At 40.1% G+C, this 115,343-nt stretch carries 88 protein-coding genes, 1 tRNA gene and 1 pseudogene (1 of these 90 running past the window's edge); 55 read left to right on the top strand and 35 right to left on the bottom strand.

The genetic code is table 11. From position 1 onward, the window contains the following. On the top strand, positions 1-339 hold the 3' portion of the coding sequence (locus BLS28_RS25460) for a hypothetical protein (RefSeq protein ID WP_091174382.1). It extends 33 nt beyond the left edge of the window; only the last 339 of its 372 coding nucleotides appear in the window; its start codon lies beyond the left edge, outside the window; the stop codon is at positions 337-339. Between the two features lie 79 nt (positions 340-418). Here the strand turns inward: BLS28_RS25460 and BLS28_RS25455 are convergent, their stop codons facing one another. Continuing rightward, positions 419-784, bottom strand: coding sequence for a response regulator (locus tag BLS28_RS25455; protein WP_091174378.1), 366 nt, complete (start codon positions 782-784; stop codon positions 419-421). Between the two features lie 1,064 nt (positions 785-1,848). Next, the gene (locus BLS28_RS25450; protein ID WP_091174373.1) at positions 1,849-2,205 is read right to left on the bottom strand and encodes a response regulator; all 357 of its coding nucleotides are present in this window, start codon (positions 2,203-2,205) and stop codon (positions 1,849-1,851) included. Between the two features lie 368 nt (positions 2,206-2,573). Here BLS28_RS25450 and BLS28_RS25445 point away from each other — a divergent pair, with 368 nt between their 5' ends. From BLS28_RS25445 to BLS28_RS25425, 5 genes are all read left to right on the top strand, one after another. Then, on the top strand, positions 2,574-3,890 hold the full coding sequence (locus tag BLS28_RS25445) for a gluconate:H+ symporter (protein WP_091174370.1): 1,317 nt from the start codon (positions 2,574-2,576) through the stop codon (positions 3,888-3,890). 4 nt (positions 3,891-3,894) lie between these two features. Then, the gene (locus tag BLS28_RS25440) at positions 3,895-4,716 is read left to right on the top strand and encodes an alpha/beta fold hydrolase (RefSeq protein WP_218134512.1); all 822 of its coding nucleotides are present in this window, start codon (positions 3,895-3,897) and stop codon (positions 4,714-4,716) included. Positions 4,717-4,822: 106 nt separating this feature from the next. Beyond that, on the top strand, positions 4,823-5,173 hold the full coding sequence (locus BLS28_RS25435) for a YMGG-like glycine zipper-containing protein (protein WP_090533047.1): 351 nt from the start codon (positions 4,823-4,825) through the stop codon (positions 5,171-5,173). A 200-nt stretch (positions 5,174-5,373) separates the two neighbouring features. After that, positions 5,374-6,543, top strand: coding sequence for a BamA/TamA family outer membrane protein (locus BLS28_RS25430; RefSeq protein ID WP_256337534.1), 1,170 nt, complete (start codon positions 5,374-5,376; stop codon positions 6,541-6,543). A 100-nt stretch (positions 6,544-6,643) separates the two neighbouring features. Beyond that, complete coding sequence (locus BLS28_RS25425) at positions 6,644-7,882, top strand: multidrug effflux MFS transporter (protein WP_256337533.1); 1,239 nt, start codon at positions 6,644-6,646, stop codon at positions 7,880-7,882. Positions 7,883-7,983: 101 nt separating this feature from the next. On the opposite strand, the gene BLS28_RS25420 is transcribed toward BLS28_RS25425, so the two are convergent. Continuing rightward, positions 7,984-8,391 (bottom strand): hypothetical protein, encoded by a 408-nt coding sequence (locus BLS28_RS25420; RefSeq protein WP_091174360.1) that lies wholly within the window; start codon positions 8,389-8,391, stop codon positions 7,984-7,986. A 144-nt stretch (positions 8,392-8,535) separates the two neighbouring features. Then, the gene (locus BLS28_RS31010; protein WP_176844569.1) at positions 8,536-8,697 is read right to left on the bottom strand and encodes a hypothetical protein; all 162 of its coding nucleotides are present in this window, start codon (positions 8,695-8,697) and stop codon (positions 8,536-8,538) included. Positions 8,698-8,983: 286 nt separating this feature from the next. Between BLS28_RS31010 and BLS28_RS25415 the strand changes: the two genes are divergently transcribed. Beyond that, a complete protein-coding gene (locus BLS28_RS25415; protein ID WP_091174356.1) occupies positions 8,984-10,873 on the top strand; it encodes an SPFH domain-containing protein in 1,890 nt (629 codons plus the stop codon). A gap of 402 nt (positions 10,874-11,275) precedes the next feature. On the opposite strand, the gene BLS28_RS25410 is transcribed toward BLS28_RS25415, so the two are convergent. Beyond that, a complete protein-coding gene (locus BLS28_RS25410; protein WP_091174354.1) occupies positions 11,276-12,115 on the bottom strand; it encodes an MBL fold metallo-hydrolase in 840 nt (279 codons plus the stop codon). A gap of 239 nt (positions 12,116-12,354) precedes the next feature. Next, positions 12,355-13,746, bottom strand: coding sequence for a dihydrolipoyl dehydrogenase (gene lpdA / locus BLS28_RS25405; RefSeq protein ID WP_091174351.1), 1,392 nt, complete (start codon positions 13,744-13,746; stop codon positions 12,355-12,357). Between the two features lie 398 nt (positions 13,747-14,144). Here lpdA and BLS28_RS25400 point away from each other — a divergent pair, with 398 nt between their 5' ends. Then, a complete protein-coding gene (locus BLS28_RS25400; RefSeq protein ID WP_091174347.1) occupies positions 14,145-17,447 on the top strand; it encodes a TonB-dependent receptor in 3,303 nt (1,100 codons plus the stop codon). Between the two features lie 700 nt (positions 17,448-18,147). Here BLS28_RS25400 and BLS28_RS25390 read toward each other — a convergent pair. Together BLS28_RS25390 and BLS28_RS25385 are read right to left on the bottom strand one after the other, a co-directional pair. Next, positions 18,148-18,837, bottom strand: a complete 690-nt coding sequence (locus BLS28_RS25390; RefSeq protein WP_091174340.1) for a sterol desaturase family protein — start codon at positions 18,835-18,837, stop codon at positions 18,148-18,150. Positions 18,838-18,856: 19 nt separating this feature from the next. After that, positions 18,857-20,038 carry an AIR synthase related protein gene (locus BLS28_RS25385; RefSeq protein WP_176844568.1) on the bottom strand — a complete coding sequence of 394 codons (1,182 nt, stop codon included), beginning with the start codon at positions 20,036-20,038 and terminating at the stop codon, positions 18,857-18,859. 553 nt (positions 20,039-20,591) lie between these two features. Between BLS28_RS25385 and BLS28_RS25380 the strand changes: the two genes are divergently transcribed. Beyond that, positions 20,592-22,367, top strand: a complete 1,776-nt coding sequence (locus BLS28_RS25380) for a chloride channel protein (protein ID WP_091174337.1) — start codon at positions 20,592-20,594, stop codon at positions 22,365-22,367. 205 nt (positions 22,368-22,572) lie between these two features. Here the strand turns inward: BLS28_RS25380 and BLS28_RS25375 are convergent, their stop codons facing one another. Further along, on the bottom strand, positions 22,573-24,747 hold the full coding sequence (locus BLS28_RS25375) for a glutamine synthetase III family protein (RefSeq protein ID WP_091174334.1): 2,175 nt from the start codon (positions 24,745-24,747) through the stop codon (positions 22,573-22,575). A 597-nt stretch (positions 24,748-25,344) separates the two neighbouring features. On the opposite strand from BLS28_RS25375, the gene BLS28_RS25370 reads away from it, so the two are divergent. The 3 genes from BLS28_RS25370 (at position 25,345) to BLS28_RS25360 (ending at position 28,997) form a co-directional block, all read left to right on the top strand. Further along, positions 25,345-26,952 carry an ammonium transporter gene (locus BLS28_RS25370; RefSeq protein ID WP_091174332.1) on the top strand — a complete coding sequence of 536 codons (1,608 nt, stop codon included), beginning with the start codon at positions 25,345-25,347 and terminating at the stop codon, positions 26,950-26,952. 332 nt (positions 26,953-27,284) lie between these two features. Continuing rightward, complete coding sequence (locus tag BLS28_RS25365; protein WP_090533026.1) at positions 27,285-28,325, top strand: porin; 1,041 nt, start codon at positions 27,285-27,287, stop codon at positions 28,323-28,325. A gap of 72 nt (positions 28,326-28,397) precedes the next feature. Beyond that, positions 28,398-28,997 (top strand): DUF4468 domain-containing protein, encoded by a 600-nt coding sequence (locus tag BLS28_RS25360; protein ID WP_091174329.1) that lies wholly within the window; start codon positions 28,398-28,400, stop codon positions 28,995-28,997. Between the two features lie 130 nt (positions 28,998-29,127). Here the strand turns inward: BLS28_RS25360 and BLS28_RS25355 are convergent, their stop codons facing one another. After that, complete coding sequence (locus BLS28_RS25355; protein WP_091174326.1) at positions 29,128-30,438, bottom strand: ammonium transporter; 1,311 nt, start codon at positions 30,436-30,438, stop codon at positions 29,128-29,130. A gap of 804 nt (positions 30,439-31,242) precedes the next feature. Between BLS28_RS25355 and BLS28_RS25345 the strand changes: the two genes are divergently transcribed. Then, positions 31,243-32,076, top strand: coding sequence for an energy transducer TonB (locus BLS28_RS25345; protein WP_091174320.1), 834 nt, complete (start codon positions 31,243-31,245; stop codon positions 32,074-32,076). Positions 32,077-32,599: 523 nt separating this feature from the next. Here the strand turns inward: BLS28_RS25345 and BLS28_RS25340 are convergent. After that, complete coding sequence (locus BLS28_RS25340; RefSeq protein ID WP_091174318.1) at positions 32,600-33,640, bottom strand: hypothetical protein; 1,041 nt, start codon at positions 33,638-33,640, stop codon at positions 32,600-32,602. A gap of 221 nt (positions 33,641-33,861) precedes the next feature. On the opposite strand from BLS28_RS25340, the gene BLS28_RS25335 reads away from it, so the two are divergent. Then, positions 33,862-34,239: a hypothetical protein gene (locus BLS28_RS25335; RefSeq protein WP_091174315.1), complete on the top strand. Its 378-nt coding sequence runs from the start codon at positions 33,862-33,864 to the stop codon at positions 34,237-34,239. Positions 34,240-34,248: 9 nt separating this feature from the next. On the opposite strand, the gene BLS28_RS25330 is transcribed toward BLS28_RS25335, so the two are convergent. Further along, on the bottom strand, positions 34,249-34,731 hold the full coding sequence (locus BLS28_RS25330) for a YybH family protein (RefSeq protein WP_091174313.1): 483 nt from the start codon (positions 34,729-34,731) through the stop codon (positions 34,249-34,251). Positions 34,732-34,948: 217 nt separating this feature from the next. Here BLS28_RS25330 and BLS28_RS25325 point away from each other — a divergent pair, with 217 nt between their 5' ends. Beyond that, positions 34,949-36,013, top strand: a complete 1,065-nt coding sequence (locus BLS28_RS25325) for a cobalamin-independent methionine synthase II family protein (RefSeq protein ID WP_091174310.1) — start codon at positions 34,949-34,951, stop codon at positions 36,011-36,013. Positions 36,014-36,203: 190 nt separating this feature from the next. On the opposite strand, the gene bla is transcribed toward BLS28_RS25325, so the two are convergent. Then, positions 36,204-37,070: a subclass B3 metallo-beta-lactamase gene (gene bla / locus BLS28_RS25320; RefSeq protein WP_091174308.1), complete on the bottom strand. Its 867-nt coding sequence runs from the start codon at positions 37,068-37,070 to the stop codon at positions 36,204-36,206. 194 nt (positions 37,071-37,264) lie between these two features. Between bla and BLS28_RS25310 the strand changes: the two genes are divergently transcribed. Then, positions 37,265-38,560 (top strand): serine hydrolase domain-containing protein, encoded by a 1,296-nt coding sequence (locus BLS28_RS25310; protein ID WP_143020870.1) that lies wholly within the window; start codon positions 37,265-37,267, stop codon positions 38,558-38,560. Positions 38,561-38,608: 48 nt separating this feature from the next. On the opposite strand, the gene BLS28_RS25305 is transcribed toward BLS28_RS25310, so the two are convergent. Beyond that, positions 38,609-39,109, bottom strand: a complete 501-nt coding sequence (locus BLS28_RS25305; RefSeq protein ID WP_091174298.1) for a hypothetical protein — start codon at positions 39,107-39,109, stop codon at positions 38,609-38,611. A gap of 208 nt (positions 39,110-39,317) precedes the next feature. Beyond that, entirely contained in the window at positions 39,318-39,755 is a 438-nt protein-coding gene (locus BLS28_RS25300; RefSeq protein ID WP_091174295.1) for a hypothetical protein, read from the bottom strand. A gap of 319 nt (positions 39,756-40,074) precedes the next feature. On the opposite strand from BLS28_RS25300, the gene BLS28_RS25295 reads away from it, so the two are divergent. From BLS28_RS25295 to BLS28_RS25260, 8 genes are all read left to right on the top strand, one after another. Further along, the gene (locus BLS28_RS25295; protein ID WP_091174292.1) at positions 40,075-40,506 is read left to right on the top strand and encodes a DUF6932 family protein; all 432 of its coding nucleotides are present in this window, start codon (positions 40,075-40,077) and stop codon (positions 40,504-40,506) included. Further along, positions 40,506-41,033 (top strand): helix-turn-helix domain-containing protein, encoded by a 528-nt coding sequence (locus tag BLS28_RS25290; RefSeq protein WP_091174290.1) that lies wholly within the window; start codon positions 40,506-40,508, stop codon positions 41,031-41,033. The genes BLS28_RS25295 and BLS28_RS25290 overlap by 1 nt, the downstream gene beginning before the upstream one ends. Beyond that, positions 41,030-42,652, top strand: a complete 1,623-nt coding sequence (locus BLS28_RS25285; protein WP_091174287.1) for a KGGVGR-motif variant AAA ATPase — start codon at positions 41,030-41,032, stop codon at positions 42,650-42,652. The genes BLS28_RS25290 and BLS28_RS25285 overlap by 4 nt, the downstream gene beginning before the upstream one ends. A 225-nt stretch (positions 42,653-42,877) precedes the next feature. Continuing rightward, positions 42,878-43,009, top strand: a complete 132-nt coding sequence (locus BLS28_RS31420) for a hypothetical protein (protein WP_256337532.1) — start codon at positions 42,878-42,880, stop codon at positions 43,007-43,009. A 365-nt stretch (positions 43,010-43,374) separates the two neighbouring features. Continuing rightward, positions 43,375-45,597, top strand: a complete 2,223-nt coding sequence (gene purL, locus BLS28_RS25280; RefSeq protein ID WP_091174284.1) for a phosphoribosylformylglycinamidine synthase subunit PurL — start codon at positions 43,375-43,377, stop codon at positions 45,595-45,597. Further along, positions 45,597-45,986, top strand: coding sequence for an SMU1112c/YaeR family gloxylase I-like metalloprotein (gene gloA2 / locus BLS28_RS25275; RefSeq protein WP_091174281.1), 390 nt, complete (start codon positions 45,597-45,599; stop codon positions 45,984-45,986). Before purL ends, gloA2 begins: the two co-directional genes overlap by 1 nt. A gap of 767 nt (positions 45,987-46,753) precedes the next feature. Continuing rightward, a complete protein-coding gene (locus BLS28_RS25265; protein WP_176844567.1) occupies positions 46,754-47,413 on the top strand; it encodes a tRNA1(Val) (adenine(37)-N6)-methyltransferase in 660 nt (219 codons plus the stop codon). 62 nt (positions 47,414-47,475) lie between these two features. Next, the gene (locus tag BLS28_RS25260) at positions 47,476-47,967 is read left to right on the top strand and encodes a metallophosphoesterase family protein (RefSeq protein ID WP_091174273.1); all 492 of its coding nucleotides are present in this window, start codon (positions 47,476-47,478) and stop codon (positions 47,965-47,967) included. Positions 47,968-48,008: 41 nt separating this feature from the next. On the opposite strand, the gene rnhA is transcribed toward BLS28_RS25260, so the two are convergent. Further along, positions 48,009-48,479, bottom strand: coding sequence for a ribonuclease HI (gene rnhA / locus BLS28_RS25255; RefSeq protein ID WP_090533387.1), 471 nt, complete (start codon positions 48,477-48,479; stop codon positions 48,009-48,011). Between the two features lie 103 nt (positions 48,480-48,582). Further along, positions 48,583-50,679, bottom strand: a complete 2,097-nt coding sequence (locus BLS28_RS25250) for a heavy metal translocating P-type ATPase (protein ID WP_176844566.1) — start codon at positions 50,677-50,679, stop codon at positions 48,583-48,585. A 124-nt stretch (positions 50,680-50,803) separates the two neighbouring features. Here BLS28_RS25250 and BLS28_RS25245 point away from each other — a divergent pair. Next, positions 50,804-50,877, top strand: a tRNA-His gene (locus BLS28_RS25245). A gap of 66 nt (positions 50,878-50,943) precedes the next feature. On the opposite strand, the gene BLS28_RS25240 is transcribed toward BLS28_RS25245, so the two are convergent. Both BLS28_RS25240 and BLS28_RS25230 read right to left on the bottom strand, forming a co-directional pair. Next, the gene (locus tag BLS28_RS25240) at positions 50,944-52,380 is read right to left on the bottom strand and encodes a sensor histidine kinase (protein ID WP_256337531.1); all 1,437 of its coding nucleotides are present in this window, start codon (positions 52,378-52,380) and stop codon (positions 50,944-50,946) included. A 692-nt stretch (positions 52,381-53,072) separates the two neighbouring features. Further along, positions 53,073-54,902 carry a PAS domain-containing protein gene (locus tag BLS28_RS25230; RefSeq protein ID WP_091174265.1) on the bottom strand — a complete coding sequence of 610 codons (1,830 nt, stop codon included), beginning with the start codon at positions 54,900-54,902 and terminating at the stop codon, positions 53,073-53,075. A 469-nt stretch (positions 54,903-55,371) separates the two neighbouring features. Between BLS28_RS25230 and BLS28_RS25225 the strand changes: the two genes are divergently transcribed. Then, the gene (locus BLS28_RS25225) at positions 55,372-55,575 is read left to right on the top strand and encodes a DUF5110 domain-containing protein (RefSeq protein ID WP_091174262.1); all 204 of its coding nucleotides are present in this window, start codon (positions 55,372-55,374) and stop codon (positions 55,573-55,575) included. Between the two features lie 133 nt (positions 55,576-55,708). Here the strand turns inward: BLS28_RS25225 and BLS28_RS25220 are convergent, their stop codons facing one another. Together BLS28_RS25220 and BLS28_RS25215 are read right to left on the bottom strand one after the other, a co-directional pair. Further along, positions 55,709-56,626, bottom strand: a complete 918-nt coding sequence (locus BLS28_RS25220; RefSeq protein WP_091174491.1) for a helix-turn-helix domain-containing protein — start codon at positions 56,624-56,626, stop codon at positions 55,709-55,711. Between the two features lie 62 nt (positions 56,627-56,688). Continuing rightward, the gene (locus BLS28_RS25215; protein ID WP_091174258.1) at positions 56,689-57,516 is read right to left on the bottom strand and encodes an SDR family NAD(P)-dependent oxidoreductase; all 828 of its coding nucleotides are present in this window, start codon (positions 57,514-57,516) and stop codon (positions 56,689-56,691) included. A 1,159-nt stretch (positions 57,517-58,675) separates the two neighbouring features. Here BLS28_RS25215 and BLS28_RS25210 point away from each other — a divergent pair. Together BLS28_RS25210 and BLS28_RS25205 are read left to right on the top strand one after the other, a co-directional pair. Next, the gene (locus tag BLS28_RS25210; RefSeq protein WP_218134511.1) at positions 58,676-58,867 is read left to right on the top strand and encodes a carboxymuconolactone decarboxylase family protein; all 192 of its coding nucleotides are present in this window, start codon (positions 58,676-58,678) and stop codon (positions 58,865-58,867) included. 129 nt (positions 58,868-58,996) lie between these two features. Next, positions 58,997-59,914: an NADP-dependent oxidoreductase gene (locus BLS28_RS25205; protein WP_091174255.1), complete on the top strand. Its 918-nt coding sequence runs from the start codon at positions 58,997-58,999 to the stop codon at positions 59,912-59,914. Between the two features lie 533 nt (positions 59,915-60,447). Here BLS28_RS25205 and BLS28_RS25200 read toward each other — a convergent pair. Then, a complete protein-coding gene (locus tag BLS28_RS25200; RefSeq protein WP_143020869.1) occupies positions 60,448-60,846 on the bottom strand; it encodes a helix-turn-helix domain-containing protein in 399 nt (132 codons plus the stop codon). A 521-nt stretch (positions 60,847-61,367) separates the two neighbouring features. Here BLS28_RS25200 and BLS28_RS25195 point away from each other — a divergent pair. Continuing rightward, on the top strand, positions 61,368-62,810 hold the full coding sequence (locus BLS28_RS25195) for a hypothetical protein (RefSeq protein ID WP_091174249.1): 1,443 nt from the start codon (positions 61,368-61,370) through the stop codon (positions 62,808-62,810). A 367-nt stretch (positions 62,811-63,177) separates the two neighbouring features. On the opposite strand, the gene BLS28_RS25185 is transcribed toward BLS28_RS25195, so the two are convergent. Further along, positions 63,178-63,537 carry a hypothetical protein gene (locus tag BLS28_RS25185; RefSeq protein WP_143020868.1) on the bottom strand — a complete coding sequence of 120 codons (360 nt, stop codon included), beginning with the start codon at positions 63,535-63,537 and terminating at the stop codon, positions 63,178-63,180. Positions 63,538-64,029: 492 nt separating this feature from the next. On the opposite strand from BLS28_RS25185, the gene BLS28_RS25180 reads away from it, so the two are divergent. Then, positions 64,030-64,485, top strand: a complete 456-nt coding sequence (locus BLS28_RS25180; protein WP_091174241.1) for a hypothetical protein — start codon at positions 64,030-64,032, stop codon at positions 64,483-64,485. 201 nt (positions 64,486-64,686) lie between these two features. On the opposite strand, the gene BLS28_RS25175 is transcribed toward BLS28_RS25180, so the two are convergent. Together BLS28_RS25175 and BLS28_RS25170 are read right to left on the bottom strand one after the other, a co-directional pair. Continuing rightward, complete coding sequence (locus BLS28_RS25175) at positions 64,687-65,040, bottom strand: helix-turn-helix domain-containing protein (RefSeq protein WP_091174239.1); 354 nt, start codon at positions 65,038-65,040, stop codon at positions 64,687-64,689. 66 nt (positions 65,041-65,106) lie between these two features. Further along, complete coding sequence (locus BLS28_RS25170) at positions 65,107-65,649, bottom strand: UpxY family transcription antiterminator (protein WP_143020867.1); 543 nt, start codon at positions 65,647-65,649, stop codon at positions 65,107-65,109. A gap of 433 nt (positions 65,650-66,082) precedes the next feature. Between BLS28_RS25170 and BLS28_RS25165 the strand changes: the two genes are divergently transcribed. From BLS28_RS25165 to BLS28_RS25085, 17 genes are all read left to right on the top strand, one after another. Further along, positions 66,083-70,549 (top strand): Ig-like domain-containing protein, encoded by a 4,467-nt coding sequence (locus BLS28_RS25165; protein WP_091174230.1) that lies wholly within the window; start codon positions 66,083-66,085, stop codon positions 70,547-70,549. Positions 70,550-70,597: 48 nt separating this feature from the next. Next, complete coding sequence (locus tag BLS28_RS25160) at positions 70,598-73,438, top strand: PQQ-dependent sugar dehydrogenase (RefSeq protein WP_091174228.1); 2,841 nt, start codon at positions 70,598-70,600, stop codon at positions 73,436-73,438. Positions 73,439-73,532: 94 nt separating this feature from the next. Then, positions 73,533-77,381 carry a malectin domain-containing carbohydrate-binding protein gene (locus BLS28_RS25155; RefSeq protein ID WP_091174226.1) on the top strand — a complete coding sequence of 1,283 codons (3,849 nt, stop codon included), beginning with the start codon at positions 73,533-73,535 and terminating at the stop codon, positions 77,379-77,381. Positions 77,382-77,776: 395 nt separating this feature from the next. Further along, positions 77,777-78,571 (top strand): polysaccharide biosynthesis/export family protein, encoded by a 795-nt coding sequence (locus tag BLS28_RS25150; RefSeq protein ID WP_176844564.1) that lies wholly within the window; start codon positions 77,777-77,779, stop codon positions 78,569-78,571. Positions 78,572-78,623: 52 nt separating this feature from the next. Beyond that, positions 78,624-80,918 carry a GumC family protein gene (locus tag BLS28_RS25145; protein WP_176844563.1) on the top strand — a complete coding sequence of 765 codons (2,295 nt, stop codon included), beginning with the start codon at positions 78,624-78,626 and terminating at the stop codon, positions 80,916-80,918. Between the two features lie 59 nt (positions 80,919-80,977). Further along, on the top strand, positions 80,978-81,964 hold the full coding sequence (locus tag BLS28_RS25140; protein WP_091174216.1) for a glycosyl hydrolase: 987 nt from the start codon (positions 80,978-80,980) through the stop codon (positions 81,962-81,964). A 104-nt stretch (positions 81,965-82,068) separates the two neighbouring features. Then, positions 82,069-83,238 (top strand): glycosyltransferase, encoded by a 1,170-nt coding sequence (locus BLS28_RS25135; RefSeq protein WP_218134510.1) that lies wholly within the window; start codon positions 82,069-82,071, stop codon positions 83,236-83,238. Continuing rightward, positions 83,235-84,440 carry a glycosyltransferase gene (locus BLS28_RS25130; protein ID WP_091174213.1) on the top strand — a complete coding sequence of 402 codons (1,206 nt, stop codon included), beginning with the start codon at positions 83,235-83,237 and terminating at the stop codon, positions 84,438-84,440. Before BLS28_RS25135 ends, BLS28_RS25130 begins: the two co-directional genes overlap by 4 nt. Before the next feature lie 43 nt (positions 84,441-84,483). Beyond that, complete coding sequence (locus BLS28_RS25125; RefSeq protein ID WP_091174209.1) at positions 84,484-85,986, top strand: lipopolysaccharide biosynthesis protein; 1,503 nt, start codon at positions 84,484-84,486, stop codon at positions 85,984-85,986. Positions 85,987-85,993: 7 nt separating this feature from the next. Then, entirely contained in the window at positions 85,994-86,911 is a 918-nt protein-coding gene (locus BLS28_RS25120; RefSeq protein WP_091174206.1) for a glycosyltransferase family 2 protein, read from the top strand. Between the two features lie 23 nt (positions 86,912-86,934). Then, positions 86,935-87,828, top strand: a complete 894-nt coding sequence (locus tag BLS28_RS25115; protein WP_091174202.1) for a glycosyltransferase family 2 protein — start codon at positions 86,935-86,937, stop codon at positions 87,826-87,828. Positions 87,829-87,871: 43 nt separating this feature from the next. Continuing rightward, complete coding sequence (locus BLS28_RS25110; protein ID WP_091174199.1) at positions 87,872-89,203, top strand: UDP-glucose dehydrogenase family protein; 1,332 nt, start codon at positions 87,872-87,874, stop codon at positions 89,201-89,203. Positions 89,204-89,462: 259 nt separating this feature from the next. Continuing rightward, positions 89,463-90,839 (top strand): undecaprenyl-phosphate glucose phosphotransferase, encoded by a 1,377-nt coding sequence (locus BLS28_RS25105; RefSeq protein WP_091174196.1) that lies wholly within the window; start codon positions 89,463-89,465, stop codon positions 90,837-90,839. Positions 90,840-90,868: 29 nt separating this feature from the next. Beyond that, positions 90,869-91,873 carry a D-glycero-beta-D-manno-heptose-7-phosphate kinase gene (gene rfaE1 / locus BLS28_RS25100; protein WP_091174193.1) on the top strand — a complete coding sequence of 335 codons (1,005 nt, stop codon included), beginning with the start codon at positions 90,869-90,871 and terminating at the stop codon, positions 91,871-91,873. A gap of 35 nt (positions 91,874-91,908) precedes the next feature. Then, a complete protein-coding gene (locus BLS28_RS25095; RefSeq protein ID WP_091174190.1) occupies positions 91,909-92,466 on the top strand; it encodes a D-sedoheptulose 7-phosphate isomerase in 558 nt (185 codons plus the stop codon). A gap of 13 nt (positions 92,467-92,479) precedes the next feature. Beyond that, positions 92,480-92,986: a D-glycero-beta-D-manno-heptose 1-phosphate adenylyltransferase gene (gene rfaE2 / locus BLS28_RS25090; RefSeq protein WP_091174186.1), complete on the top strand. Its 507-nt coding sequence runs from the start codon at positions 92,480-92,482 to the stop codon at positions 92,984-92,986. Between the two features lie 85 nt (positions 92,987-93,071). Next, positions 93,072-94,235, top strand: a complete 1,164-nt coding sequence (locus BLS28_RS25085; protein ID WP_091174183.1) for a glycosyltransferase family 9 protein — start codon at positions 93,072-93,074, stop codon at positions 94,233-94,235. Here BLS28_RS25085 and BLS28_RS25080 read toward each other — a convergent pair. Further along, positions 94,232-94,579, bottom strand: a complete 348-nt coding sequence (locus tag BLS28_RS25080; protein WP_091174180.1) for a hypothetical protein — start codon at positions 94,577-94,579, stop codon at positions 94,232-94,234. The genes BLS28_RS25085 and BLS28_RS25080 overlap by 4 nt on opposite strands. A 762-nt stretch (positions 94,580-95,341) precedes the next feature. On the opposite strand from BLS28_RS25080, the gene BLS28_RS25075 reads away from it, so the two are divergent. The 3 genes from BLS28_RS25075 to BLS28_RS25065 all read left to right on the top strand — a co-directional run bounded on the left by BLS28_RS25075 (position 95,342) and on the right by BLS28_RS25065 (position 98,446). Next, entirely contained in the window at positions 95,342-95,842 is a 501-nt protein-coding gene (locus tag BLS28_RS25075; protein WP_176844562.1) for a response regulator, read from the top strand. Between the two features lie 417 nt (positions 95,843-96,259). Continuing rightward, the gene (locus BLS28_RS25070; RefSeq protein WP_256337530.1) at positions 96,260-97,504 is read left to right on the top strand and encodes an MBOAT family O-acyltransferase; all 1,245 of its coding nucleotides are present in this window, start codon (positions 96,260-96,262) and stop codon (positions 97,502-97,504) included. Positions 97,505-97,507: 3 nt separating this feature from the next. Next, positions 97,508-98,446 carry a hypothetical protein gene (locus BLS28_RS25065; RefSeq protein WP_091174168.1) on the top strand — a complete coding sequence of 313 codons (939 nt, stop codon included), beginning with the start codon at positions 97,508-97,510 and terminating at the stop codon, positions 98,444-98,446. An 81-nt stretch (positions 98,447-98,527) separates the two neighbouring features. On the opposite strand, the gene BLS28_RS25060 is transcribed toward BLS28_RS25065, so the two are convergent. Both BLS28_RS25060 and BLS28_RS25050 read right to left on the bottom strand, forming a co-directional pair. Further along, positions 98,528-99,511, bottom strand: coding sequence for a UDP-glucuronic acid decarboxylase family protein (locus BLS28_RS25060; RefSeq protein WP_091174165.1), 984 nt, complete (start codon positions 99,509-99,511; stop codon positions 98,528-98,530). Between the two features lie 879 nt (positions 99,512-100,390). Beyond that, positions 100,391-100,759, bottom strand: a complete 369-nt coding sequence (locus BLS28_RS25050; protein ID WP_091174161.1) for a hypothetical protein — start codon at positions 100,757-100,759, stop codon at positions 100,391-100,393. 399 nt (positions 100,760-101,158) lie between these two features. Between BLS28_RS25050 and BLS28_RS25045 the strand changes: the two genes are divergently transcribed. From BLS28_RS25045 to BLS28_RS25030, 3 genes are all read left to right on the top strand, one after another. Then, positions 101,159-101,554: a response regulator gene (locus tag BLS28_RS25045; protein ID WP_091174159.1), complete on the top strand. Its 396-nt coding sequence runs from the start codon at positions 101,159-101,161 to the stop codon at positions 101,552-101,554. A gap of 167 nt (positions 101,555-101,721) precedes the next feature. Continuing rightward, a complete protein-coding gene (locus BLS28_RS25040; RefSeq protein ID WP_091174157.1) occupies positions 101,722-102,816 on the top strand; it encodes an acyltransferase family protein in 1,095 nt (364 codons plus the stop codon). 545 nt (positions 102,817-103,361) lie between these two features. Beyond that, positions 103,362-104,423 (top strand): hypothetical protein, encoded by a 1,062-nt coding sequence (locus BLS28_RS25030; RefSeq protein WP_143020866.1) that lies wholly within the window; start codon positions 103,362-103,364, stop codon positions 104,421-104,423. Between the two features lie 71 nt (positions 104,424-104,494). Here the strand turns inward: BLS28_RS25030 and BLS28_RS25025 are convergent, their stop codons facing one another. Together BLS28_RS25025 and BLS28_RS25020 are read right to left on the bottom strand one after the other, a co-directional pair. Then, complete coding sequence (locus BLS28_RS25025) at positions 104,495-105,580, bottom strand: glycosyl hydrolase (RefSeq protein ID WP_091174150.1); 1,086 nt, start codon at positions 105,578-105,580, stop codon at positions 104,495-104,497. Positions 105,581-106,697: 1,117 nt separating this feature from the next. Continuing rightward, positions 106,698-107,117, bottom strand: coding sequence for a helix-turn-helix domain-containing protein (locus BLS28_RS25020; RefSeq protein ID WP_091174148.1), 420 nt, complete (start codon positions 107,115-107,117; stop codon positions 106,698-106,700). Positions 107,118-107,530: 413 nt separating this feature from the next. Here BLS28_RS25020 and BLS28_RS25015 point away from each other — a divergent pair, with 413 nt between their 5' ends. Further along, positions 107,531-108,223, top strand: a complete 693-nt coding sequence (locus BLS28_RS25015; protein WP_091174143.1) for a hypothetical protein — start codon at positions 107,531-107,533, stop codon at positions 108,221-108,223. Between the two features lie 9 nt (positions 108,224-108,232). Here BLS28_RS25015 and BLS28_RS25010 read toward each other — a convergent pair whose 3' ends face one another. The 4 genes from BLS28_RS25010 to BLS28_RS24995 all read right to left on the bottom strand — a co-directional run bounded on the left by BLS28_RS25010 (position 108,233) and on the right by BLS28_RS24995 (position 113,913). Further along, positions 108,233-109,246, bottom strand: a complete 1,014-nt coding sequence (locus tag BLS28_RS25010; protein WP_091174486.1) for a virulence RhuM family protein — start codon at positions 109,244-109,246, stop codon at positions 108,233-108,235. 318 nt (positions 109,247-109,564) lie between these two features. After that, positions 109,565-110,044, bottom strand: coding sequence for a hypothetical protein (locus BLS28_RS25005; protein ID WP_143020865.1), 480 nt, complete (start codon positions 110,042-110,044; stop codon positions 109,565-109,567). 72 nt (positions 110,045-110,116) lie between these two features. Then, on the bottom strand, positions 110,117-112,072 hold the full coding sequence (locus BLS28_RS25000; protein ID WP_091174133.1) for an AAA family ATPase: 1,956 nt from the start codon (positions 112,070-112,072) through the stop codon (positions 110,117-110,119). Continuing rightward, complete coding sequence (locus tag BLS28_RS24995) at positions 112,072-113,913, bottom strand: Eco57I restriction-modification methylase domain-containing protein (protein WP_091174130.1); 1,842 nt, start codon at positions 113,911-113,913, stop codon at positions 112,072-112,074. The genes BLS28_RS25000 and BLS28_RS24995 overlap by 1 nt, the downstream gene beginning before the upstream one ends. Before the next feature lie 85 nt (positions 113,914-113,998). On the opposite strand from BLS28_RS24995, the gene BLS28_RS24990 reads away from it, so the two are divergent. Continuing rightward, complete coding sequence (locus BLS28_RS24990; protein WP_143020864.1) at positions 113,999-114,721, top strand: hypothetical protein; 723 nt, start codon at positions 113,999-114,001, stop codon at positions 114,719-114,721. Positions 114,722-115,016: 295 nt separating this feature from the next. Here the strand turns inward: BLS28_RS24990 and BLS28_RS31005 are convergent. Continuing rightward, a pseudogene (locus BLS28_RS31005) lies at positions 115,017-115,343 on the bottom strand (hypothetical protein); the annotation flags it as partial.

The raw sequence follows: 115,343 nt of genomic DNA, 5'->3' as shown, positions 1-115,343 counted from the left end.
CTGTTGGCAAGCATAGCATTAACAGTATGGGTTGCCAAAGTGCTGTTTAAAAACGGGCGTATATTTTTAGTGGATATTTTTCACGGCAATAGTGAACTTGCCGATTCTGTGAACAAGCTGCTTGTAGTAGGCTTTTACCTGGTAAATATAGGCTATATGAGCCTGGCCTTAAAGGAGTATGGCAGTATTGCAAATATGCAGGTAGTGGTTGAAGTACTGAGTTATAAAGTGGGCTGGATAATTTTAATATTGGGCGGTATGCATTTCCTAAACCTTGTCATTTTCTTTAAGCTGCGTAATCGTGCTAAACGGGAAAATGCATTTACTATAAATGCTTAGTTTTTAGTTTTGTTTTGATTTGACGGGGTAGGCCAATATTTGCCTGCTCCGTTTTTTTTGCGGGGACATGTCCAGTATATCAGGCAGCATTTCTTAATTGTCTGTTTATACTATTCAGCAAAACATCAATATCAAAGGGTTTGGCTATAAAATCATCAGGCGAACCGGCTTGGCTGAGCATACCCGGATTATGGCTTGCCGAAATTAATATAACAGGGATGTTTTTGGTTTCCTGTTGGTTTTTAAGGGTCTTGCAAAGTTCACGGCCATCTAAATTGCCGAGCATAATGTCAAGCAAAATCAAATCGGGTTCATGTTGCTTTATCCGGTCAAACAAATTTTTGCCTTCAGTTAAGGTATCAACCTCGTAGCCTGAATCTTCCAGTATATATTTTATGATTTCTAAAATATCTTTGTCGTCGTCCACCGCTAATATCCGTCGCATAGGTAATCTGTTAAAAAAATGTATCAGCAAAAAAGTCAATGGCGATATGGCTTTATACAATATCAGGAAAATTACAGCAATTTTTATACCAAGTATTATGCTTAACTATCTTAATCCAAATTTGTAGTTTATACGGCTTTATATGGGAATACTCTGTAATTCTGTATTTATAACATATACAACGATTATATTTTTGTATACAAATAAGGTCGGGGCTTTAAAATAACAGTATAAGAGGAGTGCAAACGCAGATTATCTGCATTTACTGGTAATAACAGGGTATCAATACACCGAAGAAATTGATTAATTGAAAATTATTTGATGAAAACGTGAGCCGATTTTTTGCACTTTGCGCAAAAATATTTCCTAACTGGTATAAAAAACAGGACGTTTTTCAAAAACCAACTCCTTCGCATCTGGAAGTGGTAAGGGGCTCCGCATTTTGAACAATAATATCTTTTCTTTGACTTGGCTTCGTTTTCTTCCACAAACTTAAAATAACAGGCAGCCAAAATACAATATCTATATTATGGTGAAGAAGAAAAGGAAGGAAAAGTACTTTTAAGTAAGTGTTGATTTCTTTTTATGAAATAAATTATCGTAATACGTATCTCTTGCGTTGGCATTTGAAGCACATGTACCTCTTTAAAGGGAGAAAAAACAAAACTTTTTTCACAAAAAAGCCTCTGGGCACACGGTTATCAAGCTCTGATTTACACCTTGGGCATACCGGTGCCTTTTTTACTTCTGTTTTCTCGTGTTGATTTATTGATAGTACCATAATACAATCAGGGGCTTATTGTATTTAATTAATTATTTTGCTTTAACCTATAAAACAAAGTTAAAATAATTACCAATATTTCAATCATGCTCTTTAAGTATTGATAATTAGTCAATTTATACCTTGAAAATATGCTGTATTTGTAATGTTGAATGCTTTAAAGCGCTTTCTTTGCTTTTTTTATAATTATTATCCCGGTTTAGCAGAAGAAAAAAATGAAATAAAGGTTAAATGGATAGTGCAAGAGGGAGGTAAATTGACCGCTGAGGTTGAGATTACGTTTTTAAAGCAGGTTATTAACCTTTTCAACAAGTTCGGTCAAATCAAATGGTTTGTTGATTATTGCGTCGCACCCGTAGCCGATGAGCTCATTTTCATTGTTCACATAGGCCGAGAATATAATAACAGGAGTATTGCCAAATTTAGGATGTACTTTTATGTTTCGGCAAATTTCGCCGCCATTGGTACCCGCTACCCGGTAATCAAGTATAACAAGGTCCGGTTCAAAACTCTCAATTAACGGAAGCACATCGGTGCTTATTGATGTACTTTTAACTTCAAATTGTTCATAAGTAAGGGTTTCATGCACAATATCAAGTATGTCTTGATTGTCGTCTAATACTAAAATACGCTTTACCATAATAAAAGTTAAAGAAATAAATGCCGAAAAGGTATTAAAGTATGTGTTAAAATTACAGTATCCTGTAAAATAGCGGTTTGGGTTAATCTTAATCGGATAAAACTTTAACGCAAAATTAAAACTATTTTTTATAAAATTAATAAAACAATGCTATAAATAGCAACATGTTGTATGTTAGTTACACAAACTGCTTGTTTTTCAAGTACAAATGACAAAATTAAAAGGCTTATTGATTATTGAGGCCGGGTTATCAAAGCTTTTACCATATAAAAACCCTAAACTCAAATTTTGTTATTACTTTAGTTGGCATCAGCAGGTGCCCTATACTGAGGTTGCACGCCCGCTGGCCACACATAACCTATAACTTAATGGTACTGTTAACTATCTTTTTTTGTATTGTTTTACTGGTTTTGCTGGTGAGCCTGGTAAAAATAAACCCTTTTATTGCCTTTCTCATTGTTTCGATAATTGCAGGTTTGTTATTAGGCATACCCATTAATAAGGTAACCGCTTCCGTTCAAAAAGGCATGGGTGATATTTTAGGTCAGCTGCTCATCATTATTTGCCTGGGCGCTATGCTTGGAAAGCTGGTTGCTGTGAGCGGGGCCGCGCAAAAAATAGCGAGTGTACTTGTTGCCGCCGTAGGCGAAAAATATATTCAATGGGCGCTGGTTGCAGCTGGGTTTATTATAGGCATTCCGCTGTTTTATGGTATTGGCTTCGTGCTGATGGTACCGCTTATATTCTCGGTGGTTTACAAGTATAAACTGCCGGCTGTGTATATAGGCTTACCCATGCTGGCTTCGCTGTCGGTAACGCATGGTTTTTTGCCCCCGCACCCGTCGCCATCGGCATTAGTGGCTTTATTTCACGCTAATATGGCAACTACCTTTATTTACGGACTTATGATAGCTATTCCGGCTATTATACTGGCGGGGCCGGTGTTTGCACAATTTCTTAAAAAAATCCCGTCGGAGCCGCTGGCTACTTTCAGGGCTGAAGAGTTACCTGCCGAAAAGCTGCCCGGCGCGTTCAATAGCTTTTTTACGGCTTTATTGCCGGTTTTGCTTTTAATGCTTACCGCATTTTTTCCATACCTTAACATACAGGATCCGGGTGTAGCAAAGTTTATCACATTTCTTGGCGATCCTTCAATTGTTATGCTGATAGCGCTTATGGTTGCCACTTATACTTTAGGTATAAAACAAGGTAAAAGCATGGGCCAGCTTGCGGGCAATTTTACCGATGCCGTGAAGGATGTGGCCTTGATATTATTGATCATAGCAGGATCGGGCGCCTTTAAAGAGGTTTTAACCGCCAGCGGTGTAAGCGGCCAGATAGCATCGCAACTGCAATCGTTCAATTTGCCGCCGTTGTTATTAGGCTGGGTGATAGCCGCTATTATCCGCGTTAGTTTGGGCTCGGCAACAGTTGCCGGACTAACAGCTGCAGGCATTGTTGCGCCGCTGGTTTTGCAAAATCATATTAATCCCAATTTAATGGTATTATCTATCGGGGCCGGGAGCCTGGCATTTTCGCACGTAAACGACTCGGGTTTTTGGTTGTATAAAGAGTATTTTAATTTAAGTATTAAGGATACTATAAAATCATGGTCATTAATGGAAACGCTTGTTTCTGTTATAGGGCTTGTGGGGGTAACCGTTATTAATCTGTTTATTAAATAAAAATATGCTTGTTATCAAAAAACTATCGGCAAGTTTAGCTCTGTTAATTTTTATGCTGATTACCGGCAATTGTGTATTAGCGCAGCCGGTTACTGCTCCGGGCAGCTATTATACCTCGTTTGATGGTGTTAAAATCCATTATGAAGCGAAAGGCGATGGCTTCCCGGTGATACTGGTACATGGTTTTTCGGGCACGGGCGAAGGCTGGAAAAAAGGAAAGCTTTATAATGATATGTTAACGGCTGGTTATAAGGTGATTATACTGGATCAGAGGGGCAACGGACGGTCGGACAAGCCCCACGATGATGCGGGTTATGCTAACGATGCCGAAGCTAAAGACATTATGGGCCTGGCTACAAGCCTGGGGCTGAAACGATATGATGTTGTTGGATACTCCCGCGGATCGATCATTACTTCGCGCGTGTTTGTGCTGGATAAACGGGTTCAAAAGGCGGTAATGGGTGGTATGGGCGATGCTTACACTAACCCCGAATGGCCGCGAAGGATTCATGCTTATAAGGCTTTAATGGGCGATACCAGCTTTCATGATGTTGATGGGATGATCAATTATATCCACAGTAACCCTTTTGATGAACTTGCTTTAGCCTATCAGCAAAAGTGGCAGCCATCAACCAGCAAACAGGAGTTAGCTAAGGTGAAAATCCCGGTACTGCTCATAGATGGGACCGAAGATCATGATAACGGCGACGAGGTTGCTCTTCATAAACTCATTCCCGGCTCAAAGCTGGTTCACGTTCCGGGCGATCATAACAGCGCCAGCCGCACTCCCGAATTTTCAAAAGCTGTAATAGCTTTCCTGAAATAAACATTGTCGGTTAACTTTTAATTGTTGAATTTTTGTGCCGCTATTTTCGATAATGGTCTATTATTTGCATGAGTGTTTATGTTAACACTTATAAATACATACCATTATGAAAAAGCTAATGATATATATGTGCTTTTTAATTGGCCTGATGCTATCCATCAGTATCACTGCCAATGCACAAACCACACAGAAAAAGGGAATAAGTAAACAAGGCAAAGGCGCAATCATAGGTGGAGCAGGCGGTGCAATTGCGGGTGGCCTTATTACGCATAGTGCGGGCGGCGCTTTAGTTGGCGGTGCGCTTGGTGCCGGTGGCGGTTATATTATCGGTAATGAAGCCCGCCGGCGCGAAGAGAAAAGGCAGCGTGCTGCCCGCATTGCCTGGCGCAGGGCACATCCCCATCACCATTATACCACAACCAAAACAACCGTAACAAAACAAACAACCTATCATTAATTTAAATGGTTGTTATAAAGGCCTGTAGGTTTCAATGCTTACAGGCCTTTTTTATTTCAATTAATTTAGCTAAATTGAAGCGATTGCCCTGTTTTCTCCGTTATTAAAATTATTAACAGCCAAACAGCAAGTCAATATTTTTCGTTTAAGGTACGATGGTAAAAGGGTTATGCGTAATAGTTTTATGTTTGATTCCGGCAATGTTGCTGGCACAGCAGCCGGTTGCAGATACCATCAGCATAAAAAAAGATTCAGTACCGCAACGGGATGTTATTGACATTGTACGTTCGCTTTTTAAAATACAACCCCGGCACCAGGCAACTCAACGGAAAAAGATCTACTTTTCTGTTTTTCCCACCTCAACAACCGATGGGCGGAGTGGCGGAAAAGCATTGTTTACTTCAACAACAGCTGGGTTTTATCTGGGGGATGAAGCTACTACTAATTTATCAAGCTTTACTTTTACCCCTTATTTTAATTTGAAAGGGAGGTACGGCTTGCCTATCCGGTCAAATATCTGGCTTAATAATAATGAGTGGAATATACAGGGTGATACCCGGCTGATGGTTTACCCTCAATATACCTGGGGCTTGGGTGGCAACCAGGGGCCAGCGGATAAGTTTTTGATAAATTATAATTATCTCCGCTTTTATCAAAGCGTGTTAAAGCAGATTAAGCCATACTTTTATGCCGGGTTAGGGTATAATTTGGATTACTATATGGATATTGAAAGCAACGGCGATCAAAACCTGCGTAAGTTTACCGGTTATAAATATGGTACTGCGGCCGATCAGGATGCGTTTTCATCGGGTGTAACGCTCAATTTATTATACGATTCGCGCAAAAACTCAATCAATCCACTACCCGGGGCTTATACCAACATAGTTTACCGGGTTAATGCCAAGGCCTTTGGAAGCCATACCGACTGGAGGTCACTGTATATCGATATGCGTAAATATGTGCAGTTAACCAACTCGGGGCCTAAAAACGTGCTGGCTTTCTGGGCCTATTACTGGACAACACTTACGCCCCGCACACCTTATCTTAACCTGCCAAGTCTTGGCTGGGAACCTTATCAGCGATCGGGCAGGGGATTTCCGCAAAGCCGTTACCGGGGCGACAGGCTGGTATATTTTGAAACTGAATACCGCCGCGATATCACCCGCAATGGTTTATTGGGCTTTGTAGTATTTGCTAACGTAAACTCCGTTACCGAGCCCGAGAACCATGCTTTTGTGTACTGGCACCCAGCAGCCGGCACAGGCCTGCGTTTTAAGTTCAATAAAAAAACAGGAACCAATATCAGCCTCGATTATGGCATGAGCAAAAACTTTTCATCAATAAGTCTTAATTTAGGCGAGGCGTTTTAGGGGAGTTCATAGTCGATGGTCCATAGACAATTGCCTGGACTTTGAAAAATCACTAAGATACAATAAATCCAATATCACCATCGACCATGGCCTATTGACCATGGACCAAATAAATATGACCAAACAAAAATATACAGTACTGATCCTCATATTGGGTTCGCTTACGGCACTTGGCCCTTTTTCTATCGATATGTACCTGCCGGGCTTTAAAGCCATAGCTAAGTACTTGCATACCAGTACCGATGAGGTAGCGCTGTCATTATCGAGCTATTTTATTGGCATCGCCGCCGGGCAATTACTTTATGGGCCTTTGCTCGACAGGTTTGGCCGTAAAAACCCATTATACTGGGGGCTTGGACTTTACATCGTGTCATCAATGGGATGTTTTTTCTCTTCATCGCTCGAAATGCTTATTGCACTGCGTTTTTTTCAGGCGGTGGGCAGCTGTGCGGCAAGTGTAGCCGCCATGGCCATGGTGCGTGATTTGTTCCCGATTGAGGATAATGCCAAAGTATTTTCGTTGCTGATCCTGGTACTCGGTGCTTCGCCTATGCTGGCCCCTACCGTAGGCAGTTATATTACCGCGGCTTTTGAATGGCAGGTCATTTTCCTGGTATTAACTATTATAGCGGTGCTCATATTGCTGTCCGTAATATTCTGGCTCCCCGAAAGCTATCAGCCCGATCCTGCTTATTCCTTAAAGCCAGGGCCGATTATAGGGCATTTTATAACAGTTTTAAAGGATGCGCAGTTTGTAACCTATGCCATAGGCGGCGCGTTCGCTTTCGCGGGTTTGTTTGCCTATGTTTCGTCATCGCCCATTGTGTTTATTGAGGGCTTTAAAGTAAGCGAAAAACAGTTCGGCTGGATCTTTGCAGGGCTTTCGGTAGGGTTTATTGGTTCAAGTCAGCTAAACAGTGTGCTGATAAAAAAATACAAAAGCGAACAAATGATAGGCGCATCACTTATTTTAATGGTGATTATCTCCACATTTTTTTTGGCGGGTTCATTAAATCATTGGTTCGGGATAGGTGGTACTATAGCGATGATATTTGGAGTGTTATGCTGCGTTGGCATTTGCGCGCCCAATACATCAGCATTATCCCTTGCTCCCTTCTCTAAAAATGCGGGCTCGGCTTCTGCAATATTGGGCGCATCGCAAATGGCGGTGGGGGCCTTGTCATCTATCGGTATCTCTATAATAAAACAACACAGCTCGCTGCCCATGGCGGCGGTTATGGCAGCCTCATCAATTTTGGCACTCCTGATTGTATTTATTGGCAAGCGGTTTATAAAAAACAAGGTTGAGGCAAGCACAGATGTTGTTGCGGCACATTGAACCTTGATTTTAGGATTACAGGATTAGCTTGATTTTAAATTACTTGTAAATTGCTGCCACAAGGCACAGCCTTGTGGCCTGCATGCAAAGAATTAACTGACTTAAAATTTGCTTGCCCGCAAAGCTGTAACCTTTGAGCCTTCGGGGCCGGTACTTTCAAAAACTATCTTAGTGTCGGTTAGTTCCGAAACGTAAAAAACGAAATTGCGGGTTTTGCCATCAGGGAGTTTCTCGGTTACATTCATGTTGCTGCCATTCAGCGTAAAAGAGCCGTGCGACAGGAACTTGCCGCCCCACACAATCAGGAATTTCATTTCGGGCGTAAACTGAATATAAGGTACGTTGGCATCCAGCTCGGCTTGTTTTACGGTATCGGGCGGGCTGGCATTTGGATGCTCGATTTTTATATATTTCCATTTGCCGGTAAGCGTCCTAACCGAAACTTCAGGTTTACATGATGCTATAAAAAGCACTACAACAGCAAACAATAAAAAGCCTTGTTTTATCATAACAGAAAAATGTTTGGATAAAACTATACAATTGCTTTTAAAATTGAAAGCGAAGGCTTAGTCTTTAGTCTAAAGTCATAAGTCTGAAATGCGGTGAGGAAAAAGAGATCTTTTGACTTCCGACTTAAGTCTATTGATTTTACACTATCTCTTCTTCAAACCTTTATTAGTGCGCTCTTCGGCTTGCTTCACTTCATCTTTTTCACTTAGTGGGCCTTCGGTTTTGATCTCTTTGGCTTTTTGTCCACCCGCTTTTGCCGGACTTATCCTGGTGCCTTCTTTTTTGATGTCTTTTGGGATACTCATAGCGGTAATGTTAAGTATGCATTAAACAATAGGATACTTATTTAACTATACCTGTTGTAAAATGTTTCCTGAAAAGCGTTATAAAATTTACTTTCTGTGTATCAATTAATTACATGTATCTGACGATGCCCTTAAAATATTTTTAAGATTTTTCGTAACAAAGCTTAATTGCAACTGTCTTAATGACACTATATAGCCAAGGTACTCTTCCAGGTAAGCTATAAGTGTTGTGAGGGCCCGCACCTTAAGGGTTCCGTTAAAAAAATCAAAAACAATCTTTAAAAAAATGGACAATCTAATTGTTAGTCTGTGGTGGGTTATACCCGTCATAGTGTTATTGCTGATGTACAAATTTGTTTTGCGCGTGTTTTGCGGCATGGTTATCGTTCCGGACGACCGTATTGGGTTGGTGATCAAAAAGTTTGCCCTTACAGGTAACAGCCGCCTGCCCGATGGTCGGATCATTGCCACCAAAGGCGAGGCTGGTATGCAGGGCCGTGGCCTTGCGCCGGGCTTATATTGGAAAATGTGGCCATGGCAGTATACTATTATCATGCAGCCCTTTACCATTATTGAGCAAAACAAGCTTGGCCTGGTAAAAGCAAAAGACGGTGCCTCGTTTGATACCGGCCGTGTGCTGGGTAAACCGGTTGATTGTGATAAGTTTCAGGATGCGGTAGCATTTTTGGATAATAATGGTCAAAAAGGCCCGCAGGCAGCTTTCCTTACACCGGGTAGTTATCGCATCAACACATTTTTGTTTGATATTGAGATGGTGCCTATCACCCAGATCCACGAAAACAAAGTAGGTATTATTACCACTTTGGATGGCGAGCCGCTGAACAAAGGCGAGATAGCCGGCGAATCGGTTGCAGGGCATAAAAACTACCAGGACCCAATCGCTTTTATCACCGCAGGCGGTCGCAAAGGTTTGCAGGAGGACGTGATCCTGGCGGGTACTTACTACCTTAACCCCTGGTTTGTGAGCGTTGAGCAGGTAGATATGATCTATATCCCTATCGGTTACGTAGGTGTTGTAAACTCCTTTGTGGGCCCGGAAGGCAAGGATACCAGTGGCGATAATTTCAAACATGGTAACATTGTTAAGCGTAACGAAAAAGGGGTTTGGGACGAACCGCTCGATCCCGGTAAGCACCCGGTAAACATCTATACCCATGCTGTTGAAATTGTACCCACAACCAACATCGTATTAAACTGGGCAGATAGCCGCACCGAGTCGCACGAACTGGATAAGAACCTGTGTACCATTACGGTAAGGTCAAGCGATGGTTTTACTTTTAACCTGGATGTGTCACAGATCATCCACGTGCCACGTAACGAAGCACCGAAAGTGATAGCAAGGTTTGGTAAAATGAAAAACCTGGTATCGCAGGTACTGGAGCCAACTATTGCCAACTACTTCCGTAACTCGGCCCAAAAAAGTGATGTGATCGGCTTCCTGGCCAACCGTATCCAAAGGCAAACTGATGCCCGTGAGCATATTGGTCGCGTACTGGAAACCTATAACGTAATTGGTGTGGATACCCTGATAGGTGACATAGTGCCTCCGGCAGCGCTGATGAAAACACTTACCGACCGTAAACTGGCCGAGGAGGAAAAGGTTACTTACGAGATACAGCGCCACGCGCAAATTGAACGTAAAGAATTTGAAAGCGCCCGTGCCGGTGCCGATATGCAGCCTGAGGTAGTAAAATCAACCCGCCAGGTTGAGATTAACACCCAGATGGCCGCTTCAAGGGTTGCCGCTTCAAAAGGTGAGGCAGAAGCTAAGACCATCAACGCCAAAGCCGATGCTGAGGTAAGGATCACGATAGCCAAAGCCGATGCCGAAGCAAAAACAGTGAACGCCAAAGCCGACGCTAACGCCACAGAGGTGAATGGTATGGCCGAAGGTGCCAAGATCAAAGCCATAGGTTTATCAGAAGCCGAGGTTACCAAACAAAAAACCGAAGCCATGGGTACCGAACAATACGCCATAGTGCGTGTGGCCGAAGCTTTGGCTGCTGCAGGTATTAGGTTGGTTCCTGAGATATTGGTAAGCGGCAAAGAGGGCGGTAGCGGCGGTATGATTGATGCCCTCATAGGTACCGAAATGCTCAAAAAACTGCAGATCGAAAACCAGGGCAAAGGCGGCAACACCACTAAAGGCGAATAATTGAATATCCCTTTGCATAAAAATTTGCGGGTTGGTTATGTAATCCCTTCAAATTATGCATCGTGGTTAAGGTTTGTGATGAGAGATTTTGAGGAAGAGTACAAAATAACTCAAAATCCTAAACCTTTTTATTGAAGAGATCAACGGTTGGAGGTTGGTAATTAAATGCCGCCTCCGGCCAAAGATAATACGTTCTTTATACCTAAACCTTTTTTATAGTGATCAGAGCTTGAAGATTAAAGATAGGTTGCTGTGATAGTATCCGGCTTTATGATTCAATCGCACTGATTTAATTGACGAGGCTTTTAACCTAAACCGATCAATGAACAAAGGCATCCCGCGAGGGGATGCCTTTGTGTTTTTACAAGTTAAAAAATCAACGAAATCAAAACCAATCAACGGTTAAAGGTCGCTTAGTTTAAACGTATCCTTAACCCGGATGCCTTTTTCTGTTTGCTGTAAAGTGCAGCATTCATTAACCGGGTCGTGCTCAAAGTATAGTATGTATTCTTTTTCAAGGGCCTCGTTTAAAAATAGTTTTTTTTCAGTAAGCGTTTGAAGCGGGAACATATCATAAGCCATTATATAGGGGATAGGCAGGTGCCCGATTGATGGCAGCAGATCGGCCATATAGAGTACCTTTTTCCCCTTATAATTAATAAGCGGCAGCATCATTGATTCTGTGTGCCCGGATACAAAGCGGACCTCAAAATTTTTCATAAAGTTAATGCCGTCTTCGGTATCAACAAATTTTAGCTGGCCGCTTTCCTGTATAGGGATGATGTTTTCTCTGAAAAAGGAAGCTTTTTCCCGTTCGTTAGGGTTAACTGCCCAATCCCAATGTTTGGGATTACTCCAGTAGGTGGCGTTTTTAAAGGCAGGGAGCAGGTTTTCGCCCTCGCGTACAACGGCACCGCCCACATGGTCAAAGTGCAGGTGGGTTAAAAACACGTCGGTAATATCATTCCTGTGGAAACCAAGAGAAGCCAGCGAACTATCTAAACTTGCGTTGCCGTGAAGATAATAGTGGCTGAAAAACTTTTCGCTTTGCTTGTTTCCTATGCCGGTATCAACTAATACTAACCTGTTTTCATGTTCAACCAGCAGGCAGCGCATGGCCCAGGTGCAAAGGTTGTTTTCATCGGCGGGATTGGTTTTGTTCCAGATGGTTTTAGGAACAACGCCAAACATAGCGCCGCCATCTAATTTAAAAAAGCCTGTATCAATGGTGTGTAGTTTCATTTTAGTTCATGGTTTATAGTCCATAGTCCATAGTCGATGGTCCATAGATAATGGGCGTGACTTATAATGTGCTGATAGGGCTAAATTAGAATAATATTTTAAAGATAAGTTGTGGTTATAAAGTATGAAACTAAAAAGCCTCAAACCAAATGCAATGCATTTAATTTGAGGCTTTAAATATTTATTGTAGCTATAACTATCAACCATGGTCTATGGTCTATCGACCATGGGCCAGAATACTACAAGTGGATACACTCGCCGTAAGCTTCGGCAGCGGCTTCCATTACAGCTTCACTCATGGTTGGGTGAGGGTGTACCGATTTGATGATCTCATGGCCGGTAGCTTCCAGTTTGCGGGCAGTAACTACTTCGGCAATCATTTCGGTAACGTTGTAGCCAAGCATGTGAGCGCCTAAGAACTCGCCGTATTTGGCATCAAATATCACTTTTACAAAGCCATCTTTAGCGCCGGCAGCACTTGCCTTACCCGATGCCGAGAATGGGAATTTACCAACTTTAACTTCATATCCAGCCTCTTTAGCTGCTTTTTCGGTATAACCAACAGAAGCAACTTCTGGTGAGCAATAGGTACAGCCCGGAATGTTGTTGTAATCAAGCGGGTGAGGGTTTTGACCGGCAATTTTTTCAACGCAGATAATACCTTCGGCAGATGCTACGTGAGCCAGGGCCTGGCCTTTAACAATATCGCCAATGGCATAAACGCCTTCAACATTGGTACGATAGAAATCATCAACCAATACTTTGCCGCGATCGGTTTTAACACCGTTTTCTTCAAGGCCGATGCCTTCAAGGTTGGTGGCGATACCTACCGCAGAAAGAACGATCTCGGCTTCAAGAATTTCGGTGCCGGTAGCTGTTTTTACAGTTACCTTGCACAAATCGCCGCTGGTATCAACCGATTCCACATTGGAGCTGGTCATGATGTTGATGCCCTGTTTTTTAAGAATGCGGTTTAATCCTTTTGATACATCCTCATCCTCTAACGGAACGATATTATCTAAAAACTCAACTACGGTAACTTTTGTACCTATTGAGTTGTAAAAATAAGCAAACTCAATACCGATAGCACCCGAACCAACTACAACCATTGATTTAGGTTGCTGCGGTAATACCATGGCCTGGCGGTAACCGATAACTTTTTTACCATCCTGTTTCAGGTTAGGTAACTCGCGCGAGCGCCCGCCTGTTGCTAATATAATGTGTTTTGCACTGTAGGTTTTAGCTGTACCATCGGCAGCTTTAACTTCAACAGCGCCTTTGCTTTTCAATTTACCAAAGCCAACAAGAACATCTATCTTGTTTTTCTTCATCAAAAACTGAACGCCTTTGCTCATGCCATCGGCAACGTTACGGCTTCTTTTAACAACCGCGGCAAAATCAACTTCGCCGGCGCCGTTAATTTTAATACCGTAATCGGCACTGTGGTTAAGGTATTCAAAAACCTGGGCGCTTTTTAATAAAGCCTTGGTTGGGATACAACCCCAGTTCAAACAGATACCGCCTAATGATTCTTTTTCGACAATGGCGGTTTTTAAACCAAGCTGGGAAGCGCGGATAGCAGCAACGTAGCCACCCGGACCAGACCCAATAACAATTACATCGTAATCCATATTATTATTGATATACTTTAATTTCGTTTCAAAGGTAAATAAGCTGCGCGGATTTTTGTGGTTTTTCCGCAGCGCCTATTTTTTGAATGCCAAAGCTAAGGAAAAGGGCTGAAATCAAAAAATGTACTGCCGGTATATATTACCTGCCTTGGGTTATTTATATCTGCGCTGTGTCATAAAAGCAAATGGTGTAATGTAACCGTTAAGCTCCGATATGATTTAAACTATATTATTTGTAATATTTTCATTGTTTTTGGCGATTGTTTTATGGTTTTTATACTTATAATGTAAAATGTTGATAAATATATAATAATTGTTAACGTTAACTTAACATTGGTAATTAGTTCATTAATTATCTTTGCGCCAATTAATTAAACGTATAATTAAAAAAGCAATTTATGAGGAAGCATTACCTTCTTTTATTCATTTTTTCGCTGCTCACACTAAACTTTGCGTTCGCGCAAAACGTTACTACAAGTAGCATGTCTGGTACAGTGGTTGATGAAAAGGGATTACCACTCCCTGGTGTAACCATTACCGCGTTACACACACCCACAGGTACTAATTATTCAACTGTTAGCCGCGCCGACGGCCGTTACAACTTACCAAACATCCGTGTTGGTGGTCCGTACACTATCAGTTTTAAATTTATTGGTTTTAATACCTTCAGCCAGGATAACATAACGTTATCATTAGGTCAGGACTTTAAGATCAACGCTAAACTTGCACCAACCAATACCGAACTTAAGGAAGTTGTGGTTTCGGGTGTACAGAACAAGGTTATTAATACTTCAAGAACAGGTTCTCAGGAGATTATTAACCGCGCCCAGATCGATCGTTTACCAACTATCAGCAGGTCAATTTATGATTACACTAAATTAACTCCTACTGCAAATGGTACATCATTTGGCGGTCGTAACGGTAATGGTAACAACTTAACTGTTGACGGTGCCTTGTTCAATAACTCGTTTGGTTTATCAAACACCTTAGGTGGCCAGGCAAACTCACAGCCAATTTCATTAGACGCGATTGAGCAGATCCAGGTTTCTGTATCTCCTTTCGACGTTAGCCAGGGCCGTTTTGCCGGTACCGGTATCAATACCGTAACCAAATCGGGTACCAACGAATTTAAAGGTAGCGTTTACTACTACAAACGCTCGGCTGGTTTAGTAGGTTTACATACGCTTACTACCGATGTTCAAAAACCAACAGTTGATTATAACCAACGTGGTATCAGCTTAGGTGGCCCGATCATCAAAAACAAATTATTCTTCTTTGTATCAGGCGAGCAGGAAAGGATCAAAGATCCGGCTACTTCTTACACCGCTTTACGCGATGGCCAAACTGCCGGCGGTAGTATTTCACAAGCATCTTATGCTGATTTGACAGCCCTGTCTACCTTCCTTAAAACTACTTATGGTTATAATCCTGGCGCTTTTGAAAACTACCAGTTACGTACGCAATCAGATAAGATCGCTGCCAAATTGGATTGGAATATCGACAAAAATAATACCTTGTCATTGAAATATTTCTATTTGAAATCTTTCCGTGATGTGCCTCCAAGCAGTTCAGGTGCGCCTACAGGTGGTCGTGCACCAAGCAGCACTTCGTTGCCGTTCTTTTCATCTTACTATACCATCAACAACAACTTCAATATTGGTATTGCCGAGTTGAACACCCGTATCAGCTCAAACCTTGCCAATAAATTAACTGTAGGTTACCAGGCCCTGCGCGATTTCCGCCAGTCTCCGGGCGGTGGTTCATTCCCATTGGTTGATATCCAAAACCCTAATGGTACTACTTTAACCTCATTTGGTTATGAGCCATTTACTGCCAACAACGTATTGAATACCGATACCTGGCAGGCATCTGATAACTTAACCCTTTACAAGGGTAAACACGAGCTTAACTTTGGCTTATCATATGAGTCGAATAAATTTAAAAATGGGTTCGCTCCTAACTACTATGGTGGTTACCGTTTTAAAAGCTTAGATGATTTTTACGCTTCGGCTAAACAAGGCTTGCCAACCGCAACCCGCTACGATTTCCGTTATTCAGCTTTGCCTGATGGCTCGTTCCCGTTTGCTATTGTAAAATCATATACCATCGGCGCTTATGCTCAGGACAAATGGACAGTTAACGACAACTTTAAATTAACTTACGGTATTCGTTTTGATTTACCGGTTTACAATACTGACAGCCAGTATAATACCAATGCAGCAGCGTTAACGGGTTTCAGGGACGGTTACAAGATCAATACTTCACAGTTCCCTAAAACGAATATTCAAATTTCACCAAGGGTAGGCTTTAACTGGGATGTTAACGGCGATGCCAGCACACAAGTTCGTGGTGGTGCAGGTATCTTTACCGGTCCGGTTCCTTATGTATATATATCAAACCAGGCCAGCAACAATGGTGTACAGTTTGGTTCATACAGCATTGTGCCTGGTGCCGGTGGTGTATTACCAACCGACCCCCGTTTGGTTTTCAGCCCGGATGTTAATAAAAACAGGCCAACTGGGGCTGCTGCAAACACTTCATATAACCTGGTTGTTACCGACAGGAATTTCAAATTCCCATCAAACTTCCGTTTAAACCTGGCTTTAGACCAAAAATTGCCATTAGGCATTATCGGTACTTTAGAAGGTATCTATTCAAAAGATATCAACTCGGTATATTTTGTTAACCTTGCGTTGCCTACATCAGGTCAGGCTTTAAAGGGTAATGATAACCGGATCCGTTACAGCAGTACTACTGTTTATCCTTCAATCCCTGCTGCCCAGGGTGGTAACACAGCGGCGGTACCTAATATTACCGACGCTATCCTGATGAAAAACACCAGCAAAGGTTATACTTACAGCGTTACCGGCCAGTTACAAAGAACGTTTAAAGAGCTTTACTTTAACATAGCTTACACTCACTCTGATTCACGCTCGGTTAATGACGGTGGTTCTATCGCCCAGTCAACCTGGAGAGACCGTGTTGTATCCGGCGATCCAAACGCTGATGTTACTTCATATGCTAACTTTTACCAGCCAAACCGTATCATCGCTTCGGTATCATTCCGTAAGGATTATATCAAACACCTTACTACTTCGGTTGGTTTAACTTACGAAAGTGCTAACAACGGTGTTGCTTCATACACTTATAATGGCGACTTGAATGGTGACGGTCAAACTACCAACGATTTGATGTACATCCCTAAAGATGCAAGTGATATCGTGTTGGTAAAAGATAACTTAAATGACCCTCGTACTGTTGACCAAACTTACCAGCAGTTGAACGCGTTTATTAACCAGGACCCATACCTGAGCAAACACCGCGGTCAATATGCTAAGCGTAATGCTTTGGTATTGCCATACTTTCACCTGGTTAACTTTAACTTCACTCAAGATTTATATGCTTCAACCGGTAAAGTTAAAAACACCTTACAGTTTGAGTTTAACATTATTAACCTTGGTAATTTCCTGAACAGGAACTGGGGTAACTTTAAATTTGTTAACCGTACAAGCCCGTTATCATTTAAAGGTTTATACGCTAACAATGCTAACCCTAATGATCCTAACATTGGTAAGCCAACATTCTCGTTCCCTTACTTTGATGATAAAAACCAAATCCCGCTTACATCAACTTTTGGTAACGGTATTTCGCAGGTATCACGCTGGCAAGCTCAAATTGGTTTAAGGTATCTCTTTAACTAATTGAATTTACCATATGATTTAAAGCCCCGGTCAATTTGACCGGGGCTTTTTTCGTTAGAAATAATTTGATTATATATTTATATTATTTCATAGTGAGTGAAAGTTAATGTATTGGTTAATAATTATTAACCAATACATTAACTTTGTTTTGAATTATGTTTTATATTTGAATAATACTTAAATTTTATCACTTATGAAAACAAATATCAAAATCATCGTGCTCATCCTCTTTAGTTTTTTAATCGGCTTCTCCATACACTTAGGCTTTACTATGTCAATTGTGTCGTTTGAATTTACGTTATTGAAAGATATATTAAACCCCGGAAATAGCTTTTGGAATCAACTAAATATCTCACTTTTAGTGTTGTTTCACCTTGGATTGTTAGCGCTGCCCTTCATAAGATCATCAAAGTATTATAAAGTCTTTTTGATCTTTATTCCGGCGTGTTTTCTGTTAACGGTTTGCACAAATACGGTCATCTTTTTATTAATAGCGCCGGATTTGGCAGTCTCGATGATTCCCTTTATAATTATGTGGATCATCTGCCTGGTTAAAAAAGATAATTCTAAGCGCATACCATATGAGGTGTCGTTGAACATATAAGCAAGGATAAAATTCGATTTAACCAATTATAGCCGGGAGCATTTGCATCGCCTCCGGCTTTTTTTTTATAAAAGGTGAGCTTATAAGCTTATTGTTTTAAGGCTTATAAGTTTTAAATAACCTATCCCAGATGTTGGTATAAAAGCCGAAATTAAAATCAATTTCCAGGTGATGCCGATGGTGAAAAGAGGGTGTACCTAAATATTTAAAAGGAGCCATTTTTCGAACAGAGGCAGGAACGGGTTCGATACCTAAATGGCCCATGATACCGAAAAATACATTGGCTGTAAGGTAAATCAGTACCGCATAGAAATTGAAACCATAAAGAGCCAATATTACAAGCCATAAAGAGCCAAAGCCAATGGTTTCAACAGGATGGAGAACAAACAGGTCGATAGGGATAGGATCGGTGTAATGATGGTGAAATTTGTGGATCGCTTTATAAATAACTGAGTGGTGGATGAAGTAATGGAAAATGAACATGGCCAGGTCCATCAGCATAAATAAGAGCAAGAAATCAAGAAGGGTGTACCACTTTAACTGGAACGTGAGTGTTATATAGTTGTGCTTAAAAAGCCAATAACCGGCATAGGTGATCGCTGTGTTGATGGCATTGGTTAACATGCATACCAGAATCTCGTTTCGGCTTGCCCATTTTATTGGTTTGTTGGATAGTTTTAAGATCAACCATCCGAATAGCAGGGCCAGGGTAGTAACAAAAAGGTTTTCGGCTAAAAATATCGCCCATAATTTTAATGGGGACAAAGTAGCCAAAAACCTCAGCATAAATTTATGTCGTTATTATTTACTCGTACTCAAACACTCCAAACTCCGATGTCACGGTTACTTTTTTAGTATCTGCCTTTTCTACACGGCCAATAACCTGCGCATCAACACCAAAGCTTTTTGAAATATTGATCAGATCAGCAGCTATAGCTTCAGGCACGTAAAGCTCCATGCGATGTCCCATATTAAATACCTTGTACATTTCCTGCCAGCTGGTTTTTGATTCCTCGTGAATGAGTTTAAACAATGGTGGTACAGGGAACAGGTTGTCTTTTATAATATGCAAACCTTCTACAAAATGCAATACTTTGGTTTGCGCGCCGCCGCTGCAATGTACCATGCCATGAACCTGGCTGCGGTAGCCATCAAGTATTTGCTTAATGATTGGCGCGTAGGTACGGGTCGCACTTAAAACAAGCTTGCCTGCCGTTACGGTTTCACCGTTGCCAATGTCAATAGCGTCGGTAAGGTTTTTACTGCCCGAAAAGATCAGCTCGTAAGGGATGGCCGCGTCATAGCTTTCGGGGAATTTATCGGCGATGGTTTTATTAAACACATCATGGCGGGCAGATGTAAGGCCGTTTGAGCCCATGCCGCCGTTGTATTCTTTTTCATAAGTAGCCTGGCCGTATGAGGCAAGCCCTACAATTACATCGCCGGGCTCAATACGGTGGTTAGATATCACATCTTCACGTTTCATACGGCAGGTAACCGTCGAATCAACAATGATGGTACGTACCAGGTCACCCACATCGGCAGTTTCGCCGCCGGTGGAGTAGATGCCTATGCCTGCCCCGCGCAGTTCGGCTAAAATTTCTTCGGTGCCATTAATGATTGCGGCGATAACTTCGCCGGGAATGAGGCCTTTATTGCGGCCGATGGTTGATGACAGCAGGATGTTATCAGTAGCGCCAACGCAAAGCAAATCATCAAGGTTCATGATGATGGCATCCTGGGCTATGCCGCGCCATACAGAGATATCGCCTGTCTCTTTCCAGTAGGTATACGCCAGGGACGATTTGGTACCGGCACCATCGGCATGCATAATATTGCAATACTCAGGATCGTTGGTTAAGATATCGGGTACTATTTTGCAGAAAGCTTTTGGGAAAATGCCCTTGTCGATATTTTTTATGGCATTGTGCACGTCATCTTTGGAGGCTGATACGCCACGCTGATCATATCTTTGCGAAGAAATCATGGGCAAATATAATGCTATTAACCTTAATTTCCTTACCTCAGCTATCTGAAGTCGGGGACTTAGGAGCATTATACTTGTAGTGCCAAAACTGTAATGTGTTTTAGACTTAAAAAATTATGGAATAGCTGTGGTTGCAACTACTATTATAGATAATTTGAAATCGGCGAATTTTAACAGGGAGTTTTTAATATTCCCATCCTTCATACTTGATGTCTGGTATTTCGGTTTTAGGTGATTGTCTTATTTTTCGGTTCCGCTGCTTTTTTAACCATTTTCTAAAGCCGGCTTTAGGCTTTACGTCGTATTTTCGATTAAACCAGTGTTCAATCTGTTGGTTTCTTAAAGACATATAATAAGCTATAGGCGCAAGTTTAATAATTAATTAGTTGTTGTAAATTAACCTCTATTTACTTTAATGAATATAAATTGCCCTGAATTGTGTTAATTTGTAACAAATAGACTAATACATGTCATTGGTCTGTTTTATCAGCTTAATTGAAAACAATTCGCGCTCATAACTCTTCATCAGCAGAATTGGTAGTATATACTTCTTATGTTAAAAACGCTTTCCTACAAAATAAACCGCTGGCGGTTAAAACGCAATAGTCAACGTAACTTTTTAATTTATTGCAGCGTGTTTGTAGGTTTTATGGGCGGACTGGCCGCCGTTGCCCTTAAGTTTTTAGTGCATTTAATGGAAGAGTTAAGCCGGAATATCTCTTCGCACCTGTATTATCATATAGCATATGTGTTTTTACCTGCAATAGGCATTTTGGGTACGGTGCTGTATCAGCACCTGATCAATCGCGATAAGATTGAAAAAGGGATAGGTAAGGTGCTCATCAATATCAAAAAGAACCGTTCAAACATCAAAGCCAATAATATTTATTCGCATTTAATAACCAGTTCGTTAACCATAGGTTTCGGTGGCTCGGCAGGGTTGGAGGCGCCTATTGTTTGTACGGGTACAGCTATCGGTTCAAACGTAGGTAAGTTTTTTAAGCTTACACCCTATGAAAAAACGGTATTGTTGGCTGCAGGATGTTCGGCGGGCATAGCTGCTGTATTTAACAGCCCTATTGCCGGGGTGCTTTTTTCGTTAGAGATATTAATAGGAGAGATCACCATTCCCACCTTTATACCTTTATTAATAGCCTCCGCTACAGGAGTTGTGGTTTCCAAATTATTATACTCGGGGCAATTGTTCCATCTGGTTACCGAAGGCTGGGCAATGAACGCCCTGCCATTTTACGTGCTGCTTGGCATATTAAGCGGATGGATAGCGATATACATATCCAAAGTAGGGGGTAAACTTGAAGGAGGGATCCTTAAAAAACAAAACCGATATGTGAGGGCAGTTGGTGGCGGTGTGATATTAGGGTTGATCATTGCTGTGTTTCCTCAATTGTTTGGCGAGGGGTATCATTATCTCACCGAAATTTTAAATGGTAATATCAATGTATTAAAGGAAGAAAGCTTTTTTGCCAACTGGCTTTCCGAACCGCTTATCATGCTGTTATTTATAGGGGCACTCGTGTTTACCAAGATCATTGCTGCGGGTATTACCATTGGTGCCGGTGGCAATGGCGGTACATTTGCACCTACGGTATTTACCGGCGCTTTCCTGGGCTTGTTTGTGGCTTATGGGGTTAATCAAACCGGGCTGATACATTTAAATACGGTTAATTTTATTGCGGTGGGTATGGCGGGGGCCCTGGCCGGTGTATTGCATGCACCCTTAACTGCTATATTTTTGATAGCCGAAATTACCGGTGGATATGTGCTGTTTATCCCGCTCATGATCGTATCAGCTATGTCATACATCATATCGCGTTACTCATCGCCCCATAATATGTACTGGAGCCAGCTGATTCATCATAATAATATTCACCCGGGGCAGGATTATGGCATGCTTAACAGTATAATGCTTGATAGCATCATTAACCGCAAATACACCCCGGTTGATAAACAAATGCCGGTTGGCGAATTTTACCAGGTACTGGCCAAAACCGATGCTAATATTTTCCCGGTGCTTAAAGGCGACGGAAGCCTTGAAGGTGTTGTATTGATAGACGACATTCGCCGGCGCTTGTTCAATAAAGATATCGCGGATGAAAATATAGCCGATATCATGATTGAACCACCGGCTATAATTGATTATGATCAACCGGCCAGCAGCGTTATGGACACCTTTGATGCCATTGACGTATGGCAGTTACCGGTGGTAAAAGATGACGTTTTTATCGGCTTTATATCCAAATCGGCATTGCTATCAAAATACAGGGCTGTGATTATTGAACAGCATAAGGCGAGTGATTTGTTTGCATAGGCACTAATTTTACAAATTCAATCGAATTTCACGAATTGCCTTGCTTATTTGTGAGAATTAAGAGAAGAGATAGGGGCCTGGTAGCTCAGGTTATAATTCTGCACAGCCAGATTATGGGATTAAAATAAAAAACGAATTGCCACAAAATTTATCGAACTATAATTGGTGTAATTCGATTTAATTCGTGGCAATTCGTGTTAATATCTTATTTAATAAACAACAGCTCCCTGAATTTAGGCAGCGGCCATTGGCGGTCATCAACCAGTTGCTCCAGTTTATCAACGTGGTAGCGGATAGGCTGGAAGAATGATTTTACCTTTTCATCGTAATCAATAGCGCGCTGACGAAGGTCGTCGATAACGTTAGCTTTTTTGCGCTCGTTAACCATTTGCTCGGTATTGGTTTTAATGAAGTTCACATGCTCAGAGATCCTGTTAATGATGTCAAGCTGCGAAGCATAAGTTGCTTTATCCAGGCCAATATCTTTTAGTCCTTTTACATTTTCAATCAGTTTGCTTTGATAAGCAATTGCTGCCGGGATAATCACGTTCATCACCATTTCGCCAATTACGCGGGCTTCTATCTGTAGCTTTTTGTAGAAAGCATCAAGTAAGATCTCGTGACGTGCATGTGCTTCACGCACGGTGAACACGCCGGTTTCGGCAAAAAGATGTTCCGACTTATCGTTTATTAAAGCATCCAGCGCTTTTGGTGTGGTTTTAATATTGGGTAAACCTCTTAGCGCGGCTTCTTTTTCCCATTCTTCGCTATAGCCATTTCCCTCAAAGCGGATGTTTTTTGATTCTTTGATGTACTTTTTGATCACCATTAATAAAGCCAGATCTTTTTTCTCGCCTTTTTTCATCAGCTTATCTACATCGTATTTGAATTTTTTAAGCTGATCGGCAACGATAAGGTTAAGAATGGTCATCGGGCTGGCCGAGTTGGCTGATGAGCCTACTGCGCGCAGCTCAAACTTGTTACCGGTAAAGGCAAAAGGCGAAGTACGGTTGCGGTCGGTATTGTCGGGCAAAATTTGCGGGATCTTAGGGATGCCCTGCCATAACAGGTTTTCTTCTTTGATTTTTTTGCTGATGCGGGATGTTTCTATCTCATCAAGCACGTCGCTAAGCTGGCTGCCCAAAAATATAGATATAATGGCTGGAGGGGCTTCATTGGCACCTAAACGGTGGTCGTTATTAACTGATGCAATGGACGCTCTTAACAGATCAGCATGCTCGTGTACCGCTTTTATGGTGTTCACAAAAAAGGCCAGGAACATGAGGTTGTTTTTAGGCGTTTTACCAGGCGATAACAGGTTTTTGCCTGTATTGGTTATCAGCGACCAGTTATTGTGCTTGCCCGAACCATTAAGGCCTGCATATGGTTTTTCATGAAGTAACACCTTAAAGTTATGGCGCCTGGCAACACGGTCCATCAAATCCATTAACAGTTGGTTATGGTCGATGGCGAGGTTAATCTCTTCATATATCGGTGCACATTCAAACTGGGATGGAGCAACCTCATTATGACGGGTTTTAAGCGGGATGCCTAATTGCAATGCTTCGGCTTCCATATCCTGCATGTAAGCATACACGCGCTCAGGTATCGAGCCAAAGTAATGATCTTCCAGTTGCTGGTTTTTGGCCGACATGTGGCCGAATAAAGTACGGCCGGTTAAATAAAGATCGGGACGGGCATTAAATAAGGCCAGGTCAACCAAAAAGTATTCCTGCTCAATACCTAATGATGCATTTACTTTTTCTATGCCTTTATCAAAATAATGGCAAACATCAACAGCCGCTTTATCAAGCACGTTCAGTGCCTTTAATAAAGGTACTTTATAATCAAGTGCTTCGCCGGTGTACGATACGAACACTGTTGGGATACACAGGGTACGCGCCATTAAAAAGGCAGGCGAGGAAGGGTCCCAGGCAGTATAACCGCGGGCCTCAAATGTATTACGGATGCCGCCACTCGGGAAGCTTGAGGCATCAGGCTCCTGTTGTGCAAGGGCATCGCCCGAAAAACGTTCTATAGCGCCGCCATCTGCGGTGGGCTCAAAAAAAGCGTCATGTTTTTCGGCCGTAGTGCCGGTAAGCGGTTGAAACCAATGTGTATAATGGGTTGCGCCTTTGCCTAAAGCCCAGGCTTTCATTGCGGAAGCGATCTGTTCTGCCAGGTCGCGCGGAATTGGCTCACCTTTTTCAATTGAATTTACAATTCCCTGGTAAGCCTCTGATGAAAGGTATTCCTTCATCTTCTTTTTATCAAAAACATTCGATCCGAAATAATCGGAAATTTTTGGTGAAGGCGGTTTTACTTCAGGGATAGTTCTTGAAAGTACATCCTGTAAGGCTTTAAAACGAATATTGGACATATTTTATGAGGTTTAAATAAAGGTTAGTGTTCAAAAATATAACTATCCTTTAAAATATCGGGCAAAATTAAGTGAAATATAACATACCACCTAATCATTAAAAAACTGATATAATTTAAAGGAAAGTCTTAATTCTTCTAAAAGTTCTGCCTGAAATCAATAAAATCGTGTTTTTTTATTGCTTTTGGGCGATTATTTGCTTTTAAAACTGATTAAATGGTATTTTAAACTGTAAAAATTAGATTTTTTAATTTTTTTAATGATGAAAATGAATTTATATTGAAAATATCATTTTTAAATGTTTAAAAAATGACATTTTAAGAGCCTTGTTTTTGCAATTTTCATAATTTTTCTATTTTTTACCATTAATTTATCATTAATAATTTGTTATTCTTAAAAATACTACCTAATTTCAGAAAATAATTTACGAAAACACACCAATTATTATGCTTTTTATAAAAAATGAAAAAGATTAGAGGCGTGATTGAGGATTTGGAGGTGAAAATTGTTTTGTAATTCAGGATAGCAATCAAACTAAATTTAAATACAACAATCAAACTAATTAATTTTTAAAAAACAATCAAACTAAATTAAACGATGAAAGTAGGTTCTACAAAACACAACTTCCTAAGTGCAGTCCGACAGCTGACACGTGAAAAATGGGCGCTGGGAGCAACCATTTTTACAGGGAAAATGATTGGCTTATTGCTGGTGTTTGCCGCAATGATGGTTTTGCCGGGTGTATTTGGCACAAAAGCTAACGCTGCCGAAACGTACACCGCCCATGAAACAGCGTTAATTAACACGGTTAATACTGTTTGGACACTGGTTGCTGCCTTTTTGGTATTTGGTATGCAGGCGGGTTTCGTTATGCTCGAAGCTGGTTTCGCCCGTAAGCGCGAAACAGTGAACGTGCTGATGGAGTGTATTTTTGATACTTGTCTTTGTGGTTTGCTATTTTACGCTATAGGTTATGCCTTTATGTTTGGCAATGGCAACGGCTTTATTGGCTGGGGTGGTGCTGATGGCAAAACCTGGTTCTTCCTTCAAAATACACCTGAAACTTATGGTTCAACCGGTATCCCGGTATTGGCACATTGGATTTTCCAGTACGCTTTTGCTGATACCTGCTCAACCATCGTATCTGGTGCTATGATCGGTCGTACCAGTTTCCGTGGCGATATTCTTTACAGTATCGGTATTACCGGCTTTATCTATCCTATTATCGGTCACTGGGCTTGGGGGCCGGATGGTTTCCTTGCTACCATGGGAACTTCAGGTTTCTTTAAATCAATAAGCGCTCAGCCTTTCCGTGACTTTGCAGGTTCAACAGTAGTACACACTATTGGTGGTGTTGCTTCACTGGCAGGTGCAATGGTGTTAGGCCCACGCTTGGGTAGGATATTTGCCCGCGATGATAAAGAAAAAGGCGGTTTGCCCCCAGGTCACAACTTATTGGTTGCTGCTGTAGGTGGTTTCTTACTTTGGTTTGGTTGGTATGGTTTTAACCCTGGTTCAACTTTATCGGCAATGGATATGCAGGGTATCGGCCGTGTTGCTGCAAACACTACGCTTGCTGCCTGCGCTGGCGGTTTTACTGCTATGCTTGCTGCCTTATGGTTTGGCCCAACAAAAGGCAAATTTGATTTAGCCTTTACTATTAATGGTTTCCTTGCAGGTTTAGTTGCTATTACCTGCCCTTGTTACTGGGTTAGTCCGTTTGGCGCTATCATGCTTGGTGCTATTTCAGGCTTCATTATCTTCGGCGGTGTTTACCTTATTGAGTGGTTCCGTATCGATGATCCGGTTGGTGCAGTATCAGTACACGGCTTTAACGGTATCTGGGGTACTATTTCATTAGGTTTATTCGCTTCAGGTCAATATGGTGCTACCGGCCCAACAGGTGCTGATAACTCTGCTCCGGTAACAGGTTTATTTTACGGCGGTGGTTTTGATGTATTAAAAGCTCAGCTGATCGGTAGCCTTACCATTACCCTTGCAGTATTCGCGGTTTCATATGTGATGATGTTTGTGATCAACAAATTAGGTCATCCATGGAAATTGCGTATCGAAGAACACGGTGAAACAGGCGCAGGTGGTATCGACGTATTTGACCACGGTATCGAAGTTTACCCTGTTCAGGATGATGAGATCAGCTTAAGCGGCCTTTTTGATAATGGCGCTAAGGTTGCTTCTGAAGCCTGATCATATAGGAGCTTAACAGCTTAAATAAAGATATTGATGCCTTGTGCGGTTGGAGAGTGGTAGTATTAGCCTGTAGTCCTCAGTTTAAAGTCGGGAGTTCATTTCTGACTTTAAACTAAGGTGGAGGCTTAAGACTAAACAGCATTTCATATTAAAACAGCAGTAGTTGTTTAAATGGACGTTGCCGTTGCCAATCGTGCAGGGATTTTTTATGCCGACACATAAACTATCCTTTTAACTGCAAGGTGTTGATAATCAAATAATAACAGTGTATTTATCCCAAAAAACAACAATTAACAAATAGTTTATCAATTCACAATTAAATCGTTATCATGAAAAAAGTATTTCTACTCTTCTCATTTTTTTCAATTGCGGCCTTTACGGTTAAGGCTCAGGACACGGTTAAAACAACCTCAGATTCTCCTCTGGTGATCTACGGTTCGGTAGATACCTATTATAAATATGATTTTTCTGATAAGGGTTCGCAAATCCCTACCAGCTTTGCAAGTGATCATAATTCAGTATCAATTGGCATGATTGATCTGGGTTTGAAGAAAAAAGTTGGTAAAGCAGCTTTTGTGGGCGAGCTTTCATTTGGTCCGCGTGGCCAGGCCCAATCAATTCCTAATGGTCCTAATGGCGATTCATTCCACATTCAAAATTTGTACGTATCATATGATCTAACCGATAAATTAAACCTTACCGGTGGTTACATGGCTACCTTTATTGGTTATGAGGTTATTAGCCCGGTAGGTAACTTTAACTACTCTACTTCGTATTTATTTACCAACGGTCCGTTCCAAAATCCTGGTGTTAAATTAACTTACGCGTTTAGCGATAAAGTAAGTTTAATGGCCGGTATTTTTAATGATACTTGGAACAATTATACTTCAACGCATAAGGTAAATACTTTCGGCTCACAGTTGTTTGTATCTCCTGTTAAAGGATGGACTGCTTATCTTAACCTTGCTACCGGAAGTACTTCAGGTACCGAAGTTGATTTAACAACCGCTTATCAAATTACTGATGCCTTTAAACTGGGCTTAAACGGCGCTACTTATTCAGCTCCGCATGATGGCGGTGGTTTTAGCGGCGTTGCTTTATATCCGCAGTTAGCAGTATCAAAAACAGTAACTTTAGGTTTAAGGGGCGAGTACTTTAAAACTAAAAAAGGTGATTTAGTAACTTTAGGCCCTCCTCCGGGACAAAATGTTAAAGCATTTACCTTTACTGCAAATATCAAATCAGGCCCGCTTACTTTCATTCCTGAAATAAGGTTAGATCATGGCTCATCTACTTCATTCCTGAACCACTCTGGCGATCCTTCAAAATCAGCCGGTCAGTTTGCTGTAGCTGCTGTGTACGCTTTCTAAAAAAAAATAATTTAATCTATTTTTATCACGAGCCGTTCCGGAATTATCCGGAGCGGCTTTTATATTTGTTACATGAAAAAGATACTATTAGGCTTTGTCGGTCTCCTTTTTTCATCCGGCGCTTTTGCGCAGAAGGATTCACTGGCTTTTGATGAGAATAATAAATACATTTATTATAAAACGGTTGACCAGCCCGGCTCCATTGCAGATTCGCTTTATAGCAGGGGATTGTATTTTTTGACCAAGGCTTATCCTAAAAAGGTGCTTAAACTGGCAAAGGCTGATAAGGATGGCAATGCGCTTACTGGTACGGGTATTTTTTTAGTTAACAAAAAAGGCCTGATGGGTAATAGTGAAGGCGGTGAGCTAAGCTATACGCTTAAAATAGAGGTAAAAGATGGCAAATACCGTTATTGGTTAACGGATTTTGTTTATCAGCCATATCAGCGTAACCGTTATGGTAATGTGGAACATATGCATGGCAAGGATGTCTCCCTGGAAAAGGCGTCGGAAAAATTATCAAAGGTTGATTTTAACGCCTGTTTAAACCAGGTGCTGAGCAACAGCAAGCATGTAGGTGATAATTTAAAGGCTTATATGCTTAAAACCTCGTCGCTTGAAAAGCCGGCGGAAGTTAAAAAAGTAAAAAGGGTATCTACTAAAGAATGGTAATTGTCTTGAGATTGGAGTTGCAGTTTCAGTAAATAATGCGCAAGATGAAATAAAAGAGCCGCACCCTGTAAAGGGTGCGGCTTATTTTTTATGTTGTTAATTGAGTTTAATCAGGTAGGGTAGGATCTGGTTATAGTTCCTCGTCGTGCTGGCTGATGTCAAGACCTGCAAGTTCTTCTTCTGGTGTTACACGCAGTGTGCTGATCATGTCGGTGATTTTTAATAAGATGAATGAGCCGAAGAAAGCGAAGGCTGATACACCTACAAGGGTAATTAAATGAATAATGAAAAGGTGTGTTTCGCCGTAAAATAAACCGTTACCGGTTGTGTTGGCGGAGTTTACGTTTTGGTGTGCAAATACACCGGTTAATAACATGCCTACCATGCCGCCTACGCCATGGCATGGGAATACATCGAGGGTATCATCAATGCTGGTTTTTGTTCTCCAAATCACAACCAGGTTACTTACAACTGCTGCTACGATACCGATAATTAATGAATGGGGAATAGTTACATAGCCCGCTGCAGGGGTGATAGCCACCAAACCTACAACCGCGCCGATACAGGCACCTAACACACCTGGTTTTTTACCGCGAAGGATATCAAAGAACATCCATGCCATAGCAGCCGCGGCTGATGCTGTAGTGGTTGTTGCCAAAGCGGTTGCTGCCAATGTGCCCGAACCCAGGGCCGAACCTGCGTTAAAGCCAAACCAGCCAAACCACAATAAGCCTGTTCCTAATAATACATAACTGATCCGGGCCGGATTGTGTGATGTTTCATTACGGCCCTTTAAATATATGGCTGATGCCAAAGCTGCCCAGCCTGCACTCATGTGCACCACGGTGCCGCCGGCAAAGTCAAGTACACCTTTTCCGAAAAGGAAGCCTTTTGGATGCCAGGTAGCGTGAGCCAAGGGTGCATATATAAACACCATGAACAGGCAAAGGAAAATAACATAAGAGTTGAAGCGGATCCTTTCGGCAAACGCGCCGGTGATGAGGGCCGGGGTGATAACCGCAAATTTTAGCTGGAACATAGCAAATAGTATCAGCGGGATAGTTGGGGCCAGTTCCCAGGTGGCGTTGCCCAATGTGCCTTTCATCATAAAGAAAGTGCCGGGATTACCAATAAAGCCACCAAACTCATCTTCGCCAAAGGCAAGGCTAAAGCCGAATATTACCCATATAACAGTAATTACACCCATACAAACAAAGCTTTGCAACATGGTTGACAATACGTTTTTTTTGCTCACCATACCGCCATAAAAAAATGCCAGGCCAGGGGTCATGATCAGTACAAGGGCGGTACTTACTAATAGCCAGGCGGTATCACCTGTATCAATTTTGCTGTCTTTAATGGTTGTAAGAGTAACTGAAGGGTATAGAAGGGCTAATACAATTACAATTAAAAGTATGCCGAAGGGTATGGATTTTTTCATGTTTTGGGTTTAAGGGAGGAAAAATGAAGGTTTGAATAATACTGCCCGGTATCCAATCAAAAATACCGGACAGCATTAAAACTAAATTTTTTTAAAAAACAATAAATCCTGCATGCTTAATCAGAGCATGAGGGTTGGTTTATTGTTTTTTGCCTACCAAAAATCGTGAAACGGAAAAAGGATGAGCTTGCGGAACCTGGAGAGCTTACTTGTATCCAGTTCGCAAATGAAATCAAGGTATTTAAATTTAATGGCGTAGCCGCCGGGCGTTGCTACAAAGGCCTGTAAAGAATGTGCACCCCTATGCTGGTGTATATTAATAGCGGGCGTGAGCGCATTATTGAGTGTGAATTCAAAATTTAACGGGCGATGATGCGGTATTGTCGCAGATACCGTGGTTTTTTTTGTGGTTTTGTGGTAATAATGGTATAATTCACACTTAGCGGACGCAGTGAAGCCGCTAAAGAGTAAAAAAAATAAGGCGATAAGTTTGTAAAGCCTGTTAACCATATCTAAAAGTAATAAAAAAATAAAATAACTGCATTTTTTTTAAAATATTTTAAGTTTTTGATGATTTGTATATAAAAATTGTTTTCAAATGAATGTTTTTGTGCTGTTTTTATTTAATTGATAAAAAAAATGGACTTGGTTATTAATTTTTAGACAAATTATTATGATTTGATGGTTTTTGTGAGAAAATGAAAATTTGATGAAAAATTAGACGAAATTATTTTCGATAAATTTAGTTTTATACAAAATATAATATAAGCATATTCGTTATAATTGAAATTTAATTCTGAAACTATGCTTATCACCAAATTTGATTTGTACAATGCCGAGTGGCTCGACCTTGTATTTGACCATCGCAACAAAAATTACGGCGCTTATGAATTAAGACAAAGCTATGGACGTACTATGGCAAAATCCATGGGGATCGCCTTTGCAGCAGTAGCCATTTTATCGGCCGCAGCCATTATTTTTAAGGCAAAGCCGAAGCCTGTTTATGAGTTTCATGAGGTGCACCTCAAAACTCCGGTTGATATCCCCAAACCACCGGTAGAGGCTGTTAAGCAACCGGATGCTCCTGCTCCAATGGAGCATCAAAAGCCCGCTGCTCCTGTTGAAACTAAAGGTTTCACCACGCCGCACCTGGTAACAACAGAGCCGCCGACAGAGCCGCCTACAATAGATCAACTAAAGGATGTTGCCATTGGCCCAACTGATGTTAAGGGGCCGAGCGGGGCAGGCAACGTTATCGACTCAAAAGATCCAGGCCCCGGAGGAACCGGAACTGCTAAAGTTGATGATGGCGTTCATACATTAGATGGGCTTGAAGTTATGCCCGAACCCGTTGGCGGGGCTGCAGCGTGGGCCAAGTTTTTGCAAAAAAACCTACGCTTTCCGGGAGCCGCACAAGATGCGGGTGTTTCAGGCAAAGTTCTTCTGAGTTTCATTATTGAAAAAGATGGCGCTTTATCAAATATAAAAGTGGAGCGTCCGGCAGGTTACGGTTTTGATGAAGAGGCAACCCGTGTACTAAAACTGGCAAAGGCCTGGAAGCCTGGTGTGCAAAACGGCCAGAACGTGCGGGTTAGGTACAGTATCCCAATAAGCTTTCAGTTAGCGACAGAAGAATAGGGAATAATTTGCTGTGTGTTTTTAATTAAATGTGTGTTATATAGTAGCTAACTGTTTCGGCCCCGCTTACGCGGGGCTTTTTGTTATCACCAGGCCTTCCGGAAGTTGTTTAAGAACAGATAAAACATTTTTGGTAGAGACGCATAATTGCGTCTCCTGGAGGGATAATCCGATTTCGAAAATATTTCTACTGCCATTAATTGCAAGCGCCAGACGCAATTATGCGTCTCTACATAAAAAATAGATAAAAGCATCATTGCAAATAACCACCCCGGGGAACCCGGAAAAAGTTGCGGTGATGTATAAAATAGGTTTTAACGATGGTGAGCGGGGGCCGCGTTAGTGATAGGAGCGGATACCGGCCAATGAGCATAAGGCCTGCAGGCGTATAAGCGTATAGCACGGCCGCAGGCAACGCCCATATTCATAATATTGATCGGGAAAACACATTTAACGATCAGTAACTTACAGTCGCGGTATTATAAGTAATGAAACTATGAGGCCTTATCTAATAAAATCTTCATCAGGCTGTTTTTAAATAGCCTCTTAATACCTCATTATATAAAGACTGTGCCGAAACTATCGCCGAGTATTTGCCACTTTCTGTTATTACAATAAAAGGATCTTCATTGGCGAACAGGGCGTTTGTTTGCTGCTCATTGTCCCAGTTTTTGTCTATCTGTTTTTTTATCAGTACCGGCTTAAATAAATTATCAAGGTGTACGGTGCTGATATGCTTTGCGCCGCCCGTGCTTTCAATAGTTTGGCCAAGTTCGTTCTGTAATAACTGCTCGGTTAATAATTCGTTAGGTAAACCGGTGGTGGTTGAAAATGCCATCCAGGCGTGGCTCAGGGCAAGTATACCCTGCATCCAGGGCGGTGGCGGCGGAGCATTATAATAACTGCCGGGCGGCAAGACAGCTAAAGGGCCTAATAATGCCCATTGCGCGGCAGCCGCACGGGCGGCATAAAAGGTTCTTAAATATCGCGGGTCTTCTTTTAGCAGCTGTTCCAACAGGTCGCCGGGGCGGGCCCAGCCTAAATAAGTTTGCTCTCTTGCTTCGGCAGTTGCTACAAAAACAATTTTATCGGGCTTTTTAAGGCGGTCGGCGCCGGCCAGCAAAACTAACAACCGGGTTTCCCACCAGGCGTGCCCATCTTCAAGGTCGATCACCGCGACGCCCGAAGAGGTGGCTGCGCGCAGTGTTTCGAGGATATTGGAAGTGCCGCTGTCGGCAACATACTGTCCCCGTACCCCAATATTGGCGGGCACGGTAAAACCCGAATTTGACAGTTGCTGGATTTTTGAAAAGTCGATCTTGAGGTCGCCATAGCCTATGCTGCCCCCGCGCTCAATAACTACATTGAGGATTGCGAGGACGATAGGGAGCAGGCTAAGGATAAAAATACCGATCAAAACGGTGTTATTGGCCGATTCGGCAGGCCAGCCTGTATAAACACGGAGCACCCCGGTGAGCAGCAGGAGTACCAATAAAACAACAACGGCGGTAATGATACTCACCTTTGGCGTAAACGGCCAAAAACTATGATCGCGCGGTTTCATTTATTTCGCCTTTTAATAAATATTAATGATGGTAAAAGCACAATTGTGCTTGTGCAAATCCTAATTGCTGGTTGGTATGGTTTTATTGCTGTTAGATGAATGAAATTAAATATAAATTATTGAAAAGCAATGCGTTGAACCACTTTTTGCGTGTGCGGTTTTTACGTGAATGTAGTATATAATATAGCGAAAACAACTATCTTTAATTCAATAAATTTTTTATGAAAAAGTTAATTCTGACTATATTTTTACTGGGTTTTAATTGTGCTTTTGGTTATGGGCAGGAATATGGGGCAGCTACAAATGCAACAGAGCGAAAGGTATTAAAGCTTATTAATGCTTTACCAGAGGTGCAGCGGGAAAATGAGTTTAGAAAAGCACATAAAAATCCCAGGTTGTTAAAAGCACAAATTGAGGATACACCAACTAAAGAAAATAATTATTACAAGGTATCAATAATTGAAGATCTCGGCTTTCAATTGCGAACTTATGAATGGTACGAAGTTGATGCCAAAACCTTCGCTATAAGGTATTGGGATGTCGCGAACGATAGAACCATGTCATTAAGCGAAATGCGCAAGCTTAAAAGATCTCAATGATAAACAGAATTATTTTGCAACTTCAGGAGCCGCCTGGGCCATTTCCCTTATAGAAACCCAACCGTAGGGGCTGTTTTTATACCTGACAAAAACAGTCATTGATCGCCCCCGGCCTACAGACGGCTTGCCGCCATTTACCGGGGTTGCCCTAAACGCGAATATGCAGGTTTCGATAATGGTGTTGCCATTAAAGGCGGTACTTTCAACCTGGTTCTGGATTAATTCCATCCTGGATGTACGGAACATGGCCTTTAACTGCCGGGCCAGCTGCGCGCGGCCGGTAACCACATTGCTGCCGCCAAAATATTTAACAATATCAGGATGGTGCAGCGCTACAATAGCCTTTACATCACTATGAGCAAAAGCAGCGGCAAAGGCGGCCTTGGTTTTTTCAAGAGCAAGTTTGTCGGCGGCAAGGTTATCGCTTTGGGGTGCTGAGGAGCAGCCGCAAAATATTAAAGCGATGAAAATAAGACAGCGTGATATTTTCATGCCGGTTATTGGTTTTTGATACCAAAATAGCTAATGCTAACGGTATGGGTTTGATGAATTGATGATTGTGTTGGGATAATTGACGAGATGCGGGTTGGGAGGGACGAGAGGGGGCGGATATTGATATAGCGTGCATTGAATCATTATAATTTATTTACCCATAATACTTTACCATAGGTTTCATTTGTTAACTTTATGAATCAATCTTAACCTATATATGAAAATACTTACTGAACCCATCGGGAGCATTCCGCGCCCGGTTTACTTGCAACAAGCCATGGCCGCCTTTGCAGGCGGACAAATTAAAGCCGACGAATTAAACGACCTGTTCGATCGGGCTACGCGGGAAACTATTCAGGAACTGGAAGCAACAGGTTCGCCCGTGATTAGTGATGGCGAGCAATCAAAACCAAGCTTTGTTACTTACCCAATGCAGGGTTTTAAGAACTTTGCTGCTGATGGCGTGGTGATCCCCTTTGCTGACGGGCATACCCGCCAGTTACCCAAACTAACAGCCGGCCCATTTCATTACACTACTTTTGCAAACTCATACCTAAACCAAGCCAAAAAGTATGCTAATTTGCCGGTGAAACAGGCTGTTATTTCCTGCTCGGCCATGAGCCTGCTTTATCCGCAGGAGGGCATCGACGGTTATTCGCGCGATCAGTTCCTTGCCGATTTGGTGAACGATGCGGTGTATGATATCCGCTCATGCCTTGAAAGCGGCGCTTATAATGTACAAATTGATTTTACCGAAGCCCGCCTGGCCATTAAGTTAGATCCCAGCAAACAACTGCTATCGGCTTTTATCGACCTCAATAACCAGGTACTCGACCGCTTCACTGCCGAAGAACAGAAGAAGATAGGCGTACACACTTGCCCCGGCGGTGACCATGACTCAACCCATAGCGCCGATATTTCTTATACGGAACTGCTCCCGCTGCTGTTTAAACTCCATGCCGGTAATTTTTACCTGGAATATGCAGCAGAAAAGGATAAGAAAACGGTGCTTAATGCTATTAAAGAAAACCTTGGAGCAGGCCAGCGGGTATTTCTTGGTGTTACCGATGTGATTAATCCCAAAATAGAAACTGCCGAAGAAGTAAGTGACCTGATCCTGGAAGCCGCGCAGGTGATTCCTGTTCAACAACTGGGGACTACCGACGATTGCGGTTTTTCGCCATTTGGTGATGATACTTCAACTGCGCGGGAAATTGCTTTTGCCAAGATCCGCGCCAGGGTTGAGGGTACTAAGCTGGCGGAGAAGGTATTGGGGAGGTAGAAGGTTTAAATATCTGATACTGGTTCAAGTTTAGCGATAGCGTAACCTGGACCTAAAACAATGTAAGCGTCCTGCTTACGGTTTAAGTTGATATTTTTTTTATGGATTTGGGTTAAGCTAAAAGCTTAACCCATTTTAGGACGAAGTTACGCCGTTGCTAAGCTTTGACCAGTAAACGATTCTTCAAAAATTATTTTAACGCCATTTTCTTATCATACTCATCCTGCAGTTCATTTATTTCATCATAATAATTCTTCTTATCAGCAAAAACCATCGGATTATAAGGGCTGCCTGGCTTGTGCTTGCTGAGGAGATCAAATTGGATACCATGGGATGCTAACCAGAGATCAAATTTCAACCCCTGCATTGCTTTTAAGGTATACGCATAGTCATTAGCGATGTTAGGGTAAGAAGGTATATCTGTGAACTTTTTATTGGTAACGATAGTGGGCATGTTGGCGATCAAAACCCTGTAGTTTCGTTTATTATCTTTTACATCAAATAAATAGCTGCAAGACCCTTTGGTATGGCCCGGATGGTGAAGTATAGTTAGTTTCATGTTACCCAGCTTAATACTATCGCCGTTGTGTAAAATACGGTCTGCTTTTACAGGGTTGAATGTGCGCACATCCCCTTTAAGATCATAATCAGAAAGCCCCCCGTCGGCTGCTACCGCCGCGTCGCCTTCATCTACCATCATTTTGGCTTTTGTGATCTTCTTTATTGCCGCCATAGCGCCCATGTGATCAAAGTGAGCCTGCGTTGTTAAAAGAATTTTTGTGTCTGAAACCTTGAAGCCCAGGGTTTTGATATTTGCTGTGATTTGTGGTTCGGATGACGCAAGCCCGGTATTGATCAGGATATTGCCTCCGGAAGTGGTGATGAGATAACAAGCCAGATCGGTGGTGCCCACATAATAAAGATTGCCCGCGATTTGAAATGGGGGAAACGGCCGGGTCCATTCCGGGTGCTTTTCTGCTGATGGTTCCAGTACCCTTTGTGCCTGGGCTATTAAAGCGTTGCAGAAAAATAATAACAGGATAAGCGTTCGTTTCATTTCATCAATCTTTTAAAGGTGAAAGGATTTATTTATGCGCGCATGGTGCTGCAACAAAAATGCAACAAACTCGAAAGTATTTGCAACATACGCGTAAGTGTTTTTTTTACCGGTAATGTAGCTTTGCCTTTGCGTTATAGCCCCGGCAACAAAGCCCGAAATTTACACTAAACCTAATATCCATTAAATACCCTATGAAAAACACTTATCCATCCGGGCTTTATAGCCTATCGTTTAATGCTTTGAAAATCAGTAAATTAATTACAATTGCGTGTCTGCTGTTTTTTGCCGCCTGTAAAAAGGATGCACCTTCTGTAACTAAAACAAACAACGGTGCAGATACAACCGGTAAAGGAACGGGTACAGGCACCGGTACAGGTACCGGAACAGGCACAGGTGGAGGAACGGGTACCATTATTGATACCCTAACCCCCAGTAAAGTTGCTGTTGCCGCTTTAGATGATGAGGTAAATACCTTTATGACTACTTATGATGTACCGGCGGTATCCGTAGCGATTACCAAAGGCGAAAAGCTGGTTTACCTGAAAGCTTACGGCGTAAGCGATAAATCTAAAGGTACCAAAGCTGTTATTAGCGACCGTTACCGGTTGGCCAGCTGTTCAAAACAATTCACGGCGGTTGCCATCATGAAACTGCTTGAGCAGGGCAAAATAAAACTATCGGACAAAGTATTTGGCGATGGTGCTATTTTAGGTAAAACCTATGGTACTAAAGCCTACGGCTTACACATTACCGATATTACGGTTGATGAATTGCTGCACCACACCTCGGGCGGCTGGGGGAATGAAACAGATGACCCGATGTTCAGTAACCCGACAATGACGACGGCCCAGCTCATTACCTGGACTTTAGATAACCGCCCGCTCGATCATGTACCGGGTACCAATTACGATTACTCTAACTTTGGATATTGCATATTGGGGCGTGTAATAGAAAAAATTACCGGCCAAACCTATGCTGAAGCTGTAAAAACATTGGTTTTAACTCCAATCGGAATTACTGATATGACCATTGGCGGCAACACACTGGCCGATAAACAGGCTAAAGAAGTTACCTATTACGGTCAATCCGGAGAGGATCCTTATGCTTATAATATTACGCGGATGGATGCGCATGGGGGCTGGGTTGCTACCGCTGCCGACCTGGCCAGGTTCCTGGTTTATATTGATAAATTTCCCGTACGGCCAGATATCCTTACCTCGGCTTCGCTAACCACCATGTATACCGGCTCAACTGCAAATGCCGGCTATGGTTGCGGCTGGGCCATTGCAGGCGATAGCTACTTTCACCAGGGAAGCCTGCCCGGTACGGCTACAGAACAAGCCCGTTTGGGTAACGGGTTTAATTTTGTGATCCTGACCAACACACGCAGTTTCAAAGCTAATTTCGATTTTGCCCTTGATCAGATCTTCTGGAAGGCGTACGCCAAAAACCCAACCTGGGCTACAGGGGATCTGTTTCTGAAATAGTTAATTGGCTGCATCCCCTCGCTGGTTGGGAGACCGGTGGGGGATGAATTATTTTTGCTTCAGTTTTGCAAAGAAATCGGTAATAGTGCCAATAACCGCGCATGACGAATTGGCCGGGCAGTTATTAACTACCGGAACATAAAAAATCCTCCTGCTGGCGGCCTGCCCGTCGGGACTTATCTCTATAACATAGGTTTCCTCACTCATACCGCCGCAATTACATTCCCGCTTGTTGATGTTTTCGAAATTTTTTGCGGTCAGCTTGCTCATGAAGTTGTTCATGGTGGCATCCGCTATGTATTTGCCGTTTTCGGCTGATAAAGGTTTACCTATTTGCAGATGCGGTACTTTTTTAAAGTAATAACACTTAGTATCCAAAAGTGCTATGGCCTTAACCTTATGGTCTTTTTTATGATGCGGGTTATACCGGTAAATCACAACCGACTTTGAACTGATGTTTGACGGAGATTGGCTGCCGGTTTTGGCAAATGGGTTCCCTGTGCTTATGATAAGCAGCGCTGTCGATACGATTTTTATAAATATGGACATGGGTTTAAATTGGTGTTTGCTGGTGAATGCCTTTTTTGTGTGCTTTTTAGCTCTTCATTACTCTAATCAACATATCCGCCTTGTGCTTGTGTCTGGCATCAGAAGGGTGGAGGTTATTGTAAGGCGTGTTTAGTTTGAGTTGAATAAAATTAGGGAATTGTTGGGGGAATGGCAATTGTTGGTTGTTAGCATCTTATTTCACAATAAATCAAAACTTCAAAATAAATAACCACTTGTGGTCTTTCTTTTTGAAATAATAGATTATACGACGCTGACTGTTTAGTGAATCATATGCTATCGTATCAGCATTAATTTTCATTAGGTTTTTGCCAATGATTTGGCATTCCAGTTTGGGTTTTAGATCAAAGGCTTCAAAGAAATCCCGGATCCTGGAAAACTCTTCTCTTTTATATCCAAGCCAGCCTTCGGATTTTAAAAAACTAACGCTATTGAGCGAGCCATCTTTGTCAAAGTTTTCGATACTTTTTATATGGTAATTATTCTTTTTGTATCTTATTGACTCATTTAAAGGAGGTTGTGGAAAAATTTTTTCTACCACAATAGCTGTTGTTCGCTCTTTAACCTGAATCTTATGCGGTTCGCCGAATAAGATGATTGTTAGTAGAAATATCAAATGGTTTTTCATCCTTTGGTTTGTTGGTACCCTGTAGCTTCATGATATGCTAAGTTATTTAAAATGCTTTACAAAGTCACGAGTACACCACGCTTCTTGCCTGCGCTGCATACTCGCGCCAGTTGGGGTTTAGTTTGAGTTGAATAAAATTAGGGAATTGTTGGGGGAATGGCAATTGTTGCACGGAGATATAGTAATGAAAAAGAGGTTGAATAATAAACACCGGTACCAGCACGGCATCAAAAGGCTCGTTTTAGTAGAATTTATCCAAACAATTTTGTTGTGTTATTCGTATAAGATAGTATCTTTGAACAAAAACCAAGTTTAATTAATGATTCCCGAACTCGCCGAAAATGGCATATTGCCACCAGGAATTCATATTTGCGAGATTAAAGAACTGGAGGCCAAGTTCGTTTATAATTTACATAGACGTAATCTATATAATGGTTTAGTGAGATTAGTGCAAGATTTAAAAAGTATTAACGCACAAGCTATTTACGTCGACGGCAGTTTTGTTACCGCCAAATTAATGCCTGGTGATATTGATGTGTGTTGGGATGAAGGTACCGGCACTGGCTATGAATACGAGCTAGCCAATCTTCCAATTCTGTTTAATAGGCAATTAGCCAAGGCGCGATATTTAGCCGATATTTTCCCGGCGGCGATCATGGAGCAAGGTTCTAAAAAATTATTTATCGATTTCTTCCAAATAGATAAACAAACGGGAGAGCAAAAAGGTATTTTAAAAATAAATCTATTCTGATGATAAAGAATCAAAAACAAGCAGCACTTACTAAGGAAAAACTAAAAGTGCTTGAAAAGGATAGAATCGCCTTTATGGCTGATGCAAAAAATAAGACGTCCGCGGAATTGATCCTAGGTTTAAATTCTTTTGATGCATTAATAGACGATATGAAGGCTGAACTTCACGAGTTTGATGAATTGACAAAAGGTAATTTACATATCATATCTGCAAAATGCTTAGATGATATACATAAATTATTAATAGGGGCTAGAATTGCGCAAAAAATCACTCATCGCGAATTGGCAGATCGAATTGGAATCCAAGAACAACAAATACAGCGTTATGAAGCAACGGATTATGAATCTGCAAATCTAGCTCGACTAAGAGAGGTTGCTTTGGCATTGCAAATTAGATGCTATTTTGAAAAAATCATCTTTATAAGCATTGAACCCGAGTTTAATTTACCAGATCATATTACTCCAGAGAACGTTGCGATTACAGAAGATCAAATAAGAGAACGGGGCGCTTTACTTTGCATCGAATGAAAACAATAACATTTTATTCCTACAAAGGCGGAGTTGGACGTTCATTAGCATTGACCAATATCGCCGTTCGCCTTTCAGAAATAGGACAGCGCGTATGCATCGTTGATTTTGATCTTGACGCACCAGGCCTTCATTTCAAGTTCAAGAATTATGAACTAGCTAATCCAATAAATCGTGGCATAGTTGATTATATCCATCTATTTTCGTCAGAAAAAGTCATTGATCAGGATTTGGAATCATACGCTGTAATACTAGAGCCGGCGGCTAGTGTTTTCCAGCCAATTACTATGATACCCGCAGGAAATATCGATTCTCCGGAGTATTGGAAAAAACTGTCCATGATTAATTGGTCTGATTTGTTCTACGCTGAAAATGCGTCTGGAGTTAGTTTTTTCCTTGATTTTAAAGCCAAAATAGAAAAAGTATTCAAGCCTGATTTTTTATTGATAGATTCCAGAACTGGAATAACAGATATTTCAGGGATTACGCTCCGTTTGCTTGCAGAACAAGTAGTTATACTATGTATCAACAATAAGGAAAATCTTTTTGGTAGTAAAAAAATTATCAAAAGTTTAACAAATCCAAATAACGCACTTTTTGGTACGACACCTAAAATCAATTTTGTTTTAAGTCGAGTTCCTTTTGGCCCCAATGAAAAAGAAAAAGAATTCTTGATCGTCGAAAAACTTAAACATGATTTTAAAACTGATTTTAACCTTCCTGAATTTGACGTGTCAGTTATCCATTCTGACAAAAGAATAGAAGAGGAAGAGAGTTATTTGTCATCCCCTCATTATGATTATCAGCCAGGGTCGATTTCCAATGATTATCTAAAACTGTTTGAGACTATAACCGGAGATCAACTTCACCTGGATGATCGCTTCCTTACTTCCAAGCGCGCGGAAGTGGAATTTCACAAAAGCAATATTGAAAGTGGCATGAAAATGAAAATGCAACATATAAATAAGGCTATTGAGTTAGACAGTAGTAAATATGCGTATTATATTGCTCGTGGTGTTTTGTACGCACAACAAGGGAATGCATCGATGGGTATTGATGATCACTTGAAAGCCTTGGAGCTGAACCCTGTGTCTCCTCATATCAGATTTAACCTGGGATTGCTTTATATGAATTTAAAACAATATGATGAAGCACTTAAATACTTGCGTTCAGCTGAACGTTATGGACCCATTGTGTTTCTTAACATAGGGTTAATCTATGCACGATTAAGGAAACCAGATAAGGCGATCGATGCATTTGACAAAGCTTTAGCTTTACATCCATCTTTCGATATGGCTTTAAATGGAAGAGCAGATCAATACCGAAGTAGCAAACAATTTCAACAAGCGTTAAGTGACATAACAAAAGCGATTGAACTGAATTCGAATCAGCCGATTTTTTTCGCGACACTAGCTGAAATTTATGCCGATATGGATAAAATAGAAGAATTCTATTTGAATTTAGCGATAGCGTTGTCCAAAGGATTAAAGACATCTAATATGTATTATGCAAGAGAAGTGTACGAGCGTTTTTTTAATGACGAAAGATTTATCGCGTTAATATCAAAATATGATATGAATATAGATGACTTCCAAATTGATCCCGAACAATATATTTGATTTATCCATTTACAAACGCAAGCAAATTCAAAACATAGCACATTTACCACAGGGCACAGCTCCCCAACTGGCGCGAGTATGCAGCTCTGGCAAAAGCGTGGCGTACTCGTGACTTTTATACAAGGTAAGTTATAAGATGAGCCTGATTAGAGAAAACACGAGCACCAGACCACCGTTCCCTGCTGCATAATCGCGCCAGCAAAAGAAATTTAATGCCTTGTCTTAATGAATTTAAGCTATAACAATGGTGTCGCTATTCTGTCAGTACCTTTTGCAACTAAAGCGCTGATTGCAGAAAATCTCCAAAAAATCATAAAAATGAGTGAAATAGATGGGGATGAAAAATCGATGGCTTGATCCCGTTTTTTACTCATGAAAGTTTTATTTACTGATTATGAGTTATTTAATGGTGTTTCGGGTGAAATGATAGTTGTTTGATTATCAAAGTGTTTCAATAAAAAGGTGTCCCGCGTTTTCACACTCAAAATCTGGAACATGCCCATTTTAAAAAAAAGGACGCCGGAGATTTTTTTATTTTTTTTTGGGGAATCAAAAAAATTGGGACAGCCGCTTTGTTACAATTGAATGCCTCAATTTATGCAATTATCTGCTCGTACCTTTCGCCTTTCAGCTTCTACCTTTCACCTAAACCTAAACTCCCTTTCGCCTTTCCCTCAAAAATTCATACTTTTGCGCATCCTTTCAAATAAAACAATATTACATTGGAGCACCAGGAATTAACCACCGTTGAAACCGCTAAAGATCTGGGCCTTTTACCCGAAGAATTTGCACGTATAAATGAAATATTAGGGCGTGTGCCCAACTTTACCGAGCTTTCTATTTTCTCGGTTATGTGGAGCGAGCACTGCTCATACAAAAATTCAATTACATGGCTTAAAACTTTACCAAAGGATAGTCCGCGGATGCTGGCTAAGGCAGGTGAAGAAAATGCCGGTCTGGTTGACCTTGGCGATGGCATAGGCTGCGCCTTCAAAATCGAATCGCACAATCACCCTTCGGCCCTTGAACCGTACCAGGGCGCCGCGACAGGCGTGGGCGGTATTAACCGCGATATTTTCACCATGGGCGCAAGGCCAATCGCACAGCTTAACTCATTACGGTTTGGCGACTTAAGCCTCGACAAAACCAAATGGTTAGTTAAAGGTGTGGTTAAAGGGATCAGCCACTATGGTAACGCTTTCGGCATCCCAACTGTGGGCGGCGAATTATTTTTTGACGATTGCTATAATGTTAACCCGCTGGTTAACGCTATGTCGGCCGGTATTGTTAAGGCCGGCGAAACCGTTTCTGCTACATCATATGGTGTAGGTAACCCGGTTTATATAGTTGGTTCGGCTACAGGTAAAGACGGGATCCACGGTGCCGCCTTTGCTTCTAAAGATATTACCGAAGATTCGGTGAACGACCTTCCTGCCGTACAGGTAGGCGACCCTTTCCAGGAGAAATTGTTACTGGAAGCTACCCTTGAGGTTATTAAAACCGGTGCAGTTGTTGGTATGCAGGATATGGGCGCTGCCGGTATCATCTGCTCAAACTCAGAAATGAGCGCCAAAGGCGAGCACGGTATGCGTATCGACCTGGACAAAGTGCCAACCCGCCAGGATCATATGAAACCTTACGAAATCCTGCTTTCTGAATCACAGGAGCGCATGCTGATCGTGGTTCACAAAGGTCGCGAAAAAGAAGTTGAAGACATTTTTGACAAATGGGACCTTAACTGCGCCATTATTGGTGAAGTTACTGATACCAAACGTTTGGAGTACTTTATGCACGGCGAAAAAGTTGCCGATGTGCCTGCCGATGACCTTGTATTAGGCGGCGGTGCCCCGGTTTACCAGCGCGAATACCGCGAGCCTGCATACTTTGCCGAAAACCAGAAATTCAATATAGACGACGTTGCCGAGCCTGCAAACCTGGTTGAGGTTGCAGAGCATTTGGTTGGCCATCCTAATATTGCTTCAAAACGTTGGGTAACCGACCAGTACGATAGCATGGTAGGTGTACAAACTATGACCGCCAACCGTTCATGCGATGCTGCCGTTGTTGCCGTTAAAGATACCGATAAAGCTATCGTATTAACTACCGACTGTAACTCACGCTACGTGTACGCCGACCCATATAAAGGTACTGCCATTGCCGTTGCCGAAGCTGCACGTAACATTACCTGTGCCGGTGGCGAGCCGGTTGCTATTACCAACTGCTTAAACTTTGGTAACCCTTACATTCCTGAAGTTTACTGGCAGTTTGTAAGCGCTATTAAAGGTATGGGTGATGCCTGCCGCAAATTTGAAACCCCGGTTACCGGTGGTAACGTGAGTTTCTATAATCAGTCTGCTGACGGTGGTTCGGTATTCCCTACACCAACTATTGGTATGCTTGGTGTAATGGACAACGTTGAAAACATCATGACTGCCGACTTTAAACAGCCTGGCGATTTGATCTATCTGATTGGCGAATCTGTTAATGATATTGCTTCGTCGCAATACCTGGCTTCATGGCATAAAATAACTAAAGCACCTGCGCCGCATTTCGATATCGATAAAGAATACGATATGCAGCAAACCGTTAAGGAACTGATCAAACACAAAGTGGTTGAATCGGCTCATGACGTTGCTGACGGTGGTTTATATATTGCGCTGTTAGAGTCGGCAATGCCTAACGGACTTGGTTTTGATATAGCTACTGATGACAGCATCCGTAAAGATGCCTTTCTGTTTGGCGAGGCACAAGGCAGGGTAGTGGTAAGCGTTGCACCGGAAGAGGAGGAACGTTTTGTTGAGGTAATGGCTACCAGCGAGGTTGAGTTTACCCTGCTGGGGACTGTAACCAACGGTGCTTTAACTGTTGATGAAGAAGCCTTTGGCCATGTTACCGACCTGAAAATGGTTCACGCCAATATCCTTCACGGTATTTTAGGCGAATAATGTTAAAACTTAACCGGGTACATCATATAGCTATCATTTGTTCGGATTATGCAAAATCCAAACGGTTTTATACTGAGGTGCTTGGTTTAAAAATAGTTCGTGAGGTTTATCGCGAACAACGACAATCATACAAGCTTGATCTGGAAGTGGGTGACCTCTATCAGATCGAGCTTTTTTCTTTTCCCAATCCGCCTGCACGTTCTTCGCGTCCTGAAGCGGCAGGTTTACGTCATTTAGCTTTTGAGGTTGATGATTTGGATGAAGCGGTAGCACATATCTCTTCTTTTGGTGTGGATATTGAACCTATCCGCATAGATGAAACCACCGACAAACGCTTTACGTTTTTTGCCGATCCGGATGGTTTGCCGCTGGAGTTGTATGAGCGATAAAGGACGTCTAACTATATTCTAAGATAGAAAGTCGTGCCGAATTTATTTCGGCATCCCACGGGAAGTGTCTACTTCGTTTTTAAAAATAACTTTTGTTGTTATTAACTATCATCGGCCCGCTCAATTGCCGCGGGTTGGCTTTGTTCTTTTGTCTTGATACAAAAGAACCAAAAAATCAAGTCAGCAGATAGGCTTCTTTGCCGCACTGGCCACCCACACATGCCTTTGCTTGGTCTTTGCCCTGCAAAACGGGCAGAACCACGGGCTGCAATTATTTTGCCCTGCCCGCGCTTGCCCAATGCTTCTGCAAAAACTTGCTATGCCCCTGCAACCGCACAGGCCACCATTGTTCTGCCCGCTTTCACCCGAAGCTTACCTGCTGACGGGGAGGGGAAAAGATTCAGGAGATCAAGATGCAAGAGACAAGAAAGAGGTGGGAAAGAGAAGCGAGAAATCGATATACAAGCAGTAAGTCAACTGCTTCCTTAGGAGAAAAAAATAACCTTACGATTCCCAAACCAAAAGCGGGTAAAGGCCCGGCAAAAAAGCGGGCCAGGGAGTATGGCCTGTGGGGGGAAGCATTTTTTTGCCTTGATGTTTGGTTACTTTGCATCTAAGGTAAAGTAACTGGCCCCGCCCGGCCAAGAGGGCGACGATGTAAGTTATATAGTAGAAATATCTTTAAAACCCAACCAACAGAATAAAACAATAACTTCGCCCTCATGTTCCGTTTCAAACAATTCAGCGTTGATCAAGCCGGCTGTGCCATGAAAATTAATACCGATGGGGTATTGCTGGGTGCAATCGCAGGTGATGGTCATCCGTTAAACATACTTGATATTGGCACCGGAACAGGTGTAATAGCCCTGATGCTCGCACAACGTTTCACGGATGCCAAAATAGACGCAGTTGAAATTGACGAACAAGCAGCAGCTACGGCCAAAAGCAATTTCGGCAATTCGCCATTTAAAAACAGGTTAACGCTTTACGCAAATGGGTTTGAACAGTTTTTTGAAGATTATCCTGAAAAAAGATATGACCTTATTGTATCTAATCCTCCGTTTTACATCAACTCCCTGCAATCGCCGGGAGTTAAAACAAATTTAGCCAAACATGCTGCTGATGGCTTTTTTGAAAAGTTGATATCGGTAGTCGCAACGCAGCTTACAGAGCAGGGCATTTGCTGGCTGATACTGCCTGTAGATACTTCGGCACTGGTGAAAAATCTCGCCTTACAAAGCGGTCTTTATCTGCAAAAAACAATTAGCATTCACTCCTTTAAGGATGATACAGCGCACCGGGAAATTCTTGCTTTCGGAAAAAACAACACGCATATGATAACCGGTAAATTTGTAATCTACAGCGAACCAAATGTATATACGGAAACGTACCGGGGAGTGCTAAAGAATTTCCTGACGATATTTTAGCCCGCCTCGAATCTTAATTCTTGGCTCTTAACTCTTGACTAATTAAATCCTAACTTTGCCCCATGACCCGCATAGGCCTCATTTCCGATACCCACAGCTACCTTGACGATGCCGTTTTTAAACATTTTGAAAACTGCGACGAGATTTGGCATGCCGGCGATTTTGGTACCATTGAACTGGCTGATAAACTTGCTGCTTTTAAACGTTTAAAAGGCGTATACGGCAATATAGATGATAAAGACGTACGTATAGTTTACCCCGAACATTTACGCTTTAAATGCGAAGAAGTAGATGTATGGATGACCCATATCGGGGGCTATCCCGGCAGGTACAGCCAAAATATCAAGGCTGAGATTTACAGCAATCCGCCTCAATTATTTATTACCGGCCATTCGCACATATTAAAAGTGATGTTTGATAAAAAGATCAACTGCCTGCACATGAACCCCGGCGCTGCCGGTAAGCAGGGCTGGCATAAGGTGCGTACGTTGTTGAGATTTAATATTGATGGTGACAAGATCCAGGATCTGCAGATAATTGAATTGGCGGGGTGAAAGTTTTGATGTAGAGACGCATAATTGCGTCTCCCGCAAAGCTAAACCATCCCCGCCCTTGCATTCTCCGCCTCAAAAACCGAATCAATGAGCAGGGGAGGGCGTTTACCAGCAGCTACTGCCAATTGGTCGCAACGCTCATTTTCGGGGTGCCCGTTATGCCCACGCACCCAGGTGAATTTAATTTTATGAAGCTTGCTGATCTCCAAATAGCGCATCCACAGATCTTTGTTTTTTTTGCCTGCGAACCCTTTTGCTACCCAACCATTAACCCAGCGTTTTTCGATAGCGTCAATAACATATTTGGAGTCGGAAAAGATCATTACATTTTGATTGGGCGCTTTCAGCGCTTCCAGGCCTTTGATCACAGCAAGTAGCTCCATCCGGTTATTGGTAGTTTTCCGGAAACCTTCGGATAGCTCTTTATAATGCTGTCCCGAACGCAAGATCACACCATATCCACCCGGTCCCGGATTTCCGCTTGAAGCTCCGTCTGTAAAAATCTCGATCATATCTTAAGTCCATGGACGATAGTTGATAGTCCATGGCAAAAGTAAGAAACTTTAAATCATACGTTGCATTGATCTAAAGCAAATAGAAACTATGGGCTATAGACTATGGTCTATCGACTTTCTTAATCTTCAGTCTCAATGAGTTCCCAATCACTACCACGTCCGAAAACGCCATGGTGAGTGCGCCAACCATAGGATTAAGGAAACCCATTGCTGCCACAGGGATAGCTATGATATTATAGGCAAAGGCCCAAAAAAGGTTTTGTTTTATGGTAAGCAGCGTATGCCTGCTGATCTGTAAAAACTTGATCACCGAATGCAGGTCGGTATTTAATAATACTACATTGGCCGACTGAATTGCCACCTGACTGGCATCATTCATTGATATGCCAACATCGGCATGGGTTAGGGCAGGAGCATCGTTAATGCCGTCACCTATCATAATGGTTTTACCTTTTTGTTTATAAATGTCAATCACTTTCAGTTTTTCTTCGGGAAGTTTTTCGCCATGAACCTCTGTGATACCTAATTGATGAGCTACGCTAAGACAACGGTCTTTTTTATCACCGCTCAACAGTACCGGGATAATACCCATTTGTTTAAGTTGAGTTATAAGCGTGGCGGCTTCAGGTTTTACCTGATCATCGACAGCAATTTGCGCCATCAGTACCTGGTTTTTATACAGCACAATGTTGAAATTGGCTTGGTGGTTGGTTTTCGCTGTACCCAAAAAGTAATTATTGCCGTGGATATCTTCTGCACGCATACCCAAGCCTTTTTCTTCTTTAACCGATTTTAAAATGAGCTTTTGCTGTGGTAATTCTTTTAAACCGTTTACAAGCGATTTGGCTATCGGATGATTACATCGCTCCTCAATGGCAGTGATCATGCCCCTGATGTGTTCTATATCCGCACCATTCTCAATCCTGATCTCATTAACGGTAAACTTGCCGGTTGTAAGTGTGCCTGTTTTATCAAAAACTACATATCTGGTATTAGTAACGGCTTCAATCGTATCTCCGCCTTTTACCAGGATGCCGTTCTTAGCCGCCCGGCCTAAACCAACCATAACAGCAGTGGGCGTGGCTAAACCCATGGCACATGGACAAGATATAACCAGCACAGCAATAGCATTCATGATAGCATGTTGTAAACCCGAACCGCCAACAAAGTAAGTGAGCATAAAGGTGGTCAATGCTATCAGTATTACCGCAGGGACAAATACAGCCGCAACCTTATCACCGAGTTTTTGAACAGGTGGTTTAGCCGCCTGGGCTTTCTTCATCAAGTCGATGATCTGCGCAAGAATGGTATTTGAGCCAACACGGGTTGCCAGCATATGGAAATTGCCATTAAGCAATATAGTACCGCCAATAACCTTATCGTATTTTTGTTTTTCAACCGGGATACTTTCGCCTGTGAGCATGGCCTCATTAACCGAACCCTGGCCTGAAAGGATCTCGCCGTCAACAGGTATTTTATCGCCTTCATTAACCAGTAATGTATCACCAGGGCGCGCCTCTTTGGCATTGATTATTTCAACGCTTCCATTTATGATGCGATTGGCATTCACTTCCTGAAATTTGATGAGGTCTTTTACAGCCGAGGTAGTTTGACTCACCGAACGTTTTTCGAACACATTACCTAACAACACCAGGGTAATAATGGTGGCGCAAGTTTCGTAAAACTGGTATTGAGGGCCGAGGTTTTGTATTGTGCCGATAAGGCTATATATAAATGCCGATGTTGAGCCCACAAAAATGAGCACATCCATATTAGGGACACCTCCCTTTATTGAACTAATGGCGCTTTTGCCAAAGTGTAAACATCCAACTATAAAAACCGGAAGGCATAACAACAATTGAATTATGGGCTGATGCAGAAAATGCCAGGGTAATATCATGTGCAGCAAAAGTGGTGCGGTAAAGATGGCGCAGAAGATAAATTTGTTTTCTACCCGTTCGTAAAACGGTACCGAATGGGTGCTGAGATCCTCGACAACTTTAAAACCTAAACTTTCTATCCCTTTTTTTATTTCAGGCAGCCGGGTTTCATCGTTGGTTGAAAATTTTACCTCTTCGCCGGCAAAATCAACCAGGATATTGTGTAAACCTTTTTTTTCGAGGAATTTATGGACGGACATTGCGCAATTATTACAATGCATGCCGGTCACATTTAGTTCTATCAATTGCTCAGCCATAGTTACAAAAATACTTATTAAGCATAATCATTCTAAATTAAACGGGTAAGCTTAATGTAATTTTAAAAAAGAGTTTGCAATTAACCGGGAGATTTCTATTTTTGCACACTCGAAAAACAAAACGGTAGGCATAGCTCAGTTGGTTAGAGCACCAGATTGTGGTTCTGGGGGTCGTGGGTTCGAGCCCCATTGCTTACCCGCTTTTATAGGGCTCATTTACATACGTAAATGGGCCTTTTTTTACGCCCATATTATGGCTCATTATTACCTGGCACGGTCCGGCAGGTTGGGCACCTGTTCAGACAGGGGGAGAAAAATAAAAAAACTGGAACCTGTTCCGACAGTGCTTTCATAATTAAGCCTGCCGCCCTGGCGTTCCATGAAATCTTTACAAAGCACCAAGCCGAGGCCAATACCCCGTTCGTTTTCTGTACCGTAAGCGGGTTCGGTAACCGGAGAGAAAAGACCTGCTCTCTTGTCCGATGGTATACCAACTCCATTGTCGTTTACTTCTAGCTTACAATCAGCACCGGATATGCTTCCACGGATTAAAATGAGACCGTTCGGTCGGGTAAATTTGATCGCATTGCTGATCAGGTTGCGGATCACCAGCTCAAGCATGTCTTTGTCGCCGGTCGCGGTAAGCCCGGATGCAATGTCCCATCTAAGATCTATCTTTTTTACTGCAGCCAATGAACGTTCCATTTCCAGTGTTGGCAGGAGGGTACCCAGCAAGTTAAGCGCGGTGAGGTGAACAACGGGGCCTGTCATTTGTGTCCTTGACCAGTTTAACAGGTTAGACAACATGTTGATCGTATCGCGGGTGGCGTTTTTCAAACTGTTTTCCAGCATTTCCCTATCCTGGCTGTCCAATTGATCCTCGCTTAATAGTTCCAGATAATTTTGGATATTGATCAGGGGCGCTCGTAGGTCATGTGAAATGATCGACATAAGTTTGCTCTTTTCTGCGTTGCTTTTTTCAAGCTGTTCTTTGTGTTGCAGCATTTGCTCGTTTCTTAATTCGATGGACTTCGTTTTTTCCGATACCTCGCTTCTTTCTTTATCATAATTTTTCCTGATAAATTTGATTATGATATAAATCGCCAGCACAGGAATGGGAAACGCCGTGATCCGGTCAAGGACCTGGCCCTCGCCCTGCACGAAAGGATGGCTCACCAGGGAAGGATCGAGGTATTCGGCCAAGTGGATCAATATAAAAACGATGACATATGTTGAAAGCCAGGCAAGGTGCTGCCGGTATGGCGAGATGGCAAACACGAGTAACAAGTAAGACGGCCAGATGAGGTCTGTGGAACCGCTGATGCCGGCGTTGGAAAAATAGTTTACTGAAAATATGAAAAGTCCGGTTATTCCGAATATGACATTACTATGCGGTTTGCTCCTGAATCTGGAGAAATAGAATTGATGTAGGAAAACGGTGCCAATCAACAGGCATGATACAGCTGCTACTTTCAGACCCGCGACAAGATTGTATGGAATATAACAGGCGGCCAAAACCATCAGGCTTAGGCTGATTGAATGAAATATACGTGATTCAAGCGAGAAATTTGAGGAATCGCCAATTAATGAGTTCCACAAGTGAGGAATACGTCGGCAGTACCGAACAAAGAAGTAGTTTAATTTAGGGTTTTGCATGATGAACAGGTACTTGGAGCGCAAGAATACACTTCTATACGCCATTTATTTTAAAAAGTTGTTTATGTGAGATTCAGGCCCCCGGGTTGTTTTTATTTTTTCTGATATTGTTTGTCGGATAATGACATATCATTGCTTTTCATTACCTGATTAAAAACCCGGCCATGTACGGCCACTTCATCGATAAGTAAAATCAGATACTGGAAGCTGCCTTTTCGAAAATTTTTGACAGGAGTGACCTCGGCGTAACATTACTGGATCGTCGCTTTAAGATCCTCTACCGGAGCCCGGCTGTTAAACGTATAAAAGGTTAGGCGTGTTTGAACTATTTTAAATGCTACGCTCTCCGCCTCGCTAATTGAGCAAAAATGAATTTGCCCCATTGGAAAAACTGGCGAAAGCAAAAAAACTGCACAAACAACCGGCGCAACAGAGAGATGGCTTTAGCTATTATCAAATTATTTGTCCGGCAAGGCGCCTATATTTATATCACCGGCACCGCCAAGAACGACTCAATCCCACCGCTAAGTATTTTTGAATTAGAGAGAAATTTCTGCAAGTCAATTATTTACAAGTTTTTTATAATTTTAGCCCGATCAAAATAAACCATTAATCGCTTTGTTCCGGTGACCTGTAGATGAACTTGTTAGCGGTAAAACTGCTGATTATCAAAACGATTATATAAAATTTTTGCCGTTTAAAGTTATTCACCTTTGCAGACTTTCATTTCAGAATTGTTATTTGTATTTTATTTCCTCAGCATTTTCAACGATTTCTAATATTATTGCATCTAACTTATTAACTGCAGTTAACAAATGATTTAATACCTCCCCCTTTTCAGCCTCTGTTAATTCCTCGTTTTTCAAAACATTCATTAAGCCCAATAAATTTGCAACATGAGGCCGGGTTAAGTGGGATTGCATCCAGGCAACTGTCCTTAATTTTTCATTTTGTTGCTCTATAGCTTTGGAATGAAGCAACCTTTCGGTAATGTCCTTAAAATACACCGACAATCCGTTTTCGGATGGGTAAACCATTACGTCAAACCACCTATTCACGGCAGGGCTTAATGTTTCAAACGATTGTACAGTTTTTTCTTTAAACGCTTTTTTGTAGTGCTCGTAAGTAGCGCGTCCTGGTATATCGGGATAAATATCTCTCAGGTCTCGTCCAATAACTTCTTCGCGAGGCTTTTCCAGAATAATTTCGGCCCTTTTATTCCAATAGTTTACTACCCAATTTTTGTCCATCGCAAAAAAGCCATCGCCAATACTTTCCAGTATTTCATTTCTTTCCTTGTAAGAACTGTTTAATTTTTGCTCTGCTAATTTTTGCTCTGTAACATCCCGCTCAATCGCAATCCAATGAGTAAACCTACCCTTTTCATTTGCTATGGGCGTAATAGAAGTGTTTATCCAAAATTGCTCGCCACTCTTTTTATAATTGATAATTGTGATCTCACAGGATAGCCAATTACGGATTGCCTCATTAAGTCGTGCCAACTCGGCCCAATCACTGCTCGGCCCCTGCAGAATTCTTGGCGATTTACCCAGAACCTCGGCAGCAGTATATCCCGTCATTTTAGTAAATGCATTATTAACATATATGATACGTGGTCCCTGCTCATCAAATGGCTCAGCCTCCATTATAATTACCGAATCGTTGGTATTAGTAATCACAGATTCCAACAATCTCAGCTGTCGTTCTTCTTTTTTCAATTCGGTAATATCGTGTACCGACCCTACCAGTTGCACACAATTATTGTATTGGTCAAAAATTGGTGTAACTGTTACTTCCCCTATTTTTGTGCCTGTAGGGTATGGTGTTGTTTCTGTCCAGGTAATTTTTTCTTTACTACTTATCGCCTGTTTATACTTAGACACCGCCAGGGTTAAAGATGGTTCGGGAATTATATAGTCAATGTATTTTCCTATAACATCACTTTCCTGAATTCCTGTTATGTCGGTAAAGGCTTGGTTTACAGATAGGAATTTAAACTTCCCGTCCGCTTCAATGCTAATCACAAAAATTACATCTTTAACATTGTTATATATAAGCGATAACTGCTGTTGGCTATCCAATAGCTTTTGTTCGTTATCTTTTATCTTCTTCAAGCTAATTTCCTTTTCGGTAATATCGTTAAATACAACCATCATGCATTCTTTGTCGTCATAAGTGATGGCGTAACCCGAAACTTCAACGTTAATAGTCGTGTTGTTTTTTTTTAAATGCTCATATACCCCAAATTGGTATGCCCGATTTTTATCAATAAGGCCATTAAGTATCTTATTAACCTCTTCAACATCTTTTTGAGGCCTGTAATCATGTATAGTCATGTTTAAAAATTCGGCCTTGCTATATCCGTAATGTAAGACAGCCATCTCATTTACATCAAGTATTCTATAACTAGATAACTCATATATGAGCATTGGTAACGGGCTTTTGTCAAACAGCACACGGTATTGCAAGTCGTGTTTCTTGGTTTTTACCTGGCCCTTGGTTTTTTCTACGTAACTCCCACCAGCAGCGGTAATTTTTTGTAAAGAAGCATCATTTCTCTTTGACATAATCTTGGTCCTAACACCTGTAAATACAAATAAATGTAAGTTATGAGAGTTTAAAAAGTAACAAAAGAATGAATTTTATTTTCGTTTAAAAATTGGTTCGAGCATAATACAACTAAGTTTAATTAATTACAGTAAATGCATGTTAAAGTCAGATAATTAATCCGACATAAGATGTTAATTTCCGAACAATAATATCGCGTGCGATCTCATATCATGTGCCAAGATATTTTGACTTATCAAATGGCTGGATAAACCATAACAGATTGACCCCTGCAGGCCAATTTGATTTTGACCGCCTTTATTTATCAGTCAAAACTTTAAATAAAATTGGTGAAGACGGGGCCAATCAAAACAGTTTCTCCAGTTATCAAAATACAGGCGAGAAATCGTTGAAGACTTTAACGCTATATATTAATCCAGATGCAAAAGACAACGCTACGGGCGAACTTTACTGGGATAAGGACGAAGGTTGGGATTTAAGAAAAAGCAGTACAGCAAAATCAAATTCAAGGCAGCAAAAAGCGGCCACGAAATTACGCTGCGTGTGGTTACCCAGGAGGGCAGTTATCCCATTAATAAGGAGGTTGCCAATTTAAAAGTTGTCGTCCTTAAGGATGGCAAAGAATATTTGGGAGCAGGTAATTTGAAAAAGGGCGTTTCTGTGCAAATCTGAAGTTTCTGGCTACTGCAGTCTCGTTAGTTCAAGTTGCAGAACAACTGGCAATTCTGGTAGCTGTAAAAAAGGGGGCAACTATTATCTGCCAAATGTGTAATTATTAAAATGACAGCGGATAACAGGCAAGTTGCTAATTAAAAGATTTCCTGAATTCCAGCGGCGAAAGATTCGTCCTGGTCTTAAATAGCTTACTGAACGACTGTGAATGCTCAAAACCTAAAGCATAAGCCACCTGGTTGACCGACAGGCTTGTGGTAGATAATTTTTCCTTCGCTTTTTCAATGAGATGATCATGAATGTGCTGTTGGGCGCTTTGCCCGGTCAGTGATCGCAGCATGTCACTCAGGTAGTTAGGCGAAAGGTTCAGTTTTTCGGCCAGGTAGGCAACGGTAGGGATTCCGTGGCTCAACGTCAGTTCATCATTGAAATACGTATCCAGTGTTTCCTCCAACCGTTGCAGGATGTCGGTGTTGGCCGCTTTGCGCGTCAGGAACTGCCGCTTATAAAAACGGTTGGCATAACTGAGCAGCAGTTCAATCTGGGAGATCATCACCTCCTGGCTGAAGTCGTCGATCCGGCCTTCGAGTTCCTTTTCCATAAAGCTAAAGATAGCCAGGACCGTGTTTTTTTCTTCTTCCGAGAGATGCAGTGTTTCGTTGGTGCTGTAGGAAAAGAAGCCATATTGCTTGATCTTTTTAGCCAGTGGGTACCCCAAAAAGAAATCCGGGTGGATGATGAGAGTGTACTCTGAGCACACCGTCCCCTCCAGGTCGTTACCGCCGATGATCTGCCCCGGTGCGGCGAATAACAAACCGCCGTTATCAAAATCATAATAGCCCTGGCCATATTTCAACTTACCGCCCAACCTGGGCTTGTAGGCGATCTTGTAATAGGCCAGCACATGCCGGGTGGGTAATTTGCCTTCCAATACCGTGTGTGCACCGTTAATCAGGCTGATCAGCGGGTGTTTAGGCTGCGGTAAGCCGAACATCCGGTGCGCCTCGGTCAGCGACTCAAGTTTCAATGGCGGGTTCTCATCCTTTTTCATCATAGCTAAGTTAAGGACACCAAGCCGTAATTTGCAGTGGCTGGTGTCCGTATTTTGTAATTTCATTGCGCAGAGCGCGAAACTTCATCCCAGGCTTCCCAGGTGGCAATGCGCTCCGCGTAGGCAGTTTTCAGGCCGGTTAGGTTATGGCTACCAAGGTTAAAACGTAGCGGCGGATTTTCAGAGTCCACCACTTTGAACAGAGCCTGCGGGGTGGCGGCCGGGTTGCCTCTCTCCATGCCTTTTATTCCCTCCATGAATTTCGCTTTAAAATCGTGGTACACCGGATTTCCTTCGAAAACCGTCGGGATCTGATCGCTACCAAATTCGGTTGCATATGCGCCAGGTTCAATGATGGTGACTTTGATACCGAACTGCGCCACTTCCAGGGCCAGGCTTTCATGGATAGCTTCAAACGCCCATTTGGACGAACAGTAATAGCCCAGGATCGGCATGGCCAGATGGCCCAGGTTACTGGAAGTACCCAGGATATGTCCGTAACCCTGCCCACGCAGCAGCGGCAAAGCCGCCTGGATCACACTTACAGGGCCTATCACGTTGGTTTCGTACAGGGCGCGGATATCGCCGGCACTGCCGTCCTCGATCGTCCCGATCAGGGGGTAGCCCGCGTTATTCAACACGATGTCCAACCGGCCAAAATGCTCATGAGCTTTATTTACGACTTCTTTAACCTGAGCAGGGTTAGTCACGTCGAGTTCCAGTATCAATACCCGATCACCATATTGTTCTTTTAATGCAGCGATGCTGCTCAGTTCGCGGGCCGTAGCGGCCACCAGATCTCCGCGCTCTAATGCCGCTTCTGTCCATATACGTCCCAGACCGCGCGAAGCGCCAGTGATGAACCATATTTTATTCGTTTGCTGTGTCATACTATATTTTATTTGATGAAAGCAAAGTTCAGGGAACAAGCCTTTTGCTTTGTAGCCTAATTACTGTTCTTTGTAGGCTGATCTCTGTATTTTTTCAGGTAATCCGGGACACATCCAGAGAGATCTCCAAAAAAGCGCAGGGACATATCAGGGCTTTAATCGCTGCGGGGAAAAGTATATTTTGCCCATGCTGCAGGTGCACAGCGCCCCACAGGTAGGAAGCCAGAAGCAATAGCCCCAAGAGGGCGATCCATCAAATGATGAATAAGTCTGCCGAAGTTAGTTATGTAATGCCTAACAACTGATAGGTTCCGGGTGCAATGACAAAAAATTGCGTCATTAAGCAAGCTCTGTTATTATTTAATTCAAACAGGTTAATTAAATGCTTTTATGTGAATTTGAATGGGATGCTTTTATTCAAGAACCTGACCTGGTCTTAAGTTACTTATAAAGTATTATTATATAAATTCTAAAAAAAAAGTGGAGGCGGAGGGAGTCCTATCGAACAGTTAATGTCGCTGCTTTTATTTTTAATGAATTGAAAATCAAATAGTTTTAGCGCTGTATAGCTCTATGGGGAACATAAAAACAGGGTTCCTTTTCTTCGTTTTTATTTGAAATCAATTTATGTTGACATTTTTGTCTACTCAAAATGCTCGATTATCGAACACTCTTATAGGTTTTTAAATCAGGGGTTATAATTTTGCTGATTTCATAATCAAAAGAGCTTTTTAAAATCTTTGCAGATTTTAGAATACGCAAGTGATGTAACTTGATGAATATATTAGGCCATTTAAGCGTTATTCATTAATGAATCGCTAATCCAATTATCTATTGGTTCGAACCCAATTAGGGGAGGCATTCTTGAAGGCCAGAACCGAAAGGGATTTGATCTGGCTCAGGCTTATATCTTCTTTTGACTTATTGATTCTTGAAATCGGTTACGCCGACCGAGGTAAGCCGTGCTGAAACTCAGGTTTATTATCGATAATTTAAAAGACAAGTTGCTAAAAAAAAGTTGCCAATAAAATTGACAACTTGCCTGAAAAAGTAATCCTTATTGTATAAATCTCGAACTATTTCCTGTCTGATCTGCACTTATTTGCTGATTTAGAATTATAAACCGAAACGTGACGTCGCCGTTCAGTTTGCGAAAAAAGTGATCGAGACCCGTGGCAAAGTTAGCGACGCCGATTTAGGCGTAGTACGGGACGCAGGCCACACAGATGCAAATATTATGGAGATCGTTGGCCTGGTAGCCATGTACTCCCTGACGAATTTTATCAATAACGTGTCTGATCCTGAAAAGGATTTTCCGCCGGTATTGCCTGCCGGCTCGATCTCACTATAGCAAAGTAATCTCCGGGAATGTCTGGATTATAATATGGATTAACGCTAAAAAATAAAAAAATAAAAAAACCAATGATCAGCAACATCACTTCTTTTAAGTGGTTGCTGATCAATAAAAAGGAGGTGTATTATGAAAGCAATTGTTGTAACAGATCAGGATGCTGGATTAGCCGGAATGAAACTGGTGGAGTTGCCAGAGCCGCAGCCGGCCATCAACGAGGTCATCGTTCAGGTTTACGCGGCCAGTATTACCGGGGACGAGCTGTCATGGCCGTCGACCTGGACCGATCGTACTGGTCGTGACCGGACGCCTTCGATCCCGGGACACGAACTGGCAGGGGTGGTAACAGCGCTTGGCTATGGCACAACGGGATTGTCAGTAGGACAACGGGTTTTCGGCCTTCAGGATTGGTATCGCAATGGTTCGTTGGCAGAATACGTGGCCATTGAAGCGCGCAACCTTGCACCATTACCAGACGATGTTGAGTTCAATGATGGCAATGCGCTCGTGATGTCTGGCTTAACTGCATGGCAAGCGCTTTTTGATCACGGCCAACTTCAGGCAGGGCAAAGAGTCCTGGCGCATGGAGCGGCTGGTATCGTTGGATCGATGACTGTCCAACTCGCACGTGAGGCCGGTGCGTACGTCATCGGCACTGGTCGGGCTGCTCACCGTGAAGCGGCGTTCAACTTCGGCTCCAATGAATTCGTTGACCTGGATAATGATACGTTAGAAGACATTGGCCAGGTAGATCTGGTTATTGATGCCCTCGGCGGCGATATCGCGAAGCGTTCCCTGGGTGTAATCCGTCCCGGCGGAAAGTTCGTGTCCATTACCGGCTGGAATGAGGAACAGGCCAACGGAGTCTTGAGTATTGATTTCGTCGTGGAAGCAGACCGCGCTCAATTAAGTGAGATCGTGAAACGATTCCGGGATGGATGTTTGAAAACGAATACCGGTAACATTGTTACGCTTGACGATGCGGTAGCCGTCTATAACTCGCCCGGTCAGGCTAAGGGTAAGACGATTGTCCGAGTTCGCCCGTAGACCCGGTCTTAATTTATATTTATCATTTTGTCAAACTAAAATTATCTAAATCATACGAGATAATTAATGGGAATTCTTCTGTTCCCCAAACTATACTATACCCTTAATCCAGACTTTATTTGCATGAAATGCATGAATACACTTTTGTTCTAAAGGAGCCTTGGACTTATTAAGATAAATGAATGTTAAACGTGGCGTATTCGTTTTCTTTTCAACTTGACAAACGGCGATGGAATCCTGATAGATTTTCGCGCTGTAAATGCTATCATGGGCGATGACAACTTTCCAATCATTTCATAAAGTGTTGGTACTTTTTTTGAGCAAATGTGATTTGACCCAATAAAAGTATGAATGCGATTAATAAAGATTGTTTCATGTCGGATTACTGTTGGCAAGGGTTTGCGGGAGGATTATAAAAAAGTACTGGCGGAGACAGTTGCAGAAACCGCGAAGGCTATGACATTAAATAAGCTCCTCAACTCAAGTAAAACATCAAATTATTCGGGGAACAAGTGATTTGTGAAACCTGTAATTTATTTAAACTCGTCCCGGGGCTTATCTGCCCCCTCATCTGCCAATTCATTAAATTCGATAGAACGCAGGTAGCTATTGAAATCGTTTAATAGCGTCTGATATTTTTTTTGCCAGTTATTTATCCTATCCGCACCATTGCAACAATTGTTATTAATAAATAAATCAGATTGTCCTAAAATAGCGAAGTCGGCGGGAACAAAATATTCGGGAAATTCTTTCGAAAAATCGTGTCTTATAACAAGGCCTATCTTTCGGATATTTGGCGGAGGAAGATTCTTTTGTTGAAACCAATTGTAGCAAGAGCGGCGATTTATCTGCAATGCCCGTGCTAAGTCACTGATATTATAACCGTTTTTCCGTACTATGTACTCCGTAATTTGCCCGTTATGTTTCTCCATAATTATAAGTTGCATTTTACAATACAAAATTCCGACCGAAAATGAAGAAATACCGTTTTTAAAATCTAATGGTGTAAGATTTTTCCGTTCATTGTATTCATTTTCTTAAAACGAAAATTAAATTTAGTGTTTTAACAGTTGCCGGATCAGGTGAATGTTTTATGATACAAAAATGCTCACAAAAAAAGACTTTCCCATACATGATATTTTTTAGGCATAATCTTCTGTAAGTCAGTTTTTTATATTATTTAAAAAAGAAATTGACGCAAGATAAACTATGGGTTAATAGCTCTTTTTAACTGGGAGTTTAAAAAAATAATGAATACAAACGATTCAGCTACTGGATATTTGCTGAATTTCATTTAACGATAATTAATTTGTTATTACTTTATTTATGCCAGGGATATTTTTAATCAAAAGATTATAAAAAACGCACACATTGGAAATAAAAAAGCCTTTTATTAAAGAAAACTTACAGCAATTATTTAAAATGATGTAAATTAAGTCAATTCATTTGAAGCATGGAAAAACCCCGATACCAAAGCGTTACAATCCCAATAATATTGTCTTTCCTTTTGATAATTATAACGTTTTCCTATGATATTTGCACTGCTATTGACGTCGAACAAGACGAATTGGGCGCTTTAATAAATGCATTTGTTCCGCTTGTTCTTGGGGTATTAAGTTTGGTTATTATGGCAATGGTGTTAATTTTTTCGAGGAAGGAAAAAATTGCTTTTTACACGCTGATATTTTTAGGTGCAGTTAACTTAGCTACTGCAGTTTTTCTTAAGTTCAATTTTAAAGATTTCTCACCGCTAAATTCTAATCACGACTTAACTACGTCAAAAGTTCTGCTTTCTTCGGTTTTAACACCAATTAACGAGCGTAGCAAAATTATAATTGAAAATCTTGACGGCTTGCCTGATAATGATGTTCTCGCATTTTCATTTGTGCATAAATCCGGTATTACCAATAGTGATATCCGCAAAAAAACCTTCGACCATAAGGAAGTAACTGTCTGTTTAATCAATAATGCTTCTTCTGATTTGATAATCAGAGGTATGGCGCTATCTGACGATGAACTTTGGCATATTAAATCAATAAAAAAAGATGACAAAATACAAAGCACTTATCCTTTAGTAATCACGCCTTCAGGCCAGGTATACATAACAGTCGAATTCACCGCTGCTAAGATCGAACAGCGCATCAAAGCCCCGTGGTGGAAATATCTGCTTAAAACTCAAAATTTTTTGGCCGTACAATCAAGATATTTTAATTATCAGAAATTAAGAGGCGCTACCTGTATCAATACAAAGGGGATTTTGGTTTTAAAAACCGACAGTAAAACGGAGCCATACTGCAATATTCATCTAAATGGTTTATGGCAATATAAAGTAGAGGGAGATTGGGAACCAGATTTACAAAGAGTGGTTAATACGTTGGGCTTCGGGACCGTAATAGGCTTTAAAAATTTTGATAACGGTTTAAATGGGAATAAGCTTGTTCCTTTTTCTGATGAAGTTACAGGGAACTGTTTCAGTGTTGCCGACCAGAGCAAATCCGTAAGAATAACTAAGATAGCCGCTTATCACGGCTGTTGTTCCGTCGAGGCCGTTGATTCTACCTGTTACTATTATCCTGCAAAAAATAAAATGTTCCCTTTGTTTGTGTCAATGCCGCGTACCAGGCAAATGTTATTTCCTAATGGCTATAATACGGGTGTAAATTCAGTTTGTTTTAAACCAGATTATCCGTTTGTTTTAAAAGTTGGTAAATCCGACATGGAGAGAAAAAGAAACTTTCAAAGTAAAATTGGATTGAGAATATGGAAAGCCCGCGACTTAAACGGCTCACCTATTTCCAATGCCTTTATTTTAGGTGCTGATCATTTAGGTGCAAGAGGCACCAATTATGATTATCAGGATGAAGTTCTTTATATAGAGAATGTTAAAATTAAGTAAAACCTCTTTATAATTATATTGCCGGGGAGACAAAAAATGTAAAAACCTCGACTATCTATAAATTAATGTTTTTAACAATTTCTTTTACTTGGCTCAATGTGTCCTCCTGGCCTTTGAAATTGTCAAGTACATCATCGATTATAATCCTAAAATTTTGGGCGGATATATCTCCTTCACAATTGTAAGTATTTTTAGTTGTTGAAATTAAACAATAGCTGTCTGATTTTAGAATGATCTTAAGACTTTTATAAGCATTTAACAGCCGTTTCACTACAGTTTTTTTAACAGCTTAATACGTACTACGCATGTAGAAAGTTACGTGTTAGGCTAATGAAAAAAACAGCATTAGCTATAAATCAATAGAAAATTATAGGTAAGCACGATCTTGCAGGATCAGGTCATTGAATTCTTGTAATAAGCGTAAATATTTCTCTTTCCAAAAATCATTTTGGCTTTGTGCAAAATTACTGATATAAATTACCGGGGCATCCTGCATTTGATAGATAGATTTAAAATCATCCCTATGGAAAAATTCCGGAAACTCATGCGAGAAATCATGCTTTATTGTTAATCCTATCCTGAGAATGATTTCTTCCTTTAGGCGTTTCGAATTAAACCAATTGTATACTGATCTCCGATTTATGTTGCAAGCTTTGGCTAAATCACTAATACAATAAGCATTTTTTCTTACTCTATATTCCACAATTTGCCCGTGATGCTTTTCCATAAATTTAAGATATTGATAGTTGGCTATAATTTGTTGTTTATTAATGGTCAAAAAAGATTTACATTATTGGTGGCCCGATAGCTAATTAAAAATATTGGCAGACATTACGGCATATCCCTGTGTTGTTTGTTATAGACATACACAATTATATTTAATAATACTAATGATGTAACTAATGCCTCCATAAGGGTAGCGTAAAAAGGTTAAAATATCGATGGAAGTCAAATTTAACTAACGCGACAATGAAAATCTACAATTTACTACCTCGCAATTTGATACAATAATATGCTCATAAATGACCGCTTTTTGTGGTGGTTTCTCGTTTTTTAAGCGGGAAGCAAGTACTAAAATTCATTATTGGTCTTCATTTATAAATACAATTACGATATGCTGGGTTGGATTTACAATTATTCTCATAATGTTATACACTTTTGTGTATGAGGCACTTCGTTGGTTTTGATGTGCTATTTTTACTAAAAAAAGATCAAGATTATGGAAATTTTAGACAAAAAATTAAAGCTAGGGATGTTAAACCAAGGGAGTGCAAATGCTTTAAATGTAACTACATTTATTAAACGAGTGGGGTGTTTATTTTTAGCGGCCGTATCGTTTTTTGCAAATTCAGGATGTAAAAAATTATCAGATGAGGATATACAAAATAAAGGTAGCTATTATGGTTACGGCAAACTTGTTGTAACTTGCAGTGGAGAATGTAACGTGTCGTTTGGAGAAGTTGGAAAAATGAATGTCTATACTATTAGCTCAACAACAGCAACATATAGCTTCAGGTATCAAACCAAATACCAACTCGGAATTTCTATCACTCCGACAGATAAGGACCAAAGCATAAAAATGGATGTATATAGCAGGGAAGAGAAGCAAATTTTTCACAACACCGTCAATCAAAAGGTTAATATTCCATGGCAATCACAGATTCTGGTACCATAACGCTAAACATGGTGCTATATCCCCAAGGTTTAATTGGAGTTTAAAATATTATATTTTTAATGAGATTTAATTGAATCTGCCTCCAAAAGGGCCTGGTGCACAAGCACCAGGCCTTTAGAGCCTAATTAGTTGGATGGCTATAAAAAAAGAACCCTATAAGGGTAATTGAATTTGAAATCAGGGAAGTATGATTATGACCGGTTAAGAATGTCGATTACTTTCAACCCTGCTTCTCAATAGGGTATTGTATTTCTCAAGTAATTCAATGTATTTGTCCTTCCAGATAGCATTTGCATTTTCGGACGGATAATCGCTATGAAAACCACCCTGTGTTTGCATAAAATCGCTTTTTCTAAATAATTCAGGAAACTCTGCGGAAAAATCATGCGAAATTAATATACCTATTTCATGAATAATTTCCTGCTTTAAATATTTTTGGTTGAACCAATTATAAACAGATCTTCTGTTCATGTTTGTCATTCTGGCCAGTTGGCTTATACTGACCCCTTTTTTTCTGATGACTAATTCAACTATTTGCCCATAATGCTTGTCCATGCCGGTAGAAATTTGGAGGTTAGGTTATACAAATTACTCAAATAAGTATATAAATAAAAACGCAGATCAAACTTGTTGATATGCACGGAGGTTTTGCAACGGTTCACCAACCCGAGACAGATGCTCCGGCTTGATTTTAACAGTTAATGCAAATCCCAGATTTTCAATCGTCAAAATAACCAACCTGCCGTTGTAAGCTGTTACAATGCCCTCGTGATGGGATAACAAACCATCTTTAACTTTTATTTGCTCGCCTAATGTATAAGGCTTCAATGAAACAACCTCAATATCGGTATAAGTGCGTATTGTTGATTTTATATTTTCAATTTCCTGAATTGTAATAACCACCGGATTGCCGCAGTGCTTTACCACGTGTAACACACCTGATATCTGCATAATTTTAGCGATATCATAATTATTGGCTAAAACAAAGATATAAGATGGAAAAAGCGGTATTCCCACAGATTTTAAGCGGTCTGCCCATTTTCTGGTAACGTGTAACAAGGGGCAGAATGATTTGAAGTTATGATCTTTTAAAGCCCGGTCGATTTTTTTTTCCCACCTCGGTCGTGTGTATAAGACAAGCCATTTCTTTTCAATCTGATCCATTTTTGTAAAAGATTTTATCTTTTTAAGCGATTTCCGGTTGGTTTCAAATGTGTATTCAACCAATTCTTCATAACAATTGTTTCTAAAGATAAACGAAAACTGATACGGGATTGTGCAAGATGGGAAATTTGTGTATGAACATGAGAAATGGTGAGAAGCAGAATAGAAATATGTTACAGTCTATTACAAACAAAGCATTTACTACATTTCTTGGCCCGGGTCGCTGTTGCTTATTAGTTTCTCACATTTATACAATTCAGCATCAACGATGTTTAATATCAGCTTTTTATGTCGTTTTATAGGTAAAATTGCTATCGAGGATACAATAAAATGATTTGCGAGGCGGTGAAGTTATCTCTTATGCTATTGTAAAAGGTAGTTATCAATAACAACTCAAATGGGTATTAATGATCGACCGTAAAAAATAAAACATATGACCAGATTTTTCCCCATATTGTTTTTGCTACTTATAAACTTTATCCATCTTAACGCGGCGACCGGTATTATTAATCATAAAGTTTTGCGCGTCGGGATAAAGACAAAACCGGATACCTGCAGCAGTATCAGCACATTGCCCTGTAGTGCCCTTACCGTTACTCTTCCTTTCAAATTATCGTTTGATGCCTCAGTACCTAACACTATTATTGATAGAAATGGCCAGGGAACAGGTTTTACAACGGTAAACAAGTACTCTGGTGTAAGATTAGCGGCTGACGGTAACCCCTCAAACCCAGTCATGCCAGGTTATGAAGCATCAAAAATAACTGTAATGGGCGGAAGTTTACAGCTGGTTACCAATAAGGGCATTGATATATTAACTAATAACAACCAACTAAATGTGCTGGGTGTAAAGGTTAATCCTGTGAAAAAACTACAGATAGATGTGAAGGTTATCAATCCTGTGAATGGAGCACAGGCCCAGCAGGCAGGTATTTGGTTCGGATTAAATGATAAAACATATCTTAAACTGGATGTAAGCAATAATAAAATTGAATTAAGAAGAGAAATCAACGACGTTACCAGTTCAATATCTGGTATTGCTAACCCGGATCAACGTATTACGCCAGCTATCACGGCTTTAAGTGCCAAAACAGTTAGTCTGAGGTTAGTGATAGATTCTGTAGCCAAAACAGCAGAAGGCTTTTATTCAACCGATGGGTTAAATTTTTTGAGCGCTGGGGCGGGCTATGCAGCGCCGTATATCAGTATTGATAGTACTGGTATAATTAACCATGCAAATTACGCAGGCATTTTTGGAACGCACCGTAACGCCAGCGGGGCGGTAACATATAGTTTCGACGACTTTGCAGTTACGGATATAGGTTCAAATTCAAAAGTGCTTTCCTTTTCTCAAAACATACTCAATATATCAATAATCAAAAAGGGGCTGGTGTATCCGCAAACAGTAAATATTACTTCAAACGTTGCTTTGCCGGCAGGTTACACGCTAACTAAAACAGATGCAAATTGGTTGAATTTACCACAACCCAAAAATAACTTATTAACCTTTGATGCCAACGCAATCGATTCAAATACAAATGCGGGTAGTTATCAGGCTGTCGTTACCTGCGCCGCCACTGGTTACAAATTTGCAACATTACTGGTAAACCTTAACGTAGTTGACGGTCAATTCTCACAACCGATAAATGTTAATTTTCAAGACCCGGCAGCGATTCCGCCTGTAAATTATATGAGAGATTACGGCCAGGGCTATGCCCTGCGTACAGCGCCATTACAGGGGAGTGGGTTGGAATTTGGTTGGCGACGAAAATCTGATGGCTCGGCAATAAATATAACCGGTAATGGCCGGAATAGAAATAACCCCGAAGACGTACTATTGGCCACGTTAATTCATATGCAGGCCAATACTATCAGCGGATCGTTTAGCGGCACCAAGGTCGAATCGTTTTGGGAAATTAAGGTTCCTAATGGTATTTATGATGTAACAGCATCTGTTGGTGATGGTTATGTGGGTTCGGCACCCGAGTTTCATTCGTTAAATATTGAAGGCGTTAATGTGATAAATCGCTTTGCGCCGGTTGGTAAGGAAGGCTCGATAGGGCGTTTTAAAGCTGTAACCAGCCGCATAATCGTTAATGACGAAAAACTAACTATAACAGCAGATGGCGGTACAAATACCAAAATAAACTATGTTAATATAGTGCCATATTCTTTGAGTTCGTATTTGTTTTGGGGCAAGGGCAACCAAAATTTGATTGTGAATGCAGGATCAAAAGATGTAAGCACATTCTCGATACCGTTAGGCAGCTCAAATAACCAGGCAACATCGTACGCCGTTAGCGCAAGTTATACGGGCGCGAGTAGCAACTGGCTTACTTTTACCCCCTCGCAAACGGGGGTACAACCCGAAGTTTTCTTTAACTATTCTGCCACAAAAAACTTACCAATAGGTAATTACAAAGCCGTGATTACCGCAAAAGCGCCACAGTTTACGAGCAGTACATTTATTGTGCAGATAAATGTTGTTGATAGTTTAAGGCCTTATGTGATATCATCATCGCCGGCAAACGGGGCAACGAAAGTGCCGTTAAATTTGGTTAGTATAGCCGCGAATAATTTACATGTGCCTGTGGCTGCCGGGTATCATGGCGGTGTGGATAACAGCACCATCACCAATAATACTGTTAAATTATTTAAACTTGTTGATACATCATATATTGAAGTGCCGGGTGTTGTGCAAGGCACCGGTGGGGGCGACGCCATCAGTATTTCGCCTTCGGCAACCTTAGATCCTAATGCCATTTATAAGTTTGTTATAACTTCGGGAGTTAAATCGTACGCAAACATCCCTTTTGTGCCTTACGAGATGACGTTTACTACCGATGCTGCGCAGGTAGATTCGTCGGCTCTTTTAAACGCTCAGTTTACCAAGGTACCCATTGCCGGAACACAGAATAAAAAGTATAGTTCGTTAGCTATCGGCCCCGACGGTAAATTTTATGCTCTGCGCCTGGATGGTACGATCGAGCGTTATTTAATGAACCATACCGACGGGTCCCTTACGCTGGATAAAACAATGGGCACCTTGGTTGCCAAATATGGCGAGCGGACAGCTATTGGCTTAACCTTTGCTCCTACGTCTACCTCAAGCAATGTAATTGTATGGGTTTCTCATTCTTCAGGCGGATTGACTGCGGCCCCATCATATGATGGAAACATATCTAAATTATGGGGAGATAGTTTACAATTTGAACAGTTGGTAATAACTAAGTTACCTCGGTCAACTCGCGACCACATGGTAAACAGCTTAGCATTCGGGCCTGATAACGCACTTTATATATGCCAGGGCAGTAACAGTTCGGCCGGATCTTACGATAATGACTGGCAGCGTAATGAAACATTATTATCAGGGGCTATATTACGATTGGATTTAACCAAGCTTAATAGTTTTGTTTTACCACTAAACGTGCAAACTACCTCTAACCAAATGGTGATAAACGCCGCTCCCGGCAACACTGCTGCCATGTCTGACGGAACGTATAATCCTTATAGCACGGTTTCGCCGCTAACTATTTATGCTTCAGGGGTGCGCAACGCTTTTGATATGATTTGGCATAGCAACGGGCAGTTGTATTTGCCAACCAACGGCTCGGGCGGTGGAGGTAATTCGCCGGCATCCGTTGCAGGTACCCACAGACCTGACGGCAGTTTTTATCACGGGCCGGCAGTTGCCGCTACCGTTGGTGTAAAAGTACAAAACGACTGGCTGTTCAGGGTAAATCCCGATTTGCCTGTTGGCTTTTTTGGTCATCCCAATCCGTTGCGCGGCGAATATGTTATCAATAGGGGATATCCCGATAACCCGCTTTATTCACCTACAGTTAATCCCGATTCCAATTACAGGGCCGCATATAGCTTTGGTTTAAACAACTCGCCGGATGGGGCTTTGGAATATAAAAGCAACACTTTTAACGGCGCTTTAAAAGGGAAATTATTAGTATGCAGGTTTAGCGGCGGCGGCGATATTATTGTGATGGAGCCCGGCGCGATGACTAAAACTGCTTACTCCGGAACTAATGATCATATCTATGATATAGTAAAAGTTACCACCGGATCAAGTAACAGTGGCTTAATAGGTATGTCGGGCTTTGCAAATCCTCTTGATATAGTGGAAGATGCAGTAAATGGGAATTTGTATGTAAACGAATTTAACTGGAATAACAATACAAATCTTATTTCGCAGATAACCTTATTAAAGGTTTCAAGCCCTGCCCCGCCAATGCCGGTTTTGGCGGTTAGTGCCGTGTCCCGCTCATCGGTTAATGATAACGATGATAAAGAGTACCAGATAACACTGATTAATAAAGGAGACGGGGTATTAAAGATCAAGGATATACGGCTATCTGGGCGCGATGCCGGGCGTTTTGCTATCAGCAATATTCAACTGCCATCTGAACGGTCACTACTTGTGCTTAGTAAAAACAGATCTTTAAGTTTCAAGGTTAACTCAAAAACTAAGGTCGATGGCAACTTAAATGCCTTATTAAAAGTAACGAGCATTGACGATACCACTAAAATAGTTCAAATAGATAATTCTGCGCATGTAGATTCGGTTATCATCAAAAAAAGTATTGATGAATTTAAATCGGTGGCTGCAAGTGGCGACGAACGTGTGTTGCAGGCTTATCCTAACCCCATAACAAACGGAATAGCGAACGTTAAGCTATCTCATTTCAAGCCGAATGAGCCTGTATCGATTTATGTTTTTGATATGACGGGCAAGAAACTCAAAACAAACAAAGCCCAGGTAGATGAAAAAGGGTCTTTAAGTACAAAATTCGAGTTAGAACAGCGGGGGGGTAATAAATTCTACATCATTAGGGCCGTATACAAATCCGGTTACAAGTATGCCAAAATTATAGTTGATGGTGGCAATTAATAAAACAGCTGCCAAATGGCAGCTATATAACTATAAAGATTGTTTTAGATGAGGCGGTTTTTAGAAAAAAGTTTAAGAGTTTATTTAATTTATTTAACAGCGTTTGGCTGTATCGTATTCCTGTTTTGCAGTAATTATGAAACAGTAATTAAGCCTTCAATTTATAAACATGATGAAAAACTTGTTTCATCACTGCTTTGCATAGCCGAGAACCCCGTTATAGAGCCCGTTAAGATAAATTTTCAGGATGAAAAAACCGTACCGCCTCCGGGGTGGCTTAAAGATTTTGGCGGCCAGTTTGAAAACAGGCCGGGTGTGTATGAGGGATCGCAGTTAATGTATGGCTGGAAACGTGTTGATAACGGGCGACCGGTAGACATAACCGGTAACGGACGTGCGAGAAATGAACCAGAAGATGTTCTGCTGTCAACCTTTGTACATATGCAGGCTAATGATATTAATACCCTGTTTTATGGAATTTTTAAGGGAAAAAAAATAGATAGCTACTGGGAGCTTAAACTGCTAAATGGGGTTTACAAAGTTACCGTCGCGGTTGGAGATGGAGAAGTTGGCAGGGCTACCGAAAAGGATTGTATAAATGTTGAAGGAGTAAAAACCATTTATAATTTCACGCCGATGGGACGCGTTCGAAGCCCCGGAAGATTTAAAACCTCTACCGTAACTGTTACCGTAAGTGACGGCGCGTTAACGATAGATGCGATAGGAGGTACCAATACCAAGATCTGTTATGTAGAAGTTGATCCCGTTAGCATATCACCATATGTTTATTTATCAGCAGGTTCCCAAAACCTTTTGGTTGATAAAAATAATAAAGACAGTAATACGATAAACGTCAATATCCATAATTCATTAAACACTAACATAAAGTACAAAGTATCAGCAAGCTATGACAAGGAAAGCAATGGGGTAGGCTGGTTAAACAAATTAAAAAATGTTAAAGAGGGAGATTCAGTTATAACTTTTGATTATTCGGCAGCAAGAGCAATGCCTACAGGCACTTATACAGCCTCTGTACACGTTTCGGCCAATGGATACAGTAATGCCGTTATAAATTTAGCCTTGCGGGTTGTGGATCATAAACGGCCTTATGTTATATCCTCTACACCAATAAATGGCTCAAGCGCAACCTATAATAATATCACTATAGCGGCCAACAACCTGTTTATACCTGTTGCCAAAGGAGTAAAAGGAGGGGTTAATAATTCAACAATAACCAACGAAACCGTAAAACTTCTGAAAATAAGCAACGGTGAAAGTATAGAAGTGGCTGGAAATGTGCAAGGTACGGGTGGTGGCGATGCTATCAGTTTTGCGCCTGCAAAGTCGCTTGAACCCAACACCATTTATAAGTTTGTTATCACAAGCGGCGTAAAGTCATACGCGGGAACATCTTTTATGCCTTTTGAAACTGCTTTTTCAACTGCTTCAGCGCCCGTTGATTCTGCCAATCTTCTCAATGCTTCTTTTACCAAAATTTCTATCCCCGGCACACAGAATAAAAAATACACCTCGCTAACTTTTGGCCCCGACGGGAAGTTTTACGCCTTGAAAATGGACGGAAGCATAGAGCGATTTGACGTAGACCATACAAGCGGAATGTTAACCAACATGACACTCATCAATACGCTTATCGCAAAATATGGTGAAATAACCGCCATCGGATTAACATTCGATCCGAGTTCAACGTCATCAAACCTTGTAGCTTGGGTTTCTTTTTCATCATCGGGTCTTACTGCAGCCCCGGTTTTTGATGGTAACATAACCAGGCTAAGTGGTAATGCTCTGAAAGATGAACAGCTTATGGTTACCAGGTTGCCACGCTCAACGCGTGATCATATGGTAAATAGTATGGCTTTTGGCCCGGATGGCGCTTTGTATATATCAGTAGGCAGCAATAGTTCGGCCGGCGAATATGACAAGGGATGGCAAAGGGATGAAACGTTGCTGGCCGGCGCAATTTTAAGGCTTGATTTAAAAAAATTAAGAGATGTGAAGTTGCCGCTTAATGTACAAACAACTGCTAATCAGGGTCTGATAAACCAGGCATCTGATCTGGCCTTGAAGTTACCAGACGGTACTTATAATCCTTATTGCTTAACCGCACCGCTTACAATATTTGCTTCAGGCATACGTAATGCGTATGATATGGTTTGGCATACCAACGGCCAGTTATATGTCCCGGCAAATGGGTCTGGTGGTGGCGGTAATTCACCAGCATCTGTAAAAGGAACCAGGAGACCGGATGGTACATATTACACCGGTGCCGAAATACCTTCTACCAGGAGTGTACCGGTTCAGCATGATTGGTTATTCAGGGTAAATCCTAACAAACCGGTTGGTTTTTTCGGGCATCCAAATCCTTTAAGAGGCGAATATGTAATTAACCGTGGTTCGGTGGATAATCCTAATTACCAGTCAAACACAAAGCCTGATATTAATTACAGGGGTGCTGCATACGATTTTGGTTTTAATAAATCGCCAAATGGCGTGATCGAATACCGGAGCAACAATTTTAACGGGGCCCTTAAAGGTAAATTATTGGTTTGCCGGTTTAGCGGTGGTGGCGATATAATGGTTTTAGAGCCGGGATCGATGCTAAAGCAAAATAACAAAGGGACATCTACCGATGATCGCATTTATGACATAACTCATACTGCAACCGGGGCAAGTAACTATGGCCTTGAAGGGATGAACGGATTTGCCAATCCGTTGGATTTAGTAGAAGATACCATAACCGGCAATTTATATATCAGCGAGTTCAACTGGAATGAGAACCCAAACTCTATTTCACAAATAACTCTGTTAAAGGCTAATAAAAAAGATATAGAACAATCTAAACCCACTGTGTATGCGTCGGGTAAGCGTTGATCTTGTCGCGTGTGGATGGTATTAAAGCAATTTGTAATGTTTTTTAGTCAATGATTATCATAAGATACGGTAATAAATTTAAATCCCCTTTTTCATGAAAAAACACAGGTACATTTTAATTGACAGCTCAATATTTAAGCGGTGTTACAGTGTTTTAATTTTATTATGCCTCGGGATAGGCTCTGCTTATGGAGCAGATAGAACAGCGGTGAAAGACTCTGTCAAAGGTATTACCGATCGCGTTTTGAGTCAGCCAGCTGATGGGTGCACACCTATTAGTACGCTGCCATGTTCGGCAATTACAGTGAGTTTGCCATATAGTTTGTCATTCACCGGCGGCGTAGCCTCCTCCATTGTTGATAAAAATGGTTTAGGAACAGGCTTTACTACGGTTAATAGTTATTCAGGTACACGATTATCTGAAGATGGTACACCTACTGATCCGTCGGTTCCGGGCTATGTACCTTCAAAGATAACGGTAACAGGAGGCAGGCTTCAATTGGTTACCAATAAAGGCATAGATATGCTTACTAACAATAACCAGTTGAATGTACTTGGGGTTAAAATTGTTGCAGTATCAAAATTGCAATTAGACGTAAAAATAATAAATCCCGCAAATGGTACCCAATCACAACAGGCGGGATTGTGGTATGGGTTAAATGATAAAACCTATCTCAAACTGGATATTAGCGGCAATAAAATAGAGTTGAGAAAAGAATTTAACGATGTTTCCAGTTCAGTATCCGGTACCACTAATCCAGACCAACGGATTACGTCAGTAATTAGCGGATTAAACACTCAAACTGTTAGCTTAAGGCTAATAATAGATTCAACAACCAATACGGCGGAGGGTTTTTACTCTGTAGACGGCGTAAATTATTTAAGCACGGGCGCTGCTTATTCAATTGTAGGGTTAAATATTGCCGGAACAGGCTTAACAACAGGGGAGCTATTTGCAGGCGTTTTTGCAACCCATCGTAATTCATCAACGGCACTTACATATACTTTTGACGATTTTGCAGTGAGTAGCATTGCGGTTCCAACCACCACTAATATTGACTTTTTACCTGCCGGTTCAACTGCTCCGGCAGGTTTCATTGCAGATAATGGCTTGCCTTATGATGCGACTAGAAAATACGGGTGGGTTAACCCGGTAACAAAGGTTCCTATAGATCTAAGTGCCAATATGCGCTTGCGTACAGGCACAAGTGATGCAAAACTGCGTTCAGTAGTTCAGATGCAAGCCAGCACTAACGGGCAAAATCCGGGTACCTGGGAATATGTTGTTCCAAACGGAAAGTATAATGTAACAGTAAGCGCGGGCGATGATGGCTATTACGACAGCAACCATCAAATTAATGTGGAAGGTTTACCTACAATAAGCGACTTCACGCCTTCTGCTTCAAATAAGTACAAATCAGGAAATGCAACTGTGCAGGTAAGCGATGGGAAATTGACTATCGATGCTAATGGCGGTACCAATACCAAAATGAACTATCTGACGTTTGCTCCATTTAGTGCCGTAACGGATAACACGGCTCCTACAGCCAGTGTTAGAACGGTTGGTTCGCTAAAGTTAACCGGCGTTTACTATGACCTGGTGAGGGTTTACATCACAGCGGGTGATGCTGGTGGGTCGGGCTTAAGTTCATTGCAATATTCAATAAATAATGGTGCCTATGTTAATTATACGGTTCCATTTTTCTTAACAGCTACCGGTGCCTACAAAATACAGGTAAAAGCTACGGATGGTAACAATAACCAGGTAATTACAAACGCCTACAACTTTAGTATCGTCCCTTCTTCGGGTGCATTTATGGTATTGAACAATCCGGATGCTTTTCCAAGCAATGATCGTTTGGTGTTTTCACTTATTCAAACGCCATGGAGAAGAACCAGCCCGGATACCACTGCTTATAATGCCAATCACGATAAAGTGAAGTTACGGATAAACAATAAAGGTACAGGCAACCTGGTGTTAAGTAACCTTACTTTGTCAAATAGTACAGCCTGGAAAATAGCATCTGTTAATACAGATACAAACAGTGTTGTCCCTATAAGTATAGCGCCTTTATCGTATGCGGATGTTACTGTGCAATTCATAGCCCAAAATGCGGCCACAAGGCTTAAAGTATTTAATGATACTTTAACTATAGCGAGTAATGATAGTATCAGCCCGCAAAAAAAGGTTGTCTTAAGTGGGATATGGCAAGTGGCAGGGGAGAGTACTAACGAGCCCTATGCGCAGCAAATAATAACCGCGTTTGGTTTTAATACCAGTACAGGCTATGGGCATGATGACGGCGATATAGACGGCACAACAAGGGTTCCTAATTCGAGCGAAGTAAACGCGGGATATTTTGTAATTGCCGATCCAAGTAAGCCGATAACGGTTCATCAACTTGCTGCTTACCACGGTTGCTGCTCGGCGGTAGAAACTTTTGCCTATTACAAAAAAGGATCGAACACGCTTACCACGTTGTTTACGCATAGTAATTTAGATGGGCAATCTGTTTTGCCGCGATTAACAAATACAACAAAAGGGTCTGCACAGGGTTCGTTCACGATATCGGGATCTTTTGGAATTAAAGTTGGTACATCATATTCTGATCGTACCAAAAATTTCAACGGCCTTATAGGCATAAGATTTTTAAAGGTATATGGGCCTGATGGTAACATTGTTCCGGATGCCTATATTTTAGATTGCGATTATTTAGGTACATCTGCCACCAATTATGATTACCAGGACAATGTTTACTACATTGATAATATTAAACCGGATTCTGGTTCGCTACATCATTCTGAATTGGCGGCCTTACCCAACACGGCTATTAATTTCGACCCCATTAAAACCGGTACATCTTCATCATTTGTGGTAACGATAAAAAATCAGGGTATTACCTATCCGGACGGAACCGGCGATTCGCCAATTACATTGAAAAGCGCGGTTATATCAGGGCCGAATGCTTCGGAGTTTACTGTAAGTGCATTAAAAACTGCTACTTTGGCCGAGCAGGCGACTACCACGCTTACCGTTAAATACACACCTGCTTCTGTTGGTATTAAAAATGCTGCCTTGCTTGTAAATTATAACAGCGATGCTTCGCCATTGAGGGTGCCATTATATGCTATAGCCAATAATGCAAATAGCACGGTTAGTATTGTAAAACGCATTAAAGGGGGCTCTGACGTAAACTTGACTATCGGCAATCAGGTTTATGAAGCAGACAAAAATTATCGTTCCGGGTCGATCAAATTTGATTCCCAGCAGGTACTTACCGGGGTTGCCGGAACTGATATCGATTCATTGTATATAAGTTATTTGTCGGCAGCGGCAGACCAAGCACAAACGAGGTATGAGATCCCGGTAATAAATGGTGATTACTTGCTAAGGTTACATTTTGTAGAGAACTTTTGGACGGCACCAGGCTCACGGATCTTTAATACTACAATAGAAAATAAAGTAGGATTGCAAAATTTTGATATTTTTAGTGAGGTTGGATATCGTACGGCCCTGGTTAAAGATTTTACTACCACCGTAACCGACGGTTCATTAAGTATAAAATTTGACCCGACCGCAAATAGGGTTGCATTGGCCGGTCTTGAGCTGTTTAAGGTGAGCACACAGGCTACCTCATTGGCATCTACATTTATTGCGCCTGCGGGACCGTCTATCACCACCAAAAAAATTGTTGTGTTCCCTAATCCAAATTTCGGAGCATCATTTAGTCTTAACGCTGCAAATTTCCCCGTGAATGAACCAGTTCAATTATCAATAAGTAATATAAGCGGTAAATTGATCCAAACACAAACGTTTACGACCGATGAGTTTGGCGCTGCTGGGATACAAGTTACTTTTAAAAACAAGTTGGAACGAGGCGTATATATAATTAATACACATTCTTCTTCCGGAAATCTTTATTCGAAATTGCTAGTTCAATAGCCAGGTGATTTTTAATAATCATTGAGTTGAATTTGGTAGGGAAACCTGTCAAATTCAACTTTTTTTGAGAATTTTCAATTAAAAAGAGCCAATAAAACCGCTGTGCTACATGTGAATTATCGCTGGTTTTCACACCTATTCTCACAATTCTACATTAAAGTATCAATGCTCAAAATCAGGCCTTAATAATTGATATTTTGATAATATTTGTTGGAGATCAATGAGGAAATGCTTTAATAAATCATGAAATATTAAATTGATCGCAACTGATAGCCAAAATCTTACACGCTGTAAGCGAGATGGCGACGCTGTATCGAATCAATAACAATATATATGTATTACAAAATTATACAGATTAATAAGTAAAACGAGAAATGATTATAAAACACCTATACATGGAAAATAACCGTTACTTCATTGCTTTAATAGTTGCACTTTTTGGCTTCATGTTATGTTCATGCGGAAGCACAAAAAAGCTAATTTACGCGCAAGACGTTTCACAGGCGTCTACGCCAACTTCCCTGGCACTTGGTAATTACACAGAGCCTGTAATTCAGCCGGATGATATCCTGGCGATAAATATAAATACAACCGACCCAAATGCAACCTTGAGCATAAATAATAAAAATGGTGTTTATGCAAACGGCGGCACCTCAACCAATGGCTCTTCAAATCCGCTTGCGGGTTATTTGGTAGCGAAGGACGGCAATGTTGATATCCCGGTTCTGGGAACAGTGAAACTTGCCGGTTTAACAACGTTTGAAGCTCGTAAGACGCTAAAGGCTATTGCTAAAAAATCCTTTGAGAACCCAACCGTTGATGTTAGGTTTTCGAATTTTAAGATCACTGTTTTAGGCGAAGTGAATCATCCTGCGGCTTATATAGTGCCTAACGAGCAAGTGACAATTTTAGATGCCTTAGGATATGCCGGCGACTTGACAATTTACGGACGCCGCACAAACGTATTGCTTATACGCAAAAACGCCAATGGCAATGACTTTTCTGTGAGGCTGGATATGACGAGAAAGGAGTTTTTGAATTCGCCATATTACTATCTGAAGCAAAACGATGTATTATACGTGGAACCGCTTAAAACAAAGGTTCTTAACAATGACAATAATCTGGTTAAGTACTTGTCGTTGGCAGCTACCTTACTCACTGCTGCAATATTTGCAAAACGCTATTTGTAGTAACCGTTTAACGCAAGTTAATTCTCTATCTATAATTCACCCCAAGAAACAAATGAAAACAAGATATTTAAACGGGAACGATAAAAATGACAATAAGTTGCTGTCGCAACTAAAGTCCTATTGGTACTTATTCTTATTATGTCCGATACTATTTGTGGCATTGGCGTATTTTTTTACCATTTACGCCACTCAACAGTACCTTGTAAGCAGCTCAATGCTGCTGCAGCAGCAGCCTAATAATCCAGATGCCAGCTCCGCATATGCAAATGGCGGCGCAACATCTGCATTAAACCTGAATGAGATTATAAAAAATGAAGGCGATGTGCTCCGGTCGCGCAACCTGATTCAGGAAGTGGAGCAAAAGCTGCAACTCAACATTAAATTGTTCGCTAATAGTGGATTGTTCGCGACAGAGATCTATGAAGAATCGCCTTTTGACGTAAAAATAGCCAAAACTAAAGTCGACTCTTTGAAAAGGCGGGAGTACGTAATTACTCCGGTGGATGGTACCCATTTAAACATTGCCAACTCAAAAGAGAACGTAAACTTAAATGTAAGCTATGGAGCTGCTATCAAATTGCCTCAGTATGACCTGATAGTTACAAAAAAACCGAACGTGCCAGTTTTGTTAAGCGAATATTCTACACAAATTGTATCTGATGATGACGCTATAGCGGATATTACCCGCAACTACGACGCGGAGTTTATAGATAAAGGTACTACCACCGTTGCGCTAACATTATATTATCCAAATTCAAAGAAAGGTGAAGTGATATTGCAATCCTTAATGAATCAATATCTTGAGGATAATCTTACACAGAAAAAAGCATCTATTGATAGTACTATTAACTTTATTAATTCTCGACTGGGGGTTGTAGAAGATGAGTTAACTAACGTTGAGAAAAACTATCAAAACTACCGTAGCAGTAATAATATCGCGGATCTTGATGAACAGTCGAAAGTTTTGGTTGGCTCAGCAAGCGAAAACACCAATAAATATCAGCAACAGCAAATTCAATTATCTATAATTAAGGATATAAAAAGTAGGCTTGACGATCCTAACAATAAGCAGGTTATTCCAAGCTCGTTGAATATCCAAAACGCTTCGTTTGCAGCAAGCTTATCCCAGTACAACAATTTGCTGAATGAAAGGATAAAACAGCGTTTATCCTTCACAGAAACCAATCCGGTTATAGTTAACATAGATCAACAGATACAAACAGTAAGGCATAATTTGTTGCAAAGCATTGATAGTTACAAAAATGAGATGGTTTTGAACAGCTCGGGAATTAACGCTCAAACTAATATACTGAGTAACTCCATCAAACAGGTTCCGGGCAAGCAACGTACTATTATGGATTTTAACAGGCAGCAGGAGCTTAAACAGCAACTATATGTATACCTGTTACAAAAAAGAGAAGAAACTTCGATGGCCAAGGCGGCCAATATATCTTATTCAAGGATAATTGATGACGCGAAAAGTTCAAAAGATCCTGCTAAACCTATCAAACCGCTTATTTACGCCATGGGCTTTTTTATGGGGCTGATAGTGCCTTTCGGTATAGTTAATTCTAAAAAGCTGATACAGTCAAAAATTGTTTCTGAGGGAGATATAGAGCAACAAACCGATGTTGCGATTATAGGTAAAATTGGGCATCAATCGCTAAAACTCAATTCAAAATCAGATCAATTGGCCCGGACACAGGTTACAGAAAGCATGCGCACATTGCGAACTAAGCTTAGGAATATATTGGATAGCGGCCAATCCAGTGTGATAATGGTTACCTCGAGTGTAAATGGAGAAGGGAAAACTTTTCTGACCAAGAACCTGGGTGGCACTTTTGCGATGGCGGGGAAGAAAGTATTACTGATAGAATTAGACCTCCGGAAACCGAAGCTCTCATCCGTATTGAATGTTGATAACGCAGACCTCGGTTTTTCCAACTACGTTTTAGAAAACATCAATGCCGATGATCTTATCAAGCCCAGCGGATTTGACGATAACTGCTTTGTAATAACATCGGGACCGGTTGTTTCGAATGCCAGTGAACTTTTGTTGACAGATAAATTGGGTGAACTTATAACCGAAATGAGAAATAAGTTTGATTACGTAATTATCGATAGTTCGCCCGTAGGGCTTGTATCTGATGCACTTGTGATCCAAAAGCATGTTGATATGACCATTTATGTTTGCCGTCATAACTACACAAATAAATCCCAGATTGAAATCATAAATGAAATAAAGGAGAAGGATAACGTGGATAACCTGTACCTGGTTATTAACGACGTTAATTTTTCGAAAGCAGGTTATTTCGGGTATGGATATGGCATTGGCTACGGGGATTGACCTACTGATATAGTCTCATTAATATAAAAGCTTCAAACATCTTTTAAAAGCTCGATTTTATGATGAAAGTATCATTTATGGTTACCACTTGCGTGTTGCTGTTTTACACATGCCGTGCGCAAAACCCTAAATCTCAGTTTGTATGGGGTATAAATGGGCATCCCTTAACACAAAAGGACTACAGTAATAATTTAGATGACCAAATAGCAGCTTTAAAAGATTTGAATGTTTCCAGCTATCGTTTTGACGTAATACTCACAAAGGATGGTTATGCAAAAAATCAGCCGGCGTTCATAAAATTGCTTCAAGCGCTTAGGCAAAATAATATTTTGCCTTTTGCCGCCGTGATGCAAACAGGTATTGGCGGGATGCCACCAGATTCTGTCTATCAAATCGCGTTTTCACAGGGGAAGAATTTTGGTGTAGCCTACGGTGATTATTTTACCGTGCTTGAAGTAAACAATGAAGTTGATAACAAGATCAGGGTAAGAAATGTACCAGCCGGAGTTAGACCTGATGCCGAGTATGATATCGAAAAAAGTAAGCGTTTTATGGCGCAGATATCAGGCTTTATAGATGGTGTCAAAACGGTTAAGCCCTCTATAATGATCTCGCTGTCAGTTAGCTTTACCCATTTTTACTATCTGGAGTTATTGAAAGAAAACAAAGTGAACTATGATATAATTGGCTGCCATTGGTATTCCAACATGGGAGACATGCTTGCTCAAAAACTACCAATAGCAAATGTGCTTTCCTATATACAAGGTCATTTCAATAAACCCATCTGGATTACGGAGTTTAATAGGTTCAAAGGCACGGGTGCTGTGAGTTTTGCTCTGCAAAGCCAATATATAACCGATAATATCCCTAAGCTGATATCGCAGAAGAATATAGGTGCATTTTTTGTTTACGAGCTTTTTGATGAACAGTCTTTGTCAGCAAAATTCCCATTAGAAGCAAACTATGGTATCATGTATAAGGATGCTTCGGGTAATTATGTTAAAAAGGATTCCTTCTATGGCTATAAAAGATTGATATATAAGTAAATAAATAAAGTGTTGAAAGTGGTTGACTACGGCTCTGATATCAGCCGGTTGCTAACCGACCCTAATAATTTAAGTATTGCGTTAAAATTACAAATCTCACAGCTATGAAAATCGCAATTGTACATGATGACTTGGTGCGTAAAGGTGGCGCAGAACAGGTGGCTTTAAGTTTTCACCATGCATACCCATCGGCACCAATTTATACGCTTTCTTATGATGCCGCCAATACTTATCCGGAGTTCAAATCGTGTGATATCAGGACAAGCTGGTTTGGTAAGTTCATAAAAAAGGAAAAAAACATGAAGCGTTTTTTCTATCCTCTTGGGGTGATGGCCATGCAAAGATTGGATTTAACTGACTATGACGTTATACTTCAATCAACAACACATTGCGCTAAATATATCAAAGCGGGTGCTAACGCACTGGTAATTACCTATTGCCACAATCCCTTTAGATTGGTTTGGAGCCCAGACTCTTACGAAAAAGTTAGAGAATCGGGCAAGCTAAAAAGGAGCATATTAAACAAGGTGCTGGCCACTTTGAAAAGCATCGATATTGAGGCGGCCGATCGTACAGACTGGTTTATCACAAATGCAAGGGAGGTTGTATCAAGAATTGAGAAAGCTTACCACCCAAATAATCCAATAGTGGTTATCAACCCTCCCGTGCGGATTGAGAATTTTTATGTTTCAAATTCCGTTAGCGATTATTTTTTGGTGGTTTCCCGTTTCGAGTCCTATAAAAAAGTAGACTTGGTAATTGAGACATTCAACCAGATGCCAAACAAAAAACTTTTGATTGTAGGCAAAGGCTCAAGAGAAAAGGAACTAAAGGAAATAGCCAATAGTAATATAACATTTTTGAGCGGGCTTGATGCCCGCAACCTTGCCAAACTTTACGCTAATTGTAAAGCGTTCATTTTTCCACAATTGGAAGATTACGGTATAACCCCCTTAGAAGCAAATGCATCGGGCAGACCCGTTATTGCTTATAATAAGGGGGGAGTATTGGATACAATGATCCCCTATACCGATAATTCGATGAAATCAACAGCGATTTTCTTTGAACACCAGACTGTCGAATCGTTAAAAGAAGCAATTTTATTATTTGAGCAATTGGAGTTTGATCCCACCTTTATAAGCGCGCACGCGCACGGTTTTGATGAAAATCATTTTATTGAAAAAATAAGAGCCTTTGTTTCAGAAAAATACACCGGCAGCACTGGTGAACCAAGCCTCAAAGAAGCTAAAAAAGTGGAGAAAGTTGGTGTATGAGAGTTTTGCTAACAAACAGTTTTTATTATCCTGCTTTTGTGGGCGGTGCCGAAGTTTCTGTTAAAATTTTGGCAGAAGGCCTTGTAAATGCCGGTCACCAGGTATATGTATTAACAACCGGATTGTATGATCAGGTTTACCGGGTAAATGGAGTAATCGTAATCAGCCTGAAACAACAAAATATTTTCTCAATATATGGCGGTACTGATGGCGTCTCTAATCTGAAGAAAAGTATTTGGCATTTAATTGATTCTTGTAACCTGTTTTATCACACCCGGATCACCTCTATATTAAAAAGGATCTCGCCCGATATAGTAAATACAAATACCATACAGGGGTTTTCACCGGCTTTGTGGCTTACAATCAAAAAGCTCAGAATTCCCCTGGTACACACCATGCGCGATTATTACTTATTGTGTCACAAATGCAGCATGTTTAATAACGGTAATTGTGCCACTTTATGTGCACCATGCAAGGTTACCCATCAGGTAAAAAAAAACTTTTTATCATACCCAGACCATTACATTGCTATCAGTGATTTCATTTTGAAAAAGCACCGTCAGTTTTTCACTATAGCAGATGGCCGCGCTACTACAATTTACAATGCGGTATTAAAGGCTGGAAACCATAAGCACAACACCGAAACCGGAAAGTTCAGGTTAGGCTATATAGGAAGGGTGGCAGCTGATAAAGGGGTGAGATACCTGGTTGATGAGTTGTTAAAGCTTCCTGACGATAAAAAAGATATGCTAAAAATTATTTTCGCCGGAAAAGGCGACCCCGAATTTGTAGCACAATTACAAACTGAACTTACAGGGATTGAACATGCGTTTCTGGGTGTTATAAGTCCAGCTGATTTTTATGGGTGTATTGATACCCTGATTGTCCCGGCGCTTTGGAACGAGCCTTTCGGCCGTACTGTAGTTGAGTCCCTATCTTTTGGCGTACCAGTATGCCAAAGCGACAGGGGAGGACTGGAGGAGATTTTTAGTGCTGATTGTTCCTGGCTGTTTTCACCGGACGAGGGTAACCTTTTAGACTTACTTCAGCATGTTTTAGATAACCGTGATGAAGTAGAGAGGAAAAAACAAAATTGCATCCGTCGGTCACGTGATTTTTCGGCAGATAACTATATCAAAAATTACCTGGAATTATATCATAAAATACTTGTCCCCTCGGCCTTACTTCAATCTGCAAATTGATTTACAGCCGGCGATAAAACACTGTTATACTTTTTTAACTTATATGGATAATGCAATTCTATCAAACGAAAACACACAAGAACTAAATATCAAAAAAGCAGGGTCCGACAAAAAAGTTGTAGTGTCCGGTATCTTTTGGAATTTTGTTCAGTTAGTTGTTAATCAATCCTTCAATTTTCTGCTAAAACTGGTATTAGCAAAATTGCTTTTTCCCGGCGAGTTTGGAATAGTAGGCATGGCAACCGTGTTTACGGGCTTTGTACAGGTATTGAATGATTTGGGCGTTGGTGCAGCGTTGGTACAGAAAAAAGAAGAAACTTTACGCTCGGAGCATTATCATACCGCCTTTTGGACCGGGGTTGGCTGGTCGCTGTTGTTGTTTCTGGTTATGAGTTTTGCGGTAGCGCCCCTGGCTGCAATATTTTATAACAAACCTATTCTTGAATCAGTAATACCGGTACTTAGTATAGGTATTTTAATAAGCCCGGTTAATTTAGTTCATAAGGCCCAGCTTACAAAGCAAATGGCTTTTAAAAAGCTGGCTTATATTGATAATGTATCAAATATTGTAGTTGGTTTGATAGCCCTTGTAATGGCGTTTAAAGGGGCCGGGGTTTGGGCTTTGGTTTTTAACTCAGTTGGTAATGTTTTTTTTGCCATGCCTTTGTTTTTCAGGGCAACCAGGTGGAAACCGGCCTTCATTTGTGAAAAAAAAGCATTTAAGGAAATATTTGGATTTGGTGTTTACACAACCGGCTCTAATATCTTAAACTATTTATACAATAACATTGATTATTTGTTAATCGGCAAGCTTTTAGGCGCATCTGCCCTGGGTTTGTATACGTTGGCTTTTGTGCTTACAGATACTTTTCGCGGAAGGTTGATGGCTGTTATCAATAACGTGATGTATCCTATTTATGGAAAAAAGCAAAACGATCTGGTGGCAATTAAAAAGTATTATCTAAAAGTAGTTTTATTCAATTGTTTACTGGTTTTTCCGGTAATGATCTTTTTTATCGTAAATGGCGAGCCCTTTATTATCCATGTTTTTGGTGCCAAATGGCACGACACCGTAACTCCTTTACAGATTTTATCGGGTTCTGTCATGCTGCATATTCTGGTTAGCGGGAACACCTCTTTGTTGAGAGGTTTAGGACGGCCAGGTATGGAGATGAAGCAGCAACTTCTAAAAGCCGCTATATTTCTCCCTTCTCTGGCATTTGGGATATACTACGATGGACTTGTTGGAGCAGCCTGGGCAATTTTAATCAATAAACTTTTTGTGGTGCTTATAGCACAATATGGGTTTAGCTTTTTATTGACGGTTAAAATTTCTGTAAAAGACTTTTTTACCGAATTAAAGGTACCGTTCATCGCGGCGGCGGTTTCATTCATCACCATTTATTTGTTAAAAATGGTTGGGATAAACTTTATTATAAATGGTATTTGCCTTTGCATAGTGTACTTCGGCCTGGTTTATTTACTGATGGGCGATGAGTTAAAGATACTTTATCAAGGATTTAAAACGAAGAGGACGCAATCTTAAATTTATAATGATATCTGTTATAATACCATGTCATAATGCTGCAAGGTTTGTTGAACGGGCCATTAGGAGTGTATTGGTTCAAAGTTATAAACACATCGAAATTATCCTGGTAAATAATAATTCGACGGATAATACTTTGGAGATATTAGAGCGTTATGCTTCTTCTTATCCCGGTAAAGTGTGGGTTTTAGACGAGAAGAAACCAGGTGCACCGGCAGCGCGCAATACCGGCCTTAAAAAAGCTCGTGGTGAATGGATTCAATACTTAGATGCGGATGATGAACTGATGCCCAATAAACTCAGCCATCAGTTCAATATTACCGCACTACACCCGGAGACGGGTGTTATTGCAGGTGGGTGCATACTGAACTATTATAATACCGGTAATCCGGAGGAAATCAGGAGGACTGTTGATCATCACATTTGGCGGGGGCTGATCAACTCTAAACTGGGTATCACCAGTTCCAACCTTTGGAACAGGGCAGCTTTAAATGGCGCAGGCGGCTGGGATGAGAATATTACATCATCGCAAGAATATGATTTACTGTTTAGATTGCTAAAAAATGGAGTTGTAATAATTACAGATCCTGATGTTAATACGATAATACATTTTTCCGATAATTCCATCTCTAAAAGCAAAGACAAAGAAAAAATCAAAAGAATTTTAGATAACCGTATCAACTTCCGGGTCCGGATCCGAACAGAACTTAAGTTGATTGGTATGTTAACTGCCGAATTAGAGGAATGCATTGACAACTACATCTACATGGAAATTATGCGCAATTACTTTGATGTGCCAGCTTACGCTAAAGTTTTGCTTAAAAAATTTCCTTATAGAATACCTTTTCACCGTGCCGCTTTACTTAAATCAAAAATGCAGGTTAAGCGGCTGCGAACACGAATTAGAAATTACATCATCCGCTAATACTTCAATCACATTTTGCCTGTATGAACAATAAAAAAGTTACGATAATAATTCCAACTTATAAAGACTGGAGTAGATTGTCGTTGTGCTTAAACGCCCTTGAGGCACAAACCTATGATCACGATTTATTTGAAATCATTGTTGTTAATAATTACCCAAACGACAAAATACCTGCTAATTATTTTATACCTCAGAATTGCAAGATCATTGTTGAAGGCAAGCCCGGCTCATACGCTGCCCGGAATGCTGGAATCGCAATGTCTACCGGCAATATCATCGGTTTTACAGACTCTGACTGTATCCCCGATATAAACTGGGTAAAAAATGCGGTTAGTTTTATGGAGGCAAATCCCGATTGCGATAGAATAGCCGGCAGTATAAAGCTATACTATCATTCAAATAAACTTACCGAAGCCGAATTGTACGAGAAAATTTATGCCTTTAACCAGGACATCTACGTCCATAAGGATGGAACCGGTGTTACAGGAAACATGTATAGCTATCGCCATGTATTTGATGCTGTTGGCATTTTTAAGGATGATTTAATGTCGGGTGGCGATTATGAGTGGTCGGTAAGGGCAAGGGATGCCGGGTATAAAATCAAATACGCCGAGGATGTTATAGTAAATCATCCGGCAAGGAAAAATATATCTGAATTGATAAATAAGGCCAAGCGAGTTGGTGGAGGACAATCCGGGTTTAATTCGACGTCTGGCAAAAATAAGTTCAAAACCATTGTTGACTTCCTTTATGATCTGAGGCCTCCAATTAAAAGCATAAAACTGATAGTAAAGAAAGGCAAAGATCTTCATTTAACACAAAAGCTTACCGTGTTTTATATCCGTTATTACCTTTCAATTATCACTGCGCGCGAAAAATTTATGGTAAGCCTCGGCAAAAGTGCCCAACGCCAATAAATATTATAACTCATTTAAATAATAACCTTAAAAAAACATCATTATGAAAATTGCTATTGTCGGAACCGGCTATGTTGGATTAGTAACCGGAACATGTTTGTCAGAAACTGGAAATGATGTAACCTGCGTTGATATAAACAAACAAAAGGTTATGATGATGCAGCAAGGTCAGCTGCCAATTTATGAGCCCGGATTAGAGGCATTGTTCCAAAGAAACATCATTCATGAAAGATTACGTTTTACAGACAACCTGGCTGAAGCGATAGAACACGCCGAGGTAATATTCCTCGCGTTGCCAACCCCTCCGGGCGGAGACGGATCAGCAGATTTAAGCTATGTGCTGGGCGCAGCTAAAGATATTGCTAATTTGATAACCGATTACAAAGTAATAGTCACAAAATCAACGGTGCCGGTTGGAACAGCCGATAAAGTAAGGGCCGTTTTCAAACAGCATACTGATATTGAAATCGCTGTGGTATCTAATCCGGAATTTTTAAGGGAGGGCGTTGCAGTTGAAGACTTTATGAAGCCTGACCGCGTTGTCGTTGGCACAACGGATGAAAGGGCCAGGAAATTGATGGCGGAATTATACGCGCCATATGTAAGGCAAGGTAACCCCATAATTTTCATGGATGAGAGATCATCTGAATTAACAAAATATGCAGCTAATTCATTTTTAGCCGCAAAAATCACTTTCATGAATGAAATAGCCAATTTGTGCGAGCTTGTTGGTGCCAACGTGGATATGGTACGATTGGGGGTTGGTTCGGATGATCGTATTGGCAAGCGCTTTTTATTTCCAGGTATAGGCTACGGCGGTAGCTGCTTTCCAAAAGATGTTCAGGCGCTTGCAAAATCGGCAGAAGATAATGATTATCATTTCCGGATATTGAATGCCGTTATGGAAACGAATGCCATACAGAAAAAAATTATGGTTGAGAAGTTGAAAAAGTACTATAACGACGATTTGAAAGGGAGAAAGTTTGCTATTTGGGGGCTTGCTTTTAAACCCGAGACTGACGATATCAGAGAAGCTCCAGCGCTGGAAATTATTGGCGAATTGCTTAATGAAGGCGCTCAAATTGTAGCGTTCGACCCGGAAGCCGCCAATAACGTAAAATACCTGCTTGGTGATAAGATCGAATATGTTGATGACCATTATGATGCACTGGCAGGTGCAGACGCCTTGTTAATATTAACTGAGTGGAGTATTTTCAGGAACCCAGACTTTGCGCTAATCCAAAAAAGCTTGAAAGCGAAAGTGATTTTCGATGGCCGGAATCTCTACGACCTTGATAAAATGACCGAATTAGGATTCTACTATAACAGTATTGGGCGGAAAACTATTAACGATTCTGTGCCTTCTGTTGCGTAATGGCAGAGTGGTGATTATACCTTCATTCAACCACGATTTACCGTAACAATTTGAGATTGCACAGTTTTATACATATTAGTGCCAGAATCATAATTTGCCTGAAAGAGTAGCGTGTATATTGTATTATTGTTAAAGAATTCGCCATTAGTTTGTTAACTTTTTCTATTTGAGTTGTTAAGCTTATTATTTTTTTATTTTAAATATTTAGGCGAAGTTAATTTGAAAGCATTCTAAACATGGTATTTTAAAAAACACTCCTATGAAGACACGCTACCTTTTTTTAATTTATTTTGTGATGGCCGTCACCGATCTTGCTGTAATTAACCTGTCATTTTTGCTGGTCGTTGATTTGCTGGGTTATGATAAGACAGGTGTTGATATGGGATCGGTGATGAGTGCAAACTATCTGTGGTTGCTTGCAGCATTGTTATCCGGCCTTTATACAAGCAAATCAATTCATCGTCTTGACAATATCTACCGGTTAACAGTAAAGAGCTTTATTGTATTTTCTGTGCTGTTTTTGTCATTCGTCGTATTGGCAAAAGCTCATCAATTCTCCTTCACTTTAATTTTTCTGTTTTATTTACTGGTTCTGGTAGGCCTGGCGTTGAGCCGGGTTTTAGGAGCCGCTTTTGAACGGACACTTAAAAAGAATTTCAACATCACGCGATCTGTCGCTGTAATAGGTTTGAATTCGATGGGGCTTCGGTTGGCCGGCTTTTTTCAAGATACTGATAATCACTTTTCCTTTCAGGGTTTTTTAAATCAGGAGGATAACTCGATACTTGATAATGGCGGTGAGTTGTTGGAATCTGTTAAAGAGCAGATTGTTAGTGCAGCAAATTCTGGCATAAGAGATGTTTACGTGTCTCTATCCCCAGAGCGTATCACTGAATATAATAAACTACAAGAGGAGGCGGATAAATCCTGCCTGAGGTTAAAACTTGTACCGGATATATCAAACTCAACTGTGAATAGCTTGAAACTAAGTTACATGGGAAATTTTGCAGTATTAAGTAATCGTAACGAACCATTGGAAGAGATTGAAAATCGCTTTAAAAAGAGGGTTTTTGATATTTTGTTCAGTTTGTTGGTCATTGTCTTTTTGTTAAGTTGGTTATACCCACTTATCGGGCTGCTGATCAAGCTTGAAAGCCGTGGTCCGGTGATGTTTAAACAGTTAAGAAGCGGTAGGGACAACAAGTCATTTTTGTGTTATAAGTTCAGGAGCATGAAGGTGAATAACCAGGCAGATTTACAAGCCACTAAAAATGATAGCCGGGTTACAAAAATCGGAACTTTCCTGCGGCGTACCAGCCTCGATGAGTTACCACAGTTTTTTAACGTATTGCTTGGCGATATGAGCGTTGTTGGCCCGCGTCCGCATCCGCTTAACATGACAAAGCAATATAGCCAGATCATTGATAAATACATGGTAAGGCATTTTCTAAAAGCTGGTATAACTGGCTGGGCCCAGGTAAACGGTTTCAGAGGTGAAACCCACGATCCTGCCCTTATGGAACAGCGAGTTAAACACGATATCTGGTACCTGGAAAATTGGTCGATGTGGCTCGAGTTGAAAATAGTTTATAAAACCGTTTACAACATTATAAAAGGCGAGGAAAACGCCTACTAACAAAATTTTTAACTTAAGAGCCAAGTTGTATGTTAACACAAAAAGTATCAGAGATACAATTCAAACAAAAACCTAAAATATTGGTAGTTGGCGATTTGATGATTGACCGTTACATATATGGTAGTTCTAGCCGGTTATCGCCCGAGGCACCCGTTCCAATTGTTAATATTCAAAATGAATCGATTACATTGGGCGGTGCTGCTAATGTGATCCAAAACCTGGTTAGTTTAGGCGCAAATGTTAGCGTAGCCGGAATGATTGGGAATGATAATGCCGGAGTTCAGTTAATTGACCGTTTAAAGATCGATTTTTTAGAAACAGACCTGATAGTAAAAGATAGCACCAGGGTTACCACGTTAAAAACGAGGGTTTTGGTTGGGAACCATCAGTTGCTCAGGCTTGATAACGAGGTTGTACATCCGATTTCCACAGCGCTTGAGAATGAATTGATAGACAAAATCAATGATGCAGTTCAGGAAACCGATTTGGTAGTGCTATCCGATTATAATAAGGGGTTGTTTACAGAATCTTTCACAAACCGCGTTGTTGCATTGGCCACACAACATGGCAAACGAGTTATTGTTGACCCCAAAGGCCTTGATTACAAAAAGTACAAAGGGGCCTTCCTTATAAAACCAAATAGAAAAGAACTTGCTGAAGCTTCAAAATCTGAAAATATTAATTCAATTGAAAAACTGAAGAATGCGGCTAACGTTATATTCGATCAAACCGAAGTGCCTTACCTGGTAGTTACACTATCAGAACAAGGGATGGTCCTCCTTTCGCCCGACTCCCATGTTGAGCTGCCGGTAAAAGCTACAGAAGTTTTTGATGTTACGGGTGCCGGAGATACCGTAATTGCCTGTATTGCTTACTTCATTTCATTAGGCATGGATTTGGCGGATGCCTGCGAACTTGCCAATCATGCGGCTGCTATTGTAATTCGTCGTTTAGGCGCGGTTACTACTACGGTTGAGGAAATCCTGGCAGATCTTACCCAAAGAGGAGTACAAGGCATTCAGCTGGTGCCATAAATCTTTACATTATAACATCTACAACTTAAATTATCATGATTTCTGATGAATTAAAAGATCACCGTGACGTTATCACGAAGGTGATTGACAATCTTGTTCCTGATATTGAAGCCGCCTGTGCCATAATTTGTGAAGTCATTAAGGCCGGTAATAAAGTTTTACTTGCCGGAAATGGCGGAAGTGCTGCCGATGCGCAGCACATTGCCGCCGAACTTACAGGCCGGTTTGTTAAAGAGCGAAAACCATTACCTGGTATAGCACTTACTACCGATACATCTGCACTCACAGCTATAGCCAATGATTACGGTTATGATCAGGTTTTTTCCAGACAATTAGAAGGCTTGGCGTCTGCAGGTGATTTATTTATAGGCATTTCAACGAGTGGTAACAGTGCTGGTATTATTAAGGCTTTTGACGTAGCCAGGGCTTTAAATTGTAAAACATTAGGCTTATCTGGCCGTGATGGAGGAAAAATGAATGATTGTTGTGATCTGAATATCATTGTCCCTTCAATCTTTACTGCCCGAATACAGGAAATGCACATTCTAATTGGGCATATCTTATGTAAAGCAGTTGATAATTTATTTGAATAATATCCTATAAACAATGGAAAACAGCCTTTCTGCATTATTAAGCGAAAAAGTATATAATTTACCGGCATTACTGCAGCAGGTAACAAACTGGAAAGATGAAGGTCAACGAATTGTTTTTACAAACGGAGTTTTTGATGTTCTACATATTGGGCATGTTAGTTACTTGCTAAAGGCTAAAGAATTAGGTGATAAACTTATTATCGGCCTTAATTCTGATACCTCCGTTAGCCGCCTGAAAGGGCTTAATCGCCCTATAAACAACCAGCACGACAGGGCGGCTCTGTTATCCGCATTATATTTTGTTGATGCCATAGTTGTATTTGAAGATGATACCCCACTTAACGTGATCACCAATATCAATCCTGATATACTTGTAAAAGGAGGGGATTACACTGTGAAAAACATAGTTGGAAGCCAGGAAGTGCAGGCCAGGGGGGGGCGGGTAGAAACAATAATTTTTGTTGACGGTGTTTCATCAACAAAAATTATTGAAAGACTTCAGGCCCAGGCGTCTGAATGACAATCAGGCCACACAATTTCCTGCTTACCTGGCAATGTGACAATGCCGTTTCCTTGTTAAATATTTTAAAAGCGAAAACACAACAATGAAAACGCCGGTTAATTATCGATTCTATCCTGATTCGTCAGAAAGATCTATCAAGTTCATTAAGTTGATAGATCGGATAACATACTTTTTTAAAAGCCAAAACGATCATAGATTTAAGTGTGATGAAAAAGAAGAGATAACACTTGTACAGTTAGCTCATATTGGTGATATGATATTAATGCTACCCGCCATAAAGGCTTTAAAAATTATGACGGGGGCCAAAATAAGCTTGGCAGTTAGCAGCGGAAACTTTAAAATAGCTACTAAAGTGCCTTTTATAGATGCTGTGTATGTTGCCGACGCCCCTTATTTTTCAAGAGACAAAAAAATATCCTATCTGAAATTTTTGGATCAGCTACGCAGAATAAAGACAGGGATACTGTTTGACGTTAGAGGGGATCTAAGAAATAATTTATTTTTAAAGCTTTTTGCAAAAAAAAAAATATTTGCCGGTTATAACGTAGGGGGTGGCGGTGCTTTACTGGATGCAGAATTACCTTACGTGCACCGCGGGCATGTATCAAAAAGGATTAATCCGCTTTTTAACTATCTGAATTTGCCAGATCCAGTGTTTTCAGAATACTGGGAGCCAAACGATTTACCCTGTGATCCCATTGAGGGCGTAACATTACCCGAAAAATTTGTGTTGGTACATTTAGGCACTGGAGCACAGGCGCGGAAATGGCCGGTCCAAAATTTTATTCAGGTAATTAAAGGGATAGCGTTATACTTTCCGGTATATGTGATGGGAGTAGAGGCTGATTTATCGCCAGATGAAATGACGGAGATTTCCCTGCTTAATAATGTCACCAACGGTGTTGGCAAATTTTCAATGTTACAGTCAATTTCCATCGTTAAAAAATGCACATTGTTTTTAGGTTTAGATTCAGGCTTTTCACATATAGCAGCGTTGCTTTATCGAAAAATAGTTTTAATATTTAGCGGGACGGTTAATGTCGATGAATGGAAACCAATATCTTTATACAAAGATCAGGTAATTATTATAAAAGAGACTGTTGATTGTGATTTTACTACTGGCTGCGGGAAATTAAAATGCAGCCATAATATATGTATGACTCGTATATCGCCACACAGGGTTAGTGAAGCAGTACTACGTAATGTACACGAAGCACTTGCTATAAATAAAAGTGAAATAAATTAACTAGTCCGCTGATCCTTATTGAAGGAACCGGTATCTACATCGCTACTGTCTACTTTTTTAATAAGAAGGTCTAACTCTTGATGGTAATTATCGAGGCTCATTTTTGCCTTGCTCATCTTATCAAACAACGATTCCAACTCAATTTTTAGTAGCTCATTTTTATTGAGGCCGTCAATTACTTTAAGCGTACCCATGGAGTAAGAAATGAATTCAGGTTCCTGGAAAAAATTAAGTTCTTTTTTAAGGTATTCAATTTTTACTTTTTCGAGCTTAACCAAGTTCAAAACCGCTAAGTTTTTTTTGGTTCGGATAATGTTCAAAGCGCGTTTTCGTTGGTTGCTCATTTTATAATATCTAAAAGGAGGTGCATTTTTTGATAAACATCGTGAGTTTCTTGCTGTATGTATTCATACGCAATCAATTGGTGTTTGTTGTGTTTATTTGAAAATAATCAGTAATAATAACTAAAAAAAAGCACTAATTTTCAATGAAAAAAAATGGACAAACTGCCAGCAAATGATCGTCGCAACACTCTCTTACAAAGATTATTTATAATCATGAAGAATGAATGAATGCATTGGCTAGTTGCTGGCAGTCCCCTGAACAATTTCTAATTTAAATTCGGCCCGATTTTTTTCGTCATCGCGGCGGTTTTACCGGAATTCCTAAATAAATTAGTCCTTCGATCGGGCTTGTATAGGGCTATGTTAAATTTGTTGCCTTTTTAAGCTGGATAAATGTAAAAAAACATATATCGCCTCAGGCTAATAAAGAAAACAATCAGTAATCCAATAACTCAATAAATTAATATAAAGAAATGGGCATATGTGTGTAATATATTGGGTAGCAGTGAGAAGGTTATTGCCGTTCCCGTTTATTACTTTTGAAAGTGGATTTTTCAATTGTGGTTTATATGATATAGAATAAGGTCTGAAAAGGGCTCATTCTATTTTTTTAAGTAAAGAGATAGTAAATAGGAAAAACCCTGGTTTCAGCTTTTACTCAGATGATTTGTTGTGATGAAAAATTCGACATTTACAATTTGTTATTGCTTTAATAAAGACTGTCCAAATTCGGTATACGGTTACCAATGTGTGCCCGTTAAATTGAGTGAGGAAGCGGTACTTACTCAATCGTTCGGTTGTGCTACTTGTGGTTCTGAACTTTTATCTTCTGTCACGCTCGATTTGCAAATCGAGCTTTTTTCGATGCTAAATCACAGGCCAATAAAATCAATAGCGATAGTCGATGACGACTTGATGTATCATTATTCTGTTAAGAATTTGCTTCGAAATGCGCCTTTTATCAAGGCAGATTTTTATAAAAATGGAAAAATGCTTCTTCATGACCTGGAAATTAATTTAAAAAACGAAAGTGGTTTACCCGCTATTATATTTTTAGATATACACATGCCGGTTATGGATGGTTGGGAGTTTCTTGAACATTTTGAAAAAATTAATAACAATTTAAATGTTCCTATACACGTTCATCTCGTTTCAAATTCAATTGAACCTTTAGATAATATTATAAATCAGCGCTACCCTTTTATTAAAAGCTATATACCCAAACCTTTAACAATGCAGTTGTTAGCACAAGTGTTAACCTGAAGCATTAAAACCCATGCTACATCTCTTACTATTATATGCGTTTGGTTTTTGCGCATAATTGCTCACATTTTGTGCATTAAACTGTCGCTTCAAAAAAGCTTTCTATTAATATAATCCTACTATTTTTATCGATAGCAAAAGGAGCTGAAATGAATTTGATTTTCGATGCAATCAATTTATATTTAGCTACTTAGCTGGTTTTATTTAAAATAATAGCCTATGCTTTTTAATTCACTTAACTTCGCCTTTTTTTTACCAATCATTTTCTGTTTATACTGGTTAATAAATAAAAATGGATTAAAAATTCAAAACATACTTTTATTAGCAGCCAGCTATTATTTTTATTCTTGCTGGGACTACAGGTTTCTTTTTTTATTGATCTTTTCAACCTTACTTGATTATTTCACCGGGTTGAAAATGGAAGACGCAAAGAGCTTAAAACTAAAGCGATTTTTGTTTTGGCTAAGTGTAACCGTTAATCTTGGTTTTTTAGGTGTATTTAAATACTATAACTTTTTCGCTGAATCGTTGATTTCAAGTTTCAGCCATTTCGGAATAACGCTTCACGCTTCTGCAATTAATGTAATACTACCGGTAGGTATTTCGTTCTACACATTTCATGGCCTATCTTATGTTATCGATATATATAAAGGACGGATCAAACCGGAGCGTAATTTTGTAGATTATTCATTATTCGTGAGTTTTTTCCCACTGCTGGTAGCAGGCCCAATTGAGAGGGCGACTCACTTATTACCGCAAATAAAGCAGAAAAGGGTTTTTGATTACAGTAAGGCAATAGACGGATGCCGGCAAATTTTGTGGGGACTTTTCAAGAAAGTGATTATCGCCGACAATTGCGCCGAATATGCCAATATGGTTTTTAATCATTCTTCAAATTATACAGGCAGTACGTTAGCATTAGGGGCCTTGATGTTTACGTTTCAAATATATGGGGATTTTTCAGGCTACTCAGATATTGCCATCGGAACGGCTAAACTCTTTGGCATTGACTTGCTTCGGAATTTCGCGTTTCCTTACTTTTCGCGCGATATGGCAGAGTTCTGGAGACGATGGCATATCTCGTTATCAAGCTGGTTTAAGGATTATTTGTATATCCCTTTAGGCGGAAGTAAAGGCAACCTTTGGATGCGGATAAGAAACACTTTTATCATATTTATAGTAAGTGGTTTCTGGCATGGCGCAAACTGGACATTTATAATCTGGGGTTTTTTAAACGCGTTGTTTATCATACCATCCATTGTGATGAAAACAAACCGGAACAACCTCGAAATCGTAGCCCAGGGTCGTTTACTACCATCATTTAAGGAATTAATGCAAATGGTTTCCACATTTTCGTTAACTGTAATTGCGTGGATATTTTTCCGATCGGCCAGTATTGGCCAGGCTTTTCAAATTATAGGTGATCTTTTTAACCGCAGCTTGTTCACTGCTCCCCATAATCCTCCCCGCCCGGTAATGTTATTGATCCTGGTAGTTTTTATGGCGGTTGAATGGATTGGAAGGGAGGGGAGATATGCTATAGAGAATGTTGGTTTGAGATGGCCACCCATTTTGCGTTGGAGCTTTTATTCAATTATCATAGTTTTTATAGGAATGTACATGCAAACCGGTGGTTCTGATTTTATTTATTTTCAGTTTTAGATCATGAAAAAATTTGTATTCAGATTTTTCTTTTTTTCTGTGTTTTGCAGCTTATTTTATGTTGTACTAATACTATTATATGGCACAATAGTGCCTGCATCATTTGCAGTGAATTTTAATTATTTCGGTGGCATGGGGTTTACCAGGCAACGATTTGATGAAGTTTCGAAAATAAAAAATGTTGATTTGGTGGTAGCAGGGTCGTCGCACGCCTATCGCGGGTACGATCCCAGAATATTCAAAAAATCGGGGATATCAATGTTTAATTTAGGGTCAAGCTCGCAATCGCCCTTACAAACGCGTTATGTTTTAGGTAAGTACGTAACAAAATTAAAACCTAAATTGGTTATTGTTGATGTTTATCCGGTTTTGTTCGGCGTTGATGGACTTGAATCGCAAATTGACCTCATATCAAGCGGACTAATAGATAAAGATATTATTGCTTTATCCTTTAAAATTAACAACATCAAATTATACAATACCTTACTGTTTGGTGCTTTCAATAATGAATTTCACATAAAAAAGCAGAAGCTATCAGACAATGAAGGAGACACCTACATACCCGGAGGATATGTCCAATCTTTCAGGCATTTGCAATTCAAAAAAACAAGATTTAAACAAAACGTTAATATCTCTGCCACACAGTTGGAAGCTTTTAAAGCAGGCTTAAATGAGTTGCGGTCGCAACAAATAAAATTCGTAATTATCCAGGCACCCTTTTCAAGAAGCAATTATGCTTCATATCAAAATAATGATGAAATAGATAGGGTATTTTCCAGCCTTGGTGAATACTATAATTTCAATAAAATATTAAACCTTCCGGATAGCATGTACTATGATGATAGCCATCTAAACCAACGGGGTGTAAATATTTACAATGCTAAACTTATTGATACGTTGTCAAAAAGAGGGCACTTTCGAAGGTTGTCAATGAATAATTAGCCGTCGTACGATGATATAATGCAGGGACTTCATAAATAGCATATGCCGGTAAGCCAAAAGCACACCGGCATTGTTATTTTGTTATTTGTTATAGTAGTAAAAATCCTTATGCTCAATCTCCATTTTTGAAAGAGATTTGAAATACTCAAGCGTTATTTTTAATCCTTCGTTTCGCGAAACCTGCGGCTCCCATCCCAATATAGCTTTGGCTTTCGTTATATCGGGCCTGCGTTGTTTCGGATCATCGGTCGGCAATGGTAAACAAATTAGTTCCTGGTCGCTCCCTGTTAATTTAAGTATTTCTTCTCCAAACTGGCGTATCGTTATTTCATCAGGGTTACCTATATTCATGGGTTGAACATAGCTGCTATGCAGAAGGCGATATATTCCTTCAATCAAATCATCAACATAGCAAAAAGAACGAGTTTGCGAACCATCGCCAAATATAGTTAAAGGCTCTTCTCGTAAAGCCTGCCCAATAAAGGCCAGCAGCACGCGGCCGTCATTTAATCTCATCCTTGGCCCATATGTGTTAAATATCCTCACAATTCTTGTTTCCACACCATGAAATGTATGGTACGCCATTGTAATGGCCTCTTGAAAACGTTTTGCTTCATCATAAACGCCTCTTGGCCCCACAGGATTTACATTGCCCCAATATTCTTCGGGCTGGGGGTTAACGGAAGGATCTCCATATACCTCAGAGGTTGAAGCTATAAGAATCCTGGCATTTTTAGCCCGGGCCAATCCCAATAAATTGTGAGTGCCCAGTGAGCCCACTTTTAATGTCTGTATGGGGATTTTTAAGTAATCAATAGGACTTGCTGGTGATGCAAAATGTAAAATATAATCTAATTCTCCCGGAACGAAAATGAATTTAGATACGTCATGGTGATAAAATTCAAAGTTTTCTAGTTTGAACAGGTGTTCTATGTTGCGGAGTTCGCCGGTAATTAAATTGTCCATCCCTATAACATGATAATCCCCAAGGATAAATCTATCGCAGAGATGAGAGCCTAAAAAACCTGCGGCTCCGGTGATCAAAATTCTTTTTTGTTTTCCCATTTTGCTGAATTTCCAGCTATTTTACCAAAAAAAAGTGCCGTTACAGCTGCTTAAATGAGATTGCGATTTTATTGAGAATAATTGAGCAAATGTGTACAGCAGCGCATGGTGATTTAAAATTAGTTTCTTTGTATATTATGATTTCTACCAAAATATGCAGCTAGGTAAAACATAGAGTATTAGCTAATGTACTATTCTGTTAGCTGGCTATTAAGTAAGAGAAATGGAATTTAAAGAATTTATACCTAACCCCAAGCTCTAATCCGGTATCGTCTGTTGCTTAAACAGGGGCTTTCGTAAAAACAGCCTGGTCTTAGTACAAACCCTTTCATTATATAACCATATTCAATACCCGTCTGCCAAGCCAATTTTTTCTGTTTCTTCAATAAAGCCGCCCGGCGCGTCTGCAAATAAAAAGCTTTTGAGGAAATCGATACATAGTCGTTTCCCCGTTTTGTCGTCATCCCAGTGAATTTCAACTGCCGGAGAGGAGGGTAAGAGGTTTGTTGAAATCCAACGCAAAAATAGACTTGCTGATATGGTTCAAATCTGAAGCGTTGGGCTAGTGTTAAGAAAGGGATTCCCCTGTACGCGAGCTCGCTAAGTACCTCCATCCACACCAGTTTGCTTGCTTAAAAACAGCAAAACAAGTGCTAGTTAGATAGTGTTGATTGGGATTTTTATCATGCGATTGGCCTGTTAAATAGGGTTTTATCGTAGTGGTTATAAAATACTATAATAGAGGTATTTAGTTGACCCGAAACGCGCCGTTATGAGACAGAAAGTTTCTCAGTTGTGTGTATTTAGCATAAAATTACACACAATAACTTTAATAGTAAAGGTGATGGAAGAGCTATTTGTCGGCGAAAAAAGAAAAATTTATTTTGCGGTCACTAACCACTTCTTGTCGGTAATTAGTACTGCTGTATCATATTCTTCTAACAGGCGTAAATATTTTTCCTTCCAGTCCGTTAATTGTTGTTGAGTGGTTGAAACCAAAATGTTATCAGCGTAACGTTGATTGATAAACTTAAAATCATCTTTAGTAAACATATCAGGAAATTCAACTGAAAAATCATGCCGTATAACATTTCCAATTTTAAAGATATGTGCGGCACTCAGGTCCTTTTGATTAAACCAGTTATACAACGATCTTCTGTTGATGTCTAAACTTCGGGCCAGATCGCTTATATTATAGCCTTTTTTCCTGATAACGTATTCAATTATTTGTCCGTAATGTTTTTCCATATGTCAATAAAGTTTAGTTGTTTAATACCCAAGTTAGAAGGATGCTAACAAGTGAATATGTTTCCAATATAACCTATTTTTTTCTTAATGTGAAAAAGATTATGAATAATTTTTGAGTTCTGTAGTCAAATAGTTACCCGCAGAGGTAAATTTTAACCCAAATCGAGATTGTTTTATAAAAATTTAACAATTAGAGAATGAAAAAGTCTCTTAACACTGGATTAGCATTAATTCGGTAAATTTTGCCATAAAAAACGGCGTTATTATCACAATATTTAATCAATTGTTTCACTAAAAATGAGCATTTTGGGGTTTTTAGAAGTAGCAGCATTAAACAATTTAGATAAATTGATAGGTTAGTATTGTTGAAGGTTAGGGTGTTGTACAGGCTTTTAATATATGTTGAAAAATGTCTTATATATTGATGATAATCAGTTGGATCTTTATATTCTGACACTTCTGCAAAGAAAGTATCATTTATTTAAATCCTGTATAACAACGGCAGATGCGGTTGGCGCACTTCGGGAATTAAAAGAATGTGCTACTGATAAAGATCATTTGCCTGAAATTATATTTTTGGACTTGTATATGCCTAAGTTTAATGGCTATCGATTTTTGGATAAGTTTGAGCAGATTTATCCCTTGTTTACAAAAAATATTGAAGTTCATATATTATCTTCGTCAATGAGTCCTAAGGATATGCAACGATGTATGCTGTACCCGCATGTTTGTGCATATCATATAAAACCTATAACCCTCGAACAGCTTTTAAGTGTGATCGGAAGTAAACCATAATTATTTCTATAAAGTAGTGTTGAACAGATTCCGAAAGTGACTAGTTGTATGCTGTTACAATTCTTAATATCTCATAAATACACATTTTAGTATCAATTGTATTTAAGTGAGGTTAACTTTAGTTAAAACCCGTTAGTTTAGTTTTTCCGCAAACAGAAATTTTTAATATGCAGAGCTACATCCAAGCACAAACACCAGGGGTAACTAAGCTCCATAACCTAAGCGATAGATTGTTGTGGGTTGACTATGCTAAAGGAGTGGGAATTGTGTTGGTTGTTTACGGCCATGTGTTGCGAGAAATCAGGCCGGTAAAAGGATTGTTTAACCAATATGCAAGCTTCTTTGAGTTGTCTGATAAATTTATCTATAGCTTTCATATGCCTTTGTTTTTTATGTTGTCTGGATACTTTTTTATGTCGTCATTATATAAAAAGGATTTTCTGTTCGACAAAATTAGGGGATTGGTTTATCCGTTTATTATCTGGTCTATACTACAAACATCGGCCGAGATCCTAATTTCTACCATGAGCCCCTATACCAATACGCAAACACCCTTGGCCGAATTAATTACCTGCCTAATAATACCAAGGGATCAGTTCTGGTTTTTATATGCATTGTTTTTCATAACAATGATTAATTATTTTTTATTCCGGCTAAACGCTGCGGCAGGGATCTATTTTTCAACAGCATTATGGGTTGCATATGTTTTATTCAGGCAGTTTGTGCCCGAAACATTTAATAACACTTTTCAATTTTTAATATTTTTCAATATAGGGATATTGTTTTCTCAAAGCCGGAGGTTTATTCTAATAATGGGGCAGTGGAGTTTTTTGTTGGCAGGGATAATTGCTTTTGCGGCAACGGAATACTTTTATTTAACCGGAATTTCTCCTTTCAATTCAACAATCTTGTCGAAGTTTTTAGTGGGTGTCGCGGGATCGGTGTTAGTAGTTCAGCTTTCAAGGCTGGCAATAGCAGCAAATTTTCTTTCGATACTTGGTTATATCGGAAAACGGTCACTGCCTATTTACCTTGCCCATATGCTTGTTGCAAGTGGAACGCGCATTTTTTTATTAAAAATTTTAAAAGTAGATAATCTTGCTGTTAATTGTGTTGCAGGTACATTAGCGGGCATATTTATACCTCTGTTTTTGTATAAAATAGCAGTGAAAAACGAGTACACCGCCTGGTTATTTGTGTTCCCGAAAAAAATCGACAAAAAGCGCGAATCGATAAGGCAAACTATTATAAAAACCGCCTGAATCTATGGGGCTGGTGTTTTTGTAATTGCCGGTACCGTCAAAGGCGGTAAGTGCTAACAGTGGGAGGGAATGTAAATTTAGCACACTATTATACAATATTTCACATAAAGCACCCAATCAATCAAGTCCGGTTATTAATGGATAAAACTTTGCAATATTTGCTTAAATACTTATTTAACAAGTATTGCGCAATGAGACAAATGCTTCGGCTGATTCAATTATAGCACATGAGGAACTTAATGATAAATGGGCCAACCTATATGTTGGATACCGATGCTGATGCAGCTTTTGTAAAGAGATGCGTTAATTTTTTGATGCTTTTTTTTCCGATTACAACCTTCGTGCTTGTACCCTCAATACCTGGTACTACTATTATAACAGTTTTTGCGGGTTTGCTATTTCCGTTTATTCCTCTGTTGCCATCAGTAGCAAGTAAAAGGCGTTTTTTCCGGGAATTCGCCTGTTTTTTTTGCGTAATATTAATATTCGCCTTTTCATCACAATTGATCAACTTGCTCATAAATTTAAAATTAACTAACGACCTGTTGCTGATCAACAAAAACAATTTTACTAAAACTTTCTTTCGTACCTCGTTAATTACCCAATCGCTATCATTAATAGTCGGGTTTGTTATTTATTTGTACGTCAAGAATTTTTCTAATGATAAGATAATCAATTTTATATACTTCGGATTAAGATTGTTATGTTTTTATGCGTTATATGAATTTGTGCTTTATGCGGCAACAGGTATAAATGGTGATTTTATGGTTAATCGAACTTTTGGAGATGACGCCTCATCGGGTTCCTTGTTTCAAACAGTTAGCCTTGGCGGCATAGGGCTGATGAGGTTAAAAGGCTATACCGGTGAGCCCTCTATGTTTGTTTATACCGTCTTCCCTTTTTGGGTGTTAGCGTTTGGCTTAAAAAGGAATTACGATATCTGGCTCCTATTTACTTGCTTGCTATTTACCTTTTCAACAACCGCATATGCATCAATGCTATTGTTTTTGGGTTTTTGGGTATTGTATAAAAGAAATTTTCAAATATTCTTCTATGCATGTGGTTTTATGGTTATAGTATGCGCAGTACTGCAAATGGACAGATTTCAGCACCTTTTGGATAGTGTATATGATTTTACATTTGGAAACAAATTGGGCGGTCAAAGTTCGTCTTCTGAATCAAGAGGGAAGGATTTTGTTAATCATATTTCGTTTTGGGCTAACCTCAACGGTTGGAGCCAGGCTTTAGGTATCGGCTTTGGTTATGTTCGCTCCGGAGATTATTTTTCAACCTTAATGCTTAATAATGGCATTATAGGGTTTTTAGTATTTAGCTGGTTTGTTCTAAGGAATATGTTTCTGTCGATTCCGATTAAGTTGGTTTCAATTGGATATAAATTAGGTTTGGTGATGGTTTTCCTGATCTTAATGACCACGGTACCTGAATTTGCCTACCCATCTTTTTGGATATATTTAGCATTGGGCTTTGTGTTGGAGCGCCTACATGTACCGCGTAAAACAAGCGAAAAACAAACAACCGTGCACCCATCAAAAAGCATTACACTTGTAATGGCTGACAATGAAAAAGTGGCTGTTTCTACCGTATGAGATCAGCCACTTTTTCTGTTTTTTTATTTTGGCCTAACCTTCAAAATTTTTGAAAGCAAATAATAGCCACTTTAAAGGGTTAAGTTGGTCGCTACCAGTTTCTTTGCCCAGCTGGTATAAGGAATGGTCCATTTCAAAAATCCGTAGCTGCCTTCTTGCGCGCTTTTTAAAGGCTCATCAAATAATTCGTAAAACATCAATACTTTAACTTGGGGGTTGGCTTTACATTTGGCTACAAAGTTGGATACGAAAGTATTTTGATTTTGCTCTTTTATGCTCTGCTCCTGAGTGCTGTACCTGACGTTAGATTCTGTGATCCAAATTGGTTTGTTGGGAAATAAACTTCCAAGCTTGACTGTAATGTCGTTTATCTTGTAATTGGGAGCAAGCCTTTCCATTTCTGAGTACCAATGGTAAGCTACCACGTTAAATTTCACGCCATAGGTGTCGCACATTCTTAAAAACGCGTATTGTAACCAACCAGCAGAAATCATGGTTTTTGCATTAGGGTCTTGGGATTTTAAACCCTCATCCATACCTTTTAGATATGCTGCCGTTCTGTTAAATTTCGTCCTGTCAAAGTCATATTGGCTCCAGCCTACTTTACCTGGAAGCAACAAATCTAGGGTAAGGTCGTTTCCAAGATCGTAGTACTCAAAGTTTTTCGCATACTTGGCACCAAAATTAGTCCCCAGTTTTTTACCAGCCTCGTAATTGTAACTTTGGCTTTTGGTTAGATCCATGGTTCTGGTGTAAAGCATTGGTAAAATGTTTACTTTACCGGCTGCGGCAGCATCTAACAAAGGACTTAACAGATGTGGTACGGTAATCGTACCGTCAGATTGTGCCATGCAATCTATCCTGTACCAGTTCATACCCATTCCTTGTAAAATTGAAATTTGTTTGGTAGCGGGAGTTTGGATGTAAGGCTGATCGCCAAGCGGGTGGCCATTGATGCCTAATTGGAGTGTCGAGCCGGCAACGGTAATTTTTGATGAAACCGCGGTAGTTGCCGTGCTTGCGAAAACCGTTGATTGGTTTTCAGGGATTGTAGCCATGTGGGCGGGTTGTACGTCATCTTTAATTGAACAAGATGCCAGACAACATCCGGCCGTGACGCCAAGTGCCCATAGTTTTGTACGATCAAACTTTAACATGATATGGGATTTAATTAATAGTTAGGGGTCAAACGGTGGTTTTGTTATAAATGTTACATTGATTTTGGTAATTATTTGAAAAAAATGAATTAATTGGAACCTTAATGGTAATTGTTTGCTTTCTTATTAGTTGTTATGGTCTGTTTTTGAGTTAGTTATATTGTTGCATAGTGTAATGGAATTGTTGCAAAAAAAAAATAAAAAATTCACATTTTTTTTGCATTAAATGATGGTGTTAACTAATGGGCAATAGTTTTTTAGGGGATTTATCTCCCAAAACTTAATTGTTGTTAGCATTGATGCCGGCATGTCCTTCAAACATAATGCATTTCAAGTCAGGCTGCGAGCTTGGCCTATGTCCGGTATCGGTTTGGATGCTCCCTTATAGTGTTATAACTAAACAAAGATAGGCCGAAACCATAAAAATATAATGCGGCTTTTTGACCAAAAAAAACACATTTTTTGGTCAAAAATAATGAAATTGTGATATTTTATGTGTATTTGAAAGGTTTTGTTCCTTTTTACAAAATGGTGGTAAACGTTGAATGGAGCTTTGGTTTTTTATAAATACATGATGTCCACAATATATCTTGTGTGTGGATTAGGCCATGGAAAAATGGCGCTTCGGATTCAGTTGGTTTCTCATTGATAAACAAATTGTTATACGTTTGTAACCTACGTACAACCGCCTGGTAAATAATTTGTAATATTGCCGGATGTAAACATACAATTCGGCTATAGGTAAAAAAAAATTATTGCTATTGCGTTTGATTGCGTTTTGCTGGTTGTAGAACGTTAAGACAGTAACTCCCCCTGATATTAATGAGTCGCTGGCTGTAAAGAAAATTCCTGTGTACCAGAAATTAAGGTGAAGGTCATAGTCGCAAATTTATTTCAGTGGGCAGCGGGCCTTTTAATGAAAGGGCTCGGACCTACAGGCCGGGTTTAAAGGATTTATTAAACAGTTTTTGCCTGGCGGAAGACAGGGTGTAAATCCAGGTCACGTTAAATTATTAAAAGTGTGAAGATACTGAATGCTTCTACTGGCTTTAGTGGTTTGAATGCTCAATGTTTAAATGAAACACAATGATGATTGAATCCAATGGAGCTATTGGATTCAATCCATTTTACAATTTAGAGTTTCGTTATATCTCTCCAGCAGGCGAATATATTTTTCCATCCAGTAATATATCGCCTCCTGTTCTTTATCGGTGTATAAAGCTTTAGTTCCCTGGATTTTCAAGCCTGATAGGCTTTTCTCATTGATCTCAGAAGGAAATTCTTTTAAAAAGTTGTGATTTATAGCAAGGTCGACCTTCATCATATTGCTCATCCCAAGGTCTTCTTTTTCAAACCAGTTATACAATGTCCCCCGGCTGACGCCGACTTTTCGTGCGATTTCGCTCAAACCCATTGATTGACGACGTATAGTAAGTTCTACAATTTTACCGCGGTGGGGATTCCGCTCTTTCCTTGTTTCAGCCTGCTTTGTAAATCTGCCAGGCGTATTAATCATTAGACTGACCACTTTTGCCATATCACTACTTGTTTTTAAAATAACTGAAACCACCGGTTTATAAAGATGCTAATTCAGTAGCCATTTCGTTCCGTTAATTCCTTACACAGAATGGAGCTTTAAAAAATTATTTGTTAATATTTTAACTGCTAATTTAAATATCATCAAAGATGATGCTTGCTGGATAATATGATTGTATACCGAAATGTATATCAGTTGGGAAGTTTTTGCGAGCCACAATGCATTCAACATGCCGCAATTAACACCTCAATCTTGGCTTAACGTTAGATTTAATGACTGCGTACTATTAATCCATTGTGTCAATAACAAGTAAATGTCGGTTGGTGAATATAGGATTTATTAGTATTTGCTATTTATCCACAACTGGCTGATTATTATACAAATAGACTTATCTTAGAGTAAAATGTATTTTTATGCGTATTAATCAATCACCACGTATTTCAATAAATAAGCTTGGAGAGTATATTTATGCTACCCCTGCCAGAAAGAAGAGAATATTGCTCGATGCCAAATTTCCGTCCGAAATAATCACCAGCAGGTATGCTCCTGTGCAAAATGCTGCTATACAAAATTTTGCAGCTTCTGTTAAAGATATTGAAATATTTAACCGCGTGAAGGAAATATTGTCTCAAAAGCAACCAGCCAATGACCATCAAAAAGAAAAAATAAAATCTTGTATAGAAGCCCTTACTCATCTAACAAACTGTGCTTCAAGTAAATTGGTGCCATACACTGAAATACCAGCTATTAAAGGATATAAAGATTGTAAATCAATTACGATAAACGGTGTAGTAATAAGTTTACGGCCGGAAATTTTGCTTTTAGATAGAAATACCAATCAACCTAAAGGCGCGATTAAATTAGCTTTTGCTAAAGGTCATTTTTTATCTATTCAGGAGGGGCAATGCATAGCGGGTCTTATAAAGTCTTATTTGGAGAAAGAATTGAAAATTACATGCAGCTATAAAGACTGTATTACTTTGGACGTATTTTCAAGCCGGATTATTTATGCTCCAACTAAAAATGAATGGACAATTAATAAAATCCAAAGCGCTTGTGAAGACATTAGACTTATATGGCCGTCATTGCAGCAAAAGGTAGCTTAATATCTTTTATTAGCTCTTTTTCTTATTCGAACTTATTCTTTTAATTTCTTTGTCAAAGTCACTTTCAAAATTTTGATCCTGTATAATCCTAAATTTATCGTACTCTTTTTCAGCTAATTTTATCGCTACTTCATGGCTTACCTTTCCAGCATCTTTCAGGATCTGATATTCGTTGAATTGTAGGAACGCGTCTAAGCGGCTTATCCAATCACTCATCTTCATAGGTATCTGCCTTGATGCTTGTAATTCTGCAAAGTCAAGGTACATAGTAACAACTCTTTCTAATTCTTTGATCTCCTTTTCTATTAGGTAGTTCTTCGCTATCCCTATATCACCTTTTAGTACTTTGCCGCTGGGTGCATTTTTGAAAGTCTGGAGACCCATATTTGGCTTATCTGCACTTGCCCGTTCTGCAATGATCTGCGCAGCGGTTTTACCTGAAATAGCAAAATGTAGTTTGTTTTGAACCGTCTTAAAAAACTTTTGGGTTATATCAGCATCCTTATTGTAATCTATACTGCATTGCTCATATATATCTGTTATCTTAAGATAGAAACGTCGTTCGCTGGCGCGTATCTCTCGAATGCGCTCTAAAAGCTCATCAAAATAATCTTTACCGAAACGCTTACCTTGTTTCAAACGCTCATCATTCAGGACAAAGCCTTTAACAATATACTCCCTTAGTGTTTTTGTTGCCCATATACGGAACTGTGTAGCCTGATAGCTATTAACCCGGTATCCGACTGCTATGATTGCGTCTAAATTGTAAAAGGAAGTAAGATATTTTTTACCATCACCGGCAGTTGTTTCCATTTTGGAAACAACTGAATCTTCTTCAAGCTCATTACTTTCGAAAATATTTTTCAAGTGTTTACTAATAGCGGGCACTTCCACGCCAAAAAGCTCTGATAAACGCTTTTGGGTTAACCAAAAAGTTTCATCATTAAAAATTACTTCAATTTTAACATCACCGGTAGGGGTGTTGTAAAATATAATATCGTTTAATTCCGGCTGTTCACTCATTTTAAACATTACTAATTTCAAAAATTATAGACACTGATAATAATACCTGCAGAATTGTGGATCTTCTATATGTAATATCGTTCGCAGTGCGGACGATATTACATAAATCAAGAACAAAAATATTCAACGGAATCCCCAATTAAAAATATGCAATTATCAACATCTTTGATGTTGCCTTTGATAAACATAGTCAACAACTTGATCTATAAAAACTATAGCATTACCTACATACATTGCATCATAATATTTTGACAGGTGGCCCCAATAGAAATTAATGACCATGTTCTTAATTTCTTCCTTTGTTTTCATATACAGCATTTAGGCAGGTGTCCAAAATTCAACATCTAAATGTATGCGAGCGACACCGCGTCGTTGAGCTTCGGTAAATGCCAAATCTTGATATTGCTGATGAACTGCTCTGTCTAAACCTTTAATAGATGTCCATTTTTCTTGGCTTAAAGAATTTGCAGTCCTACTATCAATTGGCAGTTCGAGTGGAGCAAGCACAGATGTATTTGAATATAAATCGTCTTCATTTATAAACTCCCTTTGAATAAAGCCATTATAACAAATATGTCTAAAAAAAATGTTCAGTACTTTCCTGGCTGAACCATATTGGATATCTTCATTCCGACAATAATCAATTAGCAAGTCTGTTTGTTCATCTAAATACAGTGCATAGTTATTTTTTAAGGCTTTAAAGAATTCATCTAGATCGATTTGCGCACAAAATTCGCTGCACTTGGCAACGGTTCCAGCTCCGCTTTGATTCCTTAATACACTTATATCAATACACAAAAAAGCAATGTTCCTTTTTAATTTTGAGAAAAATATTTGGCATCCACACATTATCAAATAATATTTAAGACATCAATATAATTTCAAATTATTCAAACTCGTACCAATTTCATCTGTAAATAAAGAATACATGTCATTTTCAATCAAAGCCACATCCGTTTTGTTAATGTGCTTCACTGTATCATCGTAAAGTTTTTGTAATGAACATTTGTTTATTTCATGATTTAAAGCAGTAGGTACATTGTCCACGGAACATTCTAACATAGCATAACCTCTCTCGTCTGTGTCTATAAAATAACTTGGACTACCATCGCTTTTTTGGTAAAGAAGAATTTTGTCAAGCAGACGAGCTTTATAAATGTATGATTTTCCACTTTGTGTATCAATTTTGTATTTAACTAATTGATTATTAACAACCAGAGGGTGAGCTCGATTTTTTTTTAGTTCGTCGATAATTCTGAAAATATCTTGCAGCTCCTTTTTAAAGTACTCCGTTCGAGGATTGTAGTGTGAAGAGGGATTTAAACTTCGTACCCTATACCTTTCAAGTTTATCTAGGGGTCTTGTATTAAAGCCAACGCTATCAAAGTATTCTCTGGCTTTAACTAACAACGTATCAATCATCAATCCCGTATTTGGGATGGGAGTTCCATCATTATTCACCAGAAACTTATGTGGTATAAACTCCCTGAAAAACTCTTCGATTGATATTCTTAAATTATTCCCACAAGCATTATAATCAATCTCACTCTTAAAATATTTTAATGCTTTTTGCAGACTGCTTTCGTAGGCTGTAATTAAAGGAACAGGTATGCCAGCATTGTTTTCTGACTCATACATCTCAAAAAACTTCCACTTTTCTTTCCAACTGTTTTTTATAATCAAAGTATCCGTTTCCCCAGATTTTTTAGCTAATTGCGCATAATATGTTTCAATGAATTTTCTTGCGTCTTCAAAAAGCCCTCGTTGATGCGTGAAGAATAATATTTGATAATCTTCCAGATAACCTTCCATTATGACATTTAAGACAAATTCGCGATTACTCATATCCATGCTCATCAATAAATCATCTAAAACCAATATTTTTGGATACGCTTTTACAAATTTTTCATCTAAAATTGCTAACCGTATTGCCAACGCCATTGTTGATAGTTTAGCTTCGTTTAAAAAGCTTTGTGGACTATTTACAATTTTTTTATTCGCATCAGGAATTAAGGTCGTTATCAGCTCGACAGACATTATAATTTTGGGGTATTTTAATTTCCAGGTTCTTCCTTTGCTCCCGACTTTAAAGTCATTATAAGTTGCTTTTTTATAGTTGAATTTTACTTTAAATTTCTCTTCAAATTTTTCTTCTAAATATTCATTAGTCGTTTGTTGAATTTGAACAAGATAATACTCGAATTCAATATTAAACGTATTTATAGTTAATTGAAAATCCTTGTAGCGCTGTTCGTGCATTTTTGGCTGAGGGCTCAATCCCTCTGCAATATAATCCCACCAATATTCTGCGTTTTTATTTCCTTTGGATTCACCGGGTTTTATTAATTCCTCACGAAAATTTATAAAGGAAAATAATTGATGCTGAAAAAAATCAAATAAATCAGTTTCTTCTTTATGGTAGTAAGCGTATATTCTTGACAATACATTATGGTCAAGAAAGTCACTACCAAGGGTAGTTTCTAAAACTAAATTATCCGATTTCGTATTAATGGTAGAAAGGGATATCTCCCTTCTGGAAGTAGCTTTATGTTCATCTTCAAATATAATAGCAATTGAACTTTCTAAATGTTCGTCGCTGTATCTATTTATTAAATTTTCATTATGCTTGGGGTCAAAGTATTTCCTTATCTCAAGGTTATCTGTTTTAAATACACTCTGTAAAAAAGTATATAATGCCCAATAGATTGAACTCTTACCACTGCCATTTTCACCATATAATAAAACATTCTTTCGTTCAAAATCTAATTCATGATTTCCAAGAAAGAACTTGAAATTTTGCAATATAAGTTTTCTTATTTTCTGCATTATTTTGCTGCTTTTATTGGCATGATCAGTTGGTTTAAACGGGTATCCATCAATTTTAAATTATTGCGGATTTCATTTTCTTTTTGTCTTAATTTTTGATAAGATTCATGGATCACCTGCATTTTATTATCATCTTCCAGTCCGTCTATTATCGAGAAATCTCGTTCGGCGTATTTAAAAAACTCCACCCCGGCATTTTTAAATTCATCCTCGAAATATAATTCATATACCAATGCATCGACAATCTCCTCAAACATAGTTACAAGATGATGATTGTCTACATACTCATTGACATGGTTGGGTACAGACAATGCTTTCAAAAAAATAATGTAACTAACCAAATTATTAAATGGTTGTTGCCTTTGAGCACTTGCCAAGTGAATGGGGAGACCTTTCGCATCTTCCGGATAGAAATGTAGTGATTCCGATAGAAAATTTAAAAAATACCAGTTAATCAAAGTAGAATTTAAGATCGCAATTAAATATTTATAAGAAAATTCTTTCCCAAATTGAATCTTCTTGGGCGTTATATTTCTTTTAACTGTCGTATGATTCGCTTGAGCAAGAAGATCCCACTTAACACAGTTTATTACTGTATGGCTATTGTAAAAATGCTTTGTATCCAACGCAAATCGCAATCTGTCTTTAACAATGTTAATAAACATTATTTTTTCATTTTCAAACAGTTCCTTAAACATTGAGTTATAATGTTCATTGGGCTTATAATCAAGCCATCCATATTGAGAGAATGAGAATCTTTCAATATTTTTCCCCTCAGTAAATGGTTTTAATCCCGGTTTGAAGTCTTTGAAAATATAGTGTTCTTTTTTATCACCGTTTGTTTTGTGGTTAATGCGCGCGCCGTAAGAAATAAGGCAAATGTTGTCTAAACTTATTGATTTGTTCCAAATGACAGATTTTAATAGGGATACAGTTGAAACGTCTTTAGTTTCTAACCTGTAATCTTTTAAAGTCAAAAAAACACTTTGGTTTATAGAGCTTTCGGTTATTTTATTTTCCAGGAAATTTTTTTGTGAGTTTACTTTTTTGATTTTTGTTAAAGTATCAGAAACTTCGCTACCTACAAACAAAGTAATATTTTTTACTACTGCAGCGTCAAAAACTCGATATTCACTAGTATCTAATATTTCCAAAATGGAATAACTGTCGATTAATAATTTCCTGGAGTCGGTTCCATATTTTTGATTTGTGTATGGATAGGGAATAATAAATGTCAACAGGCCTGTGTTTTTTGCAAACAGTTTTAAAGCCCTTTCAATAAAAGCAATATATAAATCTGTACGGCCTTTACAAGTTTTATACTTAAGAAACAGATACTTCTTCGTTTCGGTATCTATCTTCTCTACATTAACATAAGGAGGGTTACCTATTACAATGTCGAAAGTATTTACTCCGTACATCCATAAAGGATCAAACCAATCAACTTTTTCGTGGTTAAAAGGATTCCATGTGCTTATTTTAAAAGCTCGGCTTGTTTCTTTAGCTCCAAACGATAGTTGCTGTTTAAAAATACTTGTTTGAAGGTGCAAAAAATTTTCTTTTATTTTCTGTTTTTCTACTCCATAGCTTTGCAAATAATCTAAACGAAATTGCTGTAGGCTATCCAAATCTTCATTGGCATTAAATAATCCACCATAATATTCTTCGTCAGGTAACATAAATAAACTGTTAGCCGTAACGAATTTGAATTCTAAATTTGGTAAAGGTTCAATGCCTCTATTTGGTTTGGTTTCGTCAATATTTTCATCAACAACTAATGTTAAAAAACAGCGTAGTTTGGAAATTTCAGCCGCAATTGGTTGTATATCTACGCCATACAATGAATTTTGAATAATGCCAAGCTTTCTTGCATATTCCGGGCTTCCTTTTTCTAATTTGTCTTTAACAACTTTTCTTAATACTGGATTGTCGATTCGGCTTACTTGCTATAACAATTACGATACTTTTGATGGTAAGGGGCGCGAACGCATCCAAACTAACTGGAAGGGTAAAACCTACCAAATGGAGCTGGCGAACAACAAGCTGGTGGCCCTGGCAGTCGACGCTGAGATTATCCCATCAACCCAATGGAACGAATATAGTACGGTTATAGCGGCTATCCGCGAGCAGATCAGGAAAGACAGGATCCAGGCAAAAAAAGATCAGGCACAAGCTAAACGCGATCAGGAACAGGCAGAGCGAGATCAGCGACAAGCAAAAGTTGAACAGGAAGATGCCTCGCGCGACCAGCAACAAGCCAAACGCGATCAGGAGCAGGCTTCCCGCGATCAGGAGCAAGCCAAACGTGATCAGGAACAGGCCAGTCGAGATCGGGTACAAGCTAAACACGACCAGGAACAGGCGCACTTAGATCAGATTCAGGCCAAAAAAGATCAGGAACGCGCCGCCGAAGATCAACGGCTGCTAAAACAGATGACAGGTGATTTGGTAGCTGATCATATTATTCCCAATGAGGAAGCTTTGCATGAGCTTTCATTTAACGGTGAAGAACTGATTGTAAACGGTGAAAAGCAGCCCGACAGCGTGTTTAAAAAATACAGCAAAAAATATCCGCGCTTTGCTCTGGGCAACACATCCTATGAAAATGGTAAAAAGCAATTTAACGGCTTGCATATTCATAGGAATTAAGTAGTGGTGTGTGTACGTTGTAGCCGCAAAGCTGTTAGTGTTAGCCAAAGCGTCATTGCAAGTAGGTAAAAGCCGAGTCCTCTGAAGGATGTATGACATTAGGCGGGATGGCCTGTCACCCTGAGCTTGTCGAAGGGTCGCGCGCAGATGCCCTAACCACCATGCTTCGACAAGCTACCCATGACAAGTTTAAAAAACGCCTGTCATTCTGAGTGTAGCGAAGAATCTTCTGCAAGATACAGAGCCGCTAAGCAGGGCGAAGAAGATCCTTCGTTCCTACCCATGACATAATAATTTAAGCAGGTACAAGTTCCCTATTTAATTCAAAGGCGAGTTTTTCTAATCGCCTTTGTTTCTGTTCCTTAATGATATTTTCATAGGCTTGCAGCCCTTTTTCCACAAAGTCGGCTCCTTTTACAATTAAACGCCAGTATTGAGCGGCCAGTTTTCTGGCCGTTGCTTTAATAGCTATTGCCGGACCTTTTCTGCCTCTTAATCTTCTTGCAAATGAACCCCAGCCGATATACTTGCTGTTCAATAATCCATGGGCCATTTGTTTGAATATTTGCCCAACGGCCGGTTTACCCTTACTTTTACTTTTGTTCTTTTTCCCTGAACGGTC

The sequence above is a fragment of the Mucilaginibacter gossypii genome (assembly GCF_900100945.1).
Classification (GTDB): domain Bacteria; phylum Bacteroidota; class Bacteroidia; order Sphingobacteriales; family Sphingobacteriaceae; genus Mucilaginibacter; species Mucilaginibacter gossypii.
The sequence above is the reverse complement of the archived record's forward strand: the minus strand, read 5'-3'. Positions and strand labels throughout refer to the sequence as shown.

Excerpts from the sequence above, each read along its gene's own strand:
- bla (WP_091174308.1), bottom strand. The coding sequence starts at position 37,070 with ATGAAACGAACGCTTATCCTGTTATTATTTTTCTGCAACGCTTTAATA.
- BLS28_RS25180 (WP_091174241.1), top strand. The coding sequence starts at position 64,030 with ATGGAAATTTTAGACAAAAAATTAAAGCTAGGGATGTTAAACCAAGGG.
- BLS28_RS25060 (WP_091174165.1), bottom strand. The coding sequence starts at position 99,511 with ATGGGAAAACAAAAAAGAATTTTGATCACCGGAGCCGCAGGTTTTTTA.
- BLS28_RS31010 (WP_176844569.1), bottom strand. The coding sequence starts at position 8,697 with ATGAGTATCCCAAAAGACATCAAAAAAGAAGGCACCAGGATAAGTCCG.
- BLS28_RS25115 (WP_091174202.1), top strand. The coding sequence starts at position 86,935 with ATGAACAATAAAAAAGTTACGATAATAATTCCAACTTATAAAGACTGG.
- BLS28_RS25410 (WP_091174354.1), bottom strand. The coding sequence starts at position 12,115 with ATGAAACTACACACCATTGATACAGGCTTTTTTAAATTAGATGGCGGC.
- BLS28_RS25065 (WP_091174168.1), top strand. The coding sequence starts at position 97,508 with ATGAAAAAATTTGTATTCAGATTTTTCTTTTTTTCTGTGTTTTGCAGC.
- BLS28_RS25455 (WP_091174378.1), bottom strand. The coding sequence starts at position 784 with ATGCGACGGATATTAGCGGTGGACGACGACAAAGATATTTTAGAAATC.
- BLS28_RS31420 (WP_256337532.1), top strand. The coding sequence starts at position 42,878 with ATGAATTTAAGCTATAACAATGGTGTCGCTATTCTGTCAGTACCTTTT.
- BLS28_RS25375 (WP_091174334.1), bottom strand. The coding sequence starts at position 24,747 with ATGTCCAATATTCGTTTTAAAGCCTTACAGGATGTACTTTCAAGAACT.
- BLS28_RS25450 (WP_091174373.1), bottom strand. The coding sequence starts at position 2,205 with ATGGTAAAGCGTATTTTAGTATTAGACGACAATCAAGACATACTTGAT.
- BLS28_RS25230 (WP_091174265.1), bottom strand. The coding sequence starts at position 54,902 with ATGTCAAAGAGAAATGATGCTTCTTTACAAAAAATTACCGCTGCTGGT.
- gloA2 (WP_091174281.1), top strand. The coding sequence starts at position 45,597 with ATGTTAAAACTTAACCGGGTACATCATATAGCTATCATTTGTTCGGAT.
- BLS28_RS25335 (WP_091174315.1), top strand. The coding sequence starts at position 33,862 with ATGAAAAAGTTAATTCTGACTATATTTTTACTGGGTTTTAATTGTGCT.
- BLS28_RS25025 (WP_091174150.1), bottom strand. The coding sequence starts at position 105,580 with ATGTTAAAGTTTGATCGTACAAAACTATGGGCACTTGGCGTCACGGCC.
- BLS28_RS25130 (WP_091174213.1), top strand. The coding sequence starts at position 83,235 with ATGAGAGTTTTGCTAACAAACAGTTTTTATTATCCTGCTTTTGTGGGC.
- BLS28_RS25105 (WP_091174196.1), top strand. The coding sequence starts at position 89,463 with ATGAAGACACGCTACCTTTTTTTAATTTATTTTGTGATGGCCGTCACC.
- BLS28_RS25385 (WP_176844568.1), bottom strand. The coding sequence starts at position 20,038 with ATGATTTCTTCGCAAAGATATGATCAGCGTGGCGTATCAGCCTCCAAA.
- BLS28_RS25365 (WP_090533026.1), top strand. The coding sequence starts at position 27,285 with ATGAAAAAAGTATTTCTACTCTTCTCATTTTTTTCAATTGCGGCCTTT.
- BLS28_RS25400 (WP_091174347.1), top strand. The coding sequence starts at position 14,145 with ATGAGGAAGCATTACCTTCTTTTATTCATTTTTTCGCTGCTCACACTA.
- BLS28_RS25140 (WP_091174216.1), top strand. The coding sequence starts at position 80,978 with ATGATGAAAGTATCATTTATGGTTACCACTTGCGTGTTGCTGTTTTAC.
- BLS28_RS25185 (WP_143020868.1), bottom strand. The coding sequence starts at position 63,537 with ATGGAAAAGCATCACGGGCAAATTGTGGAATATAGAGTAAGAAAAAAT.
- BLS28_RS25370 (WP_091174332.1), top strand. The coding sequence starts at position 25,345 with ATGAAAGTAGGTTCTACAAAACACAACTTCCTAAGTGCAGTCCGACAG.
- BLS28_RS25290 (WP_091174290.1), top strand. The coding sequence starts at position 40,506 with ATGATAAAGAATCAAAAACAAGCAGCACTTACTAAGGAAAAACTAAAA.
- BLS28_RS25080 (WP_091174180.1), bottom strand. The coding sequence starts at position 94,579 with ATGAGCAACCAACGAAAACGCGCTTTGAACATTATCCGAACCAAAAAA.
- BLS28_RS25170 (WP_143020867.1), bottom strand. The coding sequence starts at position 65,649 with ATGGATCAGATTGAAAAGAAATGGCTTGTCTTATACACACGACCGAGG.
- BLS28_RS25220 (WP_091174491.1), bottom strand. The coding sequence starts at position 56,626 with ATGAAAAAGGATGAGAACCCGCCATTGAAACTTGAGTCGCTGACCGAG.
- BLS28_RS25240 (WP_256337531.1), bottom strand. The coding sequence starts at position 52,380 with ATGGCGTATAGAAGTGTATTCTTGCGCTCCAAGTACCTGTTCATCATG.
- rfaE2 (WP_091174186.1), top strand. The coding sequence starts at position 92,480 with ATGGAAAACAGCCTTTCTGCATTATTAAGCGAAAAAGTATATAATTTA.
- BLS28_RS25310 (WP_143020870.1), top strand. The coding sequence starts at position 37,265 with ATGAAAAACACTTATCCATCCGGGCTTTATAGCCTATCGTTTAATGCT.
- BLS28_RS25155 (WP_091174226.1), top strand. The coding sequence starts at position 73,533 with ATGAAAAAACACAGGTACATTTTAATTGACAGCTCAATATTTAAGCGG.
- BLS28_RS25175 (WP_091174239.1), bottom strand. The coding sequence starts at position 65,040 with ATGGACAAGCATTATGGGCAAATAGTTGAATTAGTCATCAGAAAAAAA.
- BLS28_RS25165 (WP_091174230.1), top strand. The coding sequence starts at position 66,083 with ATGACCAGATTTTTCCCCATATTGTTTTTGCTACTTATAAACTTTATC.
- BLS28_RS25010 (WP_091174486.1), bottom strand. The coding sequence starts at position 109,246 with ATGAGTGAACAGCCGGAATTAAACGATATTATATTTTACAACACCCCT.
- BLS28_RS25085 (WP_091174183.1), top strand. The coding sequence starts at position 93,072 with ATGAAAACGCCGGTTAATTATCGATTCTATCCTGATTCGTCAGAAAGA.
- BLS28_RS25250 (WP_176844566.1), bottom strand. The coding sequence starts at position 50,679 with ATGGCTGAGCAATTGATAGAACTAAATGTGACCGGCATGCATTGTAAT.
- BLS28_RS25425 (WP_256337533.1), top strand. The coding sequence starts at position 6,644 with ATGGACCAAATAAATATGACCAAACAAAAATATACAGTACTGATCCTC.
- BLS28_RS25095 (WP_091174190.1), top strand. The coding sequence starts at position 91,909 with ATGATTTCTGATGAATTAAAAGATCACCGTGACGTTATCACGAAGGTG.
- BLS28_RS25215 (WP_091174258.1), bottom strand. The coding sequence starts at position 57,516 with ATGACACAGCAAACGAATAAAATATGGTTCATCACTGGCGCTTCGCGC.
- BLS28_RS25135 (WP_218134510.1), top strand. The coding sequence starts at position 82,069 with ATGAAAATCGCAATTGTACATGATGACTTGGTGCGTAAAGGTGGCGCA.
- BLS28_RS25380 (WP_091174337.1), top strand. The coding sequence starts at position 20,592 with ATGTTAAAAACGCTTTCCTACAAAATAAACCGCTGGCGGTTAAAACGC.
- BLS28_RS25285 (WP_091174287.1), top strand. The coding sequence starts at position 41,030 with ATGAAAACAATAACATTTTATTCCTACAAAGGCGGAGTTGGACGTTCA.
- rfaE1 (WP_091174193.1), top strand. The coding sequence starts at position 90,869 with ATGTTAACACAAAAAGTATCAGAGATACAATTCAAACAAAAACCTAAA.
- BLS28_RS25050 (WP_091174161.1), bottom strand. The coding sequence starts at position 100,759 with ATGGAAAAACATTACGGACAAATAATTGAATACGTTATCAGGAAAAAA.
- BLS28_RS25305 (WP_091174298.1), bottom strand. The coding sequence starts at position 39,109 with ATGTCCATATTTATAAAAATCGTATCGACAGCGCTGCTTATCATAAGC.
- BLS28_RS25325 (WP_091174310.1), top strand. The coding sequence starts at position 34,949 with ATGAAAATACTTACTGAACCCATCGGGAGCATTCCGCGCCCGGTTTAC.
- BLS28_RS25200 (WP_143020869.1), bottom strand. The coding sequence starts at position 60,846 with ATGGAGAAACATAACGGGCAAATTACGGAGTACATAGTACGGAAAAAC.
- BLS28_RS25040 (WP_091174157.1), top strand. The coding sequence starts at position 101,722 with ATGCAGAGCTACATCCAAGCACAAACACCAGGGGTAACTAAGCTCCAT.
- BLS28_RS25195 (WP_091174249.1), top strand. The coding sequence starts at position 61,368 with ATGGAAAAACCCCGATACCAAAGCGTTACAATCCCAATAATATTGTCT.
- BLS28_RS25330 (WP_091174313.1), bottom strand. The coding sequence starts at position 34,731 with ATGAAAATATCACGCTGTCTTATTTTCATCGCTTTAATATTTTGCGGC.
- BLS28_RS25260 (WP_091174273.1), top strand. The coding sequence starts at position 47,476 with ATGACCCGCATAGGCCTCATTTCCGATACCCACAGCTACCTTGACGAT.
- BLS28_RS25420 (WP_091174360.1), bottom strand. The coding sequence starts at position 8,391 with ATGATAAAACAAGGCTTTTTATTGTTTGCTGTTGTAGTGCTTTTTATA.
- BLS28_RS25150 (WP_176844564.1), top strand. The coding sequence starts at position 77,777 with ATGGAAAATAACCGTTACTTCATTGCTTTAATAGTTGCACTTTTTGGC.
- BLS28_RS25205 (WP_091174255.1), top strand. The coding sequence starts at position 58,997 with ATGAAAGCAATTGTTGTAACAGATCAGGATGCTGGATTAGCCGGAATG.
- BLS28_RS25045 (WP_091174159.1), top strand. The coding sequence starts at position 101,159 with ATGTTGAAAAATGTCTTATATATTGATGATAATCAGTTGGATCTTTAT.
- BLS28_RS25015 (WP_091174143.1), top strand. The coding sequence starts at position 107,531 with ATGCGTATTAATCAATCACCACGTATTTCAATAAATAAGCTTGGAGAG.
- BLS28_RS25355 (WP_091174326.1), bottom strand. The coding sequence starts at position 30,438 with ATGAAAAAATCCATACCCTTCGGCATACTTTTAATTGTAATTGTATTA.
- BLS28_RS25340 (WP_091174318.1), bottom strand. The coding sequence starts at position 33,640 with ATGAAACCGCGCGATCATAGTTTTTGGCCGTTTACGCCAAAGGTGAGT.
- BLS28_RS25125 (WP_091174209.1), top strand. The coding sequence starts at position 84,484 with ATGGATAATGCAATTCTATCAAACGAAAACACACAAGAACTAAATATC.
- lpdA (WP_091174351.1), bottom strand. The coding sequence starts at position 13,746 with ATGGATTACGATGTAATTGTTATTGGGTCTGGTCCGGGTGGCTACGTT.
- BLS28_RS25110 (WP_091174199.1), top strand. The coding sequence starts at position 87,872 with ATGAAAATTGCTATTGTCGGAACCGGCTATGTTGGATTAGTAACCGGA.
- BLS28_RS25390 (WP_091174340.1), bottom strand. The coding sequence starts at position 18,837 with ATGCTGAGGTTTTTGGCTACTTTGTCCCCATTAAAATTATGGGCGATA.
- BLS28_RS25345 (WP_091174320.1), top strand. The coding sequence starts at position 31,243 with ATGCTTATCACCAAATTTGATTTGTACAATGCCGAGTGGCTCGACCTT.
- BLS28_RS25435 (WP_090533047.1), top strand. The coding sequence starts at position 4,823 with ATGAAAAAGCTAATGATATATATGTGCTTTTTAATTGGCCTGATGCTA.
- BLS28_RS25295 (WP_091174292.1), top strand. The coding sequence starts at position 40,075 with ATGATTCCCGAACTCGCCGAAAATGGCATATTGCCACCAGGAATTCAT.
- BLS28_RS25265 (WP_176844567.1), top strand. The coding sequence starts at position 46,754 with ATGAAAATTAATACCGATGGGGTATTGCTGGGTGCAATCGCAGGTGAT.
- BLS28_RS25430 (WP_256337534.1), top strand. The coding sequence starts at position 5,374 with ATGTTGCTGGCACAGCAGCCGGTTGCAGATACCATCAGCATAAAAAAA.
- BLS28_RS25145 (WP_176844563.1), top strand. The coding sequence starts at position 78,624 with ATGAAAACAAGATATTTAAACGGGAACGATAAAAATGACAATAAGTTG.
- BLS28_RS25415 (WP_091174356.1), top strand. The coding sequence starts at position 8,984 with ATGGACAATCTAATTGTTAGTCTGTGGTGGGTTATACCCGTCATAGTG.
- BLS28_RS25020 (WP_091174148.1), bottom strand. The coding sequence starts at position 107,117 with ATGGCAAAAGTGGTCAGTCTAATGATTAATACGCCTGGCAGATTTACA.
- BLS28_RS25300 (WP_091174295.1), bottom strand. The coding sequence starts at position 39,755 with ATGAAAAACCATTTGATATTTCTACTAACAATCATCTTATTCGGCGAA.
- BLS28_RS25440 (WP_218134512.1), top strand. The coding sequence starts at position 3,895 with ATGCTTGTTATCAAAAAACTATCGGCAAGTTTAGCTCTGTTAATTTTT.
- BLS28_RS25360 (WP_091174329.1), top strand. The coding sequence starts at position 28,398 with ATGAAAAAGATACTATTAGGCTTTGTCGGTCTCCTTTTTTCATCCGGC.
- rnhA (WP_090533387.1), bottom strand. The coding sequence starts at position 48,479 with ATGATCGAGATTTTTACAGACGGAGCTTCAAGCGGAAATCCGGGACCG.
- BLS28_RS25445 (WP_091174370.1), top strand. The coding sequence starts at position 2,574 with ATGGTACTGTTAACTATCTTTTTTTGTATTGTTTTACTGGTTTTGCTG.
- BLS28_RS25160 (WP_091174228.1), top strand. The coding sequence starts at position 70,598 with ATGAGGCGGTTTTTAGAAAAAAGTTTAAGAGTTTATTTAATTTATTTA.
- BLS28_RS25120 (WP_091174206.1), top strand. The coding sequence starts at position 85,994 with ATGATATCTGTTATAATACCATGTCATAATGCTGCAAGGTTTGTTGAA.
- BLS28_RS25000 (WP_091174133.1), bottom strand. The coding sequence starts at position 112,072 with ATGCAGAAAATAAGAAAACTTATATTGCAAAATTTCAAGTTCTTTCTT.
- BLS28_RS25070 (WP_256337530.1), top strand. The coding sequence starts at position 96,260 with ATGGAAGACGCAAAGAGCTTAAAACTAAAGCGATTTTTGTTTTGGCTA.